The sequence below is a fragment of the Mesorhizobium sp. P2_E6 genome, assembly GCF_056403835.1.
Genome location: NZ_JBFUEQ010000006.1, coordinates 391,648 through 489,315 on the forward strand (window position 1 = coordinate 391,648; position 97,668 = coordinate 489,315).

At 63.5% G+C, this 97,668-nt stretch carries 94 protein-coding genes, 1 tRNA gene and 1 pseudogene (1 of these 96 only partly in view); 48 read left to right on the plus strand and 48 right to left on the minus strand.

What is annotated here, in order from left to right; all coding sequences use genetic code 11:
* The 3 genes from AC1D08_RS17825 to ftsE form a co-directional block, all read right to left on the minus strand.
* Positions 1-73, minus strand: partial view of a YdcF family protein gene (locus tag AC1D08_RS17825; RefSeq protein ID WP_457152221.1) — the 5' end (the start) only. The gene continues 653 nt to the left of window position 1, outside the view; 73 of the gene's 726 nt are visible here — the first part of the coding sequence; the start codon lies at positions 71-73; its stop codon lies off the left edge, out of view.
* Positions 74-206: 133 nt separating this feature from the next.
* Positions 207-1,202, minus strand: coding sequence for a cell division protein FtsX (locus AC1D08_RS17830; protein WP_457152220.1), 996 nt, complete (start codon positions 1,200-1,202; stop codon positions 207-209).
* Positions 1,195-1,854 (minus strand): cell division ATP-binding protein FtsE, encoded by a 660-nt coding sequence (ftsE, locus tag AC1D08_RS17835; RefSeq protein ID WP_027023302.1) that lies wholly within the window; start codon positions 1,852-1,854, stop codon positions 1,195-1,197. The genes AC1D08_RS17830 and ftsE overlap by 8 nt, the downstream gene beginning before the upstream one ends.
* A 192-nt stretch (positions 1,855-2,046) precedes the next feature.
* On the opposite strand from ftsE, the gene AC1D08_RS17840 reads away from it, so the two are divergent.
* The 3 genes from AC1D08_RS17840 (at position 2,047) to AC1D08_RS17850 (ending at position 3,704) form a co-directional block, all read left to right on the plus strand.
* Positions 2,047-2,691, plus strand: a complete 645-nt coding sequence (locus AC1D08_RS17840; protein WP_457152219.1) for a hypothetical protein — start codon at positions 2,047-2,049, stop codon at positions 2,689-2,691.
* 23 nt (positions 2,692-2,714) lie between these two features.
* Positions 2,715-3,257 carry a hypoxanthine phosphoribosyltransferase gene (gene hpt, locus AC1D08_RS17845; protein WP_477228397.1) on the plus strand — a complete coding sequence of 181 codons (543 nt, stop codon included), beginning with the start codon at positions 2,715-2,717 and terminating at the stop codon, positions 3,255-3,257.
* A gap of 75 nt (positions 3,258-3,332) precedes the next feature.
* Positions 3,333-3,704 carry a response regulator gene (locus AC1D08_RS17850; protein ID WP_457152228.1) on the plus strand — a complete coding sequence of 124 codons (372 nt, stop codon included), beginning with the start codon at positions 3,333-3,335 and terminating at the stop codon, positions 3,702-3,704.
* Here the strand turns inward: AC1D08_RS17850 and AC1D08_RS17855 are convergent, their stop codons facing one another.
* A complete protein-coding gene (locus AC1D08_RS17855) occupies positions 3,705-4,652 on the minus strand; it encodes a DMT family transporter (protein ID WP_477228398.1) in 948 nt (315 codons plus the stop codon).
* 200 nt (positions 4,653-4,852) lie between these two features.
* On the opposite strand from AC1D08_RS17855, the gene AC1D08_RS17860 reads away from it, so the two are divergent.
* Positions 4,853-5,716: a LysR family transcriptional regulator gene (locus tag AC1D08_RS17860; RefSeq protein WP_457152216.1), complete on the plus strand. Its 864-nt coding sequence runs from the start codon at positions 4,853-4,855 to the stop codon at positions 5,714-5,716.
* Between the two features lie 57 nt (positions 5,717-5,773).
* Here the strand turns inward: AC1D08_RS17860 and AC1D08_RS17865 are convergent, their stop codons facing one another.
* The 3 genes from AC1D08_RS17865 to AC1D08_RS17875 form a co-directional block, all read right to left on the minus strand.
* A complete protein-coding gene (locus AC1D08_RS17865; protein WP_095084877.1) occupies positions 5,774-6,145 on the minus strand; it encodes a glyoxalase superfamily protein in 372 nt (123 codons plus the stop codon).
* Between the two features lie 55 nt (positions 6,146-6,200).
* On the minus strand, positions 6,201-8,792 hold the full coding sequence (locus AC1D08_RS17870) for a TIGR02302 family protein (RefSeq protein WP_477228399.1): 2,592 nt from the start codon (positions 8,790-8,792) through the stop codon (positions 6,201-6,203).
* 114 nt (positions 8,793-8,906) lie between these two features.
* Entirely contained in the window at positions 8,907-9,848 is a 942-nt protein-coding gene (locus tag AC1D08_RS17875) for a threonine/serine dehydratase (RefSeq protein WP_457152267.1), read from the minus strand.
* Positions 9,849-9,898: 50 nt separating this feature from the next.
* On the opposite strand from AC1D08_RS17875, the gene AC1D08_RS17880 reads away from it, so the two are divergent.
* Positions 9,899-10,201, plus strand: coding sequence for an ArsR/SmtB family transcription factor (locus tag AC1D08_RS17880; RefSeq protein ID WP_095084875.1), 303 nt, complete (start codon positions 9,899-9,901; stop codon positions 10,199-10,201).
* Between the two features lie 34 nt (positions 10,202-10,235).
* On the opposite strand, the gene lysA is transcribed toward AC1D08_RS17880, so the two are convergent.
* From lysA to argH, 3 genes are all read right to left on the minus strand, one after another.
* A complete protein-coding gene (gene lysA, locus AC1D08_RS17885; RefSeq protein ID WP_477228401.1) occupies positions 10,236-11,504 on the minus strand; it encodes a diaminopimelate decarboxylase in 1,269 nt (422 codons plus the stop codon).
* Between the two features lie 67 nt (positions 11,505-11,571).
* Positions 11,572-11,778 carry a lipoprotein gene (locus AC1D08_RS17890; protein ID WP_111544266.1) on the minus strand — a complete coding sequence of 69 codons (207 nt, stop codon included), beginning with the start codon at positions 11,776-11,778 and terminating at the stop codon, positions 11,572-11,574.
* Between the two features lie 93 nt (positions 11,779-11,871).
* Positions 11,872-13,272, minus strand: coding sequence for an argininosuccinate lyase (gene argH, locus AC1D08_RS17895; protein ID WP_457152270.1), 1,401 nt, complete (start codon positions 13,270-13,272; stop codon positions 11,872-11,874).
* Positions 13,273-13,307: 35 nt separating this feature from the next.
* Here argH and tlpA point away from each other — a divergent pair, with 35 nt between their 5' ends.
* The gene (tlpA, locus tag AC1D08_RS17900; RefSeq protein WP_457152271.1) at positions 13,308-13,994 is read left to right on the plus strand and encodes a thiol:disulfide interchange protein TlpA; all 687 of its coding nucleotides are present in this window, start codon (positions 13,308-13,310) and stop codon (positions 13,992-13,994) included.
* On the opposite strand, the gene AC1D08_RS17905 is transcribed toward tlpA, so the two are convergent.
* Together AC1D08_RS17905 and AC1D08_RS17910 are read right to left on the minus strand one after the other, a co-directional pair.
* Positions 13,991-16,429, minus strand: a complete 2,439-nt coding sequence (locus AC1D08_RS17905) for a putative bifunctional diguanylate cyclase/phosphodiesterase (RefSeq protein WP_457152272.1) — start codon at positions 16,427-16,429, stop codon at positions 13,991-13,993. The two genes, tlpA and AC1D08_RS17905, sit on opposite strands and share 4 nt — an antisense overlap.
* Positions 16,430-16,662: 233 nt before the next feature.
* On the minus strand, positions 16,663-17,703 hold the full coding sequence (locus tag AC1D08_RS17910) for an endonuclease/exonuclease/phosphatase family protein (RefSeq protein WP_457152273.1): 1,041 nt from the start codon (positions 17,701-17,703) through the stop codon (positions 16,663-16,665).
* Between the two features lie 244 nt (positions 17,704-17,947).
* On the opposite strand from AC1D08_RS17910, the gene AC1D08_RS17915 reads away from it, so the two are divergent.
* The 5 genes from AC1D08_RS17915 (at position 17,948) to AC1D08_RS17935 (ending at position 23,252) form a co-directional block, all read left to right on the plus strand.
* Positions 17,948-19,300, plus strand: a complete 1,353-nt coding sequence (locus AC1D08_RS17915) for an extracellular solute-binding protein (RefSeq protein WP_477228404.1) — start codon at positions 17,948-17,950, stop codon at positions 19,298-19,300.
* 158 nt (positions 19,301-19,458) lie between these two features.
* A complete protein-coding gene (locus AC1D08_RS17920; RefSeq protein ID WP_477423667.1) occupies positions 19,459-20,343 on the plus strand; it encodes a carbohydrate ABC transporter permease in 885 nt (294 codons plus the stop codon).
* A 7-nt stretch (positions 20,344-20,350) separates the two neighbouring features.
* On the plus strand, positions 20,351-21,265 hold the full coding sequence (locus AC1D08_RS17925; protein WP_477423669.1) for an ABC transporter permease subunit: 915 nt from the start codon (positions 20,351-20,353) through the stop codon (positions 21,263-21,265).
* Between the two features lie 14 nt (positions 21,266-21,279).
* Positions 21,280-22,380 carry a sn-glycerol-3-phosphate import ATP-binding protein UgpC gene (locus tag AC1D08_RS17930; protein ID WP_477397866.1) on the plus strand — a complete coding sequence of 367 codons (1,101 nt, stop codon included), beginning with the start codon at positions 21,280-21,282 and terminating at the stop codon, positions 22,378-22,380.
* 62 nt (positions 22,381-22,442) lie between these two features.
* Positions 22,443-23,252 (plus strand): phosphodiesterase, encoded by an 810-nt coding sequence (locus tag AC1D08_RS17935; protein WP_457150778.1) that lies wholly within the window; start codon positions 22,443-22,445, stop codon positions 23,250-23,252.
* A gap of 45 nt (positions 23,253-23,297) precedes the next feature.
* Here AC1D08_RS17935 and AC1D08_RS17940 read toward each other — a convergent pair whose 3' ends face one another.
* The 3 genes from AC1D08_RS17940 to AC1D08_RS17950 form a co-directional block, all read right to left on the minus strand.
* Complete coding sequence (locus AC1D08_RS17940) at positions 23,298-24,380, minus strand: ABC transporter ATP-binding protein (RefSeq protein ID WP_095084865.1); 1,083 nt, start codon at positions 24,378-24,380, stop codon at positions 23,298-23,300.
* Complete coding sequence (locus AC1D08_RS17945; RefSeq protein WP_457150792.1) at positions 24,377-25,957, minus strand: ABC transporter permease; 1,581 nt, start codon at positions 25,955-25,957, stop codon at positions 24,377-24,379. Before AC1D08_RS17945 ends, AC1D08_RS17940 begins: the two co-directional genes overlap by 4 nt.
* Positions 25,958-26,130: 173 nt before the next feature.
* Positions 26,131-27,138, minus strand: coding sequence for an iron ABC transporter substrate-binding protein (locus tag AC1D08_RS17950; protein ID WP_457150779.1), 1,008 nt, complete (start codon positions 27,136-27,138; stop codon positions 26,131-26,133).
* A gap of 205 nt (positions 27,139-27,343) precedes the next feature.
* On the opposite strand from AC1D08_RS17950, the gene AC1D08_RS17955 reads away from it, so the two are divergent.
* The 3 genes from AC1D08_RS17955 (at position 27,344) to AC1D08_RS17965 (ending at position 30,771) form a co-directional block, all read left to right on the plus strand.
* On the plus strand, positions 27,344-27,895 hold the full coding sequence (locus AC1D08_RS17955) for a sigma-70 family RNA polymerase sigma factor (RefSeq protein WP_457150780.1): 552 nt from the start codon (positions 27,344-27,346) through the stop codon (positions 27,893-27,895).
* A gap of 1 nt (position 27,896) precedes the next feature.
* Positions 27,897-28,535 (plus strand): NrsF family protein, encoded by a 639-nt coding sequence (locus tag AC1D08_RS17960; protein WP_457150781.1) that lies wholly within the window; start codon positions 27,897-27,899, stop codon positions 28,533-28,535.
* A gap of 256 nt (positions 28,536-28,791) precedes the next feature.
* Complete coding sequence (locus AC1D08_RS17965; RefSeq protein WP_477423703.1) at positions 28,792-30,771, plus strand: PAS domain S-box protein; 1,980 nt, start codon at positions 28,792-28,794, stop codon at positions 30,769-30,771.
* A gap of 27 nt (positions 30,772-30,798) precedes the next feature.
* On the opposite strand, the gene AC1D08_RS17970 is transcribed toward AC1D08_RS17965, so the two are convergent.
* From AC1D08_RS17970 to AC1D08_RS18000, 7 genes are all read right to left on the minus strand, one after another.
* On the minus strand, positions 30,799-31,677 hold the full coding sequence (locus AC1D08_RS17970) for a 3-hydroxybutyryl-CoA dehydrogenase (protein WP_095084859.1): 879 nt from the start codon (positions 31,675-31,677) through the stop codon (positions 30,799-30,801).
* Between the two features lie 117 nt (positions 31,678-31,794).
* The gene (locus tag AC1D08_RS17975) at positions 31,795-32,724 is read right to left on the minus strand and encodes an electron transfer flavoprotein subunit alpha/FixB family protein (protein ID WP_457150783.1); all 930 of its coding nucleotides are present in this window, start codon (positions 32,722-32,724) and stop codon (positions 31,795-31,797) included.
* 23 nt (positions 32,725-32,747) lie between these two features.
* Positions 32,748-33,497 (minus strand): electron transfer flavoprotein subunit beta/FixA family protein, encoded by a 750-nt coding sequence (locus AC1D08_RS17980; RefSeq protein ID WP_095084857.1) that lies wholly within the window; start codon positions 33,495-33,497, stop codon positions 32,748-32,750.
* A gap of 180 nt (positions 33,498-33,677) precedes the next feature.
* Positions 33,678-34,472: a rhomboid family intramembrane serine protease gene (locus tag AC1D08_RS17985; protein ID WP_095084856.1), complete on the minus strand. Its 795-nt coding sequence runs from the start codon at positions 34,470-34,472 to the stop codon at positions 33,678-33,680.
* A gap of 33 nt (positions 34,473-34,505) precedes the next feature.
* Positions 34,506-35,087 (minus strand): cob(I)yrinic acid a,c-diamide adenosyltransferase, encoded by a 582-nt coding sequence (locus AC1D08_RS17990; protein ID WP_477423671.1) that lies wholly within the window; start codon positions 35,085-35,087, stop codon positions 34,506-34,508.
* 18 nt (positions 35,088-35,105) lie between these two features.
* A complete protein-coding gene (locus tag AC1D08_RS17995; RefSeq protein WP_095084854.1) occupies positions 35,106-35,297 on the minus strand; it encodes a twin transmembrane helix small protein in 192 nt (63 codons plus the stop codon).
* 24 nt (positions 35,298-35,321) lie between these two features.
* Positions 35,322-36,188 carry an SDR family oxidoreductase gene (locus tag AC1D08_RS18000; protein ID WP_457150786.1) on the minus strand — a complete coding sequence of 289 codons (867 nt, stop codon included), beginning with the start codon at positions 36,186-36,188 and terminating at the stop codon, positions 35,322-35,324.
* Between the two features lie 58 nt (positions 36,189-36,246).
* Between AC1D08_RS18000 and AC1D08_RS18005 the strand changes: the two genes are divergently transcribed.
* Positions 36,247-37,098 carry a YihY/virulence factor BrkB family protein gene (locus AC1D08_RS18005; RefSeq protein WP_095084852.1) on the plus strand — a complete coding sequence of 284 codons (852 nt, stop codon included), beginning with the start codon at positions 36,247-36,249 and terminating at the stop codon, positions 37,096-37,098.
* On the opposite strand, the gene AC1D08_RS18010 is transcribed toward AC1D08_RS18005, so the two are convergent.
* The 3 genes from AC1D08_RS18010 to gluQRS form a co-directional block, all read right to left on the minus strand.
* Positions 37,068-37,982 carry a DMT family transporter gene (locus tag AC1D08_RS18010; RefSeq protein WP_457150787.1) on the minus strand — a complete coding sequence of 305 codons (915 nt, stop codon included), beginning with the start codon at positions 37,980-37,982 and terminating at the stop codon, positions 37,068-37,070. The two genes, AC1D08_RS18005 and AC1D08_RS18010, sit on opposite strands and share 31 nt — an antisense overlap.
* Before the next feature lie 156 nt (positions 37,983-38,138).
* The gene (locus tag AC1D08_RS18015) at positions 38,139-38,357 is read right to left on the minus strand and encodes a hypothetical protein (RefSeq protein ID WP_095084850.1); all 219 of its coding nucleotides are present in this window, start codon (positions 38,355-38,357) and stop codon (positions 38,139-38,141) included.
* 139 nt (positions 38,358-38,496) lie between these two features.
* Positions 38,497-39,372, minus strand: coding sequence for a tRNA glutamyl-Q(34) synthetase GluQRS (gene gluQRS / locus AC1D08_RS18020; RefSeq protein ID WP_457150788.1), 876 nt, complete (start codon positions 39,370-39,372; stop codon positions 38,497-38,499).
* Between the two features lie 72 nt (positions 39,373-39,444).
* Between gluQRS and AC1D08_RS18025 the strand changes: the two genes are divergently transcribed.
* Positions 39,445-40,086 (plus strand): DNA-3-methyladenine glycosylase family protein, encoded by a 642-nt coding sequence (locus tag AC1D08_RS18025; protein ID WP_457150789.1) that lies wholly within the window; start codon positions 39,445-39,447, stop codon positions 40,084-40,086.
* Between the two features lie 127 nt (positions 40,087-40,213).
* Complete coding sequence (locus AC1D08_RS18030) at positions 40,214-40,771, plus strand: HNH endonuclease (protein ID WP_006328497.1); 558 nt, start codon at positions 40,214-40,216, stop codon at positions 40,769-40,771.
* A 165-nt stretch (positions 40,772-40,936) separates the two neighbouring features.
* Here AC1D08_RS18030 and AC1D08_RS18035 read toward each other — a convergent pair whose 3' ends face one another.
* On the minus strand, positions 40,937-41,455 hold the full coding sequence (locus tag AC1D08_RS18035; RefSeq protein ID WP_457150790.1) for a disulfide bond formation protein B: 519 nt from the start codon (positions 41,453-41,455) through the stop codon (positions 40,937-40,939).
* A gap of 82 nt (positions 41,456-41,537) precedes the next feature.
* Positions 41,538-42,122: a YqaA family protein gene (locus tag AC1D08_RS18040; RefSeq protein ID WP_457150791.1), complete on the minus strand. Its 585-nt coding sequence runs from the start codon at positions 42,120-42,122 to the stop codon at positions 41,538-41,540.
* Positions 42,123-42,413: 291 nt separating this feature from the next.
* Between AC1D08_RS18040 and AC1D08_RS18045 the strand changes: the two genes are divergently transcribed.
* Together AC1D08_RS18045 and AC1D08_RS18050 are read left to right on the plus strand one after the other, a co-directional pair.
* Positions 42,414-42,498 (plus strand) — tRNA-Leu (locus tag AC1D08_RS18045).
* A gap of 39 nt (positions 42,499-42,537) precedes the next feature.
* Positions 42,538-42,882: a helix-turn-helix domain-containing protein gene (locus AC1D08_RS18050; RefSeq protein WP_477423674.1), complete on the plus strand. Its 345-nt coding sequence runs from the start codon at positions 42,538-42,540 to the stop codon at positions 42,880-42,882.
* A 32-nt stretch (positions 42,883-42,914) separates the two neighbouring features.
* On the opposite strand, the gene AC1D08_RS18055 is transcribed toward AC1D08_RS18050, so the two are convergent.
* Positions 42,915-44,594, minus strand: coding sequence for an arylsulfatase (locus AC1D08_RS18055; RefSeq protein ID WP_477299756.1), 1,680 nt, complete (start codon positions 44,592-44,594; stop codon positions 42,915-42,917).
* Positions 44,595-44,705: 111 nt separating this feature from the next.
* Between AC1D08_RS18055 and AC1D08_RS18060 the strand changes: the two genes are divergently transcribed.
* A complete protein-coding gene (locus AC1D08_RS18060) occupies positions 44,706-44,819 on the plus strand; it encodes a helix-turn-helix domain-containing protein (RefSeq protein ID WP_457154737.1) in 114 nt (37 codons plus the stop codon).
* Positions 44,820-44,869: 50 nt separating this feature from the next.
* Here AC1D08_RS18060 and AC1D08_RS18065 read toward each other — a convergent pair whose 3' ends face one another.
* The 6 genes and pseudogenes from AC1D08_RS18065 to AC1D08_RS18090 form a co-directional block, all read right to left on the minus strand.
* Positions 44,870-45,805 carry an HlyD family secretion protein gene (locus tag AC1D08_RS18065; protein WP_457154738.1) on the minus strand — a complete coding sequence of 312 codons (936 nt, stop codon included), beginning with the start codon at positions 45,803-45,805 and terminating at the stop codon, positions 44,870-44,872.
* Complete coding sequence (locus AC1D08_RS18070) at positions 45,802-46,041, minus strand: DUF3302 domain-containing protein (protein ID WP_095084844.1); 240 nt, start codon at positions 46,039-46,041, stop codon at positions 45,802-45,804. The genes AC1D08_RS18065 and AC1D08_RS18070 overlap by 4 nt, the downstream gene beginning before the upstream one ends.
* Positions 46,042-46,154: 113 nt before the next feature.
* The gene (locus AC1D08_RS18075) at positions 46,155-46,481 is read right to left on the minus strand and encodes a DUF1254 domain-containing protein (protein WP_457154739.1); all 327 of its coding nucleotides are present in this window, start codon (positions 46,479-46,481) and stop codon (positions 46,155-46,157) included.
* Positions 46,482-47,106: 625 nt separating this feature from the next.
* Complete coding sequence (locus tag AC1D08_RS18080) at positions 47,107-47,313, minus strand: hypothetical protein (RefSeq protein WP_143748743.1); 207 nt, start codon at positions 47,311-47,313, stop codon at positions 47,107-47,109.
* A 246-nt stretch (positions 47,314-47,559) separates the two neighbouring features.
* Positions 47,560-47,928: a cupin domain-containing protein gene (locus AC1D08_RS18085; protein WP_477228424.1), complete on the minus strand. Its 369-nt coding sequence runs from the start codon at positions 47,926-47,928 to the stop codon at positions 47,560-47,562.
* A gap of 89 nt (positions 47,929-48,017) precedes the next feature.
* A pseudogene (locus tag AC1D08_RS18090) lies at positions 48,018-48,146 on the minus strand (IS1 family transposase); the annotation flags it as partial.
* A gap of 229 nt (positions 48,147-48,375) precedes the next feature.
* Here AC1D08_RS18090 and AC1D08_RS18095 point away from each other — a divergent pair.
* Positions 48,376-48,612 carry a hypothetical protein gene (locus AC1D08_RS18095; protein WP_477423677.1) on the plus strand — a complete coding sequence of 79 codons (237 nt, stop codon included), beginning with the start codon at positions 48,376-48,378 and terminating at the stop codon, positions 48,610-48,612.
* Positions 48,613-48,843: 231 nt separating this feature from the next.
* On the opposite strand, the gene AC1D08_RS18100 is transcribed toward AC1D08_RS18095, so the two are convergent.
* The 4 genes from AC1D08_RS18100 to AC1D08_RS18115 all read right to left on the minus strand — a co-directional run bounded on the left by AC1D08_RS18100 (position 48,844) and on the right by AC1D08_RS18115 (position 54,102).
* Positions 48,844-49,152 (minus strand): hypothetical protein, encoded by a 309-nt coding sequence (locus AC1D08_RS18100; protein ID WP_477423679.1) that lies wholly within the window; start codon positions 49,150-49,152, stop codon positions 48,844-48,846.
* A 244-nt stretch (positions 49,153-49,396) separates the two neighbouring features.
* On the minus strand, positions 49,397-51,052 hold the full coding sequence (locus tag AC1D08_RS18105; protein WP_477423681.1) for an arylsulfatase: 1,656 nt from the start codon (positions 51,050-51,052) through the stop codon (positions 49,397-49,399).
* Positions 51,053-51,421: 369 nt separating this feature from the next.
* Entirely contained in the window at positions 51,422-52,702 is a 1,281-nt protein-coding gene (locus tag AC1D08_RS18110) for a GNAT family N-acetyltransferase (protein ID WP_457153513.1), read from the minus strand.
* A complete protein-coding gene (locus AC1D08_RS18115; RefSeq protein WP_457153512.1) occupies positions 52,702-54,102 on the minus strand; it encodes an oligosaccharide flippase family protein in 1,401 nt (466 codons plus the stop codon). The genes AC1D08_RS18110 and AC1D08_RS18115 overlap by 1 nt, the downstream gene beginning before the upstream one ends.
* A gap of 307 nt (positions 54,103-54,409) precedes the next feature.
* Here AC1D08_RS18115 and AC1D08_RS18120 point away from each other — a divergent pair, with 307 nt between their 5' ends.
* The 3 genes from AC1D08_RS18120 (at position 54,410) to AC1D08_RS18130 (ending at position 58,156) form a co-directional block, all read left to right on the plus strand.
* Entirely contained in the window at positions 54,410-54,760 is a 351-nt protein-coding gene (locus AC1D08_RS18120) for a hypothetical protein (protein ID WP_457153511.1), read from the plus strand.
* Entirely contained in the window at positions 54,735-57,767 is a 3,033-nt protein-coding gene (locus AC1D08_RS18125) for a type ISP restriction/modification enzyme (protein ID WP_477423683.1), read from the plus strand. Before AC1D08_RS18120 ends, AC1D08_RS18125 begins: the two co-directional genes overlap by 26 nt.
* 104 nt (positions 57,768-57,871) lie before the next feature.
* Complete coding sequence (locus AC1D08_RS18130) at positions 57,872-58,156, plus strand: hypothetical protein (RefSeq protein WP_457150495.1); 285 nt, start codon at positions 57,872-57,874, stop codon at positions 58,154-58,156.
* A 159-nt stretch (positions 58,157-58,315) separates the two neighbouring features.
* On the opposite strand, the gene secA is transcribed toward AC1D08_RS18130, so the two are convergent.
* Positions 58,316-61,048, minus strand: a complete 2,733-nt coding sequence (secA, locus tag AC1D08_RS18135; RefSeq protein ID WP_457150494.1) for a preprotein translocase subunit SecA — start codon at positions 61,046-61,048, stop codon at positions 58,316-58,318.
* Positions 61,049-61,308: 260 nt separating this feature from the next.
* On the opposite strand from secA, the gene AC1D08_RS18140 reads away from it, so the two are divergent.
* Complete coding sequence (locus AC1D08_RS18140) at positions 61,309-62,247, plus strand: peptidylprolyl isomerase (RefSeq protein WP_477423686.1); 939 nt, start codon at positions 61,309-61,311, stop codon at positions 62,245-62,247.
* Positions 62,248-62,320: 73 nt separating this feature from the next.
* On the opposite strand, the gene AC1D08_RS18145 is transcribed toward AC1D08_RS18140, so the two are convergent.
* The 3 genes from AC1D08_RS18145 to AC1D08_RS18155 form a co-directional block, all read right to left on the minus strand.
* Positions 62,321-62,920, minus strand: coding sequence for a TetR/AcrR family transcriptional regulator (locus AC1D08_RS18145; RefSeq protein WP_457150492.1), 600 nt, complete (start codon positions 62,918-62,920; stop codon positions 62,321-62,323).
* Between the two features lie 297 nt (positions 62,921-63,217).
* Positions 63,218-63,484, minus strand: coding sequence for a hypothetical protein (locus tag AC1D08_RS18150; protein WP_457150491.1), 267 nt, complete (start codon positions 63,482-63,484; stop codon positions 63,218-63,220).
* A gap of 356 nt (positions 63,485-63,840) precedes the next feature.
* Positions 63,841-65,070 carry a caspase family protein gene (locus AC1D08_RS18155; RefSeq protein WP_457150490.1) on the minus strand — a complete coding sequence of 410 codons (1,230 nt, stop codon included), beginning with the start codon at positions 65,068-65,070 and terminating at the stop codon, positions 63,841-63,843.
* Between the two features lie 166 nt (positions 65,071-65,236).
* On the opposite strand from AC1D08_RS18155, the gene argJ reads away from it, so the two are divergent.
* The 5 genes from argJ to AC1D08_RS18180 all read left to right on the plus strand — a co-directional run bounded on the left by argJ (position 65,237) and on the right by AC1D08_RS18180 (position 68,425).
* Positions 65,237-66,478, plus strand: a complete 1,242-nt coding sequence (gene argJ, locus AC1D08_RS18160) for a bifunctional glutamate N-acetyltransferase/amino-acid acetyltransferase ArgJ (RefSeq protein ID WP_457150489.1) — start codon at positions 65,237-65,239, stop codon at positions 66,476-66,478.
* A gap of 29 nt (positions 66,479-66,507) precedes the next feature.
* Positions 66,508-67,260, plus strand: a complete 753-nt coding sequence (locus tag AC1D08_RS18165; protein WP_477228434.1) for a GNAT family N-acetyltransferase — start codon at positions 66,508-66,510, stop codon at positions 67,258-67,260.
* A gap of 8 nt (positions 67,261-67,268) precedes the next feature.
* Positions 67,269-67,691: a (deoxy)nucleoside triphosphate pyrophosphohydrolase gene (locus AC1D08_RS18170; RefSeq protein ID WP_378983720.1), complete on the plus strand. Its 423-nt coding sequence runs from the start codon at positions 67,269-67,271 to the stop codon at positions 67,689-67,691.
* Between the two features lie 127 nt (positions 67,692-67,818).
* Complete coding sequence (locus tag AC1D08_RS18175; RefSeq protein ID WP_477423689.1) at positions 67,819-68,136, plus strand: hypothetical protein; 318 nt, start codon at positions 67,819-67,821, stop codon at positions 68,134-68,136.
* 109 nt (positions 68,137-68,245) lie between these two features.
* Positions 68,246-68,425, plus strand: a complete 180-nt coding sequence (locus AC1D08_RS18180) for a Flp family type IVb pilin (protein WP_457150486.1) — start codon at positions 68,246-68,248, stop codon at positions 68,423-68,425.
* Positions 68,426-68,453: 28 nt separating this feature from the next.
* Here AC1D08_RS18180 and AC1D08_RS18185 read toward each other — a convergent pair whose 3' ends face one another.
* On the minus strand, positions 68,454-69,326 hold the full coding sequence (locus AC1D08_RS18185; RefSeq protein WP_457150485.1) for a methyltransferase domain-containing protein: 873 nt from the start codon (positions 69,324-69,326) through the stop codon (positions 68,454-68,456).
* 64 nt (positions 69,327-69,390) lie between these two features.
* Here AC1D08_RS18185 and AC1D08_RS18190 point away from each other — a divergent pair, with 64 nt between their 5' ends.
* From AC1D08_RS18190 to AC1D08_RS18210, 5 genes are all read left to right on the plus strand, one after another.
* Positions 69,391-70,191: a ComF family protein gene (locus AC1D08_RS18190; protein ID WP_457150484.1), complete on the plus strand. Its 801-nt coding sequence runs from the start codon at positions 69,391-69,393 to the stop codon at positions 70,189-70,191.
* A gap of 27 nt (positions 70,192-70,218) precedes the next feature.
* Positions 70,219-70,488, plus strand: a complete 270-nt coding sequence (grxC, locus tag AC1D08_RS18195; RefSeq protein WP_457150483.1) for a glutaredoxin 3 — start codon at positions 70,219-70,221, stop codon at positions 70,486-70,488.
* A gap of 12 nt (positions 70,489-70,500) precedes the next feature.
* Entirely contained in the window at positions 70,501-71,367 is an 867-nt protein-coding gene (locus AC1D08_RS18200; protein ID WP_457150482.1) for a carbon-nitrogen hydrolase family protein, read from the plus strand.
* Positions 71,364-71,789, plus strand: a complete 426-nt coding sequence (locus AC1D08_RS18205) for a DUF1178 family protein (protein WP_457150481.1) — start codon at positions 71,364-71,366, stop codon at positions 71,787-71,789. The genes AC1D08_RS18200 and AC1D08_RS18205 overlap by 4 nt, the downstream gene beginning before the upstream one ends.
* Before the next feature lie 122 nt (positions 71,790-71,911).
* A complete protein-coding gene (locus AC1D08_RS18210; RefSeq protein ID WP_457150480.1) occupies positions 71,912-72,502 on the plus strand; it encodes a hypothetical protein in 591 nt (196 codons plus the stop codon).
* Between the two features lie 62 nt (positions 72,503-72,564).
* Here the strand turns inward: AC1D08_RS18210 and AC1D08_RS18215 are convergent, their stop codons facing one another.
* Positions 72,565-73,050, minus strand: coding sequence for a MarR family winged helix-turn-helix transcriptional regulator (locus AC1D08_RS18215; protein WP_457150479.1), 486 nt, complete (start codon positions 73,048-73,050; stop codon positions 72,565-72,567).
* A gap of 97 nt (positions 73,051-73,147) precedes the next feature.
* On the opposite strand from AC1D08_RS18215, the gene AC1D08_RS18220 reads away from it, so the two are divergent.
* Positions 73,148-74,038: a DMT family transporter gene (locus AC1D08_RS18220; RefSeq protein ID WP_457150497.1), complete on the plus strand. Its 891-nt coding sequence runs from the start codon at positions 73,148-73,150 to the stop codon at positions 74,036-74,038.
* Between the two features lie 153 nt (positions 74,039-74,191).
* On the plus strand, positions 74,192-74,707 hold the full coding sequence (locus tag AC1D08_RS18225) for a flavin reductase family protein (RefSeq protein WP_457150478.1): 516 nt from the start codon (positions 74,192-74,194) through the stop codon (positions 74,705-74,707).
* A 59-nt stretch (positions 74,708-74,766) separates the two neighbouring features.
* Here the strand turns inward: AC1D08_RS18225 and ubiG are convergent, their stop codons facing one another.
* Positions 74,767-75,516: a bifunctional 2-polyprenyl-6-hydroxyphenol methylase/3-demethylubiquinol 3-O-methyltransferase UbiG gene (gene ubiG, locus AC1D08_RS18230; protein WP_111548894.1), complete on the minus strand. Its 750-nt coding sequence runs from the start codon at positions 75,514-75,516 to the stop codon at positions 74,767-74,769.
* A gap of 184 nt (positions 75,517-75,700) precedes the next feature.
* Here ubiG and AC1D08_RS18235 point away from each other — a divergent pair, with 184 nt between their 5' ends.
* Positions 75,701-76,270 carry a putative glycolipid-binding domain-containing protein gene (locus AC1D08_RS18235; RefSeq protein ID WP_457150477.1) on the plus strand — a complete coding sequence of 190 codons (570 nt, stop codon included), beginning with the start codon at positions 75,701-75,703 and terminating at the stop codon, positions 76,268-76,270.
* Between the two features lie 145 nt (positions 76,271-76,415).
* Complete coding sequence (locus tag AC1D08_RS18240; RefSeq protein ID WP_477423693.1) at positions 76,416-78,647, plus strand: diguanylate cyclase; 2,232 nt, start codon at positions 76,416-76,418, stop codon at positions 78,645-78,647.
* Positions 78,648-78,725: 78 nt separating this feature from the next.
* On the opposite strand, the gene AC1D08_RS18245 is transcribed toward AC1D08_RS18240, so the two are convergent.
* Positions 78,726-80,606 carry a CHASE3 domain-containing protein gene (locus AC1D08_RS18245; protein ID WP_457150475.1) on the minus strand — a complete coding sequence of 627 codons (1,881 nt, stop codon included), beginning with the start codon at positions 80,604-80,606 and terminating at the stop codon, positions 78,726-78,728.
* 232 nt (positions 80,607-80,838) lie between these two features.
* Between AC1D08_RS18245 and AC1D08_RS18250 the strand changes: the two genes are divergently transcribed.
* The 8 genes from AC1D08_RS18250 (at position 80,839) to AC1D08_RS18285 (ending at position 92,551) form a co-directional block, all read left to right on the plus strand.
* Complete coding sequence (locus AC1D08_RS18250; protein WP_457150474.1) at positions 80,839-82,092, plus strand: aspartate kinase; 1,254 nt, start codon at positions 80,839-80,841, stop codon at positions 82,090-82,092.
* Between the two features lie 83 nt (positions 82,093-82,175).
* Positions 82,176-84,446: a phosphoenolpyruvate--protein phosphotransferase gene (ptsP, locus tag AC1D08_RS18255; protein ID WP_477299737.1), complete on the plus strand. Its 2,271-nt coding sequence runs from the start codon at positions 82,176-82,178 to the stop codon at positions 84,444-84,446.
* A 10-nt stretch (positions 84,447-84,456) separates the two neighbouring features.
* Positions 84,457-85,536, plus strand: a complete 1,080-nt coding sequence (prfA, locus tag AC1D08_RS18260; protein ID WP_457155174.1) for a peptide chain release factor 1 — start codon at positions 84,457-84,459, stop codon at positions 85,534-85,536.
* Entirely contained in the window at positions 85,529-86,407 is an 879-nt protein-coding gene (gene prmC / locus AC1D08_RS18265) for a peptide chain release factor N(5)-glutamine methyltransferase (RefSeq protein ID WP_457155173.1), read from the plus strand. The genes prfA and prmC overlap by 8 nt, the downstream gene beginning before the upstream one ends.
* A 303-nt stretch (positions 86,408-86,710) precedes the next feature.
* Positions 86,711-87,673, plus strand: coding sequence for a DUF4167 domain-containing protein (locus tag AC1D08_RS18270; protein ID WP_457152871.1), 963 nt, complete (start codon positions 86,711-86,713; stop codon positions 87,671-87,673).
* A gap of 221 nt (positions 87,674-87,894) precedes the next feature.
* Positions 87,895-90,501: an ATP-dependent chaperone ClpB gene (clpB, locus tag AC1D08_RS18275; RefSeq protein ID WP_457152870.1), complete on the plus strand. Its 2,607-nt coding sequence runs from the start codon at positions 87,895-87,897 to the stop codon at positions 90,499-90,501.
* A 57-nt stretch (positions 90,502-90,558) separates the two neighbouring features.
* Positions 90,559-90,924 carry an MmcQ/YjbR family DNA-binding protein gene (locus AC1D08_RS18280; protein WP_457152869.1) on the plus strand — a complete coding sequence of 122 codons (366 nt, stop codon included), beginning with the start codon at positions 90,559-90,561 and terminating at the stop codon, positions 90,922-90,924.
* Between the two features lie 151 nt (positions 90,925-91,075).
* A complete protein-coding gene (locus AC1D08_RS18285) occupies positions 91,076-92,551 on the plus strand; it encodes a L,D-transpeptidase family protein (RefSeq protein WP_457152872.1) in 1,476 nt (491 codons plus the stop codon).
* 147 nt (positions 92,552-92,698) lie between these two features.
* Here the strand turns inward: AC1D08_RS18285 and AC1D08_RS18290 are convergent, their stop codons facing one another.
* Entirely contained in the window at positions 92,699-93,331 is a 633-nt protein-coding gene (locus tag AC1D08_RS18290; RefSeq protein ID WP_457152868.1) for a TMEM175 family protein, read from the minus strand.
* A gap of 163 nt (positions 93,332-93,494) precedes the next feature.
* On the opposite strand from AC1D08_RS18290, the gene AC1D08_RS18295 reads away from it, so the two are divergent.
* Positions 93,495-95,054, plus strand: coding sequence for an MFS transporter (locus AC1D08_RS18295; protein WP_477228449.1), 1,560 nt, complete (start codon positions 93,495-93,497; stop codon positions 95,052-95,054).
* Positions 95,055-95,065: 11 nt separating this feature from the next.
* Here AC1D08_RS18295 and AC1D08_RS18300 read toward each other — a convergent pair whose 3' ends face one another.
* Entirely contained in the window at positions 95,066-97,033 is a 1,968-nt protein-coding gene (locus tag AC1D08_RS18300; RefSeq protein WP_477416813.1) for a M23 family metallopeptidase, read from the minus strand.
* Positions 97,034-97,668 lie beyond the last annotated feature (635 nt).

Here is a 97,668-nt window from a genome sequence, read left to right on the forward strand (position 1 = left end):
GGTCGCGCGAATGGGCAACCACCACTGGCATCTGCCCAGCCGTCCCGGTCGTTTGCCGCGCGTCCATCGCCATATGGTTAATCCCCAAATGTGGCTTTGGGTAGTAGAAAGACGCACTTTGCGTTACGCCAATTCTCCATCCGTGATCATCCTGTTTCTATCGATGTCATTGTCCTGGAATGGTTTCTGCTCCCAAGTGACGTGAATTAGCCGGCATCCGGCTGGCGAACCTCGATGTCGCTGAGATAGGCGACGACGGTGGCGTGCGAGGTTGCCGCCGTCAGTGCGCCGATCACCAGCACCATGAGAAAGACGCCGAGATAGCCTGCCGAGCCGATGGCGAAATTGCCGAACAGCGCGGTCGCCTGGTCGGCCTGCGGCGTCGCCATGTTGCGCGACGACCACCAGGAAAAGACGATGAACACGAGCACAGCCGCGGCTCCGCCGGCGGCGGCACCCTTCATGCCGGTAACCAGGAAATGCCGGCGGAATTCACGCGCGATGAAGCTCGCCTCGGCGCCGACAAAATGCAGAACCTCGATGATGTGGCCATTGCCCGCCATGGCGCCGCGCGTCGCGAACACCACGGTCAGCACGGTCGCCGACAGCATCAGCGCCAGCACGGCGATGCCGATGGTCACCGTGGTGCGGGCCATGGCCACCAGCCGGTCGACCCAGGTGCGGTGATCGTCGAGCGATGCGCTTGGCAATTTCGGCGTGATCGCGGCGCGCATGGCGGCGAAATCGGGCGGGCTGCTCTCGTCGATGGTGACGATGATCAGGCGCGGCACCGGCAGCTCGTCGATGTTGAGGCCGGAGCCCAGCCACGGCTCCAGGAGCCTCGCGGTCGCGTCGCGATCGATGATCCGGGTCGCCTTCACGCCGGGAAACTCGCTGGCCATTTGCGAGGCCTCCACAAGGGCGGCCTCCATGTCTAGGCCGTCGACAGGCTTGATCTGGATCGTCGCCTCGCGCGAGATCTGGTTCTCCCAGACCGAGGCGGTGTCACGCACCAGCGTCACCGCGCCGAAGGTCAGGCAGGACAGGAAGGTCATGATGGCAATGACCAGCACCAGTGCCCGGCCGGCGATATTCTGCGCCGGCACGATCGGCGCCATCCGGCGCTGGGCACGCGGCCTCGCCTCGGCGTCCTCGGCGTCCTGCTCCTGCTGTTCAAGATGTTCGGCGGACAGCTCAGTCATAGATGTCCAGCCTTCCGCCGGCCAGGATCATGCGGCGCGCGTCGACCTGTTCCATCAGGCCAAGGTCATGGGTCGCGATCACCACGGCGGTGCCGAGACGGTTGAGCTCGATGAACAGCCGCAGCAGGCGTCGCGCCAGCGGCGGATCGACATTGCCGGTCGGCTCGTCGGCCAGCAGGATCTCCGGCTGCTCGATCAGCGCACGGGCGATCGCCGCACGCTGCTTCTCGCCGCCGGACAGAACTGGCGGCAGCACATGCATGCGCTCGCCCAGGCCGACCCATTTCAACAGCTCGGTGACATCGGTGCGGTAGCTCGCCTCCTCGCGTCCGCGCACGCGCAGCGGCAAGGCCACGTTCTCGTAGGTGGTCATATGGTCGAGCAAGCGAAAGTCCTGGAACACCACACCGATACGACGCCTCAGATGCGGCAGTTCGGCGCGCGAGATGCGCGAGCGGTCCTTGCCGAAAATGGTGATCAGCCCGCGCGTCGGCTTCAACGACATGAACAGCAGGCGCAGCAACGTCGTCTTGCCGGCACCCGAAGGCCCGCTCAGGAACTGGAAGGAGCGCTCCGGAATGTGCAGGGAGATGTCACGGAGGATTTCCGGACCCATGCCATAGCGGAGGCCGACATTTTCGAAGCGAATCAATTTCGGCGACCTGAAATTCGCGGCGGCAGCGAGCCAGCCTGTTCTGGGTAATGACCATCGGCCGGCATGGTTAACCGGCGGTTAATTCTTGGGCTTTTTCGGCTCTTCACTCGGGCTCCGGTGGGGAAGCGTTAACCATTTGTGTTTACTCAAAAGAAACGAAAAGCGAACACGTGCTGCAATGCTGGGGCCATGATGGCTGACGATAGAACCGCGCGCCCGGTTTCCGGCGAAATCATGACCGATCCGGCGGCAATTGCCGCAACGGACCGGTTCATGCGCGCTCCAGCGGCCGACATCGTCGATGCCGACTACGTGGTGATGTCGCGCCTTGTCCCCGCCGCGGAAAGCGTTTCGCAGCTGCCACGCGCGATCGTCACGCCGCCCATCGAGGGCATGGACATGCTGCGCAAGCCCGAGGCCCCGGCGGAGCGGCCACCGGCTTCGCGCGGCGGGCCGATCTTCTGGATCGCCGGCATTGGCGCCGCGTTCGCCGCTTTCTGGGTCTCCGGAGGGCATGCGCTGGTGCGCCAGGCGCCGTTCCTGTCCAGTGCGCAGGCGTCGGCGCTGAGCATTTCAGGCGTCACGTCACGCGTCGACGCCTCCGGGCCGAACCCCGTGCTGTTCGTCGATGGCGAGGCCGCCAATGACGGCGCGAAACCGGCGCCGCTGCCGCCGCTCGAAATCCGGGTGACCGGCAATGACGGGCGCACGACCCGCTATTCGTTGGGGACATCCGGTCGTTCGCTGGCGTCGGGCGAAAGATTCGGCTTTGCCAGCCGGCTCGACGTGCCTAAGAACGGCGTAAGAACCGTTTTGGTCACTTTCGCCCAATAGGCGATCACCGAGGAAGACCACCAATGCCAAACGTACGCGGCAAGGACATCGAGGTCCTGTTTTCGGCATCGGCGATCGCACGGCGCAATCTTGAACTCGCCAAGGAGATCGCCGGCCACGATTATCACGATTTGCTGGTGATTTCGGTGCTGAAGGGCTCGTTCATCTTCGCCGCCGACCTGATCCGCGCCATGCATGATGTCGGGCTGTCGCCGGAGGTCGAATTCATCTTTATTTCCAGCTACGGCGCCGGCACCACAAGCGGCGAGGTGAGGGTGCTGCGCGATATCGACAATGAGGTGGCCGGCCGTGACGTGCTGTTGATCGACGACATTCTCGAATCGGGCAAGACGCTGAGCTTCACCCGCGACCTGATGCTGTCGCGTGGCGCCAAGAGCTGCGCCATCGCCGTGCTGCTCGACAAGCGCATGCGCCGCCAGACCTCACTCAACGCCGACTATGTCGGCTTCGACTGTCCAGACTATTTCGTCGTCGGCTACGGCATGGACGTTGCGCATGCCTTTCGCGAATTGCCGTTTGTCGGTGTCGTCAAAGGCGACGTGTAAGCGACGTTCAAAAAGGCTTGTTAGCCTCCTGCGCCTTCAGAAAAAGTCAACTTTTCGCAGCCAAACATGGCCGCCATGGCAAAGCTTCTGATCGTCGAGGACGATGAGTCCGTCCGCACCCTGGCCGCCCGCGCGCTTGAACGCGCCGGACACACAATCGATATCGCCGCGGACGGCGCGCAAGGCCTTTCGCTGATCCGAGCCGCAAATGGCGGTTATGATCTCGTCGTCTCCGACATCCGCATGCCAGAGATGGACGGCATCGAGATGGCGATTGCGGCGGCAGCGCTCTTCCCCTTGATGATGATCATGCTGATGACGGGCTATGCCGACCAGCGCGAGCGCGCCGAGGAGCTGAACGGCGTTATCCTCGATGTCGTACAGAAGCCCTTTACGCTGGCCGAAATCCGCTCCCGCGTCGAACGGGCGCTGATCTGCTTCGCCTGATCAGGCTGGATCGGCTGCAGCGAGCACGGGCGGAGCACTCTTGCGGCGTTCGAAGTTGAGCGCCAGCAGGCCGGCGCCGATGATGAGCGCCGCGCCGATCACGGTCGTTGACCGTGGCACCTCGGCGAAGAACAGGAAACCCCACAGCGGCGACCACAGGATGCCGGTGTATTCGAAGGTGGCAACGCGGTTGGCCGGTGCCATCCGGTAGGCCTGCGACAGCAGGACCATGCCGGCGGAGGCGACGAAACCGCAGGCCGCCATCTTGAGAAAATCAGGCAATGTCGGCGAGCGCCAGGGCCGCACCAGGAATTCGAGGCTTGGGTGGACGGCGTGGGTGATGCCGGCCAGGTGAAACGTACCGGCAACCACGGCGGCGCCGACCAGATAGGCGCCGTTCTGGTAGAAGGCCATGACGGTGGACGATTCGGTATCGCCCATCTTGCGGGCCATCAGCTGCGAAAAGCCGTAGAGCGCCGCCGAGCCCAGCGACAGCAGCGCCGCCCAGTCGAACAGACCGGCGCCCGGGCGCAGCATCACGAGGACGCCGAACAGCCCGATCAGCACGGTCGCCAGCGTCTGCCAGGGGACGCGCTCGCCAAGATAAGGCCCGGCCAGCACCATGATGAACAGCGGCGCCATGAAATAGAGCGCCACGGCGTCGGCCAGCGGCAAGGCGGCGATAGCCAGATAGTACACCGTATAGGAGGTGAACTGGATGAAGGCGCGCATCGTCAGCATGCCGAATCGGCTCGACAGGATCGCTGGCAAGCCGACATCGACATGGACGAGAACAATCAGGATCGGCAAGGCGACAATCGAGCGGATCGCCATCACCTCGGTCACCGGATAGCCGCTCGACACGGCTTTGACGAGCGGGTCCTGCAGCGAGAAGACCAGCACGCCAAGGCACAGGCTCAGGATGCCAAGGACCATCCGGTTCTGCATGTGCCTTCGGGGCTCCCTGCAAGCGAAAAAGAACCCGCCACCGTTTCGGGCAGCGGGCATGAGTGAGGACTCTTCGAATTGGTCCGCGGCCGATTTCGCAGCCGCATATCCAATGGGTGAGGCGACTATCGTTCGGCGTTTGACATGTTGCAAACGAATTGGAATGATATCAGTGATCAAAATTCCTTATGGCGGATTTCATGCGACCGACCCTCGACAGCGACCTTCTGCGCACCTTCGTGGCTATTGCCGAAGCGGGCAATTTCACCAGGGCGGCGGAGCAGGCAGGCCGTACCCAGTCGGCGGTGTCGATGCAGATGAAGAAGCTCGAGGACCTGATCGGCGACATCCTGTTCGAGCGCGGTTCACGCGGCGTCGTGTTGACGCGGCGCGGCGGCGAACTCATCGTCAATGCTCGCCGCATCGTCTCGCTGCTCGACGAGACGGCGGCATCGATGGCGGCGGCACCGCTTGGCGGGCCGGTGCGCATCGGCATTCCGGAGGAGTATGGCCACGCGATCCTATCGCGCGCGCTCGGCGCCTTTTCGAAGCGCCACACCCAGGTCGAGGTCACCGTGCGCTATGCGCATTCGGGGGCGCAGGTGGCGGCGCTCGCCGCCGGCGAACTCGATCTGTGCGTGGTTTTCGAATGGCAGGATCCTGCCGGCGGCGAAGTGCTGATGCACGATCCGACCGTATGGGTGACATCGACCCTGCATCACATGCATGAGGAGCGGCCGGTGCCGATCGCGCTCTACAACCGGGCCGGCTGGTGCAAGGATTTTGCCGTCAAATCACTGGAGCAGCGCGGTCTTGCCTATCGCGTCGCCTATACCAGTGACACGACTGGCGGCCTAAAGCTCGCCGTCACCTCCGGGCTGGCGATCGCGCCGATCTCGCGCAGCAACATTCCGGCCGGCTGCCGCGAACTGACGTCGGCGGACGGGTTCGGCGACATCGATTCCTCGAATGTGGTGATGCACCGCAACCCGAATGCCTCGGGTGAGGCGATCGACGGCATGCAGGAGGCAATCCGCGAAGCGTTCGTCAACAGGCAGATCTAGTGCCTGTCGTCCAAGCTGTGCAGCGGTCTTGGGATAACGACATGCACAAACAAAGACTCAAGCGGCCGCTTCCTCGTGGAAATGCAGCCGGTTGCCGAACGGATCGGCGACCGATATTTCGCGGGATTTCCACGGCGTTTCCTCCAGACCCGGCCTGGCGAAGCGGTAATTTTTTCCGATCAGCTCGCGATGAAGTGCCGCGATGTCCTCGACCTTGATGCGCACGGCAATGCCAGGCGCGCCGTCGCCGTGATGTTCGCTCAGATGCAGCACGCAGCCGTCTCGGCCGACCGCCATGTAGAGCGGCGCGTTGTCGTCGAAGCGATGCTCCCATTGCACCTCGAAACCAAGGAAGCCGACATAGAACTCACGTGCCTTGGCAATGTCGAAGATGCGCAGGATGGGCGTGACGGCGCCAAGTTTCGGCATGGTGTTGCAACCGTTCGAGTGTCTTCGGGTGAGGTTGGAAGCGGGGCGGCGATCCCTATTTCAGCTCGAGCAGCCGTTCCAGATAGCTGCGTTCGATGTCGGGGCTGAGCGCATTGCCGAGCCGCTTGCGGATCGCTTCCAGAATCTGGCGGGCGCGCTGCACGTCGATCTCGTCGGGCACTTTCACCGAATCGCCGAAATCAGGGCCCTGGCTGGCGCGCGGACGGCCCAGCGGGTCACGGTCGGCGTTCTGCTGGCGGCCACCTTCCTCGCTGCCGCCCTGATCGCCCTGCATGGCCTGCATCTGCTTCATCATGTCCTTGGCGCCCTTGCGCAGCGCTTCCAGCGCCCGGCCCTGGTGGCCGACCGCCTGATCGCCGTCGCCTTCGCCGAGCGCCTGTTCGGCATTGCCCATGGATTTGCCGGCCTCGCCAAATCCCTCGTTGGGCTCCATGCCCATGCCTTCGAGCCCCTTCTTCAGCTGCTCGAGGTCGCTTTTCAGCTGGCCCTGGCCCTGCTGCAGCTGCTTCAGCGCATCGGCGAATTCCTGCGGTGTCATCGGCTTCTGCTGGCCATCCTCGCCGGGCTTGCCGTTTTCGCCCGATTGACCTTGCTCACCGTCCTGGCCCAGCTGCTCTTCACGGTTCTGTCCGCGCTGGCGCTCGCCGCGCTGCATCTGGTCCATGCGGAATGTGTCGTTCATCATCTCCTGCTGGCGCCGCAGGATTTCGCCGAGCTTGTCCATCTGCTGGCGCATCTCGCTGTCCTGCTGGCCGCCTTGCTGCTGACGGCCGGCCTGGAGATTGTTCATCATATCCTGCAGTTGCGACAGCAATTGCTGCGCCTTGTCGCGATCGCCCGACTTCGCCAAGTTCTCGATCTGGTCCATCATGCGGTCGATATCGCTCTGGCGCAGTTCCTGGCCGTTCTGCTGCATCTGCGGCGCGTTGGGATTCTGCTTGGCGCGTTCGGCGAATTCCTGCAGGAACTGGTTCATCGCCTCGCGCAGTTCCTTCATCGCCTTTTCGATTTCCGCGTCGCTGGCGCCGTTCTTGATGGCGTCCTGCAGCGCCTGCTGCGCCTGGCGCAGCCGCTTTTCGGCGGCCGAGAGATTGCCTTCCTCGATGCCGAGCGCGATTTCCCAGAGATAGGACACCTCGCTGCGCAGCTGGTCGTCATTGACGGCCATCTTCAGCCGGCTGCGGGCGCTCATGATGGCGAGGTAGTGGGACATGTTGTCGAACGTGTCCTCGGGCCGCAGCGTGATTGCGTCCATCAAGTCGAGCACGTGAGGCTTGGCGTTGGCGTCGAGCGCCAGCAGGCGGCGCTGCTCGAGCACCGCGCGCGCCAGCGGGTTGGCGAATGGCCGCTGCGGCATAACCAGCGTCTTGGTCTCGCTCGACGCGGTGTGCCCGGCATCGTCGGTGGCGACCAGCGTCAGCTTGATGCTGCTGCCCGCCCAGACATGCTCGGTCAGGTCCTTAGTCGTCCGGGCGGCATTCGACTTGCCGCCGCGACGCGGCAGCGACAGCGGCATTTCAGGCGGACCATAGAGCGGATGTGCATTGGGCGCCTGCGGATCGGCGAGCGCGAAAACCGCCTTGGCATTGGCGGCGCCATAGTCGTCGTCGATCTGGTAGTTGAGCTCGAAGGCGCCGTTGGCGGCGCGCTTCGGCTCGCCGACGAAACGGATCTGCGGCGGCTTGTCCGGCATGACCGCGAAGGCCCAGCGGCCGAGCTGATCCTCGCCCGACGTCAGCGTCAGGGTGCCGTCGCCGGTCAGCTTGCCGGTGAACTGGCGCACCTTGGATGGCGTTGCCGGGCTCGCCGCCGGCTTGGCCGTGGCGGCAGCCTGCGGGCCGGCCGGGTCGATGGCGCGGGAATTGCCGTTCTTGTCGGCATAGGCGAGCGTTTCCTCGCCCGAACCGCCGGTGACGCGCAGCGAGACGTCGCTGCCTTCGGGGATGATGAAGGTCGGCGTCGCCTGGTTGACGTCGGCGGTCAGGAAGATCGGCGGCTTGCCGGTATAGGCCGGCGGCGTCACCCAGGCGTCGATGCGCGGTGGTATGGCATCGTGGACGCCATGGGCACTGAACCCGTCGACAATCCTGCCGCCGCTCGGTCCGAAGGAGAAGGCAAAGGCGGTCACCAGCAAAAGTGCGGCCACCGCGCGCAGACCCCAGCGGTCGCGCTCCGGCACGCGCGTGCGAGGCAGGTCGGCGCCAAGGCTGTCGAGCTTTCCGGCCATGCGCTTCTGGTGTTCGCGCCACAGTGCCTGCGAGAAGCTGCTTTCTCGGCCGCTCGGCCGCTCGGTCTGCACCAGCACCGGGCTGTGCAGCAATTGATTGGCCGCTTCGATCCTGCGGTCGATTTCGGCGGCGCCCGGCAAGCGGAAGAAACGCAGCGGATAGAGTGCCGCAAGTGCTGCCACACCGAATGCGGCGAGCAGGCCGATGCGCGCCACGTCCGGCAGGCGCGAGAAGATGCCGAGCCAGGAGACGCTGAGGAACAGGCTGGCGACGATGACGAGCGGAAGCAGCAACGGCCAGCCACGCTCGACCATCATCGAGACCCGCGTCGCCAGCCGGCTCAAGGCAAGGCGCCGGGCCAGACCGCGATGGCTGCTGAAGGTGGGTCGTTGCGTCATCGGCCCTTCCATGGGCGGGCAGGATAGCCCGATCCTCACGACTCGAAGAATACCAGCAAACACGGCAAAGGCGAGGCAGTTTGAGAAAACGTGAAGCTGCCGGACTGGTTGCTGTCAGAACGTGGCGGGGTTGGCGTTGGCACCGCAGACCAGTATGGCGACCCTTTCGCCGGGCGCGGGCTCATACCGCCCGGACAGCACGGCCGCGAAGGCGGTGGCACCGCCCGGTTCCGAGATGATGCGCACCCGGTCCCACAGCGCCTTCTGGGCAGCGACGATGTCGTCGTCGCTGACCAGGATCGAGCGTTCGACAAAGGCCTCGGCGATCGGGAACATCATTTCGCCGACGCGCTTGGGCGCCAGCGAATCCGCGGCGATGCCCTCGGCCGGCGCGTCGACGGGGCGGCCGGCCTCGAAGGCGCGGTAAAGCGTTGGCGCCCCTTCCGGCTCGATGGCGATGATGCGGATGCGGCCGGCGAACCAGGCGGCGATGCCGCCAATCAGGCCGCCGCCACCGACGGCGACCAGCAGCGTGTCGATCTCAGGCAAATCGCTCTCTATTTCCAGCCCGAGCGTGCCCTGGCCGACCAGCGTCTCCTCCTGGTTGAAGGCATGGATCTGCAAGGCACCGGTTTCCTCGGCGAAGCGCTCGCTGGCAGCCAGCGCCTCGGCGTAGCGGGCGCCGCCGACGATGAGCTCAGCGCCGTAGCTGCGGATCCGCTCCAGCTTTGCCGGCGGGCTCACCTCGGGAACGAAGATGGTCGCCTTGTGGCCAAGCCGCATGGCGGCGTAGGCGACCGCTGCGCCATGGTTGCCACCTGATGCGGCGACGACGCCGGCCTTTGGAACCGTTCTCTCCAGGAGGTTGGTGAAAGCGCCGCGCGCCTTGAACGAGCCGGAATGCTGCAGGCACTCGAGCTTCAGGTCGATGGTCAGCGGCGGGCGGTCGAAGTCGGCCATGTCGACGCGCAGCACCGGCGTGTGGCGCACATGCGGCCGAATGCGCGGTTCCATCGTGGCAATGCGTTCGCGTGTGACGGTGTTGCCGTTGCTCATGGACGTCTCCCTGGGATTGACAGTAATTAGTAACTTGGCAAAATAGCTAAATGCAAGAGGTTGATGTCTTCAAGGCGATCGCCAACGAACGCAGGCTGCAGATTCTCGACTGGCTGAAGGACCCGCGCGCGCATTTCCCGCGCCAAGCCGATGGCGATCTGGTCGAGGACGGCGTTTGCGCCCTGCTGATCGCCGAGAAGCTCGGCATCACACAGGCGACGCTCAGCGAACACATGCGCGTGCTCACGCAGGCCGGCCTGCTGCGGGCCAAGCGCATCAAGCAATGGACGTTCTACCGCCGCGACGAGGACAGGATCGCCGACACAAGGGCACTCATCCAGAACCGGTTGTAGCGCCGCCGGCGCAGCGTTTCGGACGGAGCAGCGTCTACCTTAGCCAGTCGGGTACCGAATCCAGCCCGATCAGGTCGTCATAGGTCAGGCGCGGGCGCACGATGTGGAACCGATCGCCGTCGACCAGAACCTCGGGCACCAGCAGGCGGGTGTTGTAGGTGCCGGCCTGCACCGCGCCATAGGCGCCGGCGGTGGAAACGGCAATCAGGTCGCTAGCCTTCAGCCTGGGCAGGTCACGGTCGAGGCCGAGATAGTCGCCGGTCTCGCAGACCGGGCCGACGACATCGACCATCATGCGCGGCGTGTCGGCCGGCGGCTGCACCACCGGCTTTATGTCATGGAAGGCGTCGTAGAGCGTCGGCCGGATCAGGTCGTTCATGGCGGCGTCGACGACGAGGAAATTCTTGGCGTCGCCTTCCTTCACGAAGATCACTTCCGAGACGAGGATGCCGGCATTGCCGACGATCAGCCGGCCGGGTTCGAACATCACCTTGAGCCCGAGCTTGGTGACATGCTTCCTGACGATCTGGGCATAGGCGTCCGGCAAGGGTGGCGGGTTGTTGTCGACACGGTAGGGGATGCCGAGGCCGCCGCCGAGATCGATATGCTCGATGGCATGGCCGTCGGCGCGCAGCGCGCCGACCAGATCGACAAGCAGGGCGAAGGCGTCGTCGAAGGGCTGCAGCTCGGTGATCTGGCTGCCGATATGGGTGTCGATGCCGGTGACCTTGAGGCCTGGCAGCTGTGCGGCACGGGCATAGACCTGACGCGCCCGTTGCCACGGAATGCCGAACTTGTTCTCGGCCTTGCCGGTGGAAATCTTCTTGTGGGTCTTGGCGTCGACGTCGGGATTGATGCGCAGCGAGATCGGCGCCACCTTGCCAAGGGCGGCGGCACGGGCCGACAACAGTTCCAGTTCCGGCTCGGATTCAACATTGAAACAAAGGATGCCGGCGGCGAGGGCAAAGTCCATTTCGCGTGCGGTCTTGCCGACGCCCGAAAACAGGATCTTGCTTGCCGGGATGCCGGCCGCCAGCGCTCGCCGCAATTCGCCTTCCGACACCACGTCGGCACCGGCCTCGAGCCTGGCCAACGTCCGCAGCACCGCCTGGTTGGAATTAGCCTTCATGGCATAGCAGACCAGCGCGTCGAGTCCGGCAAAGGCCTGGGCAAACACCCGGTAGTGCCTGGTCAAGGTGGCCGTCGAATAGCAATAGAATGGCGTGCCGACCTGTGCAGCGATATCAGGGATCGCCACGTCTTCGGCATGCAGCACGCCGTCGCGGTAGTCGAAATGGTTCACGAGAGTGGTTCCGGAAGTTGGAGCACGATGAGACCGGGTTCAAAAGACCAACCCGGTGTCATCGGCACTAGATCAGCGGGTCGAGGAAGAACTTCTTGTCCTTGACCGGTTTTTCCGGCTCCGGCGGCACGGGCTGGTGCGCCTTAGAGGCATCCTTGCGCGCCTGGACGGCTGCCTCATAGGGCGAGTCGAGGGCGCCCCTCCGGCCGCAGGCCGAGACGGCCGCAATCGCCACCAGCAGCGTCAGCGTCACCAAAATCCTGCTTCCGGTCATCGATCCATCCGTCCGAAACTTTTTCCAGCCGCCGCTTTTAGCCGAGTTCTCAGAGCATTGCACCCTGGATATTGCTGGTCGCAATAGCTGGGATCACGCCTTGGCGATGCGCTTTTTCCAGCCGCGGATCTGCCTTCTGACTTCCGACGGCGCGGTTCCGCCGAAACTGGTGCGGCTCTTCACCGAGTTCTGCACCGCCAGCACCGAAAAAATATCCGCCGTGATACCTGGATTGATCGACTGCAGGTCTTCCAGCGAAAGCTTCTCCAGCCCCACTTTCTTGTCTTCGGCCAGCGCCACCGCCCGGCCGGTGACATGATGCGCCTCGCGGAACGGCAAGCCGAGCGTGCGCACCAGCCAGTCGGCAAGATCGGTGGCGGTCGCGTAGCCCGAGCCGGCGGCCTTTTTCATCGCCGCTGCGTTGATTGTCATGTCCGAGACCATGCCGGTCATCGCCGCCAGCATCAGGTCGAGCGTCTCGGCGGCATCGAACACCGATTCCTTGTCTTCCTGCATGTCCTTGCCATAGGTCAGCGGCATGCCCTTCATCACCGTCAGCAGGCCGACCAGATGGCCGGTAACGCGGCCGGTCTTGCCGCGCACCAATTCAGCGGCGTCGGGGTTCTTCTTCTGCGGCATGATCGACGAGCCGGTGGAAAAGCTGTCCGACAGCCTGACGAAGCCGAATTGCGGCGTCGACCAGATGATGATCTCCTCGGCGAGCCGCGACAAATGCGTGGCGCAGATCGCCGCCAAGGCGAGGAACTCCAGCGCGAAATCGCGATCCGAAACGCTGTCCAGCGAATTGCGCATCGGCTCGCGGAAGCCGAGTGCCTTGGCGGTTTTGTGGCGGTCGATCGGGAAGCTGGTGCCGGCAAGGGCCGCGGCGCCGAGCGGGCTTTCATCCATCCGTTCGATCGCGTCGCGAACCCGCGAAAGGTCACGCGCAAACATTTCGACATAGGCCATGCAGTGATGGCCGAAGGTCACCGGCTGCGCCGCCTGCATATGGGTGAAGCCCGGCATCACCGTCGCCGCATGCTCCTCGGCGCGTGCCAGAAGCGCCTCGATCAGCCCTTTCAACGCCCCGGCTACGCGGAGGCACTCGTCCTTGACCCACAATCTCAGGTCGACCGCGACCTGGTCATTGCGCGAGCGGGCGGTGTGCAGGCGGCCGGCCGCCGGTCCGATCAGGTCGGCGAGGCGAGCCTCGACATTCATGTGGATGTCTTCCAGCCGGGTCGAGAACTCGAATGTGCCGGTCTCGATCTCTTTCTGAATCGTGTTCAGCCCGTGAGCGATTTTTTCTTGATCGGCCGCCGAAATAATGCCCGTTTGCGCCAGCATCTCGCTATGGGCGATCGAACCTCGGATGTCTTGCGCATAGAGCTTGCGGTCGAACGAGATCGACGCGTTGATCGCTTCCATGATCGCGGCCGGACCCGAGGCAAAACGTCCGCCCCACATCTGGTTGCTGGTCTTCTTGTCGCTCATGGCTATAACCCGTGCTTCGGAGCAGTTTTGAGAAAATGGCAGACGGTAGTAGATTCTTCCCGGCCCCGCGCCTGATCCTCGCCGCTTTGGTGGCGGGCGCGCTGGCCGGCGCGGTCGCGGTATATGTCAGCGAGAGCCGGTCTGGCAACAACGCCGAGCACCAAGTGGCTGTCGGCGACAGCAAGGACGATGTCGCCTGCGCCGCCAAGGGCGAGCGCGCCAAGAAGGTGGCGGCAGCGGCCACCGGCGAGGTCGCGGCATTGTTGCCAGCCGATCCGCCGCAATCGTTGAAGAGCCTTGCGTTCAATGGGCCAGACGGCAAGCCGATGACGCTCGCCGACCATGCCGGCAAGACGGTGCTGCTCAATCTGTGGGCGACATGGTGCGCGCCGTGCCGTGCCGAAATGCCGGCTCTCGATGCGCTGCAGAAGGAAAAGGGCAGCGACGCCTTTGAGGTGGTCGCCGTCAATGTCGATGCCGGCGACGATGTGAAGCCGAAGAAGTTCCTCAGCGAGACAGGCGTCAAGACGCTCGGCTACTACCGGGATTCGACGATGGCCGTGTTCAACGACCTCAAGACGCGCGGGCTGGCGCTCGGCCTTCCCGCCACCATGCTGATCGATGGCGAAGGTTGCCTGATCGCCCATATGAACGGCCCTGCCGAATGGTCGGGGCCGGACGCAAAGCGGCTGGTCGAGGCCGCGCTCCAGCCCGAAAGCTAGGCTCTGTCCACACTCAGGGCAGGCGCGGGTGCGAAGGCCAGGACGCTTCTGTTGCGCTGGCCAGCCGTGTCGTTGCTGACGCGGGGTGCGTCGACACCGGTCAGTTCGTCGAACTCCTCGATGAGGCCAGGCCTGCCGATATAGTAACCCTGGCCGATCTCGCAGGCTTCGGCATCCAGGAATTTCAGTTCGCCGAGCGTCTCGACACCCTCCGCCAGAACCGGCAGGCCGAGGCCGCGCCCGAGCCCCAGAACGGCGCGCACGATCGCCGCGACCTGGCCGTTCTTGTCGACGGATTTGATGAAGGAGCCATCGATCTTGATCTTGTCGAAGGGAAAGGCGCGAAGGTTGGAAAGCGAGGAATAGCCGGTTCCGAAATCGTCCATGGCCACCCGCACGCCCAGCGCCTTGACCTGCCGCAAGGTCGCCAGCGCGCGCGGCATGTCTTTCACAAGCGCCGTCTCGGTGATCTCAAGTTCCAGCCTGCCGGGCGCAAGACCGGAATTCAGCAGTGTTTCGTGGACCTTGCGGCTGAAATTCGGATTGTGAAGCTGCACCGCCGAAACGTTTACGGCCACCGTCAGCGGATTTTCCCAGCGGGCGGCTTCCTCGCAGGCCGCCGTCAGCACCCATTCGCCAATCTGGCCAATGGCTCCACTGTCTTCGGCGATCGGGATGAATATGGTCGGGGGCACGTCGCCGCGCGTCGGATGCCGCCAACGGATCAGGGCTTCGAAGCCGACCATCTTTCCGCTGCTGATCTCCTTTTGCGGCTGGTAGACGAGGTAGAACTCCCTGCGCGCGACAGCCTGTCGGAGTTCGTGCTCCATCACGCGCTTGTCGCGGGCCTCGGCCCCCATCGAGGCCTCGAAATAGCGGTATGTGTCCCTGCCTTCGGTCTTGGCCCGGTAGAGTGCGGTATCGGCATGGGTTATCAGGCTGGCCTGGTTTTCGGCATCCGACGGAAATAGCGCAATGCCGACGCTGGCCGACACGAGGCCACCGCCGACCGAGAGCCTGTTTTCCTCGCGCATCGCGTTCAGCACGGCGTTGGCGATGCGGCCGGCCTCCAACGGGTCGGTCAGGTTTGGGGCGATGATGGCGAATTCGTCGCCGCCCAGCCGCGCAACCATTTGTCCTTGGCGAAGGACGCCGGTGACACACTGCGCAACCTTCTGCAGCATGGCGTCGCCGGCGCCGTGCCCGTACAGGTCGTTGACCTCCTTGAACCGGTCGAGATCGAGCAACAGAAGCGCCAGGTGGCCGGTTTTCCTGGCCCGGCCCATCGCGGCGATCTCCATCTCGAGCCGGCCGGAAAAGCTCCGGCGATTGGCAAGGCCGGTCAAGGGATCGAAATGCGCAAGGCGCAGGATTTCCTGTTCCGCCTTCTTGCGCTCGCGAATGTCGCGGACCGCAATCACGTTGTGAGGCTTGCCACAGTAGTCGATGCTCCTGGCGATCAACTCGACGGGAATGCCCGCGCCGTCGTGGCCCCTCAATTCGGCCTCCTGCGGCTGCTCGCCGAAGCCGGGCATATCGGACCCGAAGAGGTCGCCAAGCTGCATCCCGTTCAGCGCCTCGGTTGCCGTGCCCGTCAGCTTCGCCATGCTGTCATTGGCGCTGATGACGCGGTTGCCGTCGCAGACGATCAGACCCTCCACGGCAGCATTGGCCAAACCGTGCATGCGGTCGGCCTCGAGCTTCTGGCGGCGGAAGCGCAGATCGATCCAAAGTGCCGTGCCCGAGAGAACAAGGATCACCAGGCTGGCGGCCGCCACGGCAAAGGCCTGCGAAGTGGGCGCGATCGTGTATGGCGATATCTCGATCGAGGAATCCGGGACGATCGACACCGCGCCCATCGCGATGAAATGCAAGGTGCAGATCGCCAGCGTCAGCAGCACCGCGCCGCCCAGTGTCGCAGACAGCGATGGGCGACGCAGGACAACCAAAAGCGCCAACGCGGCGAGCGTTACCCCCGCCAGCAAAGAGACCGCCACGAGCAGCGGGTTCCATTCGATCCTGCCCTGCACCTCGAACGCCGCCATGCCGATGTAGTGCATGGTGGCAATGCCACCGCCCAAGATGGCGCCGCCGACGAGATAGTGGTCGAGCCCGTTGCGCAACGTGGCGACCCACATGCCGGCGGCTGTCAGGACAACGGCAGCGGCAAGCGAGAGCACGGAGAGTTCCGGATTGTAGGCGTTTGGTATGCCCGGCGTGAACGCAAGCATGGCGATGAAATGCGTCGCCCAGATACCGAAGCCGGTCGACGCCGCCGCAATCATCAACCAGGCAAGCCGGTTTCGGTTTGTCGACCGGCCGACATGGTGAAGCAGGTTGACGGCAGAAAAGGAAGATATTCCACAGATCAGTGCGGCGAGCGCCACCAGTCTCAAATCGTGTTCATTGACGATACAATTGTAGACCGTCAGCATCTTCTCTCACCTGATCTATCGGGAATAAACAAGGCAATAGCATTGATTAGCCTTTGGTGGTTGAAAGATCGATTAAGTACGCTGCAACCCTGACGTGCCTTACCGGGTAAGGCGCGGCCGCGTGGGATCGGCCCGTCATTCGGGTGGATGCGGTTTCAGGGGGCCGGAAGTGGCGCAGGGGCCGGCCAACCGACCGCAGATCGAGGTCCATGAATCTGAGAGGCCCTAGCCCGTCACGCGATGCGAATCGTCACGACGAGTGCCTCGTGATCGGAACTCGGTCGGCCATCCGGCAGCACGGTTGGAAGAACGGCAGGAGCGCTCGCGACGAGGCCGCGGGTGAAGAACCAGTCGATGTGGCCGATGGGAGTGGGATCGCCGGCCTCGCGTCGTTGGGTGGGTAGGTCGAGCCTGTTGGCGGCCTTCCAGTCGTAACCGCGCCCGGCGAGGATCGCGAACAGCGGTTCGTGCGGCTCGACATCGATCAGCCGGTCGGGCTCGGCGGCGATGCGGGCCGCCCAGGCCTGGGGATCGTCGTGGCGGTCCTCATGGCTGGCCGTCAGCGTGTTGAAGTCGCCGCCGAGCAGCACCGGTGCCTGCGGATCATATTTGTCGATGGCATCGAGGAGATGTCGTGTCTGGACGGCGCGGCCATCGGGATCGGTGCGGTTTTCGAGATGCACCGAGACCACCGTCACCCGGCGGTTGCCGACCTGCACCTGGCCACCGATCGCCATCCGTCCGCCGATACGCGGCTGGCCACGCTCCGGCCGAAACCAACCGCCGGCCGCGTCGAGCCGCACCAGGAAAGGACGAAGCAGCGGAACCGCGCTGATGACGGCATTGCCATGAAAACCTTCGGCATTGGATGCGCCGCCGGTCGCCGAGCGTTCCGCCGCGTTGCCGGCGTCGAGCTCGACGAACTCGACGCCATAGGCGAAGGCATGGCCGAGCTGGTCGGCGAGGGCGCGCAGCGGATGACCATTGCCGGAGCGCGCCATGCCTTCGTCGACCTCGGACAGCAGCACGACGTCGGGAGACTGGCCGACAAGCGTCGCCGCGACGGCATCGCCGTGGCGGAGCCGCTCGACGTTCCATGCCACCACAGTGAGCGTCTCGCCGGCGCTTTCGCGCGAGGCCCTGCCGCCGATCTCGATCTGACCGAGCGCGGGAGTGGCGGCAGCGAGGCGCAGATGGGTGGCGCTATCACGCGGCCCGTCGCGCATGGCCTCGCGGTCGGCGATCGGCACATGTGTCAGCTGCGAGACAAGCATTTCGTCTATCCATTTTTAGCCGGTTAACGACCTGGGCCTTTACGCCAGTTTTCGACGCCCTAGGTACCTAGGGCGCCGATATGACGTTTTCATTTCATGCCGGCGCAAGCCGTCGAGGGAGGAGAGATTGGCTGTCCACAGGCCTGAAAAGGCACAGCAGAACTGTCACATACTTTCTCTATGAGACGGCCCGGGACCTGCGCAACGATCCTTGAAACGAGCCACTCAACAGGGAATGAGATTCATGTCGATGATCAAAAATGGCCTGGCGGCTCTTGCCGCCGGTGCAATCAGCGTTTCCATGGCGCTGCCAGCGGCCGCTGCGCCCACCAAGTTCGATTTCTGGTTCGGCCTTTCGGGCGACCTCGCACGTGTCGTCGACACGCTGTGCAAGAACTTCAACGCCTCGCAGTCCGACTATGAAGTCGTCTGCACCAGCCAGGGCAACTACGACGCCACGCTGCAGAACACCATCGCCGCCTTCCGCGCCGGCAAACAGCCCGCCATCGTCCAGGTCTATGATGTCGGTACCGCCACGATGATGCTTTCGGGCGCCTACAAGCCGGCCGACAAGCTGATGGAAGAAAACGGCTACAAGATCGACTACGCCGATTATTTCCCCGGTATCGCGCGCTACTACGCGACGTCGAAGGGCGAGATGCTGTCGTTCCCGTTCAATTCCTCGACGGCGCTGCTGTACTGGAACAAGGACGCCTTCGCCAAGATCGGCAAGACCGAGGCGCCGAAGACCTGGGAAGATGTGGGCGCCGACCTGCAGGCCATGAAGGACGCCGGCTACGAATGCCCGATGGCGATCAACATCTCGGCCAATGAAAGCTGGCAGCTGATGGAGCAGTTCTCGGCCATCCACAACCAGCCGATCGCCACCAAGAACAACGGCTATGACGGCCTCGACGCCCGCCTGGAAGTCAACAAGACCAAGTTCGTCCAGTACGTCACCGACCTCAAGAAGTGGTATGACGCCGGCCTGATCAAGATCAAGTCGAAGGACCTCGGCCAGGACATGGTCCAGGCTTTCGCCTCGGGCACCTGCCAGGTCATCATGACCTCGGTCGGCGACCACGGCACCGTCGGCAAGACCCAGAAGGAAGGCATGAACTGGGATGTCGCCGAACTGCCGGCCTACGCCGGTACCGAGCGCAAGAATTCGCTGGTCGGCGGCGCTTCGCTGTGGGTGCTTTCGGGCAAGTCGGACGCGGAATACAAGGGCGCGGCCGCGTTCCTCAATTTCATCCACGATCCCAAGACCGCACTGTTCTGGTCGACCAACACCGGCTACATCCCGGTGACCAAGTCGGGCTTCGACTACATGAAGTCGAGTGGCTTCTACGACAAGGCGCCCTTCAAGGGCCGTGAAACCGCGATCGCCAGCCTGACCGCGTCCGAACCGACCGAAATCACCCGCGGTATCCGGTTGGGCAATTTCACCCAGATCCGCGCCGAGTTCGGCACGCAGATGCAGGCGATCTTCGCCAACAAGGTCAGCGTCCAGGAGGGCCTCGACACGCTGGTCAAGAATGGCGATGCCATCCTCGACCGCTTCCAGCAGACCTATCCGGGTAAGACCCTGCCCTGATCTCGGATCTACGCGGCCGCCCGCCGGTCTTGTCCAGGCATGATCTCTTCCGAAAACCGCTTTCCACTTTCGGGATCATGCTTGGGTCGACGGGCGGCCATTTCGTGGACTAGTCTCCCTTTGCTCTAAGCCAGCTGTTAAGCGGCGTCGGCGGACCGATGGAAAAACGCGTTACCTTCAGCAGTTGGACAATCGGCATCCTTTTCGCGGTGCCGCAGCTCCTCTTGATCTTCACGTTCTTCTACTGGCCGGCCGGTCAGGCGGTCTACTGGTCGCTGACGCTGCAACAGCCCTGGGGCGGCGGCAACATCTGGGTCGGGCTCGACAATTTCCGTTCGATCCTGTCCAACGCCGATTACTGGAACTCGATCACCGCCAGCCTGGTCTTTGCCGGGATCAGCACCGGGCTTGCCATGTTCATCGCGCTCGTGCTCGCGGCGCTGACCGACCGGCAACTCGCCGGCTCGCGCTTTTATCGCGTGGTGCTGATCTGGCCCTACGGCATCGCCGCTCCAGCGCTGGCAATGGCGTTCCGATTCATCCTGGCGCCGGAAGCGGGCTTCATCGCCGTCGTCAACCAGGTCTGGCCCGGCTTCTGGGACCCTGGCCTTGATGGCGCCGACGCCATGGCCTCGATCATCATCGCCTTCTCCTGGAAATATGTCGGCTATAATTTCATCTTCTTCCTCGCCGCGTTTCAAGCCATTCCGCGTTCGCTGATCGAGGCGGCTGCGATGGACGGCTCGGGCGTCATGAGGCGTTTCCGGGACATCCAGTTCCCGTTGATCACGCCGACGATCTTCTTCCTGCTGGTCATCAACATCACCGAAAGCTTCCAGGATTCCTTCGGCATCGTCGACATCATGACCTCGGGCGGGCCGGCCAACGCCACCAACCTGATGGTCTACAAGATCTATTCCGACGGCTTCAAAGGGCTCGATTACTCGGGTGCCGCCGCGCAGAGCATCATCCTGATGCTGCTCATCATCGTGCTGACCATTTTCCAGTTCCGCTTCATCGAGCGGCGTGTGCACTACAGGTGAGGCCGATATGGTAGAGCGCACCCCTTTCCTCAATTTCTTCACGCATGTGATCTTGTTCGTCGGCTTCGTGCTTTGCATCGCCCCGTTCGTGGTCGTCACCATTGCCGCGTCGCATAATCTCAAGGATGTCAACGATGTGCCGATGTCGCTGCTGCCGGGCAGCGACTTCTGGCTCAACATCGAGACGGCCTGGACGACCGCCGACCTTGGCCCCAAGCTTCTGAACAGCTTCATCATGGCCGCCGGTGTCGCGGCGGGCAAAGTGATGATCTCGGCGCTCACCGCCTTTTCGATCGTCTATTTCCGCTACCCCGGCCGCACCTTCATCTTCTGGCTGATCTTCGTCACGCTGATGCTGCCGCTGGAAGTGCGCATCGTGCCGACCTATGCAGTGGTCGCCAACGTTCTGTCGCCCTATCAGACCATCCTGGATTTGACTGGTCTGAGCTGGCTCATCGAGAAAGTCTCAGGTGTGCAGGTTTCGCTCAGCCTCGGGCTGCTCAACTCCTATTCCGGACTTATCCTGCCGCTGATCGCGACGGCAACCGGCACCTTCCTCTACCGGCAGTTCTTCCTGACGGTTCCCGATGAACTGACCGAGGCCGCGCGCATGGACGGCGCCGGAGCCCTGCGCTTTTTCATCGACATCCTGCTGCCGCTGTCGCGCAACAACATGGCGGCGCTTGGAACCATCATGTTCCTGTGGGCATGGAACCAGTATCTGTGGCCGCTGCTCATCACCACCGACCAGTCGCATGCGACAGCGGTCACCGAGTTGAAGCAGCTTATCCCCAATGTCGGCGGCATCCCGGAATGGAACATCGCCATGGCCGGAACGCTTATCGTCATGCTGCCGCCGCTGATTGTCGTGGTCGCCATGCAGCGCTGGTTCGTGCGCGGCCTGATCGCCACCGAAAAGTAACAAGGAGACGGCCAATGGCCTCCATCACCATTCGCGACGTTAAGAAGAGCTACGCCAAGTCGCAGGTCGTGCACGGCGTCGACCTCGATATCGCGTCGGGCGAGTTCGTCGTCATCCTCGGGCCATCCGGCTGCGGCAAGTCCACTTTGCTTCGCATGATCGCCGGGCTGGAGGATATCTCCGGCGGCACGATCGCGATCGACGGCACCGTCGTCAACAAGCTGGAACCGCGCGAGCGCGGCTGCGCCATGGTGTTCCAGAATTATGCGCTCTATCCGCATATGAGCGTGGCGCAGAACATCGGCTATTCGCTCAAGGTCGCGGGTGTTCCGGCCGCCGAGCGTACGCAGCGCATCCAGGCGGTTGCCCGTACGCTGGAGCTCGAACATCTGCTCGACCGCAAGCCGATGGCGCTTTCCGGAGGCCAGAGGCAGCGCGTTGCAATGGGCCGCGCGATGATCCGCGAACCCAAGGTGTTCCTGTTCGACGAGCCGCTGTCCAACCTCGACGCCAAACTGCGGGTCCAGATGCGCTCGGAGATCCGCAAATTGCATCGCCGCTTGAACGCCACCTCCGTGTTCGTCACGCATGACCAGGTCGAGGCGATGACACTGGCCGACCGGCTGGTGGTGATGAATGGCGGACGTGTCGAACAGGTCGGCACGCCCGGTGAGGTCTACAGCCGTCCGGCCAGCCGTTTCGTCGCCACCTTCGTCGGTGCGCCGGCGATGAACATGCTCGAAGGCACGGTCGAGCTCGACGGGCTTTCGCTGCTGGGCGGCAGCCGGCGCCTTGCCGTTCAACGCGCCGGTCTGGCTGTCGGCACGCAGGTGGCCGTCGGCATCCGGCCGGAAGCGGTCCGTCTGGTGGCGCCGGGCACGGCAGGCGCGCTCGATGCGACCGTCGACCTCGTCGAGGAACTGGGCGCGGGACGGGTCATCTATGTCGATCTCGATGGCGCGTCGTTCTCCGTCATGACATCGGAGGCCGTCCACCCCGAGCCGGGCAGCACTGTCGGTCTGCGGTTTTCGCCGGATGACTTGCATTTCTTCTCGTCGGACACGGGAACCCGTCTCGAGGTCTTCAAGGCCTCGGTGCCGGAGCCAGCACTCTGATTTTTGAAGGCAGTCACTGTCGCCGATGACGGGGCAGGCGGTGCTGGCAAAACGGTCGTGCGATGAAAATAATCCAGGTCACCGATGTCCATCTTGGCCGGCAGGGCGAGCGCCGCTATGGCGTGGACCTGCATCAGCGATTGGCTTCATGCATCGCGCACATCAATGCGCATCACGCCGACGCGGCGCTTTGCGTCTTTACTGGCGACCTGACCGAGACCGGAGCGCCCCAGAGCTATGCCGATCTCAGGACAGCCCTGAATGCGCTGTCGGTGCCCTGGCGGTTGCTGCCGGGGAATCACGACCGGCGAGCCAATCTTGCCGCGGCGTTTCCTGAAGTTCCGGTCGATGAGAACGGCTTCGTGCAGTCGGCTCATCAAATGGCCGACGAGGTGCTGCTGTTCCTCGACTGTCTGGCGGAAGGACGCATCAAAGGCGAATTGTGCGAAAGGCGGCTTGCCTGGCTCGACGCCCGGCTCGAGGAGACAGCCGGCAGGCCCGCCTATGTCTTCATGCACCATCCGCCGGTCGCGCTCGGCCTGCCGCAACTCGATCCGCTGGCGCTCGAGCAGCCCGAACGGTTCCTCGGCCTGCTGCGGCGCCACGGCAACGTCCGCCACATCTTCTTCGGTCACGTCCATCGCGACATTGCCGGAACGGTCGCCGGCATTCCGTTCTCGGCGCAGCGCGGCCTGCATGCAAGGTTCGCGCTCGCCCTCGACAGGTCGAGCGAGATTGTCGAGCAGGCGCCACCCTCCTACGCGGTCATCCTCGTCGACAGCGCCAACGGGCGCGTGGTCGTACATGGCTGCGATTTTCTTGAACAATGGCCGATCTATTCCGGCGAAACCGGCGAACGCATCACGGCGTGAGCCTGCTCGCCGCGTTGAGGCACAACGTCGCCAGCCTTCGACCGTTCAGGCGAACACGTGCGCCGTTCCCGATACGGTCAGCCGGACGATCTCGCCGACCGCCGGCGCGTCCATGCCCGATTTGCGCAGGATCAGCGGCGTGTTGCCGATCGCGGCGGCGTCGGGCGGATCGGCGCTGTTCAGAAGCCGCACCGCGACCGTGCACATCGAGCCGGCGAATTCTGATTCCGTCACTTCGCCGAACAGCATGTCAGGGGTGCCCGACATGCCTTCGCGCGATGTGCGCTTCAAGGCAATCTGCTCCGGCCGCAGCATGATGCGGACAACATCGCGGCTGTCCGACGTATCGACGGCGATGCGGCCGAGCGGAGAATAGGCGAAGCCGCCCGATATCTTGGCCGGCAGGATGATGGCGTCGCCGAGGAACTCGGCGATCATCCTGTCCTTCGGCTTGAGGTAGAGCTCGCGCGGCGTACCGACCTGCGAGAACTTGCCGTCGCGCATCACCGCCACCTGGCTGGCGAAGGACAGCGCCTCGGCCTGGTCGTGTGTCACCAGGATGGTCGTGATGCCGGCCGCCTCCAGGAGTTCGGCCACGGCCTTGCGCATGGAGGCGCGCAGGCCGGTATCCAGGGCCGAGAACGGCTCGTCGAGAAGCATCAGCCGTGGCTTCATCGCCATGGCGCGGGCGAGCGCCACGCGCTGCTGCTGGCCGCCGGAGAGTTGATGGGGGCGGCGTTTGAGGATCGCCTTGTCGAGCCCGACAATGTAGGCGAGTTCTGCGATGCGCTCGGCGCGCTTGTCCTCGCCGCGACCCATGCCGAAACCAATATTGTCGCCAATGGTCAGGTGCGGGAACAGCGCGCCGTCCTGCGCCACCACGCCGATGCCTCGACGATGCGCCGGCACCGCGCTGCCGTCCTTGGCCAGCACCTCGCCATCGAGCGTGATGCGACCCTGGTCCGGCGCCTCGAAGCCGGCGATCAGCCGCAGCAAGGTCGTCTTGCCGCAACCGGACGGGCCGACGATCGCCGTGCGGCTGCCGCTGACGACGCTCAGGTCGACGCCGGCAAGTGCCGCCACCGGGCCGTAATGCTTGTGCAGGCCACTGATTTCGAGAAAGCTCATCGTCCGGCCATCCGTTTCGACTGGACATAGAGCAGCCAGGTCAAGGGGAGCGACATCGCCACCATGATGAAGGCGTAAGGGGCGGCCGAGGCATAATCAATCTCGCCGCTGTACGACCAGAACGCCATGGCTAGCGTGCGGGTGCCGTTCGGCGCCAGCATCTGGGTGGCGGTCAGTTCGTTCATGATGCCGAGCGCCACCAGCGCCATGCCGGCCGCGGCCCCTGGCGCCGACAGGCGGATCGTCGTCGACCACAGCGCCTGCAGCGGCGGCCGGCCGAGACTGGAAGCAGCGCGTTCGAGTTCGACCGGCGCCTGCGCGATCGATGCGCGCAGGCTGACCAGTGCGCGCGGCAGGAACATCAGCGCATAGGCCACCAGGATGGTGAACAGGGTCTGGTAGAGGGGCAGGGCGATGCGCACCGTGATGGTGACCAGCGCCAGCGCGATGACGACCCCCGGCAACGAGCCGACGATGTAGTTGCAGCCCTCCAGCAGGCGCTGCAATGGCCCGGGCGCGCGGATCGAGATCCAGGCCATCGGCATGGCGGCGACGGTGGCGAGCAAAGCGCCGGCGAGCGCCAGGAACAGCGTCTGGCCGAGCGCTAGCCCGATCTCGTCGAAGCGCCATACAGCGGTGCCGCCGGCGACAAGCCAGCCGCCGATGGTGACGAAAGGCACGCCAAGCGCCAGCAGCGTGGTGGCGACAAGCAAGGCCAGGCACGGGATGGTGGCGCGGCCGAGAGGCGCGCGCTGCTGGTGTCGTGCGGCGCCGGAGCCAACGCGCGCATAGCGCTCTTCGCCGCGCACCAGCACTTCGAGGCCCAGAAGCACGAAACAGCAGCTCACCAACACGCCGGCCAGCATGTTGGCGGCCGGCCCGTTGAAGGTCGACTGGAACTGGTCGACGATCGCCGTGGTGAAGGTGTCGAAGCGGATGAAGACATAGAGGCCGTACTCGGCCAGCAGATGCAGCCCGACCAGCAGCGAGCCGCCGCAGATGGCAAGCCTGAGTTGCGGCAGCACGACGCGCCAGAATACGCGCCATGGCCCAAGGCCGAGCGCTGCCGCGGCGTCCTCGAGGGCGGGATCGAGACGGCGCAATGCCGCCGACACCGGCAGATAGAGGAACGGGAAATAGGCGATGACGGAAACCAGCACGCCGGCTCCCAGGCCGTGCAGCCTGGGCACCATGGTGATCCAGGCGTAGCTGTGCACAAAAGCCGGAATGGCGAGCGGCGCCACGCACAGCCAGGCCCAGAGCCGGGCGCCAGGCAGGTCGCTGCGCTCGGTCAGCCAGGCCAGCGCCACCGACAACACGACGGCGATCGGCACGGCCAGCAAGACCAACAGGACCGTGTTGACCAGAAGCTCGCCGACACGCGGCCGGAAGACCAGTGCCGAGACGGTTTCCCAGCCGGTCTGCACCGCGGTCCAGATGATGAAGGCAAGCGGCAGCAGCGCCAGCAGCGAAACGAAGATGGCGGCGATGACCAGCCAGGGTGCCGCGCGTCGCCGAGCCCTTCGGCCTGTGCCCGCAGGCAGGCCCGAGCGCGCGAGATCGACCGCAGACTGCATCAGGTCAGACGCCGTGCCGGTGCCGTCCAGCGGCAGCAGTTGAAGGACCGCAATTGCGGTCGGGAACACAGCGTGTCGTCATCGACGAATGCCATCTCGAAAAACAAAATCACTCCCGCGGAAAGTGAATTCCCGCGGGAGCGTGGTCGGTGTCCTTTTAGGACGAATGGCAACTAAAGCAAGCCGGCTGCCGTCATCAGGTCGGTGACCTTCTTGGAGTTCAGCGTCGTGGCATCGACCTTGGGTGCCTGCAGATCGGCCAGCGGCACCAGCTTCGGGTTGGACTCTGCACCCTTGCCGACCGCATATTCGAAGGAATCGCCAGTCTTCAAGATCTCCTGGCCGCCCTTGCCTGTCACCCACTTCAGGAACGCCTGGGCGTCCTTCGGATGCTTGCTCGAGGCCAGCACGCCGCCGCCGGAGATCGAAACGAAAGCGCCCGGATCCTGGTTCTTGAAATAATGCAGTTCGACATTCTTGCTGTTTTCGCCGGTCTTGGCCTGATCGCCGAAATAGTAATAGTGGTAGATCACGCCGCCTTCGATCTCACCGGCATTGACCGCCTTCATCACCGTGCTGTTGCCCTTGTAGGCGGTGAAATTCGTCTTCATCGCCTTCAGCCAGTCCGCCGTGGCGGCTTCGCCCTTGAGCTGCAGCAGCGCACTGACGATGGCCTGGAAATCGGCGCCCGACGGCGAGGCGGCCCAGCGGCCCTTCCAGCTCGGATCGGCGAGATCAAGCATCGACTTGGGCAGCTGGTCGGCCGTCAGCTTGGTCTTGTTGTAGGCAAAGACGGTGCTGCGTGCCGCGACGCCGACCCATTTGCCGCTGGCCGCCTGATAGTCGTTGGGAACCTGGGCCAGCGTGTCAGCGTCGACCGGCGCGAACAGGCCGGCACTTTCGACCAGCGCCATGGCTGGCGAGTTTTCGGTCAGGAACACGTCGGCCGGCGAGGCCGCGCCTTCGGCGACGATCTGGTTGGAGAAGTCGCTGTCGCCGCCATTGCGGACTGTGACCTTGATGCCGGTTTCCTTGGTGAAGCCCTCGGCCCACGCCTTGGTCAGGTTCTCGTGCTGGGCGTTGTAGACAATGATGCCATCATCTTCCGCCATCGCCGGGCCGGCGATCAGGCTGATTGCCAGCGCGGTGGCGCCGACGAGGGTGGAAAGAGCATATTTCATGGCATTGTCCTCGATCTCGGGGGTCTTGCGTCTGTCACGGCTGCACCTATCAATACCTGACAGGGATAGTCAACATTGTCTTGCCGATTTTGATCGAGCGCCGAGGCGCAAACTTTCGTGATTTGCCGGTAATTTGGCTTGGACATTATTTCGCCGGCCACGTAACAAATCACCGCCGAGACGCGAAAATCGGGGAGTAACTCTTGTGACCGGCAAGGATGAGGCCGAGCTTTCCCGGCTGATGCGGGCCGCGATCGCGGGAGATGAAAAGGCCTACGCCGACTTTCTGCGCCGGATTGCCGCGCTGGTTCGCGGTTTTGTCAGGCGCAAGATCGTGCAGGGCGGGGTCGATCCCGAGGATGTCGTGCAGGAAACCTTGCTGGCCATTCATGTGAAACGACATACCTGGCGCCAGGATGCGCCAGTGTTGCCGTGGGTTTATGCGATCGCCCGCTTCAAGCTGATCGACGCGTTCCGGCGGCGCGGACGGCGCATCGAGATCGATGTCGACGATATCGCCGAGACCTTCGCCGAACCGGAACAGGAGAGCGTCAGCGAACGCGACATCAACCGGGCATTGGACGGCCTGTCGCCGGCACAGCGTTCCGTGGTCTCTGCCGTGTCGGTGGAGGGGCGGTCAATCGGCGAGACGGCGGCCAAGTTCGGGATCAGCGAGACGGCGGTGCGCGTGTCGCTGCATCGGGGACTTGCCGCGATAGCCAAGCGATTCGGGCAGGGGCGATTCGGGCGGGAATGACATGAGGACGGACGATCTCATCAAAGCGCTGGACGCCGATGCCCGCAGCAAGGCGATGCCGCTGCAATCGGCCTGGTGGATGGCCGCCGGTGCGGCAGCAGTCATCGCGGCCATCGTTTTCCTGCTGACGATCGGCCCGCGCCCCGACTTCATGGCCGCCGCGCACACGATGCGCTTTCTCTCCAAATTCGTCTTCACCATCGTGCTTGCCATCAGCGCTTTCGCCCTGATCCGCGCCTTGTCGACACCCGGTGCGCCGACCAGCAGGGCAATGGCCGGGATGATCGCCGCGCCGCTGTTGGTAGCCTTGGCCGTGGTTCTTGAGCTGCTTGCCGTGCCCGAGGCCGATTGGGGCACAAGGATGGTCGGCTCCAACATGATGATCTGCATGGGCTTCATTCCGCTGATCGGCATTGGCCCGCTTGCCATTTTCCTGTGGATGCTGCGCTACGGCGCGCCGACACGGCCGATGCTTGCCGGTGCGGTCGCGGGCCTGCTTGCGGGCGGGCTGGCGGCAACCTTCTACGCCGCGCACTGCTTCGACGATTCGCCGCTTTTCGTCGCCACCTGGTACACGGTAGCGATTGCGTTCCTCGCGCTGCTTGGCGCGCTCGGCGGGCGGTTTTTCGTGCGCTGGTAGTGCGGCACCGGAGCGGTTCACGGAAACGCCGAACCGCTCCATCTTTTTTGTTTGACGCAATTCCGGACGGAAAACCGTCTCACATTTTTCATGGAATGCTCAGTCGCGCGCCATGCACACCGATCCTTAATCATGCCGGCAATTGTTTGTCGGGTACCGAACGCGCCGGCATGCCGAGCGCAACCATTCCTTAAAATCGATCCGCCAAGGTCGGCGCAACAACATGCGTTTGCGCACGGGGGTGGCACGTATCGTGATGGGGCGAGGATTGACCGGCCGAAGATCTTTTGGGCACGCAGGGTTGGCGGTGCTCGTGGCCGGCCTCAGCGTCGTAGCGGCCTCGATCCTGCTGCCGCGACTGGATCCCGGCACCGAGGCGCTGAAGCTCTGCATGCAGGTTTCGGTGGCGGTGGCGGCGGGTGCGCTTTTCCTTGCCGCCCTGTGCATCCGCCGGATCAGCGAGGATCGCAGGCAGATCGCGGAGAGCGAGCAGCGCTTCCGCCGCGCCATGGAGGATTCGGCGATCGGTATCGCCGTTGTCGGCCTCGACGGGCGCATTCTCCAGACCAATCCGGCCTTCGCCGCCATGCTTGGCTACAGCCGCGCGGAGATCGAGGCGCTGACCTTCTTCCAGATCACGCATCCCGACGATATCCAGATCGGCCGGGACACGATGGCCGGTCTGAAAGCAGGCACGGTCAATTCCTTCCACTTCGAGAAACGCTATCTCAGGAAGGATGGCACACCCGTCTGGGCGCATCTTGCCGGCTCCGTCATCCGTGACGAAAGGAGCGGCCGTCCGCTCTATCTCGTCTCGCAGATCGAGGACATCGACGCCCGCAAGCAGGCCGAGGCGCGCATTGCCGAAGCCGAAACGCGCTGGAATTTCGCGCTTGCCGGTGCCGGCCAGGGCGTCTGGGATCTCGACATGCGCAAGGGCGGGACGACATACTCGGAGACCTGGGGCAAGATGCTGGGCTTTGAGGATGGCGAGCTCGACGGTGATCCCAACTGCTGGCTGACGATGATCCATCCCGACGATCGCGAGACCGTCGCCGAGGCGGATCGCGCCCATCTCGACGGCAAGACACCCTACTTCGAAGCCGAATTCAGGATGCGCCACAGGGATGGCCACTGGATATGGATCCTCGACCGCGGCAAGGCCATCGAGCGTGACGCGGAGGGGCGGCTGGTCAGGGCCATCGGCAGCCTGACCGACATCACCCAGCGCAAGGAGGCGGAAGCACGCCTCACCGTATCGGCGGCGATGCTGGCCGATGAGAAGGAGCGGCTGAGGGTGACGCTGCAGTCGATCGGCGATGCCGTCATCTGCACCGATGCCGCAAACCGCGTCACCTTCATGAACCCGGTTGCCGAAAAGCTGACCGGGGTTGCCGGTGGCGAGGCCCTCGGCAAGATGCTTGGCCATGTCTACTGGGCGGTCGACGAAGAGACGGGGCACAGGATCGGCGTCACCCGGCCGGCCATCGGCGGCCAGGCGCCCGCCGACCAGAACAGCCGCGCCGTCCTGATCCGGCGCGACGATACGCGCTGCAGCATCCGCCAGGTGGTGTCGCCGATCATCAACGAGCGGAACGAGTTCTGCGGGCTGGTCATCGTCTTCCAGGACTTCACCGACGCGCGCGCGCTGCAGCGCCAGCTCGCCCACGCGGCCGCGCATGATGCCCTGACCGGCCTTGCCAATCGCTCGAGCTTCATCCGCGCCATGGAGGACCTGGTCGATCAGGCGCGCAAGGGCGGCATCTCGGGCACAGGCAGCGGATATCAGTTCATGTTCATTGACCTCGACCACTTCAAACTGGTCAACGACACGGGCGGCCATGCAGCCGGCGATGCCTTGCTCAAGCGGGTTGCCGAGGCGGTTCGCGGTGTGCTTGGTCCCGAAGACATGGTCGCGCGCCTGGGCGGCGACGAATTCGCGGTCGTCCTGAAATCGGGTTCGGCTGCCGGCGCCAAGATCGCGGCGCGATCTATCATCGATGCGATACGCGGCCTGGACTTCGCCTGGGATGGCCGTCCTCACGTGATCGGCGCCAGCATCGGCCTGGCTGCGATCGGCGCCAGTTGCGGCGAAGTCGACGAGATCATCGCCAGGGCCGACGCCGCTTGCTATGCGGCCAAGGCGGCCGGCCGCGGCTGCGTTTGCGTGGCGCCGGACGGCGAGGTCATGGACGACAGGATGGAACCGCCCGAGCCGCTTGCCGCGGCCTCCTGATCTCGGCCTATCAGCCCCCAGACCTGATTAGCGCGTCGGAACGGGATGCTCGCCGCGATAGTCGTAGAAACCGCGTCCGGTCTTGCGGCCGAGCCAGCCGGCCTCGACGTATTTGACCAGCAGCGGGCAGGGGCGGTATTTCGAATCCGACAGGCCGTCGTGCAGCACCTGCATGATCGACAGGCAGGTATCCAGCCCGATGAAATCGGCCAGCTGCAGCGGGCCCATTGGGTGGTTGGCGCCGAGCCGCATGGCGGTGTCGATGGCGTCGACCGAGCCGACACCCTCATAGAGCGTGTAGATCGCCTCGTTGATCATCGGCAGCAGGATGCGGTTGACGATAAAGGCCGGGAAATCCTCCGAGACCGTGATCGTCTTGTCGAGCTGCTTCACATAGGTCTTCGCCGCCTCGAAGGTCTGGTCCTCGGTGGCGATGCCGCGCACCAGTTCGACCAGCTTCATCAGCGGCACCGGGTTCATGAAATGGATGCCGATGAATCGCTCCGGCCGGTCGGTCTGCGCGGCAAGCCGCGTGATCGAGATCGACGAGGTGTTGGTCGCCAGGATGGCTTCGGGATTGAGCTGCGGACAGAGCTGCGCATAGATCTTGCGCTTGACCGTCTCGTCCTCGGTCGCTGCCTCGATCACCAGATCGGCGCCGGCAAGATCGGCCATCGCCGGGGCGGAGGCTATACGCGCCATCGCCTCGTTGCGCACCTTCTCGTCGAGCTTGCCTGACCCTACCTGGCGGGCCATGTTGCCGCTGATGGTGGCGATGCCCTTCTCGATACGGTCGGGCGATATGTCGTAGATCAGCACCTTGTAGCCCGAAAGCGCGGAGACATGGGCGATGCCGCCGCCCATCTGGCCCGCGCCGATGATGCCGATCGTCTCGATCTTGCTCATTACACCGATCCCGTCAAAAGGCCTTTGCGGCCTGCTTTTTGTGCGGTGCAAACTAAAAGGGCGGGGCGACTTCGTCTACCCCACCCTTCACTATTTAATACGCTTTGGCAGAGAGCGTCAAAGCGCCTTTTGCAGTTCCGGCAGGATGACGAAGAGGTCGCCGACGAGGCCGTAGTCGGCGACCTGGAAAATCGGCGCCTCCTCGTCCTTGTTGATGGCGACGATGACCTTCGAATCCTTCATGCCGGCGAGGTGCTGGATGGCGCCGGAAATGCCCACCGCAATGTAGAGATCGGGGGCGACGACCTTGCCGGTCTGGCCGACCTGCCAGTCGTTCGGCGCATAGCCGGCATCCACCGCGGCGCGCGAAGCGCCGACGGCGGCACCAAGCTTGTCGGCGACCGGCAGGATGACTTCCTGGAACTTCTCCGAGGAGCCCAGCGCGCGACCACCCGAGATGATGATCTTGGCCGAAGTCAGTTCCGGGCGGTCGGTCTCCGAGAGCTTGTTCTCGACGAAGGTGGAGAGGCCGGGATTGGCTGCCGCCTTGACGGTCTCGACCGCGGCCGATCCGCCCTCGGGGGCTGCCTGGAAGGAGGCGGTGCGGACAGTGATAACCTTCTTGGCGTCGGTCGACTGCACCGTCTGGATGGCGTTGCCGGCGTAGATCGGCCGCTTGAACGTATCGGGCGAGACGACTTCGATGATCTCGGAAACCTGCGCGACATCGAGCAGGGCCGCCACGCGCGGCGCGACATTCTTGCCCGACGAGGTCGCCGGCGCGATGATGGTGTCGTAACCGCCCGCGAGCGACACAACGAGTGCCGCGGTCGGTTCGGCGAGGCGCTCGGCAAGCTCTTCGGCCTCGGCCAGCAGCACCTTGCTCACGCCCTTCAGCTTGGCTGCGGCGTCGGCCGCACCCTTGGCGCCCTTGCCGGCAACCAGCACATGCACGTCCGAACCGATCTGCAGGGCTGCGGAGAGTGCCTTGGCGGTCTGGTCGGAAAGGGTGGCGTTGTCGTGTTCAGCAATCAGAAGAATAGCCATTTTCGTGTTCCTTTCCCGATCGCTTACAAAACGCCGGCTTCGTTCTTGAGCTTGTCGACCAGTTCGGCGACGCTCTTGACCTTGACGCCTGCCTTGCGGCCGCTCGGCTCCTCGGTCTTGATGACCTTCAGCCGCGGCTTGACGTCGGCGCCGTAGTCGGCCGGGCTCTTYTCGTCGAGCTGCTTCTTCTTGGCCTTCATGATGTTGGGCAGCGAGGCRTAGCGCGGCTGGTTGAGRCGRAGGTCSGCGGTSACGATCGCCGGCATCTTCAGCTCCACCGTCTGCAGGCCGCCGTCGACTTCGCGCGTCACTTTGGCCTTGTCGCCGTCGATCACCACCTTGGAGGCGAAGGTGCCCTGCGCCCAGCCAAGCAGGGCCGCCAGCATCTGGCCGGTCTGGTTGGAATCGTCGTCGATCGCCTGCTTGCCAAGGATGACGAGGCCGGGCTGTTCGGCGTCGACGACGCCCTTCAGCACCTTGGCGACGCCGAGCGGCTCGGTCTGTTCGTCGGTCTTGACCAGGATGGCGCGGTCGGCACCCATGGCAAGCGCGGTGCGCAAGGTTTCCTGCGCCTGCTGCGGACCGATCGAAACGACGATGATCTCTTCGGCCTTGCCGGCCTCCTTCAGCCGGATCGCCTCTTCAACCGCGATCTCGTCGAACGGGTTCATCGCCATCTTGACGTTGGCGAGTTCCACCGCCGAACCATCAGCCTTCACGCGAACCTTGACGTTCGCATCCACAACCCGCTTTACGGGCACAAGGATCTTCATTGCCTGTCACCTCTTCAAGATAATTAGGCGCGCTATAACAGCCTGCGCCCTTTCTGAGTTGTCGAAAGCCGACATTCCGGATGGAAATTCTGGTCTTTGACCGCCTTAGGCTGGGACGGAGACGTTTCCGTAGTTGCGGCAACCCTGCACGTCAATACGCCGCAAGGCGCTCAAATCGGTTCAGTCCGAGCCGGAAGCGTTTCCTCGCCCCCAGCGCGGCGTTGCGGCAGGCGGGTCGGGGGTCACCGGTTCGGCCGCAGGCTGGTCAGCGGGAGCGACAGGGACATCCTCGTCGGGGCCGGCAAACAGCGGCACGCCGCGGCTGCGCAAGACAAGCACCAGAATGGCGCCGGCGATGATGCCGCCGATGTGGCAGGCCCATGAAATCCGGTCCTCACCGCCTGCGGCAAACATCACCACCTGGAACGCCACCCACAGGACCAGCGGGATGAAGGCCGGAATGCGCAGCGGGATGCGGGCAAAGGCCAGCACCCACACCTTCACGCGCGGATAAAGGATCAGATAGGCGACAACCACGCCGGCGATGGCGCCGGACGCACCGATCAGCGGCACCTGCGAATCCCAGGCGATGAGGCCCTGGAAGGCGGCTCCGGCGATCGCGCACAACAGATAGAAGATGAGGTAGCGGACGTGGCCGAGGGCGTCCTCGACATTGTCGCCGAACACCCACAGGAACAACATGTTGCCGCCGAGGTGGAAGATGTCGGCATGCAGGAAGGAATAGGTGAGGTAGCTCAGGCTTTCGGGGACGACAACAAAGCGAGGATCGAGCTCAGCGGTGTCATGGACGACGGCCGGGATGAAGCCGAGGCCGAGCACGGCGGCATTGGAGAAATTCTCGCCGCCGAGCGCGGTGGCGAAGTAGACCAGGGCGTTGACCACGATCAACCCGATCGTCACATATTGCAGGCGGATGTGCCGCAGCCTGTTGGTGTCGTAAAGCGGGATGAACATCGGTCCCCTGGCCCCCTCGCGCTTTCGGACAGTTCAGCGGTTCTTGCCGGGAACCCATAGCACGTCGGCATTTCCATTGTCATTGACCGCCCGGGCGGCGACAAACAGGAAATCCGAGACGCGGTTGATGTATTTCAGCCCGTCGGGGTTGACGTGCTCGCGGGGGTCCTGGGCCAGGGCCACCATCAGCCGTTCGGCCCGCCGCGCCACGGTGCGGGCGAGATGCAGGGCGGCGGCGGCCGGCGTGCCGCCGTTCAGCACGAAGGATCTGAGTGGCTGAAGGTCCTTGTTGAGCAGGTCGATATCCTTTTCGATCCGGTCGGTCTGCGTGCCGATGATGCGCAGCGGCTCATAGCCGAGCGGCTTGCCGTCATCGGGCACGGCGAGATCGGCGCCGAGGTCGAAGAGATCGTTCTGGATGCGGGAAAGCATGGCGTCGATCGCCGGGTGGGTTGTCGCGGTGTGGACCCGGGCGATGCCGATGCAGGCATTGGCTTCATCGACCGTGCCGTAGGCGTCTACCCGCAGATCGGACTTAAGCCGCCGTTCGCCGGTGCCGAGACCGGTGGTGCCATCATCGCCGGTGCGGGTGTAGATCTTGTTGAGCTTGACCACATCGCCTCCCGAACGGTCTCACTTGCGGGTGAAATACACCGCCAGCAGGATCAGCGCCAGCGCCACGGCCTGCAGCAGAACACGCGCCTGCATCAGCTTGTTCGAGGTGACGCCGGACCCGCCGCGCATCATGTTGATGAGACCGCGAACGAGGACGATCACCACGGCGACCATGACCAGAATGGCGAGGATGTTGAAGACGGTTGCCATGGTGTGTTTCCCAGTTCGGTTGGTTCAGGCGCGTTTGGCAAGGAAGCGGTAGAGTATAGATGCCGGCAGGATGCGTTTGAGCGCCGCACCGATCTTAGCCGGCACTGTTACCACATAGTGCGGGCGCGGGCGCCGCGACAGAAGCGCATGGCGCAGCGCCGCATGTACCACTTCCGGCCCCGGCTTCAGTGCCGATTGGCTGCCGCCGGCCCGCAACCTTGCCAGTTGCGCCTCATAGTCGAGGCGGTGGACCGAATTCTCGTGATCGATGTTCTGCAGGAACCATGGCAGCGCATTGCTGGCGATTTTCGACTTTACCGGCCCGGGTTCGATCAGCGAGACATGGATGCCACTGCCCCTGAGTTCCTGATGCAGGCACAGCATCAGACCCTCCAGCGCGTGCTTCGAAGCCGAATAGGCGCCGCGAAAGCGCACCGGCGCGAGGCCGAGGATCGACGAGCAGTGGACGATGCGGCCATGGCCCTGGCGTCGCATCACCGGCACCAGCCGCCGGGTCAGGTCGTGCCAACCGAAGAAATTCGCCTCGAATTGCTGCTTGAGCGCCGCCACCGGCAGATCCTCGACGGCGCCGGCTTGCGCGTAGGCGCCGTTGTTGAACAAGGCGTCGAGCCGGCCGCCTGTGCGATCCAGAACCGATGCGACCAGCGCTTCAATGGATGCGGCTTCAGTGTAGTCGAGATAGAAGGCCTCGATGCCGTCCGCTTCGAGTGCGGCGATGTCGTCCGGCTTGCGTGCCGTCGCGAACACCCGCCAGCCTTCCGCCTTCAATGCGCGGGCGCAGTAGGCGCCTATTCCCGAAGAGGCGCCGGTAACGATGATCGAGCGCAACGCTTGCGCCTGACTGTTCGTGGTTTCGCCAAGGGTTGCCATTTGCCGCAATCCCTTCCCATATTCGCGGCGTCGAGACAATCGAAGGGAGCGCGGGTTCTTGCTGCGGAATATTGTCGCCCTGCGCCGCGTGCTCTACGACGCGCTCGGCCATTTCAACACCGATGACGGCTGGGCAATGGCCAGCCATCTGGCCATCACCTCGCTGATGGCGCTGTTTCCGTTCCTGATTTTCGCCACGACGCTGGCGAGTTTCCTCGGCGCGCAGGCGTTCTCCGACACGGCCGTGCATCTGGTCTTCGACACCTGGCCCGAGCAGATCGCCAAGCCGATCGCGCGAGAGGTGCTCAATGTGCTGACCGTCAGGCGCACCGACCTGTTGACCTACGGCGTGCTGCTTGCCGCCTACTTTGCCTCGAACGGCATCGAGGCGTTGCGCACGTCGCTCAACCGGGCCTATCGCGTTTCGGAAACGCGCGGCATCATCTACCGCCGGGTGCAGAGCATCATCTTCGTTCTGATCGCGACGGCCGGTTTCCTGGCGATAAGCGTGCTCCTGGTGTTCGCGCCACTGCTGGCGCGGCTCGCGGAAGCCCATATCGAAGGGATCAAGCCCTATATGGGCACGATCACGCTGTGGCGCTACGTCATCGCCTCGGTGGTCATCGTCGGCGGATTGTTTGCCGTGCATTTCTGGCTGCCGGCGGGCAGGCGCCGCTTTGTCTCGATCATACCGGGCATCATCTTCACGCTGGCGGCATGGCTCGTCGGTTCGACCGTCTTCGCCACCTATCTCGATCACTTCTCGTCTTATGTGACGACCTATGCCGGCCTCGCCTCGATCATGATCGCGGTGGTCTTCCTTTATATGCTCTCGGCGATCTTCATCCTCGGCGGCGAACTCAATGCCGCGATCAGCCGCTATCTGGAGGCGCGCGCCCGAGTCGGTTGATTGAAAGGCCGAGGCTTGGTCTGTCGAGCCGTTGCCAGGCCGACGCCGAATGTCGTGATCGCCATGCCGACAATCTGCAGCGCGTTGAGCTGCTCGTCGAACAGGGCCCAGGCGATGATGGCCGTCACCGCCGGCACTAGGTAGAACAGCGAGGCCACTTTCGACATCTCGCCGTCGCGGATCATCACCATCAACAGGAAGATGGCGCCGAGCGACAGCACCAGCACCAGCCAGGCCATGGCGAAGATCAATTCGCCGTTGATGACGACGGTGCGTGTCTCGAAGGCGAGCGAAGCCAGGATCATCAAAGAGGCGCCGCCGACATATTGCCACATGGTCGCCGCGACGAGGTCGCCGCCGGAGGCAAAACGCTTCTGCCAGATCGTACCTGCACTCATGCCGAGCACCGAGACCAGCGAGGCGGTCAACGTCGCCGCCGTCACGCCACCGCCGAGCGCGCCGAGCTTCGGCCACAGCACGATGACGATGCCGATGAGGCCGATGCCAAGGCCGGCCCAATGACGCGGCAGGATCGCCTCGCCGAGAAACTTGCCGGCAAGCACGGCCGTGATCAGCGGCTGCAGGCCGACGATGAGGGCCGAAAATCCGGCCGGCATGCCCCGGTGGATGGCCCAGAAGACGGCGCCGAGATAGACGCCATGCATCAGGATGCCGGCGCCGGTGGCGTGCAGCGCTTCAGTGCGGGTGGCTCTCTTCGATCCCAGCACGAGCATCAGGACGGCCAGCAGGATCGCAGCCAGCACGAAACGCCCGGCAAGAAAGGTGAACGGCTCGGCCCACGGCATGGCGTAGCGCGCGCCGATGAAGCCGGTTGCCCACAGGACAACGAAGGTGGCGGGGATGAACCGCTTGAAGCTGTGCATGTTCGGGAAACCGCCGCACTGGGGGAGAGTTGATCGTGGCGCTGCTCTAATGCGGTTCAAGCCGGCGCGCAAAACGAAACGATTGATCCATACATCATTGGAATTCAACCGACGGCGAATTCGGCTCGGTTTGAGATTTCGGCGACCGATTTCTTGTTACCAGCTGCACCCCGGCCACTTGATAAGCGGGCTGTGCCCATAGACGGCTTCCCTGTCGTCAAACGACTTGACCACCGACCATACCGGATCGCCGTTGTCGTCGGTCTCGTTGCCCACCATGACCGAAACGATATGGTCTGGGTACTTGGCGCCCTCGATTGCCGTCAGCCTGTCGCAAACGCGCGCCTTTTCTTCGTCAGTCAGATGTCGCTTCATGGAAGCCTCCACCGCTTGGCGCCAAGCATACAGAAGTTTTGACCGGCACGCGACGGGCGGTTGATGGCAATTGACGACGGGGCAAAGTTCAAACCGACATGACCCGAATTCGCCACGCGGTTTCTCTGGCCCGCCAGGCTCAAAGGCCGACCATCCGCCTGATGTCGTCCGGCGATGCGCCGGCATGGCGCAAGGCGGCAAGGCCGGTGTCGCCGAAGCTCTTGGACAGCTTTCGTCCATCCGGCCCGAGGATGAGGCGATGATGGAAATAGGCCGGCTGCGGCAGTCCGAGGAGTTCCTGCAGCAGGCGCTGCACGCCGGTGGCGGAAAACAGGTCCTGTCCGCGCACGACATGGCTGACGCCTTGCAGGGCATCGTCCATGACGACGGCGAGGTGATAGCTGGTCGGGATGTCGCGGCGCGCCACGATTACGTCGCCCCAGTCCTGCGGCCGGGCATTGATCGCGCGTGTCGCGACGAGCGCCTCATCGCTGAATTCGGCCCATGCGAGGTCCTTGCCGACACGCGCCACGGCGGCATCGATATCCAGCCGCCAGGCGAAGGGCGCGTTCTCGGCGATCCGTCGCTTGCGCTCCTTCACCGGCAGCGCCTTGTCGGCGGCGGGGTACAGCGGCACGCCATCTGGATCGCGAGGCCAGTCGCGTCCGCGCTGTTCGCTGTCGGTGATGAATGCCCGGATCTCGCCACGGCTCATGAAGGCGGGATAGACGAGTTCGTCCCGAATCAGCCGGTCAAGCGTCGTCTCGTATTCCGCGAAGTGCTCGGACTGGCGGCGCACCGGCTGTTCCCAGCCAAGCCCCAGCCACTTCAGATCGGCAAGCAAGCCGGCCTCGAATTGCGGCGTGCAGCGTGTCGTGTCGATATCCTCGATGCGCAGCAGCAGGCGGCCGCCTGCGGCGTCAGCCAATTTCTGATTGAGCAGCGCCGAATAGGCGTGGCCGAGATGCAAGTCGCCGTTGGGGCTGGGGGCGAAGCGGAATGTCAGGAGTGTCATTTGTCCGGCGGCAATCAGGTTTTGCGGCGCTTCGCCAATTGCTACCCTGTCGAGGGTCAAGGAACAAGAAACATGCAGCGCATTGCCACATCAGACGACATTGCCCGGGGGCTCGATGCGCTTTGCCTGATCGACCCGCGCCTGGAAAAGGTGCGCGGCATGGCCGGCGAGGTGCCGCTGCGGCTTTCCGAGCCCGGGTTCCGAAGCCTGGCCTCGATCATCGTCTCGCAGCAAGTGTCCCGCGCCAGCGCCGATGCGATCTTCGGCCGGCTGACCAAACTCGTCGATCCGCTGACGCCGCAGGCGATTCTGGCCGCCGGCGAAGACATGTTTCGCGAGGCGGGCCTGTCGCGGCCGAAGCAGCGCGGGCTGATTGCCATTGCCCAGGCTGTGGCCGACGGGCTCGACCTCAATCACCTCTGTTCGCTCGACGCCCAGGAGGCGATCACGACGATGACGGCGGTGTCCGGGATCGGCCCGTGGACGGCGGAAGTGTATCTCTTGTTCGCCGCCGGCCACCCCGACATTTTTCCGGCGCGCGACGTTGCCTTGCAGAGCGCGGTCGGTCACGCGCTCGGCATCGAGCCGCGTCCGCCGGAGAAAACACTGATCGCACTGGCCGAATCATGGAGCCCGTGGCGAGGTGTCGCATCGCGGCTTTTCTGGTCCTATTATCGCGAAACCAGAGGTCGGGAAGCCGCGCCGCCGGCTTAATCCGCAAAAAGGCATGAAAATCACGCATTTTTGGCGCTTCAGCGACGCGACAATCCGCTTCACATCCCTGTCATGTCAGGCTTACAGTATCCGCGCCATTCGGGTCTAGAACCAAGGAGGTAAACACGTGACGGTCGCCGTATCTCCGGATGGGCTTCCAGCACTGGTGCTGAATGCGGATTACCGTCCGCTCAGCTATTACCCTCTGTCGCTCTGGTCCTGGCAGGATGCCATCAAGGCGGTGTTTCTCGACCGGGTGAACATCGTCGCCGAATACGAGCACGCCGTCTCCTCGCCGACCTTCTCGATGAAGCTACCGAGCGTCGTCAGCCTGAAGGCCTATGTGAAGCCGTCCAGGCACCCGGCCTTCACCCGCTTCAACGTCTTCCTGCGCGACCGCTTCCAGTGCCAGTATTGCGGCACGCCGGAGGACCTGACCTTCGATCACGTCATCCCCCGCCATCGCGGCGGCGCCACGACGTGGGAGAATGTCGTTGCCGCCTGTTCGCCCTGCAATCTCAGGAAGGGCGGCATGATGCCGGCGCATGCCAAGATGTGGCCGCTGCAGAAACCCTTCCAGCCGACGGTGCACGATTTGCACAACAACGGCCGCCTGTTCCCGCCCAACCATCTGCACGAAAGCTGGATGGATTATCTGTACTGGGATGTCGAACTCGAACCGTAGAGTTCGGCACAAATCCGCCATGCTGGCCGCCTGACGCGGCTTTCTGCGCTTCCGGTGCTCACGTACCTGAGTACGCTCCGCTCCGGTTCTCGAAAGCCGTGCCATCCGACTCAGCCTGCCGAATTTTTGCGCGAACTCTGCGTCGCGCCGGCCAAACGAATTTGCTCAGTCGCGGGTGAGGGCGCCGCGGAAGGCGACGGCGGCCAGGACGAGGCTGGCGATGGCGTTCCAGCCGGCCAGCGACAGGCCGAGGATGCGCAGCGCCGCCTTGTCGCAGGAGGGCGGCACGAATTTGTCGAGCGCGTCGAGCACGCCCTTGCCGCCGGTGTCGACTGGCCCGGCGCCGGCGGTGCAATCGGTCGGGCCGGCCCACCACTGCCATTCGACGCCGGAGTGATAGACACCGAGATAGAGGCCGTAGAGCATCAGCAGGCCGCCTATGGCCAGCAGGCCGCGCGTCAGCCATGCCGGCGCGTGCAGCATGGATGCAAGCACCGCCAGCAGCATCAGCGGCGCGCCGATGTAGTAGGGCGTGCGCTGCTCAAGGCAGAGGTGGCAGGGGATGTAGCCGCCGAGATACTGGAAGCCCAGCGCCGAGCCCACGGTAGCGGCCATCGCGACGGCGAGAAACAAGGCGGTGCGCGTCCGCTGGCGTCCGGTGTCGGCATTCATGGTCGCTGTCATCGTGTTCTTCGTCCGTTGAGTTCGCCGCGCTCTTTGTCCCTGTCCTTGTCCCAACAGCGCCGGGCATTTTTGGGCGACAGGACTAGAACGCGTATTTGACGAGGATATAGAGCAAAATCAGGGCAGCCGCGCCGGCGCCGGCGATCAGTCCGAGACGCTTTTCGATGAATTCGCGGATCGGCTCACCGAAGCGGCGCAGCAGCCAGGCCAGCAACAGGAAGCGGGCGCCGCGCGCGACGATGGCCGAGATGATGAAGATCAGCAAATTGACGTGCAGGGCGCCGGCAAGGATGGTGACGACCTTGATCGGCGGCAGGTGCGCGAGACCGGACGTAACGAGCAGCACCAGCATCAGGCCGGTGCCAGAATTCTGCCAGTGCTCGAAGGTCGACAGGCCGCCGAAATGCTCCAGGATCGGACGGGCGACGGCGTCGTAGGCGAAGTAACCGATCATCCAGCCGGCGATGCCGCCCAGCACCGAGGCGGCCGTGGCGGTCAGCGCATAGCGGTAGGCGCGGTCGGGGCGTGCCAACGCCATCGGCAGATAGAGCACATCGGCCGGTACGAAGAAGAACGAGCTCTCAATGAAGGCGATGATGGCAAGCCACCATTCCGCGGATTTCCTTGCCGCCAGCGACAAGGTCCAGTCGTAAAGTCCGCGAAGCATCGGCACTCCTAATGCGTGTCGCCCAAAAATGCGCAGCGGTTTCGGACATTGGCATGCACAACCAACGGGCATGCACAAAACAAAGACCCAAAGCACGCGCCATCTGTTCTGTCAGACGCGCCGCACTTTGATGCGCCGCCTGTCTAGAAAGATTTTCCGCGCTGCACAATGGCAGCGCCGTCACGAAATCGAAAGGTGAAGTTTGGTCGCATCCGGGCCATCGACAATTGGCCAGTTGACGAACAGGCCTCCAACCGTATAGTCCGCGCCCATCCAGGCCGCCCGGCCTGAGCCCCTATGGCGGAATTGGTAGACGCGCTCGACTCAAAATCGAGTTCCGCAAGGAGTGCTGGTTCGATCCCGGCTAGGGGCACCACTGACAACCCGTCAGATCAAGGACCGAGAGGTCAAGGTCGTGGCGCTGGATTTGCCGCCTTCGCACATGATGTTGAAGACCGAGGACGCCTTCACCGGGCGGATGTTCGATTCGATCAACGGGATGCTGCTCGACATGCTCGCCGCCATCGCCCGCAAGGACTACGACGACCGTCGCCGCAGGCAGGCTCAGGGGATCGCCAAGGCCAAGGCTGAAGGGCGCATGAAGGGTCGCCCAGAGGACGCCGGCCGTAACGAGGCGATCATGGACATGCTGCGGAAGGGGCAGAGCTGGAACACCATCGTGAAGGCGACAGGAGCCTCTCGCTCGACCCTGTCGAGGTTGGCGAAGCGGCTCCAGGTGCCTCGTGTACAGCGAGCGTGACGTGGTCGGCACCACGCTACGGTCTCATTGTGTCAGCCTCCTTGCGGCGCCTGCAACTGCTCCATGATCTGGTCGACGCTGAAGCTCGCAGGCCGCTGGCGTGGCGGAAACGCTTTGAACGTCCCGATGAATTGCGCGACCGCGACCTGTGTCGGCACAACAAGGAAGGCGCGCTTCAGCATCCAGTCGTTCCAGGTGTTCGATGTGATACTCGCCCGCTCGTACGGGTCCATACGCAGGTTGTACATCGTCGGTCCCCTCATGCAGACAAACGGTTCGCGCCAGACGGCCAGCCCCCCCTCGGCGCGCTGCTCGCAGAACTGCATCTTCCAGCTCTCCACGCGGACCGCCACCAACTGGCCGTCGTCGTTGAAGTAGAAGAACTCCTTTCGCGCCGACTTCTCCTGTTGCCCGGTGAGATATGCAAGCTGGTTGTAGCCGTCGAGATGCACCTTGTAGGTCTTCCCGCCGATGTCCCAGCCGTTGAGCAGCCTATCCTTCACGTCGGTATCGCCGACCGCTGAGAGTAGCGTCGGGAACCAGTCCAGCCCCGATATGATGTCGGTCGACACGCTTCCGGCCTGGATGTGACCTGGCCAGCGTACAAAGGCGGGCACGCGGTAGGCGCCCTCCCAGTTCGAGGCCTTCTCGTTGCGGAACGGTGTCATGCCCGCGTCCGGCCATCCGTTCAAATGCGGACCATTATCAGTGGTGTAGATTAGGATGGTGTCGTTCGCGATACCGAGATCGTCGAGCGCCTTGAGCAGCTTGCCAACGTCGCCATCATGCTCGATCATGCCGTCGGCATATTCATTGTCCGGCATGCCGCTCTGGCCTCGCATTGACGCCCGCACGTGAGTGATGAAATGCATGCGGGTTGAGTTGAACCAGCAGAAGAACGGCTTACCCGCTTGCTTCTGACGCTGGATGAAGTCGATTGCCGCCGCGCTTGTTTCGTCGTCGATCGTCTCCATGCGCTTCTTGGTCAGCGGTCCGGTGTCCTCGATAGTCTGCTTGCCGATCTTCCCGAAGCGTGGGTCCTCGGTCGGATCGTCAGTGTCCGAGGCCTTACACTTCAGAACGCCGCGCGGTCCGAACTTTGCTCTAAAGGCCGGGTCCTTCGGGTAGTCGGGGTTCTCCGGCTCCTCCTCGGCATTGAGATGATAGAGGTTGCCGAAGAACTCATCGAAGCCATGCACCGTCGGCAGGAACTCGTTGCGGTCGCCGAGATGGTTCTTGCCAAACTGGCCGGTGGCGTAGCCGAGCGGCTTCAGCGCCTCGGCGATTGTGATGTCCTGCGGCTGCAGGCCGAGCGTTGACCCCGGAAGGCCGACCTTGGACAGGCCGGTTCTGAGCGTCGCCTGCCCGGTGATGAATGTCGAACGCCCTGCCGTGCAGCTCTGCTCGGCATAGTAGTCGGTGAACATCATGCCTTCGCGGGCGAGGCGGTCGATGTTCGGCGTGCGATAGCCCATCACGCCGAATGTATAGGCGCTTATGTTTGATTGCCCGATGTCGTCGCCGAAGATGACCAGGATGTTCGGCTTGCCGTCGGCCGCCGCCGTGGGTTGGTCCTGGGCCTGGGCAACCCGTGTCTCACCCATGAGAGTTGAGGCAGCCGCAAGTGCGCTGCCGCCAAGCAGGATGCTGCGTCGGCTGACAGACATGGTCGGCGGCGCTGCGGACTGATCTCGCTTTCGTTCATTGAGCATAGCGCGCTCTCCTCCAAGCTCGCGCCCCCTGCCAAATGGAGTTTCTGCCGTTGTGCGATTGTTGCCAAGGACCTTCATGCGGTTCCGGACGCCGAGCGCAACGAGGCGATCATGGCCATGCTGCGCAAGGGGCAGAGCTGGAACACCATCGTGAAGGCCACCAACTGCTCACGGTCGACGCTCGCGAAGCTGGCGAAGCGCCTCGAACCAATCGGGGGCAGGTAGGCAAGCGCCTTGGCCTGTTCTTGCCGCCGCCTCTGGCTGGCGCGGCCGGTTCAGAACGGGTTGACGTAGTTCAGGATGGCACTTTGTCTAAGCACAACTTGCCGTATCACATGCGCCGCCTTGACATGATCGGTGTAAATGGCGGCAACGCCAGTGCTTCCCGCTGGGAGCCGTTGCCCGACCGTCTGATCGTCGAGTTTGAAGCGCACTACAAAGGGAGACGCCTGCACCTCCGACGGCGCCACGGCGAGGCCTCCCGGCTGCGACTGCCCGGTGGCAATCGCCTGAATTACCGTCTCAACCTTGCCTTCAAAGACCTCGCCGGGAAGCGTCTTGAACGTGACCTCGACCGGCTGACCAGCCTTGATGTAGCGCGCATTGTTCTGGGCTATCTCGGCGCCAAAGATGGTGTCGGATGTGTCGATGAAGGCCATGACGGGTGATTGGCCGTTGACACGCGCTCCCTTGCGAAGGGCGAGGTTCGTCACATAACCGTCGGTTGGCGCACGAACAGTCGTCTTGTCGAGGTTCCATTTCGCCCCGTCGAGTTCCGCCTGAAGCTGGTCACGCTCGGCCTGGCGCTGCTCGACATCGAAGGCGCGTCCGACATCGTTCTTCTGAAGTTGTGAGAACTGACCAAGCCGCAGCTCGGCCAGCTTGAGCTGCGCCTCGATGCCGCGAACCTGTGCCTCGTAGATCGTCGGGTCGATGCGGAAAAGAACATCGCCTGCCTTGAGCTGCGTGTTAGCAAGCACAGGGACGTCGATGACTTCGCCCGCCACGGACGGAATGATCTGTACGGAGTTACGCTGCACTGCGGCTGGCCCGGACGGCGCTCCCCACCCCATCGGGATGAACAGGCCGATGAGAAGAGCCAGCAGCACGATGACCGGGGACAGCTTCCAAAACAGGTTGAATGGGATAAACCTCAGCCAGACGAAGAGGGCGAGAAGCGCAATGTAGCCATTGAGAAGGACGACGATCATTTGGTCGCGTCCCTCTTTTCCGGGAAGTCGACATAGGCCCAGATCAGCACCAGCGGCCAGAAAACGAAGCCGAAGATCAAGGTTGCCCAGCTACCAACTGCCACCGCTTGCGCCCAGGGATGGCCACGCTTGCGTGCAATACGGCCCGGCATGGCCCCCAGCGCCACGACGACCGCAACAAGTGTCGCTATGACGACGAGGAGGACTATCCAGGCGAAGATGTCGATGAAGGTCATGTCGCCGCTCCACGCTGTCAATCGCCGGTTCCAGCCTTTCCGACACTCTTTCCACGTTCGCGTCAGGACGAACCGGAGCGCTGGTGTACCCCAGTCAGATCGCAAGTTGACCGTTACCCGGAGGAATACAGGATATCGACATTCGGACGGACAACGGCCTTGAAGTCCGAAGGAGGGAACGCCTTCGCGTGGCTGAACTGATTGTACGGTGCTTGGGTGACGATCCCAGTTGGTTCAGCATAGTTGGTGCCCTGTGTGAAGGCATCCATCAACATCAGCGGATAGGCGTAGACATAGGCGTCTCTTGCTATCTCGGACGCCTGCTCCTCGGACACAATCTGAGCTGATGTCGGCACAGGCAGAGAGGCAGCTAACAGCACGGCAAGCGGCATACGGATCATTTGCCAGTCCTCCATTCTGACGACGGCAATCGTCAGCAAGGGTCTCGCCCATCGGTGGCGCACACAAGTACGTAACGGTAACGCCGCGTAACCATGGCGCGGCCTTTTGCCGGTGTCGTTCGCTCTCCCTGCTGTTAGACGCTTGCCTGCCCGATGATACGGGGTGGCCATCTTGAGGGATACCGGATTGACGTATTGGGCGGCGAGGCGCGAACGCAAGACTGAGGTGAAGAGGCGGGCTTAGGAGCCGCGCAGCATGTTTAGCCGCAGTCGCGTGGTTGGATGCAGCAAGCCGGCCAGAGCGGGCACGGAGGACGGGCTGGACACTCGGTTCTGTCGGTCCCACGCGGATCACTACGCGCGCCACGGGAGCGCGTACAGATTGACGACTGCGTGACCATCCTCCTCGACGGCTTGGTTCTGGACCCTGCGACACAGATCAGGCACGAGACCAGCGCCGCGACTGTGAGGGAATACCGGGCCGGTATGCGCGCCGACAAAAGAGGCTGGAACATTAGCGGGCTTGAATTGTTGAGTTCATGCTTCGGACGCCGCTGCTTGGCTCCGTCGCAGGCTGGTGGGCACATCGGCCGGCCCGCGCCAGCGGTCCCTCCGTGGCGCGGGCTTTGAGGCCGGACAGTGGCTGCGGCGCCTCGGACGGGGTTCAAATAAATGGTGGACAATACCACCAGAAAGCTTTGGCTTCCTCTTCAGGCGTCATCGGACGGACCTCCCATGAGTCCGTTTTCGCGATGTAACGTGTCCAAATGGGCGTGCCTTCTTCGCTGACGCTTTCGTGCCAGGCGGTAAACCCCATCATTGGCAATAAAGCTTCTCGGAGCGATCGAAGCTGCAGTGCTGCCGTGTGCATGCGAATGACCTCCCTTGGCTGGGCGCCGCCACCGATTCGTGCCCGCCTCACCCCGGCACAACGTCGTAGCGTTGCCGACCGTCTTCAGCGGTCCGGCGGCCATAGCGGTGGCTCGGGGTTTGACCGCCGGGCCTTACCGGCAAAGAGGGGTGGGTTTGCCGGCTGGCAAATTATAGGCTGTTTATTTGAATATTCAATTTCTCTAAAATGACGGCAGTGGGTCAGTCTGAAATTTGTCGATGTGAATCAATCTGCGATGCCAACGAGAAGCAGGCCAACCGCCTCTTGACCTTGGACTAGCGACCGGTGGCCCTTGCTGTCCTTGTCATTGAGCAAGAGAACATCACCCCGCCGGAAGTCGGCTGAAGTTCCGTCGGTGGTCGTGATTTTGAGGTGACCTTGGAGCAACACCACCAATTGCCTGCGCGGCGTCGCATGGTATTGCGGGTCCCATCCGGGCGGCAATTCAAGAAATACACCGGTCGTCATCGGCGTTTCGGGAGACGCGCCTATGGGAGCAGATGGAGGGGCAAAGTCGCGTGCCGCAAGATTCACCGCAACATTGCGCAAGTGCGTCTCGCTAACTTCGTCAGCATATATTTCCGTGATTTGCATTGGCTTCCCCCGAATGTTTAGGCGGCAACGTGCTTCTTGTAACACGCTTGCGGTCAATCTTCGCCTGTTCCGCTTCCACCAGCGCAACAATAGTGCAAAGCCACCGAGTTTGCATCAGCTTCAACCTTCTTGGAAAACACGTTTGTCAGACGGGTGAAGCGGCGCATGTGCATCCGCATTGTCAGGTTCTGACGTTCCGCGAATGATGTGCTGACATGCTTGAATGCATATTGCATCCGTCAAATTTCAAACTGACCCACTACCAGAATGATCGGTCCGCAACCAACCGCGCAGCGGCCCGTTGACCCTATGCTGGTTTTGATCCCCAGCATCCATTTCTGGCCCGCCGCCGCTCCGAGGCGCGACACCAGCCGGCTCGGTTTGGTTGGAACTTGGATTGGGTTCGAGAGTTTATGGCGCGCGACCTTTGCATGGAGGTGGCTAGCCATGAGGATCAAAGTTACACCAGAGCTCTGTAACGTTGCGGCGGCGGCCGACGAAATTGTGAGCGAGGCGAAGGGGAAGGCTCCCCTTTCTGTCACACTGGCGGTTTCCCGACTCCGACAGAAAACCGGATCGATGCGATCGGATGCCGATCTAGAGGCTCTTGTCGCAAAGATAGCTGCGGCTCGCGGAGTAGCCCTGGTGATGGACAGGAAGGCTGATCAATTCGCACCGGGGTGAACAGCAGTGGCGGCGTTGGCGTTTGAGACGGTCTATCTTTTCGGCCTGACAGGGGACGACCTGTTAGGCGGGCTCGTATCGCTGGTGGCGTGCACGTTGCTTTTCAACGCTTTGGCGAAGGATAGCTCAAACCCATAACCGTGCGTACGAGGTCGAAGCAGAATCGGGTCCATCGTGCATCACGATGCTGGCGTTGCGGATCGATTGAGGAATCCGTAGAAAGAAAGGGCCTCAGAGTGGCGTCCTGCGCTGCTTTGGCCGGTATCTCTCGATGAGCCTGACCATATCGATTTCGACCGTCACCAGCGGTCCCAGTTCGATTGTCACCGTCTCGCCATCGATCCGGGTGACCTCGCCAACAAGCTCGATCTGATCTCCCCGCTGCACCTTGGTGCGGATCGAATGCGCAAAATCATAGCTTCGGATCGATTGCGGGCAATCATAGTTCGGGACCGACACGCTGACGCGCTCATCGTCAATCCGCCTGCGCACAGTGGCCGTGACCCCCACCAGATCTCCAATGCCAATTGCCAAAGTCATGCAGCGTACCGGCCACTCCGGTGGGTTTGTTACTGCCGCACTGATTAATTTATGGGTATATTAGCAACTGCGCAATTACGCCTATTGGCGGTAGAAAGCCGTTGGCGACCACACGTTGCCTTACCTCCGAAGCGGGACGTGGCGCGGAATATGCGACGGCATCATCATATCGGGGAGAGGATCGCGAACGGAGCCTACGCCGGTTGAACCGGCGCGGCCCGCTGAAAGGTTTCGTCAGCTGGCTTCAGTTCTTGCTAGCGCCGCCGGCTTCCTGGAGTTTTGCCAGCACCTGGTCGAGCGAGAAGCTGCCCGGCTTCTGCCGCGGCGGGAACGCGACAAAGCTTTGAATGTACTGGCCTACGAAGGCCTGCGCCGGCATGAGCAGATACGTCCGATCGAAGCGCCACCTGATATATTCGGCCCCTTCATGCTGGGCGCGTTCAAACGGATCGGCTCGCAGGTCGAAGATTTTGGGCACCCGCAAGGCTACGAACGGTTCCTGCCACACGTCGAAGCCCTCCGCCCGCTGCTCCAGGAAAAGGATCTTCCAACGGTCATAGCGCAAGGCGGCGAGGTTTCCGTCGTCGGTCCAGTAGAAGAACTCCTTGCGAGGGTCGGGGCCGGTACCGGCCAGCAGATCGTGCTGGTCGTAACCGTCGAGGTGGACCTTGAAGGTCTTGCCCGCAGCCTCGTAACCGGTCAGGAGCTTCTCCTTGACGTCCGGCTCGCCGGCTGCCGCCACCAGAGTCGGAACCCAATCCTCGTGCGAGACGATGTCGTTGATCTCTGTGCCAGGCTTGACGACCCCCGGCCAGCGGATCATGCCGGGAACGCGGTAGCCGCCCTCCCAACTGGTGTTTTTCTCGCCATGGAACGGCGTCGTGCCGCCATCGGGCCATGAAAAAACTTCGGCGCCGTTGTCGGTGGTCCACAGCACGATGGTGTTGTCGGCAATACCTAGATCGTCCAGCTGCTTGAGAATCTGGCCGATATAGCCGTCGAGTTCGACCATGCCGTCAGCCTCCAGTCCCAAGCCGGTCTTGCCTTCCGAGTCGGGCTTGAGATGGGTGTTAATATGCATGCGGGTCGTGTTGAACCAGCAGAAGAATGGCTTACCGGCCTTGTGCTGCCGATCGATGAAGTCCTTGGCCGCGCCCAGGAATTCCTCATCGACCGTTTCCATGCGCTTTTTGGTGAGCGAGCCTGTGTCCTCGATTTTCTGCTTGCCGACCCGGCCGAAGCGGGGATCTTCGGTGGGATCATCCGTGTCGGTGGCGGTGCATTTGAGCACGCCGCGCGGGCCGAATTTCGCGCGGAACTCTGGCGATTTCGGATAGTCCACATTCTCCGGCTCTTCCTCGGCATTGAGGTGGTAGAGATTGCCGAAGAACTCGTCGAAGCCGTGGACGGTGGGCAAGAACTCGTTGCGGTCGCCGACGTGGTTCTTGCCGAACTGGCCGGTGGCGTAGCCCTGCGGCTTGAGCAACTCGGCGAGCGTCGGGTCCTTCCCCGACAGTCCTTCCGGGGCGGCCGGCAGACCGACTTTGAGCAAGCCGGTGCGGAAGCAACTCTGCCCGGTGATGAACGCCGCGCGTCCCGCGGTGCAGGACTGCTGGGCGTAGAGGTCGGTAAAGATTGCGCCCTCATTGGCGATGCGGTCGATGTTGGGCGTGCGGTAGCCCATCATGCCTCTGTTGTAGGCGCTGATGTTCCAAAAGCCGATATCGTCGCCAAAGATGACGAGGATGTTCGGTTTGCCACCCGCCGCCTGCGCGGGCTGGATCGACGGCCGCGATGTGAGGGTGGCGGCTGCCGCCGCTAGCGCGGTGCCTCCAAGCAGGACGCTGCGTCGGCTGAGGGTACTGCTATCGATTTCGTGTTCTTGCTGCTGTTTGGCCATTGCTCGCTCCCTTGGGCACGCCTACCCAAGCCAGTCTTTAGCGGCCCGACATGATGTCACCCTGCGACTGGCGATGACGCGAGGTAAGTACGTTACTGTTACATCTCGTGGCGTAATCAAGGTGCGCCCTTGATTGGCGTGGCTCTTCGCCAACCCCGGCCGTGCCGATGCCCGAATATGCCGGCGGCGCGACGGGATGAAGGCCAGAAACCGGGTGATCCCTCGGCGACCGCACGGGCGATCCCGGCGGTCGTGGATGCGCTGGAGCGGTCGCTGCGCCTGTTCCCAGGGGGACGGTTGCCGAACAGGCCTATGCCAGGCGCCTGGCTACCTGGGAAGCCTGGGCATCGGTTACCACCAAGCTCTGGTCTACCGCCGTCCCAGCAGGCTCTTCATGCGGATGCGCAGCAGGCGGGCCATGTTGCGGGTTTCGCGGTAGAGATGCAGCTGCGAGGCGGCCTGGCGGGTGAGGCGATCGGCATCCGGCGTCAGGCCGATCACCAGCGTGCCCATCGGCTTGCGCTCGGTCCATAGCCGGCTCATCACCGGATGGTCGGGCATGGCGCAGGAATCGGTCATCATGATGTTGGGATCGTCGAGATGCTGCCTGGTCACCTCGATCATCAGCAATGTGCCGGGCGAATAGGCGGCCAGCGTCTCGTCATAAGCCGTCTTCCAGGTGTAGGCGACGCCGGCTTCGACGTACACGATCAGGCAAGCAATCGTGCGGCCGTCGAGCGTCAGCGAATGGATGCGGCACATGTCCTGTTCGGCCAGCCGGTGCACGGCCTCGCGGGCGAAGGCGGCGCGGTAGCGGTCGATCGCCATGGCGGTGCGTTCGCGGCCTTTCCAGCCGGCCGCTTCCAGCGTCAGGAAGCTTTCGATGGCGTGGCGGATCTCTTCAGGGCCGCGCGCCACGACATGCTCCAGTTTGCCGAGGTCGCCGAGGCGCCGCTTCAGCCGGCGGAACTCGCGAAAATGATGCGCGCGCAGCGAGGCCTTCAGATACTCGTCCCCGTCGGCTTGGCTCTCCAGCGCGGGGCGCTGGGTCTGGCCGGTGGTGACCAGCATCAGGCCGCGCGTCTCGGCCACGGTGGCGAACAGGCTGGCCACCGGGCCGTCGAGCCGGATATCGGGCAGGACGAAGACTTTCGGCAGTTTCAGGTGCGGGCGCGAGAGCATCGAGAAGAAGTCCTCGACGACGCCGACCGGGTCGTCGCGGTCGACCAGCGGCGTGCCGAGCGGACCGAACGGGCTCGACCATGTGCGCATGACCGGAACGCCGAGCGGCATTCCCGGCCGTTCCACCGAGAACGGCACCAGAAGGCGCAGCCGGTTGCGGTATTCGTCGCCGTCGCGGATCACCGCCAGCCGCACCTCGCGATCCTCCAGCCGCGGCATGGCCGGCGCCAGGAAGCGTGGGTTGAAGAAGACGTTCGGCTCGACCGTGCGGGTGCAGAGGTAATCCAGTTCCTCGACCAGGTCGAAGCCGGCCGATGCCGGGTAGATGGCGAGTTTGCGCTCCGGCCGGTTGTTGGCGAGGATCTCGATATGGGCGGGGTCGGGGTCGCGGGTCAGCCCGGCGAGGCCGGACACCATGGCGCCGGCGGTGCCGCCGCTGGTTTCCTCAAGCAACGGGATGGCGGCCATCACGCGGCTCCTTTCGCAGGCACGAAGATAAGCATGACGATGCCGAGCTTGCGCCATACGGTGAAGGACAGCGCACAGGCTTCGAAGATCATGGCAAAGGCGGTGGCCATCGCCGCGCCCCACAGGCCGAAATGCGGGATCAGCATCACGTTGAGGCCGATGTTGAAGGCCAGCGTCATGGCATAGACGGCAGCGCAGATGTTCTGATTGCCGCTCATCGTCAGCAGGCTTTCGCACGGACCGACGGCGGCGCGCGCCACGACGCCGAAAACGAGCAGGAACAGCAGCGGATAGCCACTGCTGAATTCAGGGCCGAACAGCACCAGCATCGGCTCACCCAGCGCCAGCACCATCATCGCCATCAGCAGCGAGGGCCAGAATGTCCACGATACGGTCTCGCGGGCGAAGGCGGCGAGCTTTTGCGGCTCGCCATGGGTGAACTGCGCATAGCGCTGGGCAACGCCGGCCTTGACGGCGAAATAGACGAAATGCACCAGCGCCAGCGTCTTGACGGTGGCGAAATAGACGGCGACGTCGTTGGGATCCATATAGGCGCCGACCATCAGCACGTCGGCGTTGGTGAGCAGGAAAAAGAAGCTTTCAACCAGGAAGATCGGCAGCGACACGAGGAACCATTGCGCGAAATGGACCTTCATCGGCCCGGCCGGGATCCGCCTTTCCATGCGTTGGGTAACGCCGATGAGCTGACCGAGCGTGGTGACATACGTGGCGGCGATCGAAGCGAAGATGGCGGTCCTGGCGTCGGGCGCATAGCCGGCGGCCAGCATCAGCGCCATGAACAGCAGGATCAGCACCGGGCGTACCAGATAGGTCGGCGACAGCGCGAACAGCGCCCATGAATTGGCGCGCGCCAGCCCTTGCAGCAAATCGGACATGGCGATCATCGGCAGGCAGATGACGCCGAGGATGAACGGCACCACGTAGTAGTTCTCGATCCATGGCGCGGCCAGCCAGACGCCGAGCGCGCCGAGCCCGGCGATGAGCGTGGAGGCGATCAGCACGAACAGCCGGCTGGCCAGCACGATGCCGCGCAGTTCGGCCAGCATGCCGCGCTCGCGGTATTCGGGGATGAAGCGGATGACCGAGGTGTGGAAGCCGAGGCAGGCGAGGTTGCCGACGATGACCATCGTCACCCAGACGAGGACGAAGATGCCGTATTCGAACGAGCCCATCCAGCGCGCCATCAGCACCTGGCTGACGAAGGCGATGACGGCGCTGATGATGCGGATGGAGAAAGCGATGACCGACATGCGGCCGGCCTCGCCGCGCTCGTCGGCGGTGAACAGCACGGCATCGATGCGGCCAAGCAACGGCCCGATGCGCAGCGCCAAACGCTGCGGCAAGAACCGCCCGGCTGTCGTGGCCGCGGAAAAGCGCACCCCGATTACTCTCCGTTTTCCGCCTCTTTTTCAGGCGTCGGTGTAGCAAAGACACATTAAGAAACGGTTGGGTGAGGAGTGGTCCGCGCAGCGGACGAAAAGCCAACGATTTGGCTTTTCGAGCGACGAACGGTGAAGACCCGGTCCGCCTTCGGGCGGATCAAAAGGTCCGGTGGACCTTTTGAAGGGGATGAAGGCCCGAAGGGCAGGGAGCCATAGCGAAGGGCCGGCACGGCCGCCGGTGCGCAGGACTGGTAAATAAATCTGCTGGCATGAACAGACTTCCCAGTTATGCTTGATTCGCGTCTTGAGGCGAAACAAAACTATTCATGCTCTTGCGCGGCCCGGGGGAGAAATGACGGTAAAGACTGTTGGCGATGCCGTATCCGCATATGGTGCGTCGCTGAAGCCGAAACTGACAAATCCTGCGATTGGTGGTGCGCCAGAAGATCAATTGCGCGGACCGCTTGAAACTCTGGTCCATGAGCTTGCTGCACTTACTGGGCATTTGGCCGGATCGGTCCACTTGGTGGGCGAGACGAGCCTTGCAGGCATCAAGACGCGCCCGGATTTCGCCGTCACGGTCAACAACGCCCTTGTCGGCTTCATCGAGGTCAAGCAGCCTGGAAAGGGTGCGGACCCGCGCCATTTCCAGTGACTCTCACGACAAAGACCAGTGGAACAAGCTGAAGTCGCTGCCTAACCTGCTCTACACCGACGGCAATGCGTTCAGCCTTTGGCAAGATGGAGTGCTGCAGGGCAAAGTTGTTTCGTTGGAGGGCGACGTCGTCTCTTCAGGTGCCAAGCTCGCGGCACCAGTCAGTCTTCTCCCGCTGATCAACAACTTTCTTACCTGGGCGCCGATCGCGCCGCCGAACGCCAGACGGCTAGCGGAGGTCAGCGCGCGGCTTTGCCGGCTTTTGCGCGACGAGGTCACCGAGCAACTGGCTCTGGAAAGTGCAGGTCTGACCGCGTTGGCCAAAGACTGGCGCAAGCTGCTCTTCCCCGAAGCGGATGACGCGCAATTTGCTGACGGTTACGCGCAGGCGGTGACGTTCGGACTTCTGGTGGCGCGGGCGCTCGATATTCCGCTGGCCGGCGGAATCCATCTGGCAGCGCACGAACTGAGGAAAACGAATTCACTGATTGGCACTGCGCTTGGGCTGCTGACGGATGATGAGGCCAATCAGCAGGCGCTGAAGACATCGCTGCAAACGCTGACCCGCGTCCTCAATGAGGTGAATTGGCACACGATCAGCAAGGACAAACCGGAAGCCTGGTTGTATTTCTACGAGGACTTCCTTGAGGTCTACGATAACACGCTGCGCAAGCGCACTGGTTCCTACTACACGCCGCCGGAAGTGGTCGGTGCGATGGTGCGGCTGGTGGACGAGACTTTGCGCGGCCCTTTGTTCGAGCGCCACGCCGGGCTCGCCTCTACCGACGTGACGCTGGCGGACCCGGCGGTCGGCACCGGAACCTTCCTGCTCGGCGTTCTGCGCCGGATCGCCACGACCGTAGCTGATGCCGAGGGCGAAGGGGCTGTGCGAGGCGCGATTGAGGCGGCCGCAAAACGGCTTATAGGCTTCGAACTACAGTTTGGGCCTTTCGCGGTGGCACAGCTGCGACTTATCGCTGAAATGCGGGCGCTAGTGACGACCAAGGGAACTGCAATATCGGTTCCTGACCTCAAACTGTTCATTACCAATACGCTAGGTAATCCTTTCATCGAAGAAGAGACATTTACTCAAGCTGGCGCGGTCGCGAAATCGCGGCGCGACGCCAACACTATCAAGAAGACGCAGCCGATCACCGTGGTCATTGGAAACCCGCCCTACAAGGAAAAGGCCAAGGGGCGGGGCGGCTGGATCGAGGCCGGCTCTGGCGGCAAGACCGTCGCTCCGATGGATTGGTGGACGCCACCGCGCGCTTGGGGCGTAGGCGCGCACACCAAGCATCTGAAAAATCTCTACGTCTACTTCTGGCGTTGGGCGACATGGAAAGTGTTCGGAACGGGAAACTATGCGGCGACCGGTTTTCCCGACAAGGACGAGGAAGGCATCGTCTGCTTCATTTCGGTGGCCGGTTTTCTCAACGGTCCCGGCTTTGAACGGATGCGCGATGATCTCAGGCGCACGTGCTCGGAAATATGGGTGGTCGATTGCTCGCCCGATGGTCACCAGCCGGAGGTCAGGACGCGCCTTTTCCAAGGCGTTCAGCAGCCGGTATGCATTGTGCTGGCAGCTAAGAAGCTGGGAAAAGACAAAGAGAAGCCCGCGCAGGTGCACTTTCGGGCGTTGCCGAAAGGGCGACGCGAGGAGAAATTCGCCGCATTGAAAGAACTGACGCTCAATCCGGGAGGGTGGGAGGGCTGCCCTTCCGACTGGCGTGCGCCGTTCTTCCCAGTCGCGAGCGGCGCCTGGGCGACGTTCCCACCGCTGAAGTGGTTCTTTGAGTATGACGGATCGGGCGTCATGCCGGGCCGGACATGGATAATCGCGCCGGATAAGCAGTCGCTGGAGGATCGATGGATACGGCTGACGGCGGAGAAAGATGTTGCGAAACAGGAGGAATTATTCCATCCGCACCTTGGCGGTGACAAAACCGTTTCCAAAAAGTCCCAAGCCGGATTAGCGGGGCACGAACATCGTCCGGAGGCAGTCAGGAATGATCCGCAACCGGCAATCTCTCCGACCCGTTATGGCTTCCGCTCATTCGACCGGCAATGGATCATCCCTGACGCACGGCTCATAAATAGACCGAACCCCGCGCTGTGGAATTACTATTCGCCGAAACAGATTTATCTGATTGCATTGGAACGGCACTCACCGTCCTCAGGCCCAGCACTCACCTTTTCTGGCATCGTGCCAGATCACGACTACTACAAAGGTTCCTTTGCCGGTCGCGCGCATCCGCTCTGGCGAGACGTGACGGCAAAGCAGCCGAATATTCCAACGAAGCTGCTCGGATTGCTCGCCGATACGTATGGCCAGCCCGTCTCGGCCGAGGATGTGATGGCCTATCTAGCTGCCTTGATGGCTCATCCGGCGTTCACAGAGCGCTTCCTGCCTGATCTCGTGCAGCCCGGCCTGCGCGTGCCGTTGACGGCTGATCCGAACTTATTCTCACAAGCCGTTGTGCTTGGCCGCGAGGTGATCTGGCTGCACACTTATGGCGAACGCTTTTTCGAGCTTACTGCCGACAGGCCAAAGGCGCCGCCCCGTATGTCTAAGGACATCGCGCCGACGATCCCCGCAGAAGGTGCGATCCCTAGCCTACTTCCTGACACGATGGAGTACGATCCCGTGAAGCGCCGACTTCATGTCGGCAAGGGGTTCGTAGACAACGTCTCGCCGGAGATGTGGAAATACGAGGTCTCGGGCAAGCAGGTGGTCTGGCACTGGTTCAGCTACCGTAAGCGCGATCGCAGCCGGCCACAGATCGGCGACAAGCGACCGCCGTCGCCGCTCGATTTCATCCGGCCGGATCACTGGCTCGCCGAGTACACCTCGGATCTGATCGATCTGCTCAACGTGCTCGGCCGGCTGGTCGCATTGGAGCCGGCGCAGGCCGATCTCATGGAGCGCATCCTGAATGCTGAACTGATCAAGGTCGCGCACCTGCAATCGGCGCTCGCAGCTACCGGCGCGGAAACAATCAACTGACAGGGCTGCGTCAGGAATGCGGGGATAAGCTGATCGCGGGTGGTCGCTTCACGAATAGGGATGAGGCATAGTCCGAGTCAGATCGAACCCGCGCGTCCGTGGACATGGCAAGAAACCAACTCGACCTTTTTGGCGCCGAAGAACAGTCCAACCTGTTCGACGAAGATGCGCCGACGGTTTACTATCACGGCGATCCCGACAGGGTACGCGCGCGATTGCACAGGCTTATCGCCGAGGCGCGCAGCGCCGAAACGCTGCCGTGGGATCAGGACAGCACCCGGCTTTACCGCAAGATCGTGCCCCAGATGGTGCTTTGGCTGCCAGAAGAAGAAGCGGCGCAATTGAAGTTCGAGTTCGAGGCCGAAATGGTGCGGCTGAAGGCGGCGTAGGAAATCGCGGAGGCCGGCGCTACAGCGCCCCCCTCTGGCCTGCCGGCCATCTCCCCCTCAGGTGGTGAGATTGGCTGGTCGCCAACGTCAGCGCCGCCCCTCATCCGCCCTTCGGGCACCTTCTCCCCGTATAGTGACGGGGAGAAGGGAAGCATTCCCTTACGCGAATGCGCCGTGGCAGTGCTTGTACTTCTTGCCGGAGCCGCAGGGGCAGGCTTCGTTGCGGCCGACCTTGCCCCAGGTCGCCTGGTTGTTCGGGTCGCGGTTCTCGGGAGCGACAATGGCTGTCGTCTCCGGACGGACCAGGAGGGCGGTTTCGCCGCCGTCGAAATCATTCTCCCCGGTGGTGCCGTCGATATGCATGCCGAACATGTCGGGCGCTTCGGGCGGCGGTGCTTCGGCGGCCTGGCGCACCAGTTCGACGCGCATCAGTTGCGCGGTGACGGCCTGGCGCAGATTGCCCAGCATCGCCTGGAACAGCTCGAATGCCTCGCCCTTGTACTCCTGCAGCGGATCGCGCTGGGCGTAGCCGCGGAAGCCGACGACCGAACGCAGATGGTCGAGATTGACGATGTGCTCGCGCCACAGATGGTCGAGCGTCTGCAGCACCACCGAGCGCTCGACATAGTTCATCACCTCGGGGCCGAAGCGCTCGGAGCGCTCCTTGGCGGCGGCGTCGGCGGCCTGTGTGATGCGCTCGCGGATGTCGTCCTCGGCGATGCCTTCTTCCTTGGCCCAGTCCTCGACCGGCAGGTCGAGATTGAGGAATTCGGCGACCTCGGCCTTCAGCCCGGCAACGTCCCACTGCTCGGCATAGGCGTTTTCGGGAATGGCCTTGGCGACGATCTCGTCGATGACGCCCTCGCGCATCTCGCCAATCGTTTCCGAGAGGCCTTCGCCGTCCATCAGTTCGATGCGCTGCTCGAACACCACCTTGCGCTGGTCGTTGGAGACGTCGTCGTATTTCAGCAGGTTCTTGCGGATGTCGAAGTTGCGCGCCTCGACCTTCTTCTGCGCCTTTTCCAGCGCCTTGTTGATCCAGGGATGGATGATCGCCTCGTCTTCCTTGAGGCCGAGCTTCTGCAGCATGCCGTCCATGCGCTCGGAACCGAAGATGCGCATCAGATCATCCTGCAGCGACAGGAAGAATTTCGAGCGGCCGGGGTCGCCCTGGCGGCCGGAGCGGCCTCTGAGCTGGTTGTCGATGCGGCGCGATTCGTGGCGTTCGGTGGCGAGCACATAGAGGCCGCCGGCGGCCAGCGCCTTTTCCTTCAGGCGCTCGACGTCGTCATTGATTTCCTTTTCACGTGCCTCGCGCTCGGGTCCGGCCGGCATGTCGCCCAGCTCGTCGGCGATGCGCATCTCGGCATTGCCGCCGAGCTTGATGTCGGTGCCGCGGCCGGCCATGTTGGTGGCGATGGTGATGGCGCCCGGCTTGCCGGCCTGGGCGACGATCGCGGCCTCGCGCTCGTGGTGGCGGGCGTTCAGCACCTCGAAATCCTTGAAGCCTTCCTTGCGCAGGCGCTCGGCCAGCTGCTCGGATTTTTCAATGGAGGTCGTACCGACCAGCGTCGGCTGGCCCTTGGCGCTGGCTTCGCGGATCTCCTTGACGATCGCCTTGTACTTCTCCTCGACCGTCCGGTAGACCTCGTCGTCCTCGTCCTTGCGGACGACCGGCAGGTTGGTCGGGATCTCTGTGACGTCGAGATTGTAAATGTTGCCGAACTCTTCGGCCTCGGTCAGCGCCGTGCCGGTCATGCCGGAAAGCTTCTTGTAGAGGCGGAAGTAGTTCTGGAAGGTGACGGAGGCGAGCGTCTGGTTCTCCGGCTGGATCGTCACATGCTCCTTGGCTTCGAGCGCCTGGTGAAGCCCTTCCGAATAGCGGCGGCCCGGCATCATGCGGCCGGTGAATTCGTCGATGATGACGATCTCGTCGTTGCGGACGATATAGTCCTTGTCCTTCTGGAACAGCCGGTGCGCCTTCAGCGCATTGTTGACATGGTGGACGATGGCGACGTTCTCGACGTCGTAGAGCGACTCGCCCTTGAGCAGGCCGGCATCGCGCAGCAGGTTTTCCAGCTTCTCGGTGCCTTCCTCGGTGAAGATCGAGGTCTTCTGCTTTTCGTCGATCTCATAATCCTGCGGCTGCAGCTGGATGATGAAGGTGTCGATGGTGTTGTACATTTCCGAGCGGTCCTCGAGCGGACCGGAAATGATCAGCGGCGTGCGCGCCTCGTCGACCAGGATCGAGTCGACTTCGTCGACGATCGCGTAATTGTGACCGCGCTGCACCATCTGGGCGCGCTCGTATTTCATGTTGTCGCGCAGATAGTCGAAGCCGAGCTCGTTGTTGGTGGCGTAGGTGACGTCGGCGGCATAGGCGACCCGGCGCTCCTCGTCGGACAGGCCATGGACGATGACGCCGACCGAAAGGCCGAGGAACTTGTAGACGCGACCCATCCATTCGGAGTCGCGGCTGGCGAGATAGTCGTTGACGGTGACGACGTGGACACCGTTGCCGGCGAGCGCGTTGAGGTAGACCGGCAGCGTCGCGACCAGGGTCTTGCCCTCGCCGGTGCGCATCTCGGCAATGCCGCCATTGTGCAGCACCATGCCGCCGATCAGCTGGACGTCGAAGGGGCGCATGCCGAGCACGCGGCGCGCCGCCTCACGGGCGGTGGCAAAGGCGGGAACCAAAAGGTCATCGAGGGTGGCGCCGTTGGCGATGTCCTGGCGGAATTTCGCGGTGCGGCCAACCAACTCCTCGTCGGAGAGTGCCCGCATCTCGTTTTCCATGGCGTTGATCGCCTCGACACGGGGCCGGGTCGATTTGACCCGACGGTCGTTGGAGGAACCGAAAACCTTACGGGCGAGACCGCCGAGACTGACCATCCAATGGTCCTTTCGATAGAATTCTCAATCTTGAGACGGACGCCGGCTGGCCCCATCAAATCCACGTGAACGCACCGCTTGAACACGGGCAAACACAAAAAGCGCCCGGAAAACGGTTCTGGACGCAAAGTCGTTGGACAGATAAGAGGGGGCTCAACTGATGTCAACGCCGCGCTGGCCCTGCCGGTCGCGCCAAATTCCGCCACAATCCGGCTGATCTGGAAACCTTCCGCCCTCATAATCCTTACCGGAGTCATCTTATGTCCTTGTTGTTCCGCCGCGCGTCGCTTGCCAGCCTTGGCCTGGCCATCGGCTTGTCGGCCCTTTCGTTGTCGCCGCTGATGGCGCAGACCGCTCCCGCTCCGGCGGATGCAGCAGCACCTGCCCCGGCGGATGCGGCAGCACCTGCCGCGGCACCGGTCGATCCGAACACCGTGATCGCCACGATCAACGGCCAGCCCTTGACCGAAGCCGACCTGGTGCTTGCCGAAGGCGAGCTGTCGCAGCAGTTCGCCCAGCTGCCGCCCGAGCAGCGCCGCGCCGCGGCCCTCTCGGCGGCCATCGAAATCCGCGTCATGGCCGCCCAGGCGGTCACAACCGGCCTCGACAAGGATCCCGACTTCCAGCGCCGCATGGCCTTCCTGCAGCAGCGCGCGCTGCATGGCGAGATGGTCGAGAAGGGCGTCGTCGACAAGGTCACCGACGCCGAGGTTCGCGCCCGCTACGACCAGGAGATCGCCAACACGCCGCCCACCAACGAGGTGCATGCCCGTCACATCCTCGTGAAGACGAAGGAAGAGGCCGAGGCCATCATCAAGCAGCTCGACGGCGGCGCCGACTTCCAGAAGCTCGCCAACGAGCACACCAGCGATCCGTCGGGCAAGACCAGCGGTGGCGATCTCGGCTGGTTCGGACCTGGCCAGATGGTGCCGGAGTTCGACAAGGCGGCTTTCGCGCTCCAGGTCGGCAAATACACCGAGCAGCCGGTGCAGTCGCAGTTCGGCTGGCACGTCATCAAGCTCGAGGACAAGCGCACCAAGCAGCCGCCGGCATTCGACGACGTCAAGGACCAGGCCAGGCAGGCGGTCATCCGCGACAAGTATTTTGCGCTGGTCAAGTCGCTGCGCGCCGGCGCCAAGATCGAGATCCCCGACGAGAAGCTGAAGAAGGCGGTCGATACGCTGGAAAGCGCCAAGTAAGCCTGAATTTTTGAAAGGGCCGCGGCAGCCAAGGGTTGCCGCGGCCTTTTTTGTCGACTGCGCCGGCCGTTTTTCACTTTCCAGGCGCTGCTATGCCTCGCATCACGTAGCTGACCGTCTTGCGGATCGTGGCTTCGTCCTCGTCGAGCCGGTTGGTCAACAGATGCTTCCAGGCGAAAGAAGCGACGAGGTCGGCGACCAGCGCCGAATCGATGTCGACGCCGATTTCGCCCCTCGTCTTGGCGCGTTCGATTATCTGGCCGGTATGCGACGTTCGGCCCTGTGCGTAGCCGGCAAGTGCCGCGGACGCCGCGTCATCCGACTGCGCCTCGGCGATCAGCGACCGGAACACGCTGCCGGACGATGTCTCGCGCCAGTGGGCGAACAGGTTTTTCAGGAAGCCGACGAGATCCTCCTCCAGCCGCCCGGTATCGGGAACATCGACGCGTTTCTGGCGCTGGTAGACTTCGAGCAGCAATGCGGCCTTGCTCGGCCACCAGCGGTAGATGGTGGGCTTGCCGGCGCGAGCCCGCCGCGCCACCGCCTCGATCGAGAAACCGGCATAGCCGGCCTCGACCAGCACGGCCTCGGCGGCTTCGAGAATGGCATCGGCGCTGTCTGGGTTGCGCCGCGCGCCGATCGATTTGCGCGCCGGATCGACGTCTACGCCCATTTCTGTCGTCCTCGCAATAATTTCGCCGGCAATATACGCGACCCCGCGATCAAACGAAACGCCCCGTTTTCAAGCTGCTGGAGGCAGTGGCGGCGGCAGGGGCAACGATCCCGGGTTAACGGGTTCCATAAAAACCTTCGCCGGCGTGTTGGTTGACGGAGCATCAAAAAGCAAAAACCCGCCTGGGCGGCGGGTCACTGGCGCAAATCAGCACCATCGACAAATACGTAGCATAGTTGCCCTCACTGGGTCAAGAAAAAATTCCTATCGACATGAAACGCGAGCGGCGGTAGTGCCTCAATTTGAGATAATCGAACGCGCGGCATCGGCGGCCCGGTCCAGCAGGATTCTTGCTCGCCCCTGTCCTATCTCGCGTTGATATTCCGCTAGGAACCAGAGTTTTATTCCCTCTGGAGAAGCTCTAGCCACCCGCTTCATTTCAAATTGGACCACGATTTTTGCATCGACAAGAACGACATATTCGTCATCGAATTGGTCCGGCACTTCTTTGATCAGATGGAAAACAGCGCCCAGCACTCCCAGAGAGGAGACTGCTTCGATCAAGGCTAAGTCGCGAGTGGAATCCTCGGGCCTTAGCCTCAGCGGTTCAACCTCGTAGCGATCTCGGAGGTATTTGGCCGACATCCGTTAGCCTTGGCCTTTAGGTCCGGTCTGCATGTTACTCCCCTGCGCCTTCCAAAGTGATAAACACGAGCGGCACTTCCTCGGCGCTTGCTGTGGCTGGCTGCGGTACATGCGTTATCTCGGTTACCGCGTAGATGGCCAGACTCTCGCCAGATGGCATGTGCACCCAGTCGCCGACCACAGGCATTGACGCGAAGGTCCACATCGAGGCTTCGTTTTCAATTTTGACAAGGCAACGGATTGCCACACAACTGCTCCATGCTTTGCGCCGATCTCTACTGCATCGCTTGAGATGTCTCGGACTCGATGCGCCAGCCGCCGTCCGCCTTGACCAGGCCAAGCGTGACGCGTGCCTTGCCGGTCAGGCGCGCCGCCGACTTGTCCTTCGGCAGATAGTCGTAGCGCATCGCAAAGACGGCCTCGGCGCGATCCTCGCCATGCGGGGTGACCTCCAGGCTGCCGGGCTCCAGGCCAAGGGACCAGGAGGCCCATTGCGCGAACCAGTCGGCCTTGACCCTGGCGATGGCGTCGGCGTCGTAGCGCGTGCCGAAAATGGTCGCGGAGGAGCCGTAGAGCCGCTTGACGGTCTCGCTCATCGCCTTGGTGTCCGGCGCCAGATAATCGCGGCGCAGGAATTTCTCGATCGAGCCCTTGTCGTCACCGACGGATCGTTCAAGTGCTGCAACTTCCGTCGAGGGGGGCGGAGCCGCGGCCGGTTTCTGCGGCTGGGCGGGCTGTCCGTCCGGGACGAATTCGAAGCGCTCGAGCAGCGATCCCTGCTCCCAGGGGCGCTGCGCCTCGCGCGTTTGCGACACCACGTCGCGGCGCACCGCGATCATCATGTCGTTGATGCTCTGGCCGGGCTCGGCGATGTGCCGCAGCAAGGCCTCGGCGAAGGGCGAGTTGCGGCCGCTTCCGTCCATGGCAACCGCACCAGGTGCTGTCGAGAAGGCAATGAACGAGCCGCGCGTCGAATCGAACTGCGCCAACCCGGCCAGCGCCGTCGCCGAGCGGGTGGTGGCGGTGCGGCTCAGGCTGCGGGCAAACGGGTTGTTGCGGCAGGCATCGAGAAACACCAGGCTGACCTTGGTCTGCTGTTCCATGATGTCGAGGACCTCGTCGATCGGCACGGCCTCGAGTTGGAGCTTGACCGGCATGTCGAGCCTGGCGTCGACCGGCACGATGTAATTGCGCCCCTCGACCTGCAAGCCGTGGCCGGCATAGTAGAAAAGCCCGACGCCGGCGCCTTCGAGCGCATCGGAGAACTCGCCGATGCTGCGTTCGAGCTCCCGTTTGCCGAGATCATTGCCTTCGATGACCTCGAAACCGATGGAGTGCAGCTTGTCGGCGATGTCGAGCGCGTCGTTGACCGGATTGGCCAGCGTGCCGGCGTCGGCATAGGTGCCGTTGCCGATGACCAGCGCCACGCGCCGTTGCGGCTGTGCATCGGCGCTCAGCAGCAAAAGTCCCAGAAACGCCCATGCGAGGATCGCAAGCCTGCCCATGGGGAAGATCATAACGTCATCGGCCCCGGCGATGCCAACGGATTTGAAATGCAGGCTTAATTCCGATTGGGTTTCCGCCCCTGGCGACAAGCGAAAACGCCCTTGCGCCCGCGCGTCGTATCGGGCAAACCGGCCTTCCCTTGCGATTTTCCCGCCCGAGGTCCCCATGTCCACGACGATTTCGCCGCTTGCGCCGAAGAAATACCCCAAGATGCCGGCCATCGAGGGGGTGCGCATCGCCACCGCCGAGGCGGGGATAAAATACAAGAACCGCACGGACCTGCTGACCATGGTGTTCGATGAAGGCACCGCGGTCGCCGGCGTGTTCACGAAATCGAAGTGCCCCTCGGCGCCGGTCGATTTCTGCCGGCAGAATCTCGGCGCCGGCAAGGCGCGGGTGCTGATCGTCAATTCCGGCAACGCCAACGCCTTCACCGGCAAGAAGGGCCGCGAGTCCACGGCGCTGACGGGCGAAGCCGCGGCCAAGGCCGCCGGCTGCAGGCCCAGCGAGGTTTTCCTGGCTTCGACCGGCGTCATCGGCGAGCCGCTCGACACCGGCAAGTTCAGCCATCTGCTGGCCGGACTGGTCAGCAACGGCAAGCCTGATTTGTGGACCGAAGCGGCAAAGGCGATCATGACCACGGATACCTATCCGAAAGTCGCGACCGCAATCGTCAAGCTCGGCGACACCGACGTCACCATCAACGGCATCTCCAAGGGCGCCGGCATGATCGCGCCCGACATGGCGACGATGCTGTCCTTCATCGCCACCGACGCGCCGATCGCCGCACCCGTCCTGCAGGACCTGTTGTCGCGCGGCACGGCCAAGACCTTCAACGCGGTCACCGTCGACAGCGACACCTCGACCAGCGACACGCTGCTGATCTTCGCCACCGGCAAGGCGGCAAAGCGCGGTGCGCCAGAGATAACCGACGCGAAGGATGCGCGCCTTGGCGCGTTTCGTCGGGCACTCGGCAAGGTGCTGAAATCGCTGGCGCTGCAAGTCGTGCGCGACGGCGAGGGCGCCCGCAAGCAGGTCGAAGTCACGGTCACCGGCGCGAAATCGGCACGGTCGGCCAAGCGCATCGCGCTGTCGATCGCCAATTCGCCGCTCGTCAAGACGGCGGTCGCCGGCGAGGACGCCAATTGGGGCCGTGTCGTCATGGCGGTCGGCAAGGCCGGCGAGCCCGCCGATCGCGACCGGCTGTCGATCTGGTTCGGCGACAACCGGCTGGCGCATGAGGGCGAGCGCGACCCAGGCTATTCGGAGGAAGCGACCTCAGCCTACATGAGGCGCGACGACATCCGCATCCGCGCCGACATCGGCATCGGCCGCGGCAAGGCGACGGTGTGGACCTGCGATCTCACCAAGGAATATGTCGCCATCAATGGCGACTATCGGAGCTGATGGCTTTGGCTTCCAGGCATCCGGCAAGCATGCTCGCGATCGTCCGCCGCTACGAGGCGGCCGGCTTTCGGGCCTGGCCGGCAGCGGCCGTCCACTATGACGGCACCTGGGTGGTGCGGTTGACCGCCGGCCATCCGGCCAAGCGGCTGAATTCGGTCAATCCTCTCGATCCCGGTGACACCCAGCATATCGCAGACCGCATCGGCCGTGCCAGCCGCCGTTTCGATGCCTATGGCAGGCCGCTGACGTTCCGCATGTCGCCGCTGTCGGGTCCCAGTCTCGCCAGTCATCTCGACCGCGAGGGCTGGAGCCGATTCGACGAGTCGCTTGTGATGCGGCTGCCGCTGGCCGACGCGCAACTCGATGCCGCCATGGACCAGATCCCGCTGAAGGACATCAGCCGCTTCATCGGCGCGTCGCTCAAGGTCAGCGGTTCGGACGTATCGCTGCGACCCGGCCTATCGGAGATCATCGGCGCCATCCAGCCCGAGGCCGGGCTGTTCGCGCTCGAAGACGGAGCCGAGCCGCTGGCGACGCTGATCTGCGTGCACGATGGCGATCTTGCCGGCCTGTTCGAGATCGCCACCGACAAGTCGGCGCGCAACAAGGGCCACGGCCGCAACCTGATCCTGTCGGCGCTGAAATGGGCGCGGCTGCGTGGCGCTCGCGAAGCCTGGCTGCAGGTCGAGGCCGGCAATGTGCCCGCGCTGGCACTCTATCGATCGCTCGGCTTCGACGAGGTCTATCGCTACCACTATCGCCGGCCGCCTGTTCAGGAGTGAAATTGGGCATGAGTGATGTGACGATCGCCGGCAAGCGCCTGCTGCTGGTCGCCGCCTGTGCGCTGGTCGATGCCGATGGCCGGGTGCTGCTGGCACAGCGCCCCGAGGGCAAGCAACTTGCCGGCCTGTGGGAATTTCCCGGTGGCAAGGTCGAGCCCGGCGAGACGCCGGAACAATGCATCATCCGCGAACTGCACGAGGAAATCGGCATCGAGACCGACATTCCCTGCCTTGCGCCGCTCACCTTCGCCAGTCATTCCTATGACGATTTCCACCTGCTTATGCCGCTGTTCATCTGCCGCCGCTTCCGCGGTATCGCCCAACCCAGGGAGGGGCAGGCGCTGAAATGGGTGCGGCCAAAGCAGATGCGCGACTATCCGATGCCGCCGGCGGACGCGCCGCTGATCCCGTTCCTGATCGATCTCCTCTAGGGACGCCTTCCGCCTGCCGTGTCGAAGCGCTGTATCAGTCAGCGTTAATGGAAGATTTATCTCGCCGTGAAAAAGTGAAGCATGGTCGTTTCGTGGCCGTGCCGCCGATTCGCTGGGGAGCGATAGAATGAACCTGGACAGGGATTGGGACTCGATCCGGCCCGATCGCGCCTTTCGCGCCGCCGACGCGGGCATGGGCATCTTGCGCATCACGCTTCTGTTCGGTTCGGCCGCGGTGGCGCTGGCGCTGATCGCCGCGCCTCTCCTCGACAGCCAGACACGCTCGCTGTCGGCCCGCGATGATTTTGCCAGCGGGCTCGACATGATGGCCACCGGCTCGGTCAGCCATCGCGAAACCTATACGGTGCGCCGCAGCGTGCTGCAGCCGGAGCCCAGTTCGGTCTGCATCATCAGGTCCAATGGCAGAAGCAGCGGCGACTGCTGACATGGTTAAGAGATTCGACAAGGGCGGCGGTTTCACCGCCTGTTAAGCCTTTGCCGTTAACCTTTCTTAACAGATCGGCGGTAAGGTTCTGGCCAGAGGGGTTTAGGTCATGAATGCAGTGCTGCTTCGTTTTCTGAAGGACGAGACCGGCGCAACGGCTGTCGAATATGCCCTGATCATCGGTGTGCTGTCGTTGACCATCATTGGCGGCATCAGCCAGGTTTTCAACGCAATCACCTGGCTGTTCAGCGACAATACCAGCAGGCTTGTCAACGCCCTCGGGCCCTGAGGTAGCCGTCCGCGCCTGCGGGGCCGGTTCATTGCCCGTCGGGAGCCTCCAGTATTGTCTTCAGCGAGACCTTGGCCGACCCGGGCTTCAGCGGTTTTTGCTGCGATGCGTCGGGCGCCCAGCCGGACATCCAGACGATCGAGAAACTTGCCCTCACGCGGCCATCGGGGTCGGAAAAGCGTTCGGCGTAGATTTCCGCCGCGCGGGCAAACAGCTTGCGCGAGCCCGGCCGCCGGCTGCGATCGGTGAGCGCACTGGTTTCGCCCATCGCCCGCAGATCCGCCATCAAACCGAACAGGCTGGCATAGCGCACCGTCACCGTCTCGACATCGGCGACCGGCAGAGCGAGACCGGCACGCTGCAGAAGCGCACCGGCATCGCGCACATCGGTGAACGGGATGACACGCGGGCTGGCGCCGCCATAGAGCTCGGTCTCGGCCGCAAGCAGGCTTTCGCGCAGCTCGAAAAGCGTGCCGGCGCCGGCAAAGGCGCCGAGGAAAAGCCCGTCTGGCCGCAGCGCGCGGCGGATCTGGATCAGCATGCCGGGGATGTCGTTCATCGCCTGCAGCGACAGAAGGGAGACCGCCAGATCGAGGCTTTCCGGTTCGAACGGCACGGTTTCGAGTGGTGCAATCAAGCCGGCGCCGCCATTCAGGAAAGCCGCGTCCGTCTCGACGCGGACAATGTCGGCGACCTTGCCGCTCTCGGCGAGCATTTCGGCTGCCGCCGCCGTCTGGCAAAACAGCACCGCGGCCTTGCCGAACCGGCGCTCGACGGCAGCCAGCCGATCGGCAAGGTCCTCGGCCGTGCGGCGCATGAGGAAATCGGAACCGTCAACGGGATGGGCGAGCGCGCGCCGCTTGTGCGCCAGCCAAAGCGAAATATCCATTATCGGCCGCAACGGGCAAATCCTTGTTTGTCCACGCTCTGAGATTGTTCATATAGTGGCGCGCAGGACCAACCACGTGGCCGATCCGATGCCCAAGATCAAGCCCATCGAGATCAAGAGCCTGGCCCGATCGGCCCTCGGCTGGCCGGCGCGCATCCTGTTTCCGCCGGTCTGCGCCGGCTGTCGCCGGCATGTCTCGCAGCCCGGCGTCCTGTGTGGCGGCTGCTGGCCGAAATTGCGGCTGCTGGAACGGCCATGGTGCCCGGTGATGGGCACGCCGTTCACCCACCATATGGGCGAGGGCTTTCTATCCGCCGAGGCGATCGCCGATCCGCCGCCCTTCGAGCGGGCGCGGGCCGCCGTCGCCTATTCCGGCGTCGCCCGCCAGATGGTGCAAGGGCTGAAATACCAGGATCGCACGGATCTCGCGCCATGGATGGCGCGCTGGATGGTGCGCGCCGGCGCCGATCTCATCGCCGAGGCGGATGTGGTGGTGCCGGTGCCGCTGCACTGGCGGCGCTTTTTCAGGCGACGCTTCAACCAGTCGGCGGAACTGGCAAGGGCGGTCTCCGTGCTGAGCCAATTGCCCTTCGCGCCTTCGGCGGTGCGGCGCGTCAAACTCACCCGCCAGCAGGTAGGGCTGGAGAGGCAGGAGCGCGAGGAGAATGTACGGGCCGCCTTTCGCGTGCCCGCCGAGGCGGAGATCGAGATTGCCGGCCGCAGGGTCCTTTTGATCGACGACGTCTACACCACGGGCGCCACCGTTCGGGCGGCAACCAAGGCGCTGAAAAGAGGTGGCGCCGGTGCCGTCGACGTGCTGACCTTTGCGCGTGTGTTGCCGGGGGACTTTCGGGCGGACGAGTCCGCGACTATATAAGTCGGCAACGAACAGCGGAAATTCGTCATGGCCGATGTCACCATCTACACCCGCATGATGTGCGGCTATTGCACGGCAGCCAAGCGGCTGCTCGAGCGCAAGGGCGTCGCCTTTACCGAGCACGACGCCTCCTTCTCGCCCGAACTGCGCCAGGAAATGATTTCCCGCGCTCACGGCCGCGCGACCTTTCCGCAGATTTTCATCGGCGATACGCATGTCGGCGGTTGCGATGACCTCCACGAGCTGGAAGCCGAAGGCCGGCTCGACAAAATGCTCGCCAACGGCGCAACGATTTGAGGGGATATGACGATGGGTGTTTTCAAGGCCGCTGCGATCCAGATGCGTTCAGGCGAGAGCCCCGAGCGCAACGCTGTCGATCTCGAACGGCTGGTGCGTGAAGCCGCCGGCCAAGGTGCGACCTACATCCAGACGCCGGAAATGACCGGGGCGCTGATCCGCGACAAGGAGGCGCGTGCCGCCTCGTTCACCTCGGAGGACAAGGATATCGTGGTGGCGACCGCGCGCAAACTGGCGAGCGAGCTTGGCGTCTTCCTGCATATCGGCTCGACCGCCATCCTGCGCGCCGACGGCAAGCTCGCCAACAGGGCGCTGCTGTTCGGCCCGGACGGCGCCACGCTAGCCACCTATGACAAGATCCACATGTTCGACGTCGATCTCGACAATGGCGAGAGCTGGCGCGAATCCGCCGCCTACGAGCCGGGCACCGAGGCTGTCGTGACCGAGATCGCAGGCGCGAAACTGGGGTTCGCCGTTTGCTACGATCTGCGCTTTCCGCAATTGTTCCGCGCCGAGGCGCTGGCCGGCGCCGACCTGCTTTCCGTGCCCGCCGCCTTCACCCGCCAGACGGGCGAGGCGCACTGGCACGTGCTGCTCAGGGCACGGGCCATCGAGAACGGCGCCTATGTCGTTGCCGCCGCGCAAGGCGGCCTGCACGAGGACGGCCGCGAGACCTATGGCCATTCGCTGATCGTCGACCCGTGGGGCCGCATCATCGCCGAAGCCGCGCATGACGAGCCGGCGGTGATCGTTGCCGAGATCGATCCGGCGCAGTCGGCCGCGGTGCGCAAGAAGATCCCCAATCTCAAGAATGCGCGGGATTTCGCCGTCAATGCCGGCGTGGGCGAGGCGCCGCGTCTCAGGGGTGCGGCCTCTTGATCCGCTTTGCCCTGATTTGCGAGCACGACCACGAATTCGAGGGCTGGTTTCGGAGCAACGAGGATTTCGACACCCAGAAGAAGCGCGGTTTCGTCGATTGCCCGAGCTGCGGCTCGCACAAGGTGCAAAAAGCCCTGATGGCGCCGGCCGTGTCCACGGCACGAAAGCAGGAAACGATAGCGCTCGCCATGGGCGAGGCGCAGAAGCAGGCCCTGGCGCAGCTCAAGGCGATGGCCGAGAAGGTGCGGGAGAATGCCGACTATGTCGGCGACAAGTTTGCCGAGGAAGCACGCAAGATCCATTTCGGCGAAAGCGACGCGCGCGGCATCTATGGCGAGGCGACGCTGGACGAGGCCAAGAGCTTGGCCGAGGACGGCGTCGAGTTCATGCCGATCCCGGTGTTTCCGGACGACCGCCACTGAAATCCATGACGACTTCGCGCCGGTCCCGGAAGGTCGAACGGCGACATGCTCCAAGAACATCGCTTCGCGTTTTTTTGGATCGGCTGGCCGTAAGGTCTAGCGACAAGAGAACAGTCGGCGGAATGCTTATCATCTATGACGCTGACAAGGGCGGCAAGGATGCGGACAAGGTTGCCGCCGCACTGCAACTGGTTCAAGACTTTGACCCAGTTCGGTATCGGCGTGTTGTCCGAGACCTCAAACAAATTTGGATCACAACCATTTCCGGCGCCGCAGGGCAGTTCGTGGGATCGACATCGACTTGCGAGCTCGATGAACGATTCGTGATGGGCGAACACACATCGATCGAACAGGTGGCTGGCGCCATCGTGCATGAGGCCACGCATGCGCGCCTCGATCAGTGCGGAATTGGCTACGAGGAGGGATCGCGCGCCAGGGTAGAGGAGGTCTGTATGGGGCGCGAACTGGCTTTCGCAGCCAAGTTACCGGACGGGGCGAGTATTCGCCGGTGGGTTGAAGCTCGGCAAGAGGGGGCCATTGATTATTCCAATACAGCGTTCAATACGCGAGAGATTGCCGGAGCGCGGGATGCCCTGATCCATCTGGGCGCGCCGGGCTGGTTTGCGGATATGATCGTCTTTCTCGCAAGGCTGAGGCGGCGCGGGAGCGCAAAACGACAGGCAGGCGGAAGCGCTTCCGAGCCACCGAGCTGACCGTCCTTGGTGCATTCACGTCCAAGGTGGCCGATGCGTCCCAGATCGCCACAAATAGCAGGTCAACTCACGCTGCCGATCAATTTCTCAAGCAGCCGTGACAGCGTTTCCCGTTCCGCCGGCGTCAAGCTCGCGAGGATCTCATGCTCGTTGGCAACGTGGGCGCTGACAGCCTCGTCGATCAGCGCAAGACCCTTTTCGGTCAGCCGCACGACAATGCCGCGCCGATCGTTGGGGTGCGGCCCGCGCAGGATCAATCCGGACGTTTCGAGCCGGTCGAGCCGGTTGGTCATGGCGCCCGACGTCACCATCGTCGCTTCATAGAGAGCGGTCGGCGTCAGCGCGTAGGGTGATCCCGCGCGGCGCAGCGTCGCCAGCACGTCGAACTCCCCGGGCTGCAGCCCAAAGCGGGCAAAGAGCGGCGCGAGGCGCTCGCGGGCGATCAGCGAGGAGGCCTCGTTCAGCCGCCCGAGCACCGCCATCGGCGAGACATCCAGATCCGGCCGCTCCCGCTTCCATTGCTCGATCGCTCTTGCTGCCCTGTCCAACTGTCTCACCATCATATATCTTGACGTTAAGAATCTTTCCATTATCTTACCTCAAGATGCATTGCCGGCCAAGAGCCGCGCATGACGGGGCTCGATGATGAAATTTCTCTGGGATTCGGCGCTCGGCCTGCTGGTGATCACCGGTGGCCTGCTCGGCCTGACGCTGCCGTTCGGCAAGCTCGCCACGGCTGCCGGTGTTCCGGCCATGGTCTGGGCCTTCGTCATCTCGCTCGGCGCCGGCGGCGTGCTGCTGTTCGCCCTGCTGCTGCGCGGCCAGCGCATCCGGCTCACCGCTCGCAAATTGCGCTATTTCTTCATCACCGCGGCGGTGTCCTATGCCGTCCCGAACCTGATGATGTTCTCGGCCATTCCGCATCTTGGCGCCGGCTACACCGGCATCATGTTCACGCTGTCGCCGGTCCTCACGCTGGTGTTCTCGATCGTGCTGCGGGTCCGGCGTCCCAACATGCTGGGCATCGTCGGCATCGCTGTCGGCTTCGTCGGCGCGGTCATGGTGGCGGTGACGCGCGGCGAGGCCGGCCAGCCGGCCGATTTGTTCTGGGTGGTGATGGGCCTGCTCATCCCGGTCAGCCTTGCCGCCGGCAACATCTACCGCACGGTGGACTGGCCGGAAGGCACCGGTCCGATCGAGCTTGCGGTTGGCAGCCACCTGGCGTCGGCGGCGATGCTGTTTGTCGGCATTCTCGCCCTGTTCGGCGCTGGGGCCTTCGCCCCGCTCGGCGGCGTGCCACTGGTCGTCGTCGCCCAGGCCGCGTCGGCGTCGGCGATGTTCGCCTTCTTCTTCCGCCTGCAGTCGGTCGGCGGCCCCGTCTATCTCAGCCAGATCGGCTATGTCGCAGCGGCGGTCGGGCTGTTTGCCGGCACGGTCTTCCTCGGCGAACATTATCAGCTGCTGACCTGGGCTGGCGCGGTCATCATCACTGCCGGCGTCTTCATCACCACCAAGGCACAAAGCCAGAAAGCGTAAGCGGCCTCGGCCGAGTGGCATGCGTCATGCCGGCTGCCATGGCGCCGGGAGCGGGCTCACCCGAATTTGTCCTGGATTCGCTTTATCTTCTTGTTTGAGCGTGGTCTTTTCCGAAAAGCCGTTTCCGCTGTCCGGGACATCGAGGAGCCAGCCATGACTGAATCAAAGGTTCCGGAGGGAACTCCTGTCGGCGTCGCGGATTTTCGAGCCGCGATGCGGCTGATCGTCGGCAATGTCAGCGTCATCACCGCCGGCGTCGGCGAGGATCGCTCCGGCCTGGTGGTCATTTCGGTCGTCTCGCTGTCGGCCGAGCCTCCCAAGGTGATCGCCTGCGTCAACCGATCGTCGTCGACCTGGCCGCTGATCGAACGCTACCGCCATTTCGGCGTCAATTCGCTCGGACCCCAGCATCATCGCGTCGCCGAGCGGTTCTCCGGCTTTGGCGGCATCAAAGGCAACGACCGCTACGAGGGCGCCGAATGGATGACGCTGAAGACCGGAGCTTCATTGCTTTGCGATGCAGTGGCCGCCTTCGACTGCAGCCTCGACGAGATGATCGATCGAGGCTCGCATTCCATCGTCATCGGCACGGTCGAGGCCGTGCGCACCAGCGATGCCGGGCAGGCGCTGATCTACTGGCGGGGCGGTTACAGGCCGCTCGACGCCTAGGATGTGCTGATATTCAGGTGATGCCGGCCTGCAAACGACGTTCCTGCGCGTCCGGTGGATCAGACCGAGCCTTTTTCCGCCAGCACCATGTAGTTGACGTCCATGTCCTTGGAGCGCGCCCAGCGGTCGGCGAGCGGATTGTAGGTGACGCCGGTGCGGTCGATGATGCTCAAGCCGGCGCCGCCAAGCGCCTTTTCGAGTTCTTCCGGGCGCACCAGCTTGCCGAACTGGTGGGTGCCGCGCGGCAGCCAGCGCAGCACATATTCGGCGCCGATGATGGCCAGTCCGAGCGCTTTCAGCGTGCGGTTGATGGTGGCCACGAACATGATGCCGCCGGGCCGGACCATTTCGCCGCATTTGGCGACGAACAGGTCGATGTCGGCGACGTGCTCGACCACTTCCATGTTGAGGATGACGTCGAATTTCTCTCCGGCGTCGGCCAGATCCTCGGCCGTCGTGGCGCGGTAGTCGACGCTCACATTGCCCTCGGCCGCGTGCAGCTTCGCCACTTCGATGTTCGTTTCGGAGGCATCCGCTCCGACCACCTCGGCGCCAAGCCGCGCCATCGGCTCGCACAGAAGCCCGCCGCCGCAGCCGATGTCGAGGATGCGCAGGCCCTCGAAGGGCCGTGCCGCGCGCGGGTCGCGGCCGAAGCGTGTCGCTATCTGGTCGCGGATATAGGAGAGCCGGACCGGATTGAACTTGTGCAGCGGGCGAAACTTGCCGTTCGGATTCCACCATTCGGCGGCAAGAGCGGAAAAGCGCTCCACTTCTCCGGCATCGATCGTCGATCGTCGGGGCTCTGGCATCGGTTGTCTCCTCAAGTGCTAGGAAGTCGGGCGTGGGGCGGCGAATGTCAAGGCAACAATTTTCCCCCGCCGCCAGGGCGATGCATTCTGTCAGGGCATGTCAGTTGCCGGGTGCCGCGGGTGAAACACAATTGGCCAGGCAGGCGAAGGACAGGGCATCGTTTTGAAGGCGAGGGAGTTGACGATGGCACCAATGACGGCTTCCATCCTTTGGCGCCGGCTGGACGTGGAAGGCCACGACGCCTGCCTGCTTTCGCCGACCGACGGCGGGCAGAGCCTCAGGGGCGAGGCCATCTTCGTCCAGGACGGCCAGCCATGCTGCCTTGCCTATGAGGTGATTTGCGATGCCGGCTGGCGCACACGATCAGCGCGGGTCGACGGCTTTTTCGGCACCGGCAAGCTGCACTACGCGATCGAACGAAGGTCCAGCGGCCAGTGGATGCTGAACGGCGAAGCCCAACAGGGCGTCGCCTGGCTTGTCGACGTCGATCTTGGCTTCACGCCGGCATCGAATCTGCTGGCGATCCGTCGGTTCGACCTCGGCATCGGGGAGGCGACGCCCGCCCCGGCCGCCTACCTGACCTTCCCCGAACTCAGGCTGGTGCGCCTCGATCAGACCTACCGGCGTCTCGACACGGTTCGCTATGCCTATGCCGCGCCCATGTTCGGCTATGACGAGGTCCTCGACGTGTCGCCGCACGGCTTCGTCGTCGATTATCCCGGCCTGTGGAGAGCCGTCGCGCAGCCAGGCTGACGCAGCATCCCTGGGTGCAAGGTGTCTGTCCCAGCGACAGTGGTTGATAGGGCTTCCTTAACATGAAATTTACGAGGTTGGCGGTTTCCTGAAGCACGACGGGGATTCGGCATATAGATTGCCTTTCCTAGAATGGGGTGGCTTGGTGCGGATCAAGACCCAGATTATCGCCACTTTGCTGAGCGCAGCGGTCTTGATCGGCCTGGTGGGCGGTATTGCAATAGTCTCCCAGATGTCGCTGACCAGATCCGCCGCACTGGCCGAGGCGACAAGCGTCGCACGGCAACTTGCGGCGTCGATCGCCTTCAAGACTGCCGATACGCCACGCCCGTTGTTCGAGAGACCCGAGGCACTGCGTGAATTCGTCACTTCGCAGCACAGCGGCTCGAAACGCGACCTCGTCGTGGTCGATCGCGGCAAGATCATCCTGGCCGATATCCCAGGTGAGGAACAAAACGTCGGAACCGCGTTCGACCATGATCGCGGCAATGAAATCGGCCGTACGCTCGATGACGGCGAGCCGCGCGACTTCGTCGAAAGCAGCGCCGACGTGTCCGAAGCGATCAACCTGGTCGCGGTGCCGATCAAGGATGCCCCGGGCAAGATCGTCGGCGCGGTCCTGTTCGAATACACGCCGCTGCTGCGCGCCGCGCAACAGCGCACCAACAACATGCTTTGGCTTGTCGGCCTGAGCACCGCAGCCGCCGTGCTGATCTCGGCGATCTCGGCCTTCCTTTTGCTGCGCGGCTTTGGCGCCGGTCTGTCCGGCCTCAACCGCGGCATCGAATCGCTGGCGCGCGGCGACGCCGGGGCGCGAATCGGCAACACCTCCAATGATGAGTTCGGCCAATTGGCACAAGGGTTCGACCAGATGGCATCCGAGCTCGAAGCCTCGCGTGGGCAGCTCGTCGAGCAGAAGGCCTATATCGAGGATATCGTCCGTACCGTTGCCGAGGGCATTGCTGTCATCGACGGCAAGGGCCGGATCGTCTCGGTCAATCCGGCAGCCGCTGAGATCATCGGGTTGCGCAACGACAAGATCGAGGGGCAGGACTGGCCGTCGGTCCTCGACATAAGGGGATTGTCGGGAAACAGGCTGGCGCAGGGTACGTCCCCGATCGAACTGGCGCTGACCACGGGCCGCCGGCATCAGGCCGAGGTGCGGCTGGCGAAGCCCGATGGATCGCACCTGCCGGTCATTGCGAGCTGCAATCCGCTCAATCGCGCCGATGGCGGCATCGTGCTGACGTTGAGCGACATCGCAGAGTTGCGCAGCGCCGAGCGAGCGGTCAGCGATCGCGCCGAGGAACTGGCGACGCTGAACCGCGAACTGAAGGAGACGTCGCAGGCAACCACCCGCCTGGTCAAACTCGGCGAGCTGCTTCAGGCTTGCGTCACCTTCCAGGAGGCGTTCTCCGTCGTCGGGTCGGCCATGCCCGACTTCTTTGGCGGATTGAGCGGAACCGTTCACCTCACCAGCGCCTCGCGCAATCTGGTCGAGGAGATGGCGTATTGGGGCGCGGTCCGTTCGAGCGTTGGCCAATTTGCGCCGGAAGATTGCTGGGCGCTGCGGCGCGGCCAGGAGCATGTTGCCGGCCCCGGCATGCTGACACCACGCTGCAACCACATCACCGAGAATGGCGGCCGCGGTTATGTCTGCATGCCTCTGGCGGCACAGGGAGAGACGCTTGGCATCGTGCATCTGTGCGAACCAGACGCCGCCGACAAGCCGGATTGGCTGGCCGAGCGGCAGCAGATCCTGCGCGGCGTCGTCGATACGCTGGCCTTGGCCCTCGCCAATTTGCGCCTGCGCGAAACACTGCGGCAACAATCGATCCGTGATCCCAACACCGGGCTCTACAACCGCCGCTATCTCGAGGAAACAAGCAGTCGCGAACTGAGGCGCATGGAGCGTGCGGAACAGCCCCTGGCGATGATCATGCTCGATGTCGATCATTTCAAGCAGTTCAATGACACGTTCGGCCATGAAGCCGGCGATCTCGTCCTCAAGCAGGTCGCCGGCACGCTGCTCGACCACGCCCGGGAAAGTGACGTGGTGTCACGCTATGGCGGCGAGGAATTCGCCCTGATGATGCCGGCAACGTCGCTGGCGCACGGTGCCGAGCGCGCCGAGACGCTGCGAAAAGCGATCAAGCAGCTTCACCTCGCTCATCGCGGCCGCACGCTTGGCACCATCACCGCGTCATTCGGGGTGGCTGCCTTTCCGGAGCTAGGCGCCTCCTGGGCGGAGATCGTCAACGCCGCGGACCGCGCGCTCTATCAGGCAAAGGCGGACGGGCGCGACCGCGTCGTCGTCGGGCTGGGCAAGGCCCCCGCCGACCGGCACCAGGCCAAGGCCAGCAAAACCCTGGCTTGAGGTCCGGCGTCCCGCTGTCGCACCCAGCCAGAAACGCGGTTGCGTCCGGACAGGTCGCCGTCATCGATCACGACAGGATCATTCCGGGCCGGGCTGCTTCGTGTCCAGCACGTCGCGCAGTTTCGCCGCCAGTTGCTCGATGGTGAACGGCTTGGCCAGGAAGTGCACGTCGTGGTCGAGCACGCCGTTGTGGACCACGGCGTTCCTGGTGAAGCCCGTGGTAAAGATCACCTTCAGCTGCGGCATGCGGGCGACCGCTTCCTCCGCAAGCTTGCGGCCGTTCATCACCGGCATGACGATATCGGTGAACAGAAGGGCGATGCCGGGGTTTTCGGCCAGCGTCTGCAGCGCTTCCTGGCCGCTACCGACATGGATGACGGTGTAGCCGATCTCGCGCAGGGCATCCGTGGTTGAGGCGCGCACGCGTGCATCGTCCTCGACGACAAGGATGGTTTCGGTGACCGGAGCCATGGGGTTGTCGCCTCGCCCCACCGGCACGGCGACCTCCTCCTGTCCGAAGAAGCGCGGCAAATAGATCTTGATGGTCGTGCCTTCGCCGGGCTCGGAATAGATCTTGACGTGACCGCCGGACTGTTTGACGAAGCCATACACTTGGCTCAGCCCCAGGCCCGTGCCCTTGTTGACCGGCTTGGTGGTGAAAAAGGGCTCGAAGGCCTTGGCCATGGTGTCGGGCGCCATGCCCGACCCGGTGTCGCTGACGGCGACCATCACATACTGGCCGGCTTTGACCTCGGCATGGGTGGCTGCGTAGCTGTCGTCGAGGTGGCTGTTGGCGGTCTCGATGGTCAGCTTGCCGTCGTCGCCCATGGCGTCGCGCGCGTTGACGGCAAGGTTGAGAATGGCGTTCTCGATCTGGCTCGGGTCGGCATGCGTCTTCCACAAGCCTCCCGCCAGCACGGTTTCGATCCGGATGGTTTCGCCGAGCGCCCGCCGAAGCAGGTCGGACATTCCGGTCAGCAGGCGGTTGGTATCGACGATCTGCGGCGCCAGCGGCTGCTGGCGTGAGAATGCGAGCAGCCTGGCTGTCAGATTTGCCGCCCGGTTTGCCGCGTCGATCGCCGCTTCGATGAATTTTGCGATGTCGTGCTCGCCGCGCTCCAGCTTGCGCTGGGCGAGGTTCATGGCGCTGATGATGACCGCCAGCATATTGTTGAAGTCGTGGGCGATACCGCCTGTCAGCTGACCGACTGCCTCCATCTTCTGCATCTGGCGGATCTGGGATTCAGCCTTTTCGCGTGTCTGGATCTCATTGCCGAGCGCGACGTTCTTGCGCGTCAGCTCATCCTGGGCGACGGCCACCTCGCGGTAGCGGCGTCGGGATTCGCGGATGGTGAAGGTGCCGAGCAGAAAGATCGCCAGCAGGGCCGCCAGCGAGCCGATGCGCAGCCAGGTCTCGACCTGGTCCGTGTGCTCGTCACGCTCGGCGACGGCGGCGGCGCCGATGCGCCGGATCGTATCCATGCTGGTCCGGATCTCGTCCATGGCGGCCTTGCCCTGACCGCTGCGGACCATCTCCAGCGCCTTCGCCGCGTCACCCTTGTCATAGAGGGCGATCGTTTCGGACAGCTCCGCCTGCTTTTGCGCAAGCGCATCCTTGATGTGACTGACCTGCGGGGCGAGCTGGTCGTCCGAGGCTGTCATGGTGTCGATACGGGCGAGTTGCCCCGGGATTGCCTCGACCGCCTTCCGATAGGGTTCGAGGTAGGATTTCTCGCCGGTCAGCAGATAGCCGCGCTGGCCGCTCTCGGCATCCTGCGCCAGTGAAAGCAGCCCGGAAAGCAGTTCCTGATATTCGATTGTCTCACGCGCGGCGGCGCGATTGGCCCGCTGGCTCTCGACCAGCACGGCGCGCGTGCCGACGATCAGCGCCAGCACCGCGAAGCCGATGAAAAGCGGGAGCGATTGCCATCGGGTGGCGCGTCGAAGACGAGCAATCATCTGTTATGCCGAACCAAATGGGAATTCCCGCGGGCAGCATTTCGTAAGCGGCGGCGGACCGGAACGCAATATGCCATCTTCTTGAAGTCGGCAATCCGCCGCTAGCCTTGCGAAAGCTTCATCATTTGGCTAAGGAGGCCGCGCATTCAGCGGCCGGCGTCAGCTGGCCTTCCGCTTTTCGGGATTCCGCTTTTGGGCTGGGTCCGGCTTCAGTCAAAGGCATTTCGCTTCCATGGCGCGCATCGTGATGAAATTCGGCGGAACCTCCGTCGCCGACATCGCCCGCATCCGCAATGTGGCGCGTCACGTCAAACGCGAAGTCGACGCCGGCCATGAGGTGGCGGTGGTCGTCTCGGCGATGGCCGGCAAGACCAATGAACTGGTCGGTTGGACGCGCGAAGCCTCGCCGATGCACGACGCACGCGAATATGATGCAGTCGTCGCTTCCGGCGAACAGGTCACCGCCGGCCTTCTGGCGATCACCTTGCAGAACATGGGCGTGCATGCCCGTTCCTGGCAGGGCTGGCAGATCCCGATCAAGACCGACAATGCGCACGGCGCGGCGCGCATCCTCGACATCGACGGCGCCTTCCTGATCAAGCGTTTCGGCGAGGGCCAGGTGGCGGTGGTCGCTGGCTTCCAGGGCATCGGCCCGGACAATCGCATCGCCACGCTTGGCCGCGGCGGTTCCGACACAAGCGCTGTGGCGATCGCCGCGGCGGTCAAGGCCGATCGTTGCGACATCTACACCGACGTCGACGGGGTCTACACCACCGATCCTCGCATCGAGCCGAAGGCGCGGCGGCTGGCCAAGATCTCGTTCGAGGAAATGCTTGAAATGGCCTCGCTTGGCGCCAAGGTTCTGCAGGTGCGTTCGGTCGAGCTTGCCATGGTGCACAGGGTGCGTACCTTCGTGCGGTCGTCCTTCGACGATCCCGATGCGCCCGGAATGGGGGATTTGCTCAATCCGCCCGGAACGCTCATTTGCGACGAGGAAGAGATCGTGGAACAGCAGGTCGTCACCGGAATTGCCTATGCCAAGGACGAAGCGCAGATTTCGCTGCGCCGTGTCGGCGACCGGCCGGGCGTCGCCGCCGGCATCTTCGGGCCGCTGGCCGAGGCCAACATCAATGTCGACATGATCGTCCAGAACATTTCCGAGGACGGCAAGTTCACCGACATGACCTTCACCGTGCCGTCGGGCGATGTCGACAAGGCGCTGGCCGTGCTCGAGCGCCTGAAAGCCTCGATCGGCTACGATGTCGTGCAATCGGAAGCCGGCATGTCGAAGGTTTCGGTCATCGGCATCGGCATGAGGAGCCATGCCGGCGTCGCCGCCACCGCTTTCAAGGCGCTGGCCGACCGTTCGATCAATATCCGCGCCATCACGACCTCCGAGATCAAGATTTCGATACTGATCGACGGTCCGTACACTGAACTTGCGGTTCGTACTTTGCATTCCGTCTACGGTCTGGATAAGCAGTAGCGAGAACGATTTGAGTTGTTGCTTGTGCGCCGGTCGCAGTGGAAACTGCGGCGGGCAGAATGCCCATTGGAGAAGAAGCCGCGATGCGTGATCAGGCCAGTGGCCCGCGCGTTTTGCTGAAACGGCTCCGCGAGCTCATGCAGGAGCCGCTGGAGCCGCAGGAGCGGCTTGACCGGATCGTGCGCGACATCGCCTCCAACATGGTCGCCGAAGTCTGCTCGCTCTATGTGCTGCGCGCCGATTCGGTGCTCGAACTCTACGCCACCGAAGGTTTGAACCCGAACGCCGTCCACCTGGCGCAGCTACGGCTGGGGCAAGGCCTGGTCGGCACGATCGCGGCCAGCGCGCGGCCACTCAACCTTTCCAACGCCCAGGAACACCCGGCCTTCGCCTACCTGCCGGAGACCGGGGAAGAGATCTACAATTCCTTCCTTGGCGTGCCGGTGCTGCGGGCAGGGCGCACGCTGGGCGTGCTGGTCGTGCAGAACAAGACGATGCGCCATTACCGAGACGACGAGGTCGAGGCGCTGGAAACCACGGCCATGGTCATCGCCGAGATGATCGCCACCGGCGATCTGGCGCGGCTGACCCGACCCGGCCTCGAACTCGACCTGCGCCGTCCGGTCAGTTTCACCGGCCTGTCCTTCAACGACGGCGTCGGGCTTGGCCATGTCGTGCTGCACGAGCCGCGAATCGTCGTCACCAATTTGTTCAACGAGGACAGCGAGGAAGAGGTTCGCCGGCTCGAGACCTCGCTCGGCTCGCTCCGGCTCTCCATCGACGACATGCTGGAGCGCCGCGACGTCGCCTTCGAGGGCGAGCATCGCCAGGTTCTGGAAGCCTATCGCATGTTTGCCAACGACCGCGGCTGGGTGCGCCGGCTGGAAGAGGCGATCCGCAACGGCCTGACGGCGGAAGCGGCCGTGGAAAAGGTGCAGAGCGACATGCGTGCCCGCATGCTGCACATGACCGATCCCTATCTGCGCGAGCGGATGAGCGATTTCGACGACCTCGCCAACCGGCTGCTGCGCCAGCTGATGGGCCGCGGGCCGGAAGATGTCGCGGCGTCGCTGCCCAAGGATGCCATCATCGTCGCCCGCTCGATGGGCGCCGCCGAGTTGCTCGACTATCCCCGCGACAAGATGCGCGGGCTGGTGCTCGAGGACGGTGCTGCCACCAGCCACGTCGTCATCGTCGCGCGCGCCATGGGCATTCCTGTCGCCGGCCAGATGAAGGGCGCCGTTTCCATGGCGGAAAACGGCGATGCCATCATCGTCGACGGCGAAGAGGGCGTGATCCATTTGCGGCCTCAGTCCGACCTCGAAGCCGCCTATGCCGAAAAGGTGCGTTTCCGGGCGCGCCGGCAAGAGGTCTATCGCGAGCTGCGCAAGAAGCCGTCGACGACGAGGGACGGTGTCCAGGTCGACTTGTTGATGAATGCCGGTCTTGCCGTCGACCTGCCACAGCTTGCCGAGGCGGGTGCGGCCGGCATCGGTCTGTTCCGTACCGAACTGCAGTTCATGGTCGCCTCGACATTTCCCCGCGCCGAGGCCCAGGAAAAGCTTTACCGCGACGTGCTCGAGGCAGCGCGCGGCAAGCCGGTGACCTTCCGCACCATCGACATCGGCGGCGACAAGGTGCTGCCCTATTTCAAGGGAGCGATCCAGGAGGAGAACCCGGCGCTCGGATGGCGGGCGATCCGCCTGACGCTTGACCGGCCGGGCCTGCTGCGCACCCAGATCCGCGCTCTGCTCAAGGCCAGTGGCGGACGTGAACTCAAGCTGATGCTGCCGATGGTGACCGAGCTTGGCGAGATCGCCCAGGCGCGCGAGATCATCGATCGCGAGGTCAGGCATCTGTCGCGCTTTGCCCATCATTTGCCGACCAGCCTCAAGCTGGGCGCGATGCTGGAAGTGCCGTCGCTTCTGTTCCAGCTCGACGAATTGATGAAAGCGGTCGACTTCGTCTCGGTCGGTTCGAACGATCTGTTCCAGTTCGTCATGGCCGTCGACCGCGGCAACACGCAATTGGCCAACCGGTTCGATACGCTGTCGGCGCCGTTCCTGCGCGTCCTGAAGCAGATCGCCGATGCCGGCATCCGCAACCACACGCCGGTAACCCTGTGCGGCGAACTCGCTGGCAAGCCGATCTCGGCGATGGCGCTGATCGGTCTCGGCTTCCGCTCGATCTCGATGTCCCCGGCCTCGATCGGCCCGGTCAAGGCGATGCTGACGGAACTGCCGCTGGATGAGTTGGAGGCGTTCTTCAAAGACAATCTGATGGCGCCGGCGCAGGGGCTGCCGATGCGGGCGCTGCTGCAGGCCTTTGCCGACGACCGTTCGATCCCATTGTAGCATCCTCATCATGGTCAATTTGCCCCGCGATCGTATGGATCAAGTCGTCAAGCGTTTCGAGATGCTCGAAGCGCAGATGTCGGCTGGCCCAGCGCCGGATGCCTATGTGCGGATGGCGTCGGAATATGCCGAGATCCAGGACATGGTGGCCAAGGTCAGGGCGCTGCGCTCGGCCGAGCATGAGCAGGCCGATCTTGAAGCCATGCTTGCCGATAAGGGTACCGACGCCGAAATGCGGGCCTTGGCGGAGGCCGACCTGCCGGGGGTCGAGGAGCGCATCGAGGCGCTGCAAAAGGACATTCAGATCCTGTTGCTGCCCAAGGATGCCGCCGACGACAAGAACGCCATTCTCGAAATCCGTGCCGGCACCGGCGGCGACGAGGCCGCGCTATTCGCCGGCGACCTGTTTCGCATGTATGAGCGCTACGCCGCCGAGCGCGGCTGGCGTTTCGAGACGGTGTCGGCCAGCGATGGCGATGCCGGCGGCTACAAGGAAATCATCGCCACGATCTCCGGCAAGGGCGTCTTTGCGCATCTGAAATTCGAATCCGGTGTGCACCGCGTGCAGCGCGTGCCGGCGACCGAGGCGAGCGGGCGCATCCACACCTCGGCCGCCACGGTCGCCGTGCTGCCGGAAGCCGAAGAGGTCGACATCGACATCAGGGCCGAAGACATCCGCATCGACACCATGCGCGCCTCGGGCTCGGGCGGCCAGCACGTCAACACCACCGATTCGGCTGTGCGCATCACCCATCTGCCGACCGGCATCATGGTGGTGCAGGCGGAAAAGTCGCAGCACCAGAATCGCGCCAAGGCGATGCAGATCCTGCGCGCCCGCCTCTATGACCTGGAGCGCAGCAAGGCGGACGAGGAGCGCTCCGAATCGCGCAAGTCGCAAGTCGGCTCCGGCGACCGTTCCGAGCGCATTCGCACCTACAATTTCCCGCAAGGCCGCGTCACCGACCACCGCATCAACCTGACGCTGTACAAGCTCGACCGGGTGATGATGGGCGAACTCGACGAAGTGATCGACTCGCTGATCGCCGATCACCAGTCGAAGCTGCTCGCCGACATCGGCATCGATGGCTGATCGACTGCCCGAGGCGCTGGGGCCGCTGCTGCGGCAGGCGCAGGCTCGGCTCGCCGCTGCCGCCGTCGACGATCCGGCGCTCGATTCGAGGCTGATCGTCGAACATTTTTCCGGCACGACGCGCACGCAGGCGATTGCCGATCCCAACCGCAAGATCGACGGAAGCGCCATTGCGGCAATTGTTGATGCCTTGAGACGGCGCGCCGGCGGCGAGCCGGTGCATCGCATCCTCGGCTATCGTGAATTCTATGGTTTGCGCCTGTCGCTGTCGCCGGAAACGCTGGAGCCGCGGCCGGATACCGAAACGCTGGTCGAGGCGATGCTGCCTTTCGTCAGGGCAGTGGCAGTGCGGGAAGGCGAATGCCGCATCCTCGATCTTGGCACCGGCACCGGCGCCATCGCGCTGGCGCTGCTCAGCGCCGTGCCGGCCGCGATCGCCACTGGCGTCGATATGTCCGCGGGCGCGCTGGCGACGGCGACCCGCAATGCAAGGCAACTGGGCCTCGCAGGCCGATTCACAGCGCTCCAGTCGGACTGGTTCGAAAAAGTTTCCGGCCGGTACCATGTAATTGCCGCAAACCCTCCCTATATACGGTCTGAAGACATTGGAAATCTGCAGGACGAAGTCCGCAATTTCGATCCGCGCTTGGCCTTGGATGGTGGCGAGGACGGTCTGAACCCCTACAGGATCATCGCCGCGGAGGCGGCAAGGTTTTTGGAAGCTGAAGGCAGGATTGCGGTCGAGATCGGCCACACGCAGCACAACGAGGTCTTGGGAATATTCGCCGTAGCCTGCTACCTGCCGGGCGGTGCATTTCAGGACCTTGGTGGAAACGACAGGGTTCTTGTCTTTAAAAGGACAAAGCCTTGACGCAGTGCAAAAAAAGCGCTTGGCAATGCCGGGGAATGCGGCTAGGGTCGCCTTAACCGGATGAGACGAAGCAGGCAGTGCTCTTAGCGATTCGGTCTTCCTTGGAAATAGCTGCCTTCTTGCGCAAACGATGCCCAAGCTTCGTGCGGGAATCGTCCGGCAAGTGATGTAACCGGAACAGGATGGCACGTGGCGCCAACGCAATTGATGCGGGCGAACGCCGGTGAAGAAACGAAGCGGCTGGCTGCATGAGCGCCTCCGTTCGTGAAGAGTTTTCGAAAATTTCAAAATGAAGAGAGTTTGATGAGGCCACAACAGCAGAACAGGCGCATGCGCGGTCGCAACAATAATGGCGGCGGCGGTGGCAATAACAACAATAACAACAACAACCGCAAGGGACCAAATCCCCTGACGCGCAACTACGAGAGCAACGGCCCGGACGTGAAGATCCGCGGTTCGGCTCAGCAGATCGCCGAAAAATACGCGACCTTGGCCCGTGATGCGCATAGCTCCGGCGACCGGGTCATGGCGGAGAACTATCTCCAGCACGCAGAACACTACAATCGCATCATCGCAGCCGCGCAGGCGCAGATGCCGATCCAGAACACGCAACAGAATCGCGATGATTTCGACGATGACGGCGACGAGGATCGCGACGAGTTCGACAATGCCGGCAACAGCGGCAACACTATTTCCGATGCCCAGGTACCGGTGATCAACCATGGCGCCGGGCCGCAGCCGGTCATCGAAGGCATGCCGGCCGAGGTCGCGCTCAACCGGGAAAACGGCCGCGACAATCGTGATGGCAATAGCGGGCGTGACAATGGCGGGCGCAACAATGGCGGCCGCGACAACAATGGGCGCCACCGCGATCGTCGCCCCAATGGCGGCTACGGCCAGAATGGACAGCGCGACTATGGCTCGTCCGCCGAGCAAGGCGGCCAGCCGCAACGCAACGAGGCCCCGACCCAGGTCGAAGCCGCTTCGCCGACCGAATCGACCGAATCCGTTGTGACAGCCGAGCCGGCTCCGTTGTTCGAAAACCTGTCGCCGGCAGGTCTTGCCGCCCAGGCCGAGCTCAATGAGGCGGCCGCCGAAAGCGGTGCTGCCCGTCGCCCGAGGCGCCCGCGCCGTCCGCGCGTCAGCGCCGATCAGGTCGACAGCGGCAGCGACAATGTCAATTCCGGCGCCGATGCCGGCGAGGTGGCTGCGGCCCCGGCCGACGGCGGCAATGCCGAACCGGTCAAAGTCGACATCGACAACTGATCGAACGACATTTCAGGATATCGGACGGCGGAGAGAAATCTCCGCCGTTTTCGTTTTGTGCCGCGATGGAATATTGTGCGTTGACCGGCATCAAGGCGTCTTGAGACAGCATGGCCTATGCACCATATCTCGGCTGAACTGGACCCGGCTCGAATGGGCGGGTCCGTCACCGCAATCGGATCCGGTGCCGCAAAGCGGGCCGGTGATGGAAGGAGACAGATATGAACCTTGAGAAATATTCGGAGCGCGTGCGCGGCTTCATCCAGTCCGCGCAGACCATGGCGCTCTCCCGCAACCACCAGCAGTTCACACCCGAACACATCCTGAAAGTGCTCGTCGACGACGACGAGGGCCTGGCCGCGTCGCTGATCGAACGTGCCGGCGGCAGCGTCCGCGACGTCAAGCTTGGCGTCGAAACGGCGCTCGAAGCGATGCCCAAGGTAGAAGGCGGCAACGGCCAGCTCTATCTGGCGCAGCCGCTGGCAAAGGTGTTTTCGTCCGCCGAAGAGCTGGCCAAGAAGGCCGGCGACAGCTTTGTCACCGTCGAGCGGCTCTTGCAGGCGCTCGCCATGGAGAAGTCGGCCAAGACCGCCGACATCCTGGCCAAGGCCGGAGTCACCGCGCAGGCGCTCAACCAGGTCATCAACGACGTCCGCAAAGGCCGCACCGCCGATTCGGCGAGCGCCGAACAGGGCTACGACGCGTTGAAGAAATACGCACGTGACCTGACCGCGGATGCTCGCGCCGGCAAGCTCGATCCGGTCATCGGCCGTGACGACGAGATCCGCCGCACGATCCAGGTGCTGTCGCGCCGCACCAAGAACAATCCGGTGCTGATCGGCGAACCGGGCGTCGGCAAGACGGCGATCGCCGAAGGCCTGGCGTTGCGCATCGTCAATGGCGACGTGCCGGAATCGTTGAAGGACAAGCAATTGATGGCGCTCGACATGGGCGCGCTGATTGCCGGCGCCAAATACCGCGGCGAGTTCGAGGAGCGGCTGAAGGCCGTGCTCTCCGAAGTCACCTCGGCCGACGGCAACATCATCCTGTTCATCGACGAGATGCACACGCTGGTCGGTGCCGGCAAGGCGGATGGCGCCATGGATGCGTCGAACCTGTTGAAGCCGGCATTGGCGCGCGGTGAACTGCACTGCGTTGGCGCCACAACGCTTGATGAATATCGCAAGCATGTCGAGAAGGATGCGGCCCTTGCCCGCCGCTTCCAGCCGGTGTTCGTCGATGAGCCGACTGTGGAAGACACCGTCTCGATCCTGCGCGGCCTGAAGGAAAAATACGAACAGCACCACAAGGTGCGCATCTCGGATTCGGCGCTGGTGGCGGCGGCGACGCTGTCGAACCGCTACATCGCCGACCGCTTCCTGCCGGACAAGGCGATCGACCTCGTCGACGAAGCCGCTTCGCGGCTGCGCATGCAGGTCGATTCCAAGCCCGAGGCCCTCGACGAGATCGATCGCCGCATCATGCAGCTCAAGATCGAGCGCGAGGCGCTGAAGGTCGAGACCGACGATGCGTCGAAGGATCGGCTCGCCCGCCTGGAAAAGGAACTCGCCGGGCTCGAGGAGGAATCGACCGAGATCACCACAAAGTGGCAGGCCGAGAAGCAGAAGCTCGGGCTTGCCGCCGATCTGAAGAAGCAGCTCGACGAGGCGCGCAATGAGCTTGCCATTGCCCAGCGCAAGGGTGAATTCCAGCGCGCCGGGGAGCTTGCCTATGGCAAGATCCCGGAACTGGAAAAGAAGCTGAAGGAAGCCGAAGCCCAGGACGGCAAGGTCGGCATGGTCGAAGAGGTGGTCACTCCCGACCATGTCGCCCATATCGTCTCGCGCTGGACCGGCATTCCGGTCGACAAGATGCTGCAGGGCGAGCGCGACAAGCTGTTGCGCATGGAAGACGAGATCGGCAAGCGCGTCGTCGGCCAGGGCGAGGCGGTGCAAGCTGTCTCGAAGGCGGTGCGGCGCGCCCGCGCGGGCCTGCAGGATCCGAACCGGCCGATCGGCTCGTTCATGTTCCTCGGACCGACGGGCGTCGGCAAGACCGAACTGACCAAGGCGCTTGCCAGTTTCCTGTTCGACGACGAGAGCGCCATGGTGCGCATCGACATGTCGGAGTTCATGGAGAAGCACTCGGTCGCCAGGCTGATCGGCGCACCTCCCGGCTACGTCGGTTATGAGGAGGGCGGCGCTCTGACCGAAGCGGTGCGGCGCAGGCCCTATCAGGTCGTGCTGTTCGACGAGATCGAGAAGGCGCATCCGGACGTGTTCAACGTGCTGCTGCAGGTGCTCGATGACGGCCGCCTGACCGACGGCCAGGGCCGCACCGTCGACTTCCGCAACACGCTGATCATCATGACGTCGAACCTCGGCGCGGAGTATCTCGTCAGTCTCGGCGAGGACCAGGATGTCGATCAGGTCCGCGACGAGGTGATGAATGTCGTCAAGGCTTCGTTCCGGCCGGAGTTCCTCAACCGCGTCGACGAGGTGATCCTCTTCCACCGGCTGCGCCGGCAGGATATGGGTCGCATCGTCGAGATCCAGCTCAAGCGGCTGGAAAGCCTGCTGACCGATCGCAAGATCACGCTGTCGCTGGACCAGGAGGCGATCGACTGGCTGGCGGCCAAGGGTTACGACCCGGCCTATGGCGCACGGCCGCTTAAGCGCGTCATGCAGAAGGAACTGCAGGACCCGCTGGCGGAGAAGATCCTGCTCGGCGACATCCTCGACGGCTCGACCGTCAAGGTGACAGCCGGTTCCGACCGGCTGAACTTCCGCTCGAAGCCGACGATTGTGGCGGCCGAGGCGGCAGCCTGATCCAATGCCGCGCGTCCAGCCTGGACGCGCGGCCTTTTCATACAAGCGGGGGCGCGGATGACGCTGGACGACTACAACAGCTTCTGCGCTTCGCTGCCTTCGACAAACCACGTCGTCCAATGGGGCGGCGCTCATGTCTGGAAGGTCGGGGCCAAGGTCTTTGCGATCGGCGGCTGGGACCAGGGCCAGCAGCTCTTTGTCACCTTCAAATGTTCCGACATCGCTTATGACGTGCTCAAGGAGCAGCCGGGCTTGCGTCCGGCACCCTATCTTGCTTCGCGCGGCATGAAATGGATCCAGCGTCAGACAAGCCAGAGCATGGATGATGACGCGCTGAAGGACTATCTGCGCGAGAGCCATCGCCTTGTTGCCCTGAAGCTGACGAAGCAGGCGCGCAGGGAGCTGGGACTTGCCGCAAGCTAGCTGATATTCATCGAGGCGCCAGGAAAACGCCATCTTCATGCCCGGTTCATATTGGAACCATATGGTGGTGAACTGGTTTGCTGGCGAAGGGGTTCGCCGTACAGGGACACTGCCGGGCGGCGGCAATTACGGACCGGAGAGTTTGGCCACCATGCTGCGCACGATCTTCACCCTTTCGGTACTCGCCGGCGGGCTTTTGTCTTCTGGCGCGCTCGGCGCGCCGACGCAGGACAGCGCACCACGGGTTGCCCGCGCTGCCGACGATGGCGGCATCCTCGTCGCCCAGGACGGCAATCTCGACGTCTATTACGACGCCAGGGGCAACCGCGTCATCGTCGATGCCGATACCGGCAAGGTCATCGCTATCCAGCCGCCGCAGACGCGGCTCGACCGGCGCGCGCTGCGCCGCGAGACACGGCTGCGCGAACTGGGCCGCGTCCCCGATGACAATGACCGCTACTATCTCGACGATCCGCAAGACATGGCGCGGTTCCGCCGCAAGCAGTTGGAAGAAGAAGGCCGGGTCATCCCGCCGCCGGCGGACGAATATGATCCTAACAGCGACAATTCCGTGGAAGCCTATCCGCCGCCACCGCAGGACGACGGCAGCTACGACAACAATTATCCCGATGCGCCGCAGTCGACAGAGCCGGGCACCATCAAACGCCAGCCGCTGAACGAGGCCTCGATTGACCCTGCCCAGCCGGCGTCTCCCTCCGAGCAAGCGGGACTGCCGCCAACGACTGGGGGCAAGTCGACCGTCGAGCCGGCGCTTTCGCTGGGAGCACGTCAGGATGTCGCGGCGCTGCAGGTGCTGCTCGACCGGGGTGGCGCTTCGCCTGGCGTCATCGATGGGCGTTTCGGTTCGAATGTCGACAAGGCGCTCGCCGCCTACAACCAGATCACTGGCAGCAATCTGCGGTCGACCGATGCGGTCGGCATCCAGGCGGCTCTTGCGCAGTCCGGCGGCGATGCCTTTGCCAATTACACCATCACCCCGGAGGATGCGGCCGGCCCCTATGTCGCCTCGATCCCGGAAGACTACAGCCAGAAGGCGCAGCTCGACCGCATGGGCTATACGTCGGTGACCGAGGCGCTCGCGGAGCGCTTCCACATGGACGAGAACTACCTCAAGGCGCTCAACCCGGACGCCAACTTCAATCGTCCCGGTACGACCATCAAGGTCGCAAATTTCGGCAAACTGGTCTCGACGCCGGTTGCCCGTATCGTCGCCGACAAGGGCAGGAAAGAGGTCTTCGCGTATGATGCGGGCGACAAGCTGGTGGCGGCCTATCCCGCAACCATCGGGTCGGCGGATACACCGTCACCGTCCGGCATACACGCTGTATCGCGCGTCGCTCTCGATCCGAACTACACCTACAACCCCAGCATCAATTTCAAGCAGGGTCAAAACGACAAGGTCCTGACCATTCCGCCAGGTCCAAACGGCCCGGTCGGCTCGGTGTGGATCGCTCTGGACAAGCCGACCTACGGTATCCACGGCACGCCGGATCCGTCGAAGATCGGCAAGACAGAAAGCCATGGCTGCGTGCGCCTGACCAACTGGGATGCGCGCGAACTGGCCAAGCTGGTCTCGCCGGGCGTCACCGTTGAGTTCGTCGAGTAGGCGCTGATATTCAGATGAGGCCGGCCTGCGAACGGCGGCTTCCTCCGCTTCCGGTGCTCACGTACCCAGAAGTACGCTCCGCTCCGGTTCTCGAAATCCGTCGTTCTCGACTCGGCCTGATCTGAATCTCAACGCGCCCTGAAACGGTCAGCCGATGATCCTGCGCACCCACTTCGCGCCCGGGGTTATCGCATAGACCAGTTGCACCACCAGGATAAAGCCGACGCTGAGTAACGGCGTGATCAGGCACAGTGCCGCGCCGACCGCCCACAGGATCTGCGCCTTGACGATGCGCAGATAGACCGTGCGGCTGGTTTCCGCGTCGACATCCTCTGCCAGGAAGTCGTTCTTCTCCGCATAGCGCCAGCTGGCGAACAGCGTGACGCCGAGCATCAGCAGGTTGAGCCAGTAGACCAGCATCGCGGTTCTGAACTCGAGGAAGTCGGCCAAAAGATCGGTCGAGAACGGCAGCAAGGCAATGAAGGCGAGAAAGCAGAGGTTCAGCGTGGCAAGCCGCCGGTCGGATTTGGCGATCAGCCCATGCTGCGCCTGCTGGCCGAACCAGAAGATGGTCAGCGTCAGGAAGCTCAAGGCGTAGGTCAGGAAGCGGGGCGCCAGTGCCGCGATTGCGGCAAGCAGATCGCGCTCCGAATGGATCGCCTCGTGCGCCGGCACCCTGATTTCGAGGACGATCAGGGTGAGTGCGATGGCGAACACGCCGTCGGTGATGCCAACGATACGGCCGCGTCCCTCCGCCGATGCTTCAAGTGGCCGCTTCATCGACTTCTCCCCGTCTGCAATTTTCCGGAAACCTAGCCAGAACCTAGCATGACTGCCGCCGTGTGCACCCGGACAGGAGCGATCCTGGCCATGTGGCTGGTTTCAAGGACAGCAATCCACTGGCTGGTTGTTGCCAACACGCCTGCGGTCTAAGCAAGGTTCCATGCATTCACCAAGCGAAGCCGCCGCCGTTCCGCTGACCAGTCCGGTCACGAACGGCACGTTCTGTCCACCGTCGCAACGGCGATTTGTGCTGATTGCGGCGATCCTGGCCTCGGCGCTCGGTTTCATCGACGGTTCGATCCTGGCCATCGCCATGCCGGCGATTCGCGTCAACCTTGGTGCCAGCCTGGCGCAAGCGCAGTGGATTTCCAATGCCTACGCGTTGACGCTCTCGGCACTGATCCTTGCCGGGGGCGCCGCCGGCGATCGATTCGGTCTGCGCCGCGCCTTCGTGGCAGGCATTGCGCTGTTCATTGTCGCCTCGCTTGCCTGTGCGCTGGCGCCGAATGCGGTGGTGCTGATCGCATTTCGCGCGCTGCAGGGCATTGGTGCGGCGGTCATGGTGCCGGGCAGCCTCGCCATCATCGCCAAGGCCTATCCGAAAAAAGAGCGCGGCCGCGCCATCGGGATCTGGGCCGCGGCTTCGGCGCTGACCACGGCACTTGGCCCGGTGCTCGGTGGTTTCGTGCTGTCGGCATTCGGTGTCGGCATCTGGCGGGCGATCTTCGCGGTCAACCTGCCGCTCGGCCTGATCTCGATCTATCTGCTGCTGGCCAAGATCCCGGCCGACGCGCCGACGGAAAAACGCAGCCTGGATCTCGGCGGTGCCGCGCTGGCGACATTAGCCTTCGGCGCGCTCGCCTACGGGCTGACCTCGATGAGCGCCGGCGGCGAGGGCCATTTGTCGGGGCCGAGCATTGCCGCCGGTGCCGTGCTGCTGGCTGTCTTCATCGCCTTCGAGCTTTGGCAGCGCGAGCCGATGATCGATCTGTCGCTGTTTCGCGTCGGCGCTTTCGCCGGCGCCAATGCCGCGACGTTCTTCCTCTATTTCGCGCTGTCGGCCAATCTTTTCTATCTGCCGATGCTGCTCATCGCCGGCTGGGGACTGAGCACGGCCGAGGTCGGCTTCATCTTCCTGCCGCTGTCGGCATCGATGGCACTTTTGTCGCGGCCCGTCGGCCAGTTGTCCGACCGGATCGGGCCGCGCTTTCCGATCGCCTTCGGCAGCCTTGTCGTGGCTTTCGCGTTTGCCGGACTTGCCTTGCTCGCCCATGCCGGCATCCACAATTTCTGGACGGGAACATTTCCGCTGATGGGGCTGATGGGGCTCGGCATGGCGCTGGTCGTGTCGCCACTGTCGACCGCGATCATGACGGCGGTGGAAGACAAGGATACCGGTGCTGCCTCCGGCATCAACAATGCCGTCTCGCGCATCGGCGGCCTGATCGCGGTGGCAGCGATGGGCTCGCTTGCCGCCCGGGTCTACGCGAAAGCCCTCGATGGGAATGCGACGCCCGGCGTGCCAGGCTTTGGCGAACCGGCGGCAGTTGGGCTGGCGCCGGCAGTCGATGCGGCAAGGCTTGCCGCCGGCGACGCGGCGTTTTCCGCCGTCTCTTCGGTGACGGCACTGCTCTGCCTGCTTTCAGCAGTGATCGCGTGGACGACCATTCCCGGTCAGCGGCTGCCATGGCCGTGGCGTGCGGAAAATCCGCAAGGCTGAAAATCAGCGAATCAGCCGTCGATCTTGGCGCTCGCAACCTTCAGCGAATCACTGTCTTCCTGCTTCAGCAGATCGTCGATGCGCTCGCGTTCGCGCTTGAAGGCGACGAGATCATCGCCCTTCAGCACTTTGCCGACCGGCAGCCGGACACGCATCGAATCGACTTTGGTGCCGTTGACGATCAGCTCGTAATGGAGATGCGGACCGGTGGAGAGGCCGGTCTGGCCGAGATAACCAATGACCTGGCCCTGGCGAACCCGCACGCCTTCTTCGATGCCTTTGGCAAAGGCGCTCTGGTGATTGTAGGACGTCTCGTAGCCATTGGCATGACGAATGATGATCTGTTTGCCATAGCCGCCGGCCCAGCCCGCCTTCTCGACGACGCCATTGCCGGCGGCGATGATCGGCGATCCGATCGGGGCGGCCCAGTCCGTACCTGTGTGCATGCGGACATAGCCGAGGATAGGATGCCTGCGCGCACCAAACCCGGAGGTAAATCTCCCGTTTGGCAGTGGGTTGCGCAGTAGGAACTGCTCGGCGCTGCTGCCGTCCTCGTCGAAATAGTCCGCGCTACCGTCCTGCATCTGAAACCGGTAGAAGTTGCGCGTTTGCCCACCGAAGGTCGATGAGACATAAAGCAGTTCGGACTCGTCGGACGCTTGGTCGTCGCCGTCCGGCTGCGAGAACAAGACTTCGAGGCGATCCGCCGGATTGAGTCGCGACTGGAAGTCGACGCCGGATGCCAGCAGCTTGACCAGTTGCTGGGTCATCTTTTTCGACATGCCATAGGAATAAGCGGCGCGGTAGATGCCGTCATAGATGTTCGGCAAATTTCCGCGCACCACCACGGGCGGTGAGTCGTCGAACGCCGTCAGTAATTCGGGGTTCGGATCCGGCTCCTGCGCCGGCACATACTGGCCGCGATCGTCGAGCGCGATGGTGACGATGTGCTGCGTTCGGTCGTAGACGCTGGTGCGCACGACCTTGGCGGCGTCGCCATGCACCTCGAGACCGACACGCAGCACAGTTCCGGCCTTGAGCGCCGTCGCGTTCAACAGCTTGGCGATCGCTTCGGCCATGCCGGTGGCGTCTTCTCCCGTATAGCCCGAATCGGCAAAGGCCTCGGTAATGTCGAGATCCTTGGTGAAGGGAATGATTTCCTCGGCGAAAGCCGGCGCCTGATCGTCGGCGGCGGCGCGTGGCGCCACCGAGACGTTCTCCGGCACGATCTTGACGTCATAGGAGCCGGCCATGCTCTCGGCAAAGGCGTCGCCGAATCGCTGCGGGTCGACATAGTGGAGTGAAGCGACCTGGACGGCGCCATCGCTGAGGTCGGTGCCGGCTTCGCGCACCACCTTTTCCACCTCGTCGGCGGACAGGTCGCTCTTTTCGTCGAAAGCCGCCGTATCGATCGGGAAATCGACGGTCTTCAGGCTCATCTCGCTTTCGACCTTGGCGCCGTAGATCTGGCCGGAAGCGGCCGAGGCTGTCGCCGGCTGCGCAGCACTGTCGTCGCCGTCGTTGCCGAACACCTGCATCGGGTCGAAAGGCGGGTAGGGGCGGCTGGTGGTGTGGCCGGCGGCAAGCGCCATCTTGATCTGCACGAAAGGCATGGTGTGGATGACGTCGCGGTCGCCGACCTTGGTCACCATCGACACTTCCATCCGACGGCGGTCCTTGGCCTTGGCGATCTGACGCGGCGCCACCAGCCTTGTCGTCTTGGCCACCTCGCCGGAATCGCCATTGCCGGCAAGATTGATCAGTTCCGCAATCTCGGGTGGCGTCGCCAATTGCTGACGTCCGTCAAGGGCAGCGAACAGTGCCACGCCCATCAGCACGCTCGAGGTCACGCCGGTGAGGAAGGTCCCTGACAGCCAGCGTGCGGAAACCTCGCGCCGGTCGGGCGGGCCGCTGCGGCCGTCCGCAATAAGCGGCGGCTCGTTGCCGAGTTCGGCTATGACATCTTCCGTGTCTGGCATCCAGAAAGGCTGCTTCTTCCCCGGGCGGAACGGCTTGTCGCTTTTGTTATGGCCGTGACATTTGCCTGTCATGGCCGGTGAAGTCAACGAAGCCTACGCCCCGGTCGAATTCCCCTCGCGCACTTCTCTTGTATAGGGCGCTCTATAAAGAGGGGCGGTTCACCTTCTCTGCAAGGCTCATCGCGCACCCCTGTATGAGGCTCTTGAAAGAGGCGCTGCGCCGTCGGCGCGGTGCCGCTTTCGTTGGCTTCGGTGTCGAACGGCAATGCGGCGGCAATAGGGCTCCTTCGTGGTCACCCACCCGGCGTTGTCGCTGTTCCCCAAGGGCAGCCGGCTATCAACAGACCGGGTCCGAGATTTCTGTCGCAAAAAGTTCAAAAACTTTGAGATGGCTGTTGACAGTTGTTGAAGGTGGCGACTATATACGCCTCACCAACGAGGGCGGCACGCCGCTGGCGACGAAGAAGTTTGCTTCTAAGCCTGCCCGTTGTGAGATTCAAGAGAGCCGCGTAAGCGACACTCGGACGGCCCCGGAGCCAAAAGCGAAACGGGCCACGACACTGCGTCTGCGGTGTCTGTTCTTTGAAAATTGAATATTGAAGAAAGAGAAACGTGGGCGGCAGAGTCCTGCTGAA

Bases quoted from the DNA above. Each gene is read 5' to 3' on its own strand.
- AC1D08_RS17830 (WP_457152220.1), bottom strand. From the start codon at position 1,202: ATGACTGAGCTGTCCGCCGAACATCTTGAACAGCAGGAGCAGGACGCC.
- AC1D08_RS17840 (WP_457152219.1), top strand. From the start codon at position 2,047: ATGATGGCTGACGATAGAACCGCGCGCCCGGTTTCCGGCGAAATCATG.
- hpt (WP_477228397.1), top strand. From the start codon at position 2,715: ATGCCAAACGTACGCGGCAAGGACATCGAGGTCCTGTTTTCGGCATCG.
- AC1D08_RS17850 (WP_457152228.1), top strand. From the start codon at position 3,333: ATGGCAAAGCTTCTGATCGTCGAGGACGATGAGTCCGTCCGCACCCTG.
- AC1D08_RS17855 (WP_477228398.1), bottom strand. From the start codon at position 4,652: ATGCAGAACCGGATGGTCCTTGGCATCCTGAGCCTGTGCCTTGGCGTG.
- AC1D08_RS17860 (WP_457152216.1), top strand. From the start codon at position 4,853: ATGCGACCGACCCTCGACAGCGACCTTCTGCGCACCTTCGTGGCTATT.
- AC1D08_RS17865 (WP_095084877.1), bottom strand. From the start codon at position 6,145: ATGCCGAAACTTGGCGCCGTCACGCCCATCCTGCGCATCTTCGACATT.
- AC1D08_RS17870 (WP_477228399.1), bottom strand. From the start codon at position 8,792: ATGACGCAACGACCCACCTTCAGCAGCCATCGCGGTCTGGCCCGGCGC.
- AC1D08_RS17875 (WP_457152267.1), bottom strand. From the start codon at position 9,848: ATGAGCAACGGCAACACCGTCACACGCGAACGCATTGCCACGATGGAA.
- AC1D08_RS17880 (WP_095084875.1), top strand. From the start codon at position 9,899: ATGCAAGAGGTTGATGTCTTCAAGGCGATCGCCAACGAACGCAGGCTG.
- AC1D08_RS17890 (WP_111544266.1), bottom strand. From the start codon at position 11,778: ATGACCGGAAGCAGGATTTTGGTGACGCTGACGCTGCTGGTGGCGATT.
- argH (WP_457152270.1), bottom strand. From the start codon at position 13,272: ATGAGCGACAAGAAGACCAGCAACCAGATGTGGGGCGGACGTTTTGCC.
- tlpA (WP_457152271.1), top strand. From the start codon at position 13,308: ATGGCAGACGGTAGTAGATTCTTCCCGGCCCCGCGCCTGATCCTCGCC.
- AC1D08_RS17905 (WP_457152272.1), bottom strand. From the start codon at position 16,429: ATGCTGACGGTCTACAATTGTATCGTCAATGAACACGATTTGAGACTG.
- AC1D08_RS17910 (WP_457152273.1), bottom strand. From the start codon at position 17,703: ATGCTTGTCTCGCAGCTGACACATGTGCCGATCGCCGACCGCGAGGCC.
- AC1D08_RS17915 (WP_477228404.1), top strand. From the start codon at position 17,948: ATGTCGATGATCAAAAATGGCCTGGCGGCTCTTGCCGCCGGTGCAATC.
- AC1D08_RS17920 (WP_477423667.1), top strand. From the start codon at position 19,459: ATGGAAAAACGCGTTACCTTCAGCAGTTGGACAATCGGCATCCTTTTC.
- AC1D08_RS17925 (WP_477423669.1), top strand. From the start codon at position 20,351: ATGGTAGAGCGCACCCCTTTCCTCAATTTCTTCACGCATGTGATCTTG.
- AC1D08_RS17930 (WP_477397866.1), top strand. From the start codon at position 21,280: ATGGCCTCCATCACCATTCGCGACGTTAAGAAGAGCTACGCCAAGTCG.
- AC1D08_RS17935 (WP_457150778.1), top strand. From the start codon at position 22,443: ATGAAAATAATCCAGGTCACCGATGTCCATCTTGGCCGGCAGGGCGAG.
- AC1D08_RS17940 (WP_095084865.1), bottom strand. From the start codon at position 24,380: ATGAGCTTTCTCGAAATCAGTGGCCTGCACAAGCATTACGGCCCGGTG.
- AC1D08_RS17945 (WP_457150792.1), bottom strand. From the start codon at position 25,957: ATGCAGTCTGCGGTCGATCTCGCGCGCTCGGGCCTGCCTGCGGGCACA.
- AC1D08_RS17950 (WP_457150779.1), bottom strand. From the start codon at position 27,138: ATGAAATATGCTCTTTCCACCCTCGTCGGCGCCACCGCGCTGGCAATC.
- AC1D08_RS17960 (WP_457150781.1), top strand. From the start codon at position 27,897: ATGAGGACGGACGATCTCATCAAAGCGCTGGACGCCGATGCCCGCAGC.
- AC1D08_RS17965 (WP_477423703.1), top strand. From the start codon at position 28,792: ATGGGGCGAGGATTGACCGGCCGAAGATCTTTTGGGCACGCAGGGTTG.
- AC1D08_RS17970 (WP_095084859.1), bottom strand. From the start codon at position 31,677: ATGAGCAAGATCGAGACGATCGGCATCATCGGCGCGGGCCAGATGGGC.
- AC1D08_RS17975 (WP_457150783.1), bottom strand. From the start codon at position 32,724: ATGGCTATTCTTCTGATTGCTGAACACGACAACGCCACCCTTTCCGAC.
- AC1D08_RS17985 (WP_095084856.1), bottom strand. From the start codon at position 34,472: ATGTTCATCCCGCTTTACGACACCAACAGGCTGCGGCACATCCGCCTG.
- AC1D08_RS17995 (WP_095084854.1), bottom strand. From the start codon at position 35,297: ATGGCAACCGTCTTCAACATCCTCGCCATTCTGGTCATGGTCGCCGTG.
- AC1D08_RS18000 (WP_457150786.1), bottom strand. From the start codon at position 36,188: ATGGCAACCCTTGGCGAAACCACGAACAGTCAGGCGCAAGCGTTGCGC.
- AC1D08_RS18010 (WP_457150787.1), bottom strand. From the start codon at position 37,982: ATGCACAGCTTCAAGCGGTTCATCCCCGCCACCTTCGTTGTCCTGTGG.
- AC1D08_RS18015 (WP_095084850.1), bottom strand. From the start codon at position 38,357: ATGAAGCGACATCTGACTGACGAAGAAAAGGCGCGCGTTTGCGACAGG.
- gluQRS (WP_457150788.1), bottom strand. From the start codon at position 39,372: ATGACACTCCTGACATTCCGCTTCGCCCCCAGCCCCAACGGCGACTTG.
- AC1D08_RS18025 (WP_457150789.1), top strand. From the start codon at position 39,445: ATGCAGCGCATTGCCACATCAGACGACATTGCCCGGGGGCTCGATGCG.
- AC1D08_RS18035 (WP_457150790.1), bottom strand. From the start codon at position 41,455: ATGACAGCGACCATGAATGCCGACACCGGACGCCAGCGGACGCGCACC.
- AC1D08_RS18040 (WP_457150791.1), bottom strand. From the start codon at position 42,122: ATGCTTCGCGGACTTTACGACTGGACCTTGTCGCTGGCGGCAAGGAAA.
- AC1D08_RS18055 (WP_477299756.1), bottom strand. From the start codon at position 44,594: ATGCTCAATGAACGAAAGCGAGATCAGTCCGCAGCGCCGCCGACCATG.
- AC1D08_RS18060 (WP_457154737.1), top strand. From the start codon at position 44,706: ATGGCCATGCTGCGCAAGGGGCAGAGCTGGAACACCATCGTGAAGGCC.
- AC1D08_RS18065 (WP_457154738.1), bottom strand. From the start codon at position 45,805: ATGATCGTCGTCCTTCTCAATGGCTACATTGCGCTTCTCGCCCTCTTC.
- AC1D08_RS18070 (WP_095084844.1), bottom strand. From the start codon at position 46,041: ATGACCTTCATCGACATCTTCGCCTGGATAGTCCTCCTCGTCGTCATA.
- AC1D08_RS18080 (WP_143748743.1), bottom strand. From the start codon at position 47,313: ATGCACACGGCAGCACTGCAGCTTCGATCGCTCCGAGAAGCTTTATTG.
- AC1D08_RS18085 (WP_477228424.1), bottom strand. From the start codon at position 47,928: ATGCAAATCACGGAAATATATGCTGACGAAGTTAGCGAGACGCACTTG.
- AC1D08_RS18095 (WP_477423677.1), top strand. From the start codon at position 48,376: ATGAGGATCAAAGTTACACCAGAGCTCTGTAACGTTGCGGCGGCGGCC.
- AC1D08_RS18100 (WP_477423679.1), bottom strand. From the start codon at position 49,152: ATGACTTTGGCAATTGGCATTGGAGATCTGGTGGGGGTCACGGCCACT.
- AC1D08_RS18105 (WP_477423681.1), bottom strand. From the start codon at position 51,052: ATGGCCAAACAGCAGCAAGAACACGAAATCGATAGCAGTACCCTCAGC.
- AC1D08_RS18110 (WP_457153513.1), bottom strand. From the start codon at position 52,702: ATGGCCGCCATCCCGTTGCTTGAGGAAACCAGCGGCGGCACCGCCGGC.
- AC1D08_RS18130 (WP_457150495.1), top strand. From the start codon at position 57,872: ATGGCAAGAAACCAACTCGACCTTTTTGGCGCCGAAGAACAGTCCAAC.
- secA (WP_457150494.1), bottom strand. From the start codon at position 61,048: ATGGTCAGTCTCGGCGGTCTCGCCCGTAAGGTTTTCGGTTCCTCCAAC.
- AC1D08_RS18140 (WP_477423686.1), top strand. From the start codon at position 61,309: ATGTCCTTGTTGTTCCGCCGCGCGTCGCTTGCCAGCCTTGGCCTGGCC.
- AC1D08_RS18145 (WP_457150492.1), bottom strand. From the start codon at position 62,920: ATGGGCGTAGACGTCGATCCGGCGCGCAAATCGATCGGCGCGCGGCGC.
- AC1D08_RS18155 (WP_457150490.1), bottom strand. From the start codon at position 65,070: ATGGGCAGGCTTGCGATCCTCGCATGGGCGTTTCTGGGACTTTTGCTG.
- argJ (WP_457150489.1), top strand. From the start codon at position 65,237: ATGTCCACGACGATTTCGCCGCTTGCGCCGAAGAAATACCCCAAGATG.
- AC1D08_RS18165 (WP_477228434.1), top strand. From the start codon at position 66,508: ATGCTCGCGATCGTCCGCCGCTACGAGGCGGCCGGCTTTCGGGCCTGG.
- AC1D08_RS18170 (WP_378983720.1), top strand. From the start codon at position 67,269: ATGAGTGATGTGACGATCGCCGGCAAGCGCCTGCTGCTGGTCGCCGCC.
- AC1D08_RS18175 (WP_477423689.1), top strand. From the start codon at position 67,819: ATGAACCTGGACAGGGATTGGGACTCGATCCGGCCCGATCGCGCCTTT.
- AC1D08_RS18180 (WP_457150486.1), top strand. From the start codon at position 68,246: ATGAATGCAGTGCTGCTTCGTTTTCTGAAGGACGAGACCGGCGCAACG.
- grxC (WP_457150483.1), top strand. From the start codon at position 70,219: ATGGCCGATGTCACCATCTACACCCGCATGATGTGCGGCTATTGCACG.
- AC1D08_RS18200 (WP_457150482.1), top strand. From the start codon at position 70,501: ATGGGTGTTTTCAAGGCCGCTGCGATCCAGATGCGTTCAGGCGAGAGC.
- AC1D08_RS18210 (WP_457150480.1), top strand. From the start codon at position 71,912: ATGCTTATCATCTATGACGCTGACAAGGGCGGCAAGGATGCGGACAAG.
- AC1D08_RS18220 (WP_457150497.1), top strand. From the start codon at position 73,148: ATGAAATTTCTCTGGGATTCGGCGCTCGGCCTGCTGGTGATCACCGGT.
- AC1D08_RS18225 (WP_457150478.1), top strand. From the start codon at position 74,192: ATGACTGAATCAAAGGTTCCGGAGGGAACTCCTGTCGGCGTCGCGGAT.
- ubiG (WP_111548894.1), bottom strand. From the start codon at position 75,516: ATGCCAGAGCCCCGACGATCGACGATCGATGCCGGAGAAGTGGAGCGC.
- AC1D08_RS18235 (WP_457150477.1), top strand. From the start codon at position 75,701: ATGGCACCAATGACGGCTTCCATCCTTTGGCGCCGGCTGGACGTGGAA.
- AC1D08_RS18245 (WP_457150475.1), bottom strand. From the start codon at position 80,606: ATGATTGCTCGTCTTCGACGCGCCACCCGATGGCAATCGCTCCCGCTT.
- AC1D08_RS18250 (WP_457150474.1), top strand. From the start codon at position 80,839: ATGGCGCGCATCGTGATGAAATTCGGCGGAACCTCCGTCGCCGACATC.
- ptsP (WP_477299737.1), top strand. From the start codon at position 82,176: ATGCGTGATCAGGCCAGTGGCCCGCGCGTTTTGCTGAAACGGCTCCGC.
- prfA (WP_457155174.1), top strand. From the start codon at position 84,457: ATGGTCAATTTGCCCCGCGATCGTATGGATCAAGTCGTCAAGCGTTTC.
- prmC (WP_457155173.1), top strand. From the start codon at position 85,529: ATGGCTGATCGACTGCCCGAGGCGCTGGGGCCGCTGCTGCGGCAGGCG.
- AC1D08_RS18270 (WP_457152871.1), top strand. From the start codon at position 86,711: ATGAGGCCACAACAGCAGAACAGGCGCATGCGCGGTCGCAACAATAAT.
- clpB (WP_457152870.1), top strand. From the start codon at position 87,895: ATGAACCTTGAGAAATATTCGGAGCGCGTGCGCGGCTTCATCCAGTCC.
- AC1D08_RS18280 (WP_457152869.1), top strand. From the start codon at position 90,559: ATGACGCTGGACGACTACAACAGCTTCTGCGCTTCGCTGCCTTCGACA.
- AC1D08_RS18285 (WP_457152872.1), top strand. From the start codon at position 91,076: ATGCTGCGCACGATCTTCACCCTTTCGGTACTCGCCGGCGGGCTTTTG.
- AC1D08_RS18290 (WP_457152868.1), bottom strand. From the start codon at position 93,331: ATGAAGCGGCCACTTGAAGCATCGGCGGAGGGACGCGGCCGTATCGTT.
- AC1D08_RS18295 (WP_477228449.1), top strand. From the start codon at position 93,495: ATGCATTCACCAAGCGAAGCCGCCGCCGTTCCGCTGACCAGTCCGGTC.
- AC1D08_RS18300 (WP_477416813.1), bottom strand. From the start codon at position 97,033: ATGCCAGACACGGAAGATGTCATAGCCGAACTCGGCAACGAGCCGCCG.